This is a genomic window from Dactylosporangium thailandense (assembly GCF_059739745.1).
This window is the reverse complement of record NZ_AP029195.1, coordinates 6368439-6483781: the sequence shown is the minus strand read 5'-3', so window position 1 is coordinate 6483781 and position 115343 is coordinate 6368439. Positions and strand designations below refer to the sequence as shown.

Sequence of the window (115343 nt, the reverse complement as noted above, 5' to 3'; positions counted from 1 at the left end):
GCTCACCACGATCTTCCCCCGCTTCTCCGGCGACGGCTTCGCGCCGGTGGACGGCACGCTGCGCCAGACCCTCGCGGTGCCCGCGTCGGGCGCGGTGTCGACCAAGGTGCAGCTCGGCTTCGTCACGAAGGAGCAGCCGGCCGCCGACGCCGAGTACGCCCACTACCGCGGCCTGAGCCCGGCGGCGGCGTTCAAGGAGCACGTCACCGACTACAACCAGTGGTGGGCCGACAACGTGCCCTACCTGGACACGCCCGAGAACAACATCGACAAGACGCTGTTCTACCGCTGGTGGCTCATGCGGTACAACTTCCTCGACGCCGACCTGCCCGGCAACGACTACCAGTTCCCGACGTCGATGGAGGGGGTGCTCGGGTACAACAACGCGATCGTGCTGACCGTCGGCATGTTCGTCGACGACCTCAAGTACTTCCGCGACCCGGTGTACTCCTACGGCCCGTGGGTGTCGGCCGGCGAGGTGTCGAAGAGCTCGAAGTACGTCGACAATCCCGGCGACCCGGCCAACTGGTCGAACTCCTACACGGAGTACATCTCCGAGGCCGCCTGGCGCTCCTACCAGCTGCACGGCGGGCCCAAGGCGATCGCGCAGAACCTCGCCGAGTACGCCGAGTACGACGTCAAGGGCCTGCAGCAGGCGTACGACTTCGACGGCAACGGCCTCATCGAGTACAACTGGGGCGCCATGACCGGCAACGACGCCGACGCGGTGTCGTTCGACTGGAAGTCCGGCTACATGGACCGGACCGAGAACGCCTACCTGTACTCCAACGCCAAGGCCGCCGCGGCCGCCTACCGCACCGCGGGCAACACGGCCAAGGCCGACGAGATGGAGGCGTTCGCCGCGCGGATCAAGGCGGCCGTGCTGCAGTACCTGTGGGAGCCCGCCCGCAGCACCCCGGACCAGATGGGCCTCTACGGCAACCTGCTCAAGCACCGCCTGGTCAACGGCAACGAGCTCGTGCCGTGGAAGGAGATCAACAACTACTACCCGTACTCGGTCGGGCTGATGCCGAAGCCGGGCGACGCCGACTACAACCAGCCCTACACCGAGGCGCTGCGGCTGTTCGCGGACGCGTCGCAGTACCCGATCTTCCCGTTCACCACCGCGAACCAGGCCGACAAGGCCGCGGCCGCGGCGAAGGGCTTCCCGGGCAGCAACAACTTCTCGATCATCAACTCCACGGTGACGTTCCGCATGCTCTCCTCGGTGCTGCGCAACTACCCGACGAGCTACATCGACGCCGAGTGGTACAAGAAGCTGCTCTACTGGAACGCCTGGGCGCAGTACCAGAACGGCGGCGACAACCGCTACCCGGACCAGAACGAGTTCTGGGCCGACGGCACCGCCAGCCCGCAGAACATCGGCTACCGCTCCTGGATCCACCACACGATCCTGGGCGCCACGAACTTCACCGTCATCGAGGACGCGATGGGCCTGCGCCCGCGCTCCGACGCGAAGGTCGAGCTCGACCCGATCGACATCGGCTGGGACCACTTCACCGCGAACAACATCCGCTACCGCGACCGCGACCTCACCATCGTGTGGGACGCGCCCGGCGGCACGAAGTACTACGGCAGCGACGTCCCCGAGGGCTACTCCGTCTACCTCGACGGGCAGCTCGCGTTCACCGCGGACAAGCTCGGCAAGCTCGTCTACGACCCGGCCACCGGCACGGTCGAGGCGGCCGCCGGCGTGCAGGTGCTCACGCACGACGCGATCTCGGTGAAGGCCCCGCAGGACGTCACCTACAACGCGAACGCGCGCATCGTCGACGTCATGGCCAAGGCGGGCGCCGACATCAACACCGCCAGCACCGGCTCGGAGAACGTCGCCCAGGGCCGCCCGGCCACCGCGACCTTCTCGGCCTCGGGCCGCGGCCCGGCGGGTGCGGTGAACGGCACGACGATCAACGAGCCCTTCTGGGGTACCGCCGGATCGCCCAACGCCACCGACTCGATCGACATCGACCTGCAGGGCGAGCGCTCGATCGACGACGTGCGGGTCTACTTCTACAACACCACCACGACCGCGACGGTCCAGGGCTACGCACCCCCGGCGCAGTTCACGGTGTCGTACGACGACGGCTCAGGCTGGAAGCTCGTGCCCAGCGAGTTCCGCTCGCCCGCCTACCCGCGCGGCAACCTCAACCAGGTCCGGTTCCCCAGCGTCAAGGCGAAGAAGCTGCGCATCACCGTGCAGCACGCCCCCGGCGCGAAGACCGGCATCAAGGAGGTGCAGGCGTTCGGCACCGGCGTCGCGGCCCCCGCGGCCGTGAACAACCCGCCGCTGGCCGACGCGTGGCTCGACTCCTCCTACAGCCAGGCCGGCTCGGCCCGCATCATCGGGCTGGCCCAGGACGACGGTGACCCGGGCACGGCGCTGACCTCGGCCTGGACGGTGGCGGACGCGCCCGACGGCGGCTCCGCGGCCTTCGAGCCCGCCAACGCGCCGAGCACCGTGGCCCGCTTCACCAAGAGCGGCCGGTACACGCTGCGGCTGACCGTCACCAACGGGCAGGCGACCTCGACCAAGGACGTCGTGGTCAACGCGACCGCGCTGTCCGAGGGCGAGATCAACGTGGCCGCGACCGCGACGGCGTCGGCGAGCTTCACGGCCGGCTGGAACAACGTCAACGCGGTCAACGACGGCAAGCCCTCGCTGTTCAGCGGCGGCGCCCAGACCGACCTGTGGGGCACCTGGACCGGCAGCGAGCCGGCGACCCGGTGGCTGCAGTACGACTTCCCGTCGGCGGTGCGGGTCGACCGCGCCTCGATCGACTTCTGGTCGGACAGCACCACGGGCGGCAGCGGTGTCGCGGTGCCGAAGTCGTGGAAGCTGCAGTACTGGGACGGAACCGCCTGGAAGGACGTGACCAACGGGACCGGGTTCGACCCGGCCGTGCGCGGGCGCACCAACGCGGTGACGTTCGACGCGGTCACCACGACCCGGCTGCGGGCCACGTTCAACGCCCTGCCCAACGCGGCCGGCACCGCGTACTCCGCGGTCGGCGTCTCCGAGTGGCGGGTCTTCGCCACCGCGGCGAGCTCGATCAAGGGCGTGGACGCGCGGACCCAGGTCGGCGTCGTGCCCACCCTGCCGTCCACGGTGGACGTCACCTACGCCGACGGCACCACGCTGCCGGTCTCGGTGGCCTGGGGCTCGATCGACCCGTCGAAGGTGGCGGCGGTCGGCGACTTCACGGTCTCGGGCTTCGTCGCGGGCACCACGCTCACGGCGAGCGCCCACGTCTGGGTGCGCGGCCCCGACCCGGTGCAGATCAACACCATCGACCCGGTCGCCGTGTCGACCAAGGTGGGCGTCGCGCCGAAGCTGCCGGCCGGGGTCACCGTCGGCTACAACGACGGCTCGCGGCAGAGCGGCATCGCGGTCACCTGGGCGGCGATCGATCCGGCCAAGTACGCGGCGGCGAACACCTTCGAGGTGAGCGGCCAGGTGGCCGGCACCGACAAGACGGCCACCGCGACCGTCACCGTCGGCGACGGCGGGCCGAGCGACACCGCCCCGCCGGTGGCGACCCTGACCGCCGACCCGGCCCCGGCCAGCGGCTGGACGACGTCCAACGTCATGGTGACGGCCACCGCGACCGACAACGCCGACCCGGCGCCGAAGCTCGAGATCGCCGTCGGATCGGGCGCCTTCCAGGCGTACACCGGACCGGTCACGATCTCGGCCGAGGGCTCGACGACCGTGAAGGCGCGGGCCACCGACAAGGCGGGCAACGTCTCGGCGGTGACCGAGCGGACGGTCGGCATCGACCGGACCGCCCCGACGGCGACCGCGGCCTTCGACGCGGGCAGCCGGTCGGTGACCATCACGGGCACCGACGCGCTGTCCGGCATCGGCGCCGTGCAGTACCGGCTCACCGTCGGCGGCGTGGTGACCCAGGACTGGACCACCGCGTCGGGTCCGGTGCCGATCGGCTCCTCCGCGACGACGGTGGACTACCGGGCCGTGGACAAGGCCGGCAACACCTCCGCCACCGGCACCGTGCAGGTGCCGGCGGGTCAGGCGCCGGTGAACGTGGCCCGCACGGCCACCGCGTCCGCGTCCTACACCCCGGGCTGGGTCACCGCCGACAACATCAACGACGGCGTGCAGCCCACCGGTCCGGTCGGGCCGAACACCGACGTGTGGAACACCTGGCCGCAGGTCGGCGAGCAGTGGATCCAGCTGGACTGGGCCGCGCCCGTCACCGTCGACCGCTCCCGCATCTGGTTCAGCCAGGACCTCGACGACTCCGGCGCCGGAGTGGCCCCGCCGAAGACCTGGAAGCTGCAGTACTGGACCGACGCGGGCACCTGGGCCGACGTCGAGCAGCCCACCGCCTACGGCACCTCCGCGACCGAGTGGAACACCGTGACCTTCAAGAAGGTCACGACCACGAAGCTGCGGGCCCTGCTCACCGCGAGCGGGACCGAGGAGGGCAAGGGCGCGCCCGGCGTGCAGGAGTGGGAGGTGTACGACGTGCCGGGTGCCGCGACGCCGCAGTTCGACGTCGAGGTGCAGGCCAAGACCCAGTGCATCGCCGGCACCGCCTACGTCTCCGTCAACGCCCGCAACGCCGACGACCAGACGCTCACCATCGAGCTGGTCACGCCGTACGGGTCGCGGACGGTCACCGGCGTCGCCCCGGGCAAGACCGCCTACCAGTCGTTCAACGCCCGCACCGCCTCGGTGCCGGCCGGCAGCGCCACGGTGAAGGTCACGGGCCCCGGCGGGTCCATGGAGATCAAGGCCCCCTACACCGCCTCCACCTGTTAGGACGGCTCAGTTGAAATCCCTCCGCCTCGCGGCGGTGGCGGGGCTTGTGCTGGCCGGGCTGCTCGTCAGCCCGGCCGGCCAGGCCCAGGCCGCCGATTCGCTAGCTGCTGATGCGACCTCGTACACCTTCACCCACCAGGGCAACCCCATCCTCGCGGACGGCAGCTACTACTCGGCCGACCCGGCCCCGCTGGTGGCCGGCGACGACCTCTACATCTACACCGGCCACGACCAGGCCGGCCCCACCACCAACGACTTCCAGATGAACGAGTGGGGCGCGTTGCGCACGAGTGACGTCCAGAGTGGACAGTGGACGCACTACCCGTCGCTGGCCCGCCCGGAGACGCTGTTCGCCTGGGCCACGGCCGGCCGCGCCTACGCCGGCCAGGTGGTCCAGGGCCCCGACGGGCGCTACTACTGGTACCTGCCCGTGAGCGAGCGCACCAGCACCGCCGCGGACAAGTTCGCGATCGGCCTGGCCGTGTCCGGCAGCCCGACCGGGCCGTGGACCGACTACATCGGGGGCCCGCTGATCTCCCAGCGGGTGCCGACGACGAACGACATCCAGAACATCGACCCGACCATCCTCGTCGAGAACGGTCACGTCTACGTCTACTGGGGCACCTTCGGCCAGCTGCGGATGCTCGAGTACGCCGCGGACATGAAGACGCCGGTCGGCACCCAGAAGACGGTCACCGGGCTCACCGGGTTCTTCGAGGCGCCCTGGCTCTTCGCGCGCAACGGCACGTACTACCTGGCCTACGCGGGCAACAACGCCGGCCCGACCTCGTCGTGCACCCCGGCGAACTACCACGCGTGCATCGCGTACGCGACCTCGGCGTCGCCGTCGGGGCCGTGGACCTACCGCGGCACGGTGCTCGCGCCGGTGTCGTCGACGACGAGCCACCCGGGCATCATCGAGTACAAGGGCCAGTGGTACATCACCTACCACACCGCCGACGCCGTGGGTGGCGGGCACTTCCGCCGCTCGGTCGCCATCGACAAGGTGGAGTGGGACGACACCCAGTCCCCGCCGCGGATGAAGATGGTCGTCCAGACGCCGGTGAAGCAGCGCGACCGCACCCCGCGGGCGAACATCGCCCAGGAGGCCAAGGTCACCGTCTCCAACGACCCGGTGCCGACGCAGTACTGGGTGAAGGCGCTCAACGACGAGATCGTGCGCGCCAACCCGCTCCCGCCGGACATGTGGGGCACCTGGACCGGGAACAACCCGGCGCAGCAGTGGGTGCAGTACACGTGGGACTCCCCGATGCGGATCGCGGGCTCGCAGATCGACTTCTGGAACGACCAGCCCCAGGGCAGCGGCGTCGGCGTCGCGGCCCCGGCCCGGTGGAAGATCCAGTACTGGAACCTCGCCACCGGGCAGTGGGCCGACGTGCCGAACCCGAGCGGCTACCCGACCGCGACCGCGGGCTTGCAGAACACCACGTTCGACCCGGTCACCACCACGCAGGTGCGGGCCGTCTTCGACGCCTCGACCAACGGCAGCACCTACTCGGCCGTCGCCGTGGAGGAGTGGAAGGTGCTCGCGGCCCAGCCGGCCTCGGTCACCGCCCCGGCCATCACCGTCGAGGTCGGCGAGACCGAGCTGCCCGGGACGGTTCCGGTGACGTTCGGCGCGGAGACGCTCCAGATCCCGGTCTACTGGGACCCGGTCACCGCCGACGCGCCGGGGCAGTTCACCGTCAAGGGCTCGGTCCTGGGCTATGCCGCCGGCCAGGTCACCGCGGCGGTCACGGTGATCTCGCCCGGCGACACCGCCGGAGACGTGACGGCCCCGACGGTGACGCTCACCCCGAGCGGCAGCGCGGGCACGGGCGGCTGGTTCCGCTCGGCGGTCAAGGTGCGCGTGGCGGCCGTGGACGACCGCGGCGGGCGGATGACGATCAGGTCCACGGTGGACAGTCAGGCGGCGGTGTCGGTCTCGCCGGTGCGCTACGCCGACGTGAACGTCTCCGGTGACGGCCAGCACACGGTGAGCGCCACGGCCACCGACCGGGCCGGGAACACCTCGGCCCCGGCATCGCTGGCGGTGCGGATCGACGCGACCGCGCCGGTGAGCACCGCGACGGTCACCGGACGGAGCGTTGCCGTGAGCGCGGCCGACGCCACCTCCGGCATCGCCCGCATCGAGTACGCCGTCGACACGGGGGCCTGGGTCACGTACACGGGACCGGTCTCCGCGCCCGACTCGAACAAGCACACGGTGTCGTTCCGGGCGCTGGACAACGCCGGGAACGTGGAGACCGCGAAGACGGCCACGATCGCGGCCGACCTGTCCGGGCCGCTGTCCGGCAACGTCGGGCCGATCGCGACCCCGACGGCGTCGTACACGGCGTCCTGGAACAGCGTCACCGCGCTCAACGACAACGCGGACCCGGCGAACCCGGCCCAGGCCCAGATCTGGGGCACCTGGTCCGGCAGCCGCCCGGCGACGCAGTGGGTGCAGTACGACTGGGCGCGCCCGATCCGCCTCACCGGCGCCGAACTCAAGTTCTGGAAGGACTCCAACCGCGGCACCGGCGACGGCGTGGCCGAGCCGGACGGCTGGAAGCTCCAATACTGGGATGGGACCGCCTGGCAGGACATCACCGCCACCTACGGCACCTCGACGACGGCTTTCAACACCGTCACCTTCACCCCGGTCGTCACCTCCCGGCTGCGGGCGACCGTCAGCGCGAACGGCAACGGCACGACCTACTCGGCGGTCGCGATCACCGAGTGGCGGGTCTTCGCCGACGACCCCGGCACCCAGCCCGTCGCGCCGGTCACGGTGACCGTCCAGCCCCGGTGCATCGCCGGCAAGGCGTACCTCGCCGTGCAGGCGCACAACGACGGCGGCGCGGCGCTCGACCTGGCCGTCGAGACCGCCTACGGCGACCGCTCGTTCGCGGCCGTCGCGCCCGGCGCCAACGCCTACCAGTCCTTCCCGGTCCGGGCCACGACCATGCCGGCCGGCACGGTCACCGTCCGCGTCACCGGCACCGCCCCCATCACCGCCGACTACGGCACCCTCACCTGTTAGGAGCAGCATGAACGCACGCGCCCGACTCCACGTGGCCACTTGGGCCGCGGTGCTGGCCGGAAGCGCCGCCTTCGCGGGCGTCGCCTCGGCCGACCCGGGAGACTCCAGCGACGTCCAGGTCACCGTCGACATCCCCGCGATCCACCAGCCCGGCGTGCTCGCGCTGAGCGTCGCCGGCAACGCGGTGACCCTGGCCGAGAACGGCTCCACCGCCCTCGTGCGGCAGTTCACCGGCACCCTGCCGACGGTCCGGGTCACCGACACCCGCACCGGCGACGAGATCCCGGCCGGGGCGAGCTGGGCGGTCCTGGGCACGTCCAGCGCCTTCACCGGCACCGCGGGGCAGCCCGCGATCACCGCCGACCACCTCGGCTGGAAGCCGCGGCTGATCGACGGCGGCGAGACCGGCCAGGTCGCGGAGGGCGAGGAGGTCGTGACCGTCCTCGACGACCCGACCCAGCCCGGCAACAACGTCGGCCTCAAGGACCAGGAGCTGCTGGTCTCGACGTACGACTCGGCGGCGGTCGCCGGGGGCGCGTACGACGTGAACGCCGACCTGTTCCTGCGCACCCCCGCCGACGTCGCGGCCGGTTCCTACCACGCGACCCTGACCATCTCCCTGTTCGAGTAGATGTCCCGTCTTCTGGCCCGGACCGCGGTGGTGCTCGCCGCGGTCCTGGCCGTCCCCCTGGTGCCGATCCCCGCGCTCGCCGACCCGGGCACGATGACCTGGACCGTCCAGCCCGCCGACGCCGGCGGGCCGGACGGCCGGCGGTGGGTCGAGCGAACCCTGGACCCGGGCCAGGCCGTCACCGAGCACATGGCCGTGCGCAACCTCGGCAAGACCTCCGCGGTCTTCGCGCTGTCGGCCGCCGACGGCTACCTCACGGACAAGGGCCGCTTCAACATGCTGCCCGCCGACCAGCCCTCGAAGGACGGCGGCACCTGGATCACGGTGCAGAAGAGCGTCACCGTCGGGCCGAACGAGACCAAGGTGGTGCCGTTCACCGTCACGGTGCCGCGCGACGCCGCCCCCGGCGACCACCCGGCGGGCATCGCGGCGTCGGTGCTCAGCGACTCCGGCACGGTCGCGGTCGACAGCCGCGTCGGCTTCCGGGTGATGCTGCGCACCAGCGGCACGGTCCGGGCCGCGCTCGGCGGGCACGGGCTGGACGCGAGCTTCGAGCGCTCCTGGAACCCGTTCACGCCCGGCTCGGTCCGCGTCACCTACACCGTGGCGAACGCGGGCAACGTGCGGGTCGACGCCCGCGCCGGCACCTCCGTCGCCGAGCTCTTCGGCGCGCGGCACAGCACGGCCGGGGTGCAGGCGGGGGAGCTGCTGCCCGGCGGGAGCCGGGAGGCCGAGGCCCGGGTGCGCGGCGTCTGGGGCCTGTTCCGGGTGACGACCACGGTCGAGCTGACCCCGCAGGTCATCGGCGAGGCCGGGCCGGGCGCGCAGGTGGTGCCGTCCACGGTCGCGGTGTCGGCGTGGGTGGTGCCGTGGCCGCAGCTGCTGCTCGTGGCGCTGCTCGTCGCCCTGTTCTTCGTCCTGCGCTGGGTGCGCCGCCGTCGTCGTTCCCGCCTCGCCGCGCTGCTCGCCGCCGCTCGGGAAGAAGGAATTGTTAGCGCTAACAACGCAAATCTGAGCACGTCAAAATGATTGTTGACCTACGTCGGAGTTAGCGCTAACAATCGATCCATGGCCAATCGACGTCAGTTTCTGCAGGCCTCCGCGCTCGGTGCCGCCACCGTCGCCGGCGGGGGCCTGCTCATGCCCGAATCCGCTCTTGCCGCCCCCGTTGCCGCCGCCACCGTCCCGCCCCAGCCCGGGCCGGGCGGCACCGCCCCCGTCCGCCCGTTCCAGCTCGGCGAGGTCCGGCTGGGCAGCGGGCTCTTCCAGGAGAAGCGCGACCGCACCAAGGCGTTCCTGCGCGCCTTCGACGAGCGCCGGTTCCTGGTGCTGTTCAACAACCAGGCGGGCCGGCCGAACCCGTCGGGCGTCTCGGTGCCCGGCGGCTGGGAGGACGGCGGGCTGCTGAGCGGCCACTGGGCCGGGCACTACATGACCTCGCTCGCGCAGGCCTACGCCGACCAGGGCGAGGCCGTCTACAAGACCAAGCTCGACTGGATGGTCGGGGAGCTGGCCGCGTGCCAGGCCGCCATCACCGCGCGGATGGGCGGCAGCCCGGGCGGCGGCGGGGAGCAGCCCGCGCCGCAGATCGGCCGGGTGCAGGGCCGGTTCGGCAACGCGCTCAAGCTCAACGGCACGAGCAAGGCGCAGTACTGCACCCTGCCCCAGGAGGCGATCAACCAGCTCACCGACTTCACCATCGCGACCTGGATCAACCTCGCCTCCACGGCGAGCTGGACGCGGCTGTTCGACTTCGGCCAGAGCACGACCGTGAACATGTTCCTGACCCCGCGGGCGGGCGTGACCGGCAACGTGCCGCGCTTCGCCATCACCGTCGGCGGCTCCGGCCAGGAGCAGCAGATCAACGGCAGCGCGGCGCTGCCCACCAACCAGTGGGTGCACATCGCGGTGACGCTGTCGGGCAAGACCGGCACGATGTACGTCAACGCGCAGCCGGTCGGCACCAACACCAACATGACGCTCAACCCGTCCAACCTCGGCAACCCCGGCAACCGGTGGATCGGGCGGTCGGCCTACGGCGACCCGTTCCTGGACGCCACCGTCGACGAGTTCCACATCTTCGACCGGGCGCTGACCCAGACCGAGCTGCTGTCCATGCTGGACTCCCCGGCCGGGAGCACCGGCGGGGGCAACATCGCGTGGTACAAGTTCGACGAGACCGACGGCAGCGCGCTCAAGGACGGCTCGCCCAACGGCCGTGACGCCGGCATCGTGGCCGCCTCGACGGCCGGGGCCGCGGACTGGATCCCGACGTTCCCGGGCTACCTCGGCGCCATCCCGGAGGACGCGGTGCTGCGCCTCGGCCCGCCCCGCTGGGCCGTCTACGGCGGCAACGCCGAGACGAACACGTGGGCGCCCTGGTACACCCAGCACAAGATCATGCGCGGGCTGCTGGACGCGTACTACCACACCGGCAACGCCCAGGCCCTCCAGGTCGTCACGAAGATGGCGGACTGGGCCCACCTCGCGCTCACCATCGGGGACAAGAACCACCCCGGCTACACCGGCCCGCTGACCCGCGACGACCTCAACTACATGTGGGACCTCTACATCGGCGGCGAGTTCGGCGGCGCCAACGAGGTCTTCCCGGAGATCGCCCAGCTCACCGGCGACCCGAAGCACCTCGACACCGCCAAGTGCTTCGACAACCGCGAGTCGCTCTTCGGCGCGTGCGTCGAGAACCGCGACATCCTCGTCGTCACGCCGCAGAACCGGCCGGGCCGCCGCCGCGCCGAGCGCCTGCACGCCAACACGCACGTGCCGCAGTTCATCGGCTACATGCGCATCTTCGAGCAGGGCGGCGGCCAGGAGTACTTCACCGCGGCCAAGAACTTCTACGGCATGGTCGTGCCGCACCGCATGTTCGCCCACGGCGGCACGGGCGGCAACTACCCCGGCTCCAACAACAACCTCGAGCTGTTCCAGAACCGCGACGACATCGCCAACTCGGTGCCGACCAGCGGCGCGGAGACCTGCACCACGTACAACGTCATGAAGCTGGCCCGCAACCTCTTCCTGCACGAGCACGACCCGGCGTACATGGACTACTACGAGCGCGCCCTCGTCAACATGATCCCGGGCTCGCGGGCCGACACCGACTCGACCTCCGACCCGCGGGTGACCTACTTCCAGCCCCTCGCGGCCGGCACCGTGCGCAGCTACGGCAACACCGGCACCTGCTGCGGCGGCACCGGGCTGGAGAACCACACCAAGTACCAGGAGACCGTCTACCTCAAGTCCGACGACGGCGGCACCCTGTGGGTGAACCTCTACCTGCCCTCGACCCTGACGTGGGCCGAGAAGGGCTTCACGATCACGCAGGCGACGTCGTACCCGCGCGAGGACCGCACGAAGCTCACGGTGAACGGGTCCGGGCCGCTGGACGTCAAGCTGCGGGTGCCAGGCTGGGTCCAGCGCGGCTTCACGGTGACCCTCAACGGCACCGCGCAGAACCTGAACGCGCAGCCGGGCTCGTACGTGACGCTGAGCCGCACCTGGAGCCCCGGGGACGTGGTCGAGATCCGGATGCCGTTCAGCGTCCGCGTCGAGCGGGCCATCGACCGGCCCGACACCCAGGCGCTCTTCTGGGGGCCGGTGCTGCTGCAGATCCTCGGCAACCCGGGCAGCGGGGCCTGGCGGGAGCTGTCGCTCTACAAGCACCTCAAGCGCGACGGCGACTACACGCGCGCGGCGGTCACGGCCGGGGCGGTCACGGCGGCCGGGGACCAGACGTTCGCCGCGGGCGGGTTCTCGTTGCGGCCGTACTACATCAGCGACAGCCAGGCCGCGTCCTCCTACTTCCGCCGGGTCGAGCCGACGATCGTCTTCGGCTCCATCGACACCGGGGTGCCGAACCGGAAGCGCAACGACGGGCTGCCGAACTACGACGTGCCCGTCTCCGGCGTCACGTCCCCCGGCACCGACGGCCCGACGTTCCTCGACCTGCTGTGGGACCAGGCCCCGTTCGCCACGCACACCCAGTTCGTCGCGGCGGTCACCACCCTGGCGGGCTCGCTGCTCTCCGCGGCCGAGAAGGACGCGGTGGTCGCGGCGGCGAACGCGGCCCGCCAGGAGCTCGCCACCGGGCCGGAGCTCACCGTCGCGGTCGAGGCGCGCACCCAGCGCATCGGCGGGACCGTCTACGTCTCGGTCAACGCGCGCAACGACGACAGCGTGCCCCTCACCATCGAGCTGGTCACGCCGTACGGCTCGCGCACGGTCGAGGGCGTGGCCCCCGGCAAGTCGGCCTACCAGGCGTTCAACTCCCGCGCCGCGTCCGTCCCGGCCGGCACCGTGACGGTCCGAGCGACCGGCGTGGTCGGCGGGCAGACGGTGACGGCGGAGTTCGAGGCGTCGTACAGCTGATGTAATTTTCGCGCCCCGGGACACCTTCGGCTGGTGTCCCGGGGTGCGGCTTAAGGCTCCGAAAAGCTTTCGCTAAAAGTGGCCTCGGTTGCACCGAAAAGGTTTTCGGAGAACATTGTGCGTCCATGACCCCCGTCAATATCCGCGCGCGCCGGCTGTGGCTGGCGCCGATGGTCGCGCTGGCCGTGATCGCCGGCGTGCTCGTCGCCCTGCAGACGCGCCCGGCCGCCGCCGCCACGAAGTCCGTCTACATCCCCGCCCGCTGGACCCAGACCGGCGAGGTGCCGTGGGCCCAGAACCGCACCAAGGAGTCGAACAACTTCATCCTGCTGTGGGGCGAGAAGTCGGGCACCACGCCGACCTCGGCGCCCTCGCCGTACAACTTCGACCCGAACAGCGTCATCACGCAGCTGGAGAACCTGTACTCGTTCTACGTGAACACGATGCAGTTCACGCCGGAGCAGGGGCTGCTCGCGCAGTACAAAATCATCGTCATCATCACGAACACATGGAACCGCACGGAGCTGAATGCCTGGGCCACCGGCGGTTCCGTGGACGGCAAGGTCGGTGTCATCAACATCGATCCCAAGGCCGCGCTGCCGGGCTCCTGGGGCCTCGCGCACGAGCTCGGGCACGTGTTCCAGAACTACACGTTCCTGGGCCGCTCGGGCTACGGCTTCACCGACGCGAGCGCGGGCACGTTCTGGGAGACCAGCGCGGAGTTCATGGCCATGCAGGCGCTGCCCACCACCGCCGCCGGTGACCTGAGCCGCTGGCTGCGCTCGGAGAACCTCTACTACAGCTCCAGCCGCCACCACTACGGCAACTGGATGCTGATGCAGTACATCAAGGACCGCGACGGGCTCGCGATGTTCAACCGCATCTGGAACGAGGCGAAGAGCAACGAGCATCCGCTGGAGACGTACCGCCGCATCACCGGCATCACCCAGGCCGAGCTGAACCGGCGCGTCGGGGAGTACGCGACGCGCACGGTGACGTACGACTTCGGCAACAGGTCCACGCTGATGCCGTTCATCACCAACGTCTACGGCGCGGGCTTCCTCAACAACGCGTACAACGGCGGCAACGTGGAGGCGGTCGACGCCTCGCTCGGGCACTTCCGCATCAACGCCCGCGTCGCCCCGTCGGACTACGGCTTCAACAAGATCAAGCTCGTCCCCGCCACCGACGGCGGCCTGGTGAAGCTGCGCCTGCGCGGGCACGCCGAGACGGGCGCGACCGGCTGGACGTTCGGGCTCGTCGCGGTGAAGAACGGCGTGCCGCGGTACTCGGCGCTCACCACCGGCACCGACGGGCAGGTCGACTTCCAGCTGCAGTCCGGCGAGAAGGAGGTGTGGCTGGTCGTCACCGCGACCCCGAACGCGGTGCCGCACTACGCCTTCCTGGACGGTTACAACAAGGCGCGGCGCTTCCCGTACGAGTTCCGCGTCTCCGGCGCCACCCCGTCGGGCTTCGAGCCCGGCTACGTGAAGCCGGCCGCGACGAACGGCGGCCACTGGCACGCCAACGGCGGCGGCTGGGTCGCGGCGAACGCGAGCGTGGCGTCGACCGCCTACGTCGGCCCGAAGGCCGCGGTGTACGCCGGCACCGTGACCGGCAACGCCCGCATCGAAGGCCTCGGCTGGGTCAACGGCGGCACGGTCGGCGGCAACGCGATCGTCAAGGACAACGCGCTGATCCAGGCGGGCGCGAACCTCTCGGGCAACATCGTGGTCGGCGGCGACGCCGAGTTCGCGATCGCGTGCGGCTCCGGGACGTACCTCGCCTTCAACCCGGACCGCAAGTGCGACGGCGGCGGTGGCGAGACGGACGTCAACCCGTCCTTCACCGGGTTCTCCTCCGCCGACCTCGCGATCGGCGGCGGCACGACGACACCCCCTCCGACCGGCGGCGTCAACGTGGCTCCGCAGGCGGCCCCGTCGGCCTCCTACACGTCGTCGTGGGAGTCGGTGAACGCCATCAACGACAACATCGACCCGCCCTCGTCGAACGACACCGTGAACCCGCGCTGGGGCACCTGGCCGAACAGCGGGCAGCAGTGGGCGGAGCTGCAGTGGTCGTCGGCCCAGTCGCTGAACAAGGCGCAGGTGTACCTGTTCGACGACAACCAGGGCATCGACCTGCCGTCGAGCTGGAAGCTGCAGTACTGGAACGGCAGCGCCTACGTGGACGTGCCGGGCGCGTCGGGCTACACGACCAACGCGAACGCGTACAACACCGTCACCTTCACCACGGTGAGCACGACGAGGCTGCGGGTCCTGCTGCAGTCCAACGGCACCAACTCGGTCGGCCTCCTGGAGGTCAAGGCCTTCACCGCGTAGCCGGTCCGGGTGGCGGGACGGCCACGTGCCGCCCCCGCCACCCGGCCACCGTGCGGCAGTCCTACGCCGCGCGGCCGGGCGTCATGAGGAGGCGTCGAGCTCGTGGCGGGCCGAGAGGATGTGGGTGCGCATGGCGGACTCGGCCCAGGGGACGTCGTGGGCGCGGATCGCCGACAGGATCTCGCGGTGCTGCTGCAGGCTGATCCGCAGGCGTTCGGGGGAGTAGCCCAGGAACGTGCGCAGCACCACCGGGACCTGGATCAGGCCGCGGATCATGCCCGGCAGCAGCGAGTTGGCCGAGGACTCGTGGACGAGGGCGTGGAAGCGGTCGTTCAGGCCGGCCACGCGCTGGATGTCGGTCGGCTCGGCGGCCGCCTCGTCCATGTCGTCGCACAGCGCCGCCATCGCGGTGCGCTGGGTGTCCGTGGCGTGCTGGGCGGCCAGGGCCGCGGCGTGGCCCTCCAGCAGGGCGCGGACCGAGAACAGCTCGTCGAGCTGCGCGCGGGTCCACGTGCGCACGTAGGCGCCGCGGTTGGGGAAGACCTCGATCAGGCCCTCCGAGTGCAGGCGGCGGATCGCCTCGCGGACGGGGGTGCGCGAGACCGACAGGTGCCCGGCGAGCTCGACCTCGGCCAGCTGCGCGCCCGGCGGGTAGGTGCCGTCCAGGATGCCCTTGCGCAGCGTGGCGTAGGCGTGTTCGACCGCGTTCACGACTCGGTTGCCGCCTCCGGTTGAGGGAATGGGTCGGTGCGGCCCAGCAGCGCCGGGACCTGCCTGCCGAGGGTACGTTCCACGAGCGCGCTCGCGTGCAGCAGGCCGGGCACGGAGAGCCCGGTCTCGTAGCCGTCGCGGTGCAGGGCCCAGGCCAGGTCCTCGGTGGCGATGTTGCCCGTCGCGCGCGGGGCGAAGGGGCAGCCGCCGATCCCGCCGCTGCTCGCGTCCAGGGCCACGGCCCCGGCGGCCAGGGCCGCGTAGGCGTTGGCGTAGCCGCTGTTGCGGGTGTTGTGGAAGTGGCAGCGCACCGGCAGCGCGGTCACGTCGCGCACGGCGCCGACCAGCGCGGTGACCCGGCCGGGGGGTCGCGACGCCGATGGTGTCGGCCAGGCAGACCTCGTCGGCCTCGAACGAGCCGACCAGCTCCAGCACGCGGCCGGGGTCGACCTCGCCCTCGAAGGGGCAGCCCCACGAGGCGCCGATCGTGAGGGTCACCCGCATGCCGAGGTCGTGGGCCTGGGCGGCCAGGCGCTGGTAGGAGGCCACGGCGTCGGCCACGGCCATGCCCTGGTTGCGCCGGGAGAAGGTGTCGGTCGCGACCATGACCAGGTTGACCTCGGGGACACCCGCGGCCGCGGCCCGGCGCAGGCCGCGCTCGTTGAAGACCAGCGCGCTGACGGTGACGTCCGGCAGGTCGAGGCCCGCGAGGACCTCCTCGGCGTCCGCGAGCTGGGGGACGCGGTCGGGCCGCACGAAGCTGGTGACCTCGATGCGCCGGGCACCCGCGGCGGCCAGGCGCCGGACGAACTCGATCTTCTCGGCGGTCGGTACCGTCACCGCTTCGTTCTGCAGACCGTCGCGCGGTCCCACCTCGACGATGTCGATACGCATCTCAGATCACCCCCGCCGAGCGCAGCCGCGCCGTCTGCTCGGCGTCGAGGCCGAGGATCTTGCCCAACACCTCGTCGTTGTGCTCACCGAGCTGCGGGCCCGTGTGCCGCACCGCGCCCGGCGTCTCGCTCAGCCGCGGCATGACGTTCTGCATCGGCACGTCGCCGAGGCCCGGCGCGGCCATGCGCACGATCGCCTGCCTGGCCGCGTAGTGCGGGTCGGCGAGCATGTCGCGAGCCTTGTAGATGCGCCCGGCCGGCACGCCGGCGGCGTCGAGGCGGTGCAGCAGGTCTGCCGCCGGTACCGTCGCCGACCAGTCGGCGATCATCCCGTCGATCAGGTCCATGTTGCGCCCGCGGGCGTCGTGGGTGGCGAAGCGCTCGTCCTCGGCGAGGTCGGGCCGGCCCATGACCTCGGTCAGCCGGCGGAACACGCCGTCCTGGTTGGCCGCGATGAGCACGCTCTCGCCGTCGCTGGTCGGAAACACGTTGCTGGGGGAGATGTTCGGCAGCACCGCGCCCGTGCGCTCGCGCTGGTAGCCGGCCAGCTCCCACTCCGGCAGCAGCGACTCCATCATCGCGAGCACGGCCTCGTAGATGGCCGCGTCCACGACCTGGCCGCGGCCGGTGCGGCGGCGGGTGTGCAGGGCGACGAGCGTGCCCAGCGCGGCGAAGACGGCGGCGAGCGAGTCGCCGAGGGAGATGCCGGAGCGGGCGGGCGGGCGGTCGGGGTCGCCGATGACGTAGCGGATGCCGCCCATCGCCTCGCCGATCGAGCCGAAGCCGGCGCGGCTGGAGTACGGCCCGGTCTGGCCGTAGCCGCTGACCCGGGTGATGACCAGGCGCGGGTTGAGCTCCCACAGCGCCTCGGGGGAGAGCCCCCAGCGCTCCAGCGTGCCCGGGCGGAAGTTCTCGATGAGCACGTCGGCCTCGGCGAGCAGCCGGCGCACCAGGTCCTGCCCCTCGGCGCCGCGCAGGTTGACGGTCACCGACTTCTTGTTCCGGGCGACGATCGGCCACCACAGCGACATGCCGTGCGGCTTCTCCCGGCCCCACTGGCGCATCGGGTCGCCCGCGCGTGGGTCCTCGATCTTGATGACCTCGGCCCCGAAGTCGCCCAGGAGCTGCCCGCAGAACGGCCCGGCCAGCAGCTGACCCATCTCGACCACGCGCAGATCGGCCAGGGGGAGTTCGGTGTCGGTCGTCATGTTCCCTCCAGGTCTCGTAATTGTATGCAACTTAGGTGTCGTTCGGCGGAAAGGCAACAGGGCGTGGTGCATACAAGATGGCCGTTCGGGTGGGTTCCTCTACCGGGTTGACCGTGACCCTTGACACCTCTCGCGCGGTGGACCTACGTTCCATTGCGTACAACGACGCCACGAAGCGGACCCGCGCCCACCCCGAGCGACCGCCGCGTGAAGGCCATATTGCATACACAACGCACCCCCCGCCCCCCGAGGAGTGGCACCTTGATCAGACTTCCCGCCGTCGCGGCCCTAGGCGCCGCGCTGTTGCTCACGGTCGCCGCCTGCGGCGACAACTCGTCGGCCGGCGAGTCCCCGGGCCCGGTCAACGACACCTACACCCAGCAGGCCGCCGACCTGATCAAGGCCGGCACCGGCGGGCTGCTGTACTTCGAGGGCGCCGAGAAGGACATCACCCTCGACAAGATCAAGGTCTACAAGGACTGGTCCGGCCCGACGAAGTCGGTCAAGCCGGTGGCCGGCGCGAAGGTCGACATCATCGTGTGCAAGGTCGGCACCTCCTGCGAGGAGGTCGGCAAGAAGGCCGCCTCGATCGCCCAGTCACTCGGCTGGACCACCAAGATCCTCGACGGTCAGGGCGCGCCGGAGGGCTTCCAGAAGGCCTTCTCGACCGCCGCCGCCGACAAGCCCAGCGCGGTCATCACCGTGGCCATCCCGGAGAACCAGGTCGCCGACGGCCTCGCCGAGATGAAGCAGCAGAAGATCCCGACGGTCGGCATCTCCGCGGTCAAGGAGGGCGGCGCCGTCGGCTTCGACGCGAACGTCTCCAGCCGCGAGACCTTCCAGTCGGTGCTCGAGGTGACCAAGGCGATCGCCGAGAGCAAGGGCACCGCGAAGGCCGTGTTCCTCTGGGACGTCGGCTACCCGCACCTGGTCGAGGCGCTCAACACCAGCAAGCAGGTCTTCGCCGGGTGCACCGGCTGCAAGCTGCTCGAGGTGCGCGAGCGCACCCTGGCGCAGGCGACCGACCCGATCGAGATGCAGAACATCACGACGTCGCTGATCCAGAAGTACGGCAACGACCTGCAGTACATCTTCACGCCCTACGGCAACGGCGTGGAGTCCATCATCGCCGCCCTGAAGGCCGCGGGCCGCACCGACGTCAAGGTGATGTCGAAGAACGCCGAGCCCGAGCGCCTGGGCAGCGTCGCCAAGGGTGACCAGTTCGCCGACTTCGGGGCCGTGCGCGGCTGGAACGCCTACGCCGCGGTCGACCAGGTCGTGCGCCTGCTGGCCGGCCAGCAGCCGCTGCCCGACGCCGAGCAGGGCATCCCGGCGACCGTGTTCGACAAGTCGAACGCGCCCAAGGACGGCAAGGTCAACTGGGACTCGTACGTCAACTACGCGGAGCGGTACACGCAGATGTGGAGCAGCGCGCAATGAGCGGTCCGAAGCGAAGCGGAGGGGCCGCTCACCAGGGGCACAGGGCGTTCTCGTGCCTCGCGCCGTCGCCGGAGCTTGCGGAGGCGACGGCGTGAGCGGGCCGGTCCTTGAAGTTGTCGGCGTGTCGAAGTCCTACGGGCGCGTGCGTGCCGTGTCGGACGTGTCCTTCGAGGTGCAGCCGGGCGAGATCCTCGGCGTCGTCGGCGACAACGGGGCCGGCAAGTCCACGCTCATGAACATGGTGAGCGGGGCGATCGCGCCGGACAGCGGGCACCTGCGGGTGGCGGGCGAGCAGCTCGCCCCGCACACCATCGGCCGGGCCCGCGCCGCCGGCATCGAGATGATCTACCAGGACCTCGGGCTCAGCGACAACCTCAGCGTCGTGGAGAACGTGTTCCTGGGCCGCGAGTGGACCGGCACCGTCCCCGGACTGCCGGTATTGCGCAAGAAGGCCATGCGCGCCCGCACGCAGACCGTCCTGGAGAGCCTCGGCATCGACCTGCACGACATGAACGTGCTCGTCGAGGGGCTCTCCGGCGGCCAGCGGCAGATGGTCGCCATCGCCCGGGCGCTCGTCGCCGCCGGCGAGCCCCGGGTCATGGTCATGGACGAGCCGACCGCGGCCCTGGGCACCACCGAGTCCCGGGCGGTCAACGACCTGATCGTGCGGCTGCGCGACCGCGGGTACGCCGTGGTCGTCATCAGCCACCGCATCCCCGAGCTGCTCGAGCTCGCCGACCGGCTGCTGGTGATGAAGGGCGGCCGGCAGGTCCACCACGGCCCGACCAGCGAGCTGGACGTCGAGCGGTGCGTGCAGCTCATCGTGCAGGGCTCCGCCGCGCTGGAGAGGAACGCCGCGTAATGTCCACCAATCTCGCGCCGCCGCCGGTCGTCGTTCGCCAGAGCGCCGACCGGTCCCGGCAGAGCTCGTCGGAGTGGTTCGTCGGCGCCGTGAGCAAGTTCGGGCTCATCGGCCTGCTCGTGCTCGTCATCGCCGTGTTCTCGATCCTGAGCCCGGAGACGTACTTCACCACCACGAACTTCCGCCTGATCCTGGTCAACCAGACGGTCACCGTCATCGTGGCCCTGGCCGCGACCCTGCCGCTGCTGGCCCACTACCTCGACGCCTCCGTCGGCCCGATGCTGGGCCTGGCCCAGGGGCTCGCGGTGTGGCTGATCGCGGTCAAGGGCGTGCCGATCTGGCTCGCCGCCCTCGTGGTCCTCGCGGCCGCGGTGGTCGTCGGGGTGCTCAACACCGTGCTGGTGCTGCGCTTCGGGATGCAGTCCATCATCGCCACCCTGGCCACCGGCAGCGTGCTCATGGGCCTGCTCTACATGATCACCGGCGGCCGGGTCATCTTCCAGGACGTCCCGGAGAGCTTCACCGCGATCGCCCGCGGCGACCTGCTGGGCGTGCCGCTGCCGCTGATCTACCTCGTGGTCGTGATCCTGGTGCTCGAGTTCGTGGTCGTCTGGACGCCGTTCGGGCAGCGGATGTACTCCATGGACGGCAACCTGCGCGGGGCCGCCCGGGCCGGGATCAACGTCAACGCGTACACCCTGCGCGCGTTCGTCGGCGCCGCGGTGCTGGCCGCGCTCGCCGGGCTCCTGCTGGCCTCCCGGATCGGCTCCGGGCAGCCGGCCGTCGGGCAGCAGTTCCTCCTGCCCGCCTTCGCCGCGGCCTTCCTCGGCGCGGCGGTGCTGCGCCCGGGCCGGGTCAACATGCTCGGCACCGTCATCGCCGCGTACTTCGTGAGCTTCACGATCGCCGGCCTGCAACACCTGGGCGCCGCGACCTGGATCGAGAGCGTCTTCAACGGCGTCGCCGTCATCGTGGGCGTCTCCGTCGCGGGCCTGGCCGTGCGCCGCCGCCGTCAGCTGGCCGTCCGGCACGTCGAACGGCTCGAAGCTTCGCAAGCAGACCCAGCACACCCGGAAAGTGGGACATCGTGAAGAACGACTTCTTCATCTTCGACAACGCCATCCACATGTACAAGCTCACCGAGGACAACTTCGACGAGTCGTACGGCGGCGGGCGGCAGCGGACCAACGCGCTGGTGGAGTACGCCAAGAAGTTCTCCGCGCCGGGCTACCCCTACGACGACATCTCCGACCGCGAGCTGTCCGTCGAGGACGCGTACCGCATCATGTTCGACGAGTCCGACACGGACATCGCGATGGCCCAGACGGTGCCCTCCCACGGCGGCTGGAAGCTCGGCTTCTCCCCGGCCGAGAACAACTACAAGCTCAAGGAGGCGTACCCGGACCGGGTGCTCTTCTGCGGCGGCGTCGACCCGATCACCCACGGCCGCTACGGCGCCAAGAAGGAGGCCGTCCGCCAGATCAAGGAGTGGGGCGCGGTCAGCTTCAAGTTCTACCAGGCCCACTCCGGCGGGGTCTCGTGGCGCATCGACGACCCCGACATGGCCTACCCCATCTGGGAGACCTGCCTCGAGAACGGGGTGACCAACGTGCAGTTCCACAAGGGACTCGCGTTCAACACCCAGCACATCATCGACCTGGCCCCGTACGACCTCGAGCGGGCGGCCCAGGACTTCCCCGAGATGAACTTCATCGTGCACCACCTCGGCGAGCCGTTCATCGACGAGACGATCAACATCGCCTCGCGCTACGAGAACATCCACCTCGCGCTGACGGCGTGGATCAACCAGTACCCGGTCGCGCCCCGCCCCGCGCTGCACGCGATCGGCAAGTGCCTGCTGCACGTCGGCGCCGACCGGCTGCTGTGGGGCTCGGAGGCGTTCGTCTGGCCGAAGGTGCAGGCCTACATCGACCTGTTCGCCGAGATGACGATGCCCGAGGACCTGCAGGAGGGCTACGGCTACCCGGAGCTGACCGACGAGATCAAGGCCAAGATCTTCGGCCTCAACTACGCGAAGATGATGGGCATCGACGTCGAGGCGAAGGTCCAGGAGTTGTACGGCAAGGGCGCCGCCGACTCCGCCAAGAAGGCGGTGCGCCGTGGACGTCGCTGAGGTCAACCGGGCGGCCGACCTCGCCCTCGAGGGCAAGGTCCGCCAGCTCGTCGAGGCCCACGGCGGCGGCATCACCGTCGAGGTGAACGACGAGGGCGACGCCCATATCAGTTTCAAGGGCCGCTGCCGGGCCTGCCCGTCGGCCCCGGTCACCATGGGCGCCCTGGTCCGCCCCGCCCTGCTGCAGGTCGAGGGCGTCCGCTCGGTCTCCCGCGAGGGCGGCGTGTCCCGCTTCGCCGAGGAGCGCATCGCCCGCATGTTCGGCATCAAGGAGGAGCAGCAGTCATGAGCGCCAACCTCGGCTACCAGCGGACCCGCCGCAGCGGCGGCCGCAAGCGGGACCCGTTCCTGCCCTACCAGGAGGAGTCCGCCGCCGCGGTGCCGTCGTCCACGGTGGTCAGCAAGGCGACCATCGCGCACGCGGCCGCGATCGCCGCCATCGAGGCCGCCGTCGCGCAGGCCGAGTCGATGGGGCTGCCCGTCACCGTGGCCGTGTGCGACGAGAGCGGCGTGCTCAAGGCCTTCCAGCGCATGGACGGCGCGCCCCTCGTCACCGTCCAGCTCGCCCAGGACAAGGCGTACACGTCGGTCGGCTTCGGGCTGTCCAGCGACGGATGGTACGACTTCATCAAGGACGACGGCCCGCTCGCCATGGGCGCCCCGGCCGGCATCGACCGCCTGGTGACCTTCGGCGGCGGCTTCCCGATCAAGGTCGACGGGGCGGTCGTCGGTGGCATCGGGGTCAGCGGCGGCCACTACACGCAGGACATGGAGGTCGCGCGGGCGGGCCTGGCGGTGCTCGGGTGACCGCCGCCGAGGTCGGCCTCGAGGTCACCGACGGCGTCGCGGTCATCACGCTCGACGCGCCCGGCCGGCGCAACGCCCTCACCCTCGACATGGCGCGCGAGCTCGGCGAGGTCGTCGCCCGCGTCGACGCGGACCCGGGCGTGCGGGCGGCGGTGGTGCGCGGCAACGGCGGGCACTTCTGCGCCGGCGCGCACCGGGCGCTGCTCGACGACGTGGCGCAGGACCCCGCCGACCCGCGCCGCTACGCCGACCTCGGCGTCGTGTACGACTCCTTCTACCGCCTCGGCCGCCTCGGCGTGCCGGTCGTCGCGGCCGTGCGGGGCGCCGCCGTCGGCGCGGGCGTGAACCTGCTGCTCGCCGCGGACGTGCGGGTCGTGGCCGAGCGGGCGCGCATCCTCGCCGGCTTCGGCGCCATCGGGCTGCACCCCGGCGGCGGGCACCTGCTGCTCGCCGCCGCGGCGCTCGGCGGCTCCGGCGCCGCCGCGCTCACGCTGCTCGGCCAGGAGCTCGACGGGCCGGCCGCGGTGCGCACCGGGCTGGCCTGGGCGTGCGTCGCCGACGACGAGGTCGACGCGCACGCCCTGGCCCTCGCCGCGGCCGCGCCCGCCGACCCCGAGCTGAGCCGGCGCATCACCGCCTCGTTCCGCCGCTCGGCCGGGCCGTCCGCGGTCGAGTGGGAGCAGGCGATGGAGGCCGAGCGCGCCTCGCAGATGTGGTCGCTGCGCCGGCGAGCCCAGCGGTGAGCGCCCCGCTGCACGGCGTCCGGGTGCTGGATCTGACCAGCACCTTCTCCGGGCCGTACTGCACCCTCCTGCTCGCCGACCTCGGCGCCGACGTGGTGAAGATCGAGACGCCCGGTGGGGACATCGCCCGGCACCTCGGCGCGACCACGGTCCCCGGCATGGCGGCCGTGTTCCTGAACATGAACCGCGGCAAGCGCAGCGTCGTGCTCGACCTCAAGTCGGAGGCGGGCCGCGCCGACTTCGCCCGGCTCGTGCCCACCGCCGACGTGCTCGTGCACAACATGCGCCCGGGCGCGGCCCGGCGGCTCGGGCTGTCCTACGAGGACTGCTCCGCGGCCCACGCCGGCCTGGTGTACTGCGCCATCCCCGGCTTCAGCGAGCAGAGCCCGGACGCGGACCGCCCCGCCTACGACGACATCATCCAGGGCGCCTCCGGCCTGGCCGCCCTGCAGAGCATCAACCAGGACGAGCCCGGATACGTCATCACCCCGGTCGCGGACAAGCTCGCCGGGATCACCGCCGCCGTGGCGATCCTCGCCGCGCTGCGCCACCGCGACGCCACCGGCCAGGGCCAGCGGGTCGAGGTGCCGATGCTCGACACCATGTTCGCCTTCGGCCTGCTGGAGCAGCTCGACGGCTGGACGTTCGAGCCGCCGGCCGGGCCGCCCGTGTACCCGCGCACGGCCGCGGCCAACCGGCGCCCGTACCGTACCCGCGACGGCCACCTCTGCGTGATGATCTACACCGAGCGGCAGTGGCGGCGCTTCCTGGACCGGGCCGGCCGCGGCGCCGTCCTCGCCGAGGAGCGCTTCGACACCGTCGGCAAGCGCATCGCCAACGCCGACGCGCTCTACGGCATCGTCGGCGAGATCATGCTGACCCGCACCACCGGCGAGTGGCTGAAGGTCCTCGACGAGCTCGACATCCCGTGCGCGCCCCTGGCCGGCTACGAGGAGCTGCTGCAGGACCCGGACCTCATCGCCCGCGGCGTCGTCTCGCTCGTCGAGCACCCGGCCGTCGGCACCGTGCGCACCATCGCCGCGCCGATGCGGTTCTCGGCGACGCCGACCGTCGCCTACCGCCCGCCCCCGACCCTGGGCGAGCACAACGACGAGATTCTGGGCAGGAGTACGTGAAACGCGCCGAGATCAGGGCGCGGCTGGACGAGTGGCGCCGCGAGGGGCGATTCGACCCCCGCTGCGACTCGTGGCTGGCCGGCTACGACGAGGACTTCACCCGGCTGCTCGGGGCCGAGGGCTGGATCGGGCTCACCTGGAGTCCCGAGTACGGCGGGCACGGCCGCGGCTTCGCCGAGCGGTTCGTGCTCACCGAGGAGCTGCTGCGCGCCGGGGCGCCCGTCGCCGGGCACTGGATCGCCGACCGGCAGATCGGCCCCGCCGTCGCGCGGCTCGGGACCGAGGAGCTGCGGCGGCACATCCTGCCCCGGATCGCGTCCGGCGAGGCCCGCTTCTGCCTCGGCATGAGCGAGCCCGACGCCGGCTCCGACCTCGCCTCCGTGCGCACCCGCGCGACCCGCGTCGACGGCGGCTGGGAACTGCACGGGCAGAAGGTCTGGTCCAGCAACGCGCACCGCTCCACGCACGCTTACGTCCTCGCGCGCACCGCACACGGTACGAAACGCCATGAGGGACTGACCGAGTTCGTCCTCGACCTCGACCAGCCCGGTGTCACCGTCCGGCGCATCCCCGACCTGCGCGGCCCCGGGCACTTCTGCGAGGTCTTCCTCGACGGCGCGACCGTGCCCGACGCGTGGGTGCTCGGCACCGTCGGCGACGGCTGGACCCAGGTCACCGAGCAGCTCTCCTTCGAGCGGGGCGGCCCGGAGCGGGTGCTGAGCACGTACCCGCTGCTGCGCCTCATGCTCGACAGCGGCGGCGGGTGGCGGCTCGGCGAGCTCGTCGCCCGGCTCACCGCCCTGCGCGCGCTGGGCCGGCAGGTCGCCGCGCGCATGGACGCGGGGGAGGCGCCGATCGCGGCCGCGGCGACCCTGAAGCTGCTGGGCAACCGCTTCGAGGTCGACGTCATCGAGGCCGCCCGCGAGCTCACCCGGGCCGACGTCGGCGCGGCCGCGTGGCCCCGCTTCGCCGCGATGCTCGCCGACGCGCAGCTGTCCGCGCCCGGGTTCTCGCTGCGCGGCGGCACCACCGAGGTCCTCGGCGTGGTCGTCGCCCGCTCGGCGCTGGAGGGGGCCCGATGAGCTCCACTGTGGACACCGTCGCCGCGGCGGCCGTCGTCGCATTGCGTGCCGCCCCGGACATGGCGGCCGTGTTCCGCACGGCCCGGGACGAGGAATGGCACCAGCTGGCCCTCGATCCCTCCTACGGCGGCGACCTCGCCGATCTCGCCGGGGTCGTGCGGGCCGTCTCGGCCGCGGGGCTCTCGGCACCGATTCCGGAGCTGTACGCGGGTGCCCTGGGCGGCGCGACCGGGGTGGGACTGCCGCTCGGCGGCGGGGAACTGCTGGTGCCGTGGGGCCGCTGGTGCGCCACCGTGCTGGTGCCCTCGGGCGGGATCGTCGCCGCGGACGGCCTTCGTCCCGGGGAGAACCTGGCGGGGGAACCGGTCGACGAACTGCTCGTCGACGGTGCCGAGGGCGGCGATGCGCTCCTGCCCTGGCGGGTCCTGCACACCGCACGGCTCGCCGGGGCGATCGAGGGGGCGGCCCGGCGTACCGCCGAATATGCCGAGACCCGCGTGCAGTTCGGCAAGCCGATCGCCCGCTTCCAGGCCGTGTCCGCACTCGTCGCCGAGGCCCACGCCCAGTCGGTGCTCACCGGCGCCGCGCTCGGCGCCGCACTGTCCGATGTGGACGACGAGGTCGCGGTCCTGAGCGCGCACGCGGTCGCCGCGCGGGCGGCCGGGGTCGTGGCCCGCATCGCCCACCAGGTCCACGGCGCGATCGGGGTGACCCAGGAGCTGGGCCTGGAGCGGCTGACCCGGCGGCTGTGGGCGTGGCGTGACCTGTGGCAGCCTGAGTTCGCGACCGAGGCCGTGCTGGCGGCCGGGGTCGCGGTCCAGGGCGAATCGTACTTCTGGAGTGATGATGACTGACTCGATCGCGGGTCTCACGGCGGTGGTCACCGGGGCCGGCTCCGGCATCGGGCTGGAGATCGCCCGGATGTTCGCGGCCGAGGGCTGCCTGGTCGTGGCCGCCGACCTCGACCCGTCCGCCTGCGACGGTGTTTCCGGCATCCGTACCGTCACCGCCGACCTCGGCACCCCGTCCGGCGCCGCGCTCGTGGCCGGGGCCGCGGCCGACGCCGACATCCTGGTGAACAACGTCGCCGTCGCGCCCTACCGGGCGTCGTTCGCCGCCATCGACGACGCGGCCTGGCAGCGCACCTGGGACATCAACGTCATGTCGTGCGTGCGCCTGTGCCGGGCCGTCATCCCGCGCATGGCCGCGCGGGGCGGCGGCAGCGTGGTGAACATCGGCTCCGAGGGGGCGCGGCACCCCAAGCCGTACCTGGTCGACTACGCGGTGAGCAAGGCCGCGCTGCTGGCCCTGGCCAAGGCGCTGTCGATGGAGTTCGGGCCGGCCGGGGTGCGCGTCAACACCGTCGCGCCGGGCCCGACCCGCACCTCCACGATGGAGACCTTCCTCGCCTCGCTGTCGCGGGACCTCGGCATCGACGTCGACGCGGCCGCCGACCACTTCGTGCACGAGATGCGCCGCCTGCCGCTGGGCCGCATGAACGAGCCGGCCGACGTGGCCGCCGTCGTGCGCTTCCTCGCCGGCCCGGCGTCGCGTCAGGTGACCGGCGCCGAGTACACCGTCAACGCGGGCTCCACGGCGTCCGTCTAGCGCTGGAGGTTTCCATGGGGCGGGCTTCGCAGCAGGCGTACGACTCGATCAAGAGCCGCATCCTCGAACAGGTCTACCGGCCGGGCGACAAGCTGTCCGAGGAGGACCTCGCGTCCACGGTCGGGGTGAGCCGCACCCCGATCCGGGAGGCGCTGCGCCGCCTGCACGCCGAGGGCCTGGTCGACTGGGAGGCCAACCGCAGCGCGACCGTGCCGTCCTGGACCGGGCAGGACCTGGAGGAGATCTTCGAGCTGCGGGCCCTGCTGGAGGGCTACGGCGCCGAGCTGGCCGCGGCGCGCATCACCGCCGTGGAGACCGACCGGCTGCGCGACCTGTGCTCGGCGATGGAGCAGCACGCTGCGGTGCCCGCCTCGGACCGCGCGGACCGGGTCGCCATGTGCAACACCGAGTTCCACGCGATCATCCTGGAGGCGGGCCGCAACCGCCGCCTCAGCGCCCTGCTGGGCGCCGTGGTCCAGACCCCGCTGGTGAACCACACCTTCCGCCGCTACGACGAGGCCGCGATGGCCCGCTCGATGCTGCACCACCGGGAGCTGGTGGAGGCCTTCGAGGCGCGCGACCGGGCCTGGGCCGGCTCGGTGATGCGGGCCCACATCCTGGCCGCGCGCGCGACGCTGGGCCACGCGCGCGAGGCCCCAATCGGTCATGATCGGCGATCGTGACGGCCCGGAACGCCGCCGGGACGCGCGGGTCCCTCGTTCGCGATCCCGTGCTCCCAGGCCCAGGCGGCGATCTCGACCCGGTTGCGCACCCCGAGCTTGGCCTGGATCGTCGAGACGTGGCTCTTCACGGTGCTCAGCGAGATGAAGAGCGCCGCCCCGACCTCCTGGTTGGTCCGCCCCCGCGCGATGAGCCGCACGACCTCGGTCTCCCGCTCCGACAGCCTCGACGCCGCCAGCGCCACCCGCGCCGGGCGCTTCAAGTGCCGCAGCAGCCGTACGGTGATCGAAGGCGACACCAGCGCATCCCCCGCGTGCGCGGCCCGCACCGCCTCGACCAGCAGCGCCGGCCCGGCGTCCTTGAGGATGAACCCGACCGCCCCGCCGTGCAGCGCGCCGTACACATACTCGTCCAGGTCGAACGTGGTGACCACGATGACCCGCAGCGGCTCGGCCACGGCCGGCCCCGCGAGCGCCCGCGTCACCTCGATCCCGTCGAGCCGGGGCATCCGGATGTCCACGAGGCACACATCGGGCCGCAGCCGCCGGGCCGCCTCGATCGCCTCGACCCCGTCGGCCGCCTCGGCCACGACCTCGATGTCGTCCTGGTCCTCGAGAATGAGCCGCAGCCCGCCCCGCACCATGGCCTGATCGTCGGCGATGAGCACCCGGATCGTCACCGCCGCACCCCGCCCGCTCCCAGTGGCCCTTCCATCGGCGTCGGCGGGGGGCGTGGGTCTTGGCAGGCGGCCCGTCACCGCCGCACCTCGTCGGCGTCCTGGCTCGCTCCCAGCGGGGGCAGGCTGGCCGTCACCGCCGCACCCCGGCGGCGTCGCGGCTCGCTCCTAGCGGGGGCAGGCTGGCCGTCACCGCCCACCCGTGCGGGGAGCGCGGGCCGGCCTCGAGCGAGCCGCCAAGCGCCTCGACGCGCTCCCGCATCCCGATCAGCCCGAACCCGCCCGCGCGCGGCCCGAGCCCGGCCCGGGCCGGTGGCGGCGCGTCGTCGGTCACGGAGACCGTCACGCCGGCCGGGGACTGGACCACGCTCACGTCGACGGTCGCGGCCTGGGCCGCGTGCCGGGCCACGTTGGTGAGGGACTCCTGCACGATGCGGTACACGGTGCTGGTGAGTTCCGGTGGCCAGCCGGAGGCGGTGTCGGGGAGCCGGAGCCGCACCGAACGGGTGTCGCCGTCCTCGAAGCGCCGCACGAGGGCCTCCAGCCGCTCGGTCTCCCCGCTGGCGGGCGCCGCGTCCCCGGTGTCGCGCAGCAGCGACACGATCCGCCGCATCGCCGCCAGGGCCTCCGAGCCGGCCTCCTCGATCCCGGCGATCGAGCCCTCGAGGCGCTCCGGGTGCCGCCCCGCCACGACCCGCGCGGCCTGGGCCTGCACGACGATCCCGGTGACGTGATGGGCGACGACGTCGTGCAGTTCGCGGGCGAGGGCGAGGCGCTCCTCCCGCCGTACACCTTCCGCCAGTTCCTGCCACCGGCGTCCCGCCAGCCGCAGCCAGAGCCCGCCGCCCACGCCCGCGACCCAGACGAGCACGTCGGCGACGGCGACCACGGTGGCCCCGCCGGACGAGGCGCGTGCGGAGAGCAGCGGACCGGCGGCCAGCACGAGCAGCGCCCCGCCCGCGATCCCGGCGGCGACCCGCGGCTCGAACCGGCGCACCGCGTCGCCGGCCAGCACGGCGAGCCCGAGCGCCAGCCCGGGCTGCGGCTCGACCGGCAGCCCCGCGACCCGGGCCACGACCACGGCCGCGACCGCCACGGCGAGCCCGGCGCCCGCGGACGCGAGCGGCGCCCGGCGGCGCAGCAGCGCGGCGACGATGACGGCGGCTCCGGCGGCCAGCCCCGGCACCCAGGAGGCCCCGCCCCAGCTGGCCGCGAGCGCCAGCGCGGCGGCCGCGAGCAGGATGCCCCCGCCCGCCACGAGCGCCGCGTCCACCAGGCGATTCCAGGCCGTCACGCGCTCCAGGCTACGAAGGACCGGCGGTTTCCGGACCGGCCGAAAGTACGGTTAGTACAGCAACGGCAGTGAGGTGAGTGGGTGGCCGCGTCGTCGGTAGTGGCTGAGGCGGGCTTGGCGTTGTCGTCGGCGGCGCCAGTGTGACCAGGCCCAGATCCGGTCTGGTCGATGGGCGTGTTGCAGCGCGCATACGTAGTCTCGGACCCGCCGCCGCGGCCCGAACCGGCGAAACCGCCGCCCGGTCCGTTCACGCAGCCGATCCAGCTCAGCCGGCCACGCCTCGATCTCCGCCCCTGCCACAGCGAACATCATCCATCCGATGACAACCCAACTGCCGTCGCACTACTACGCCACGGAAGTGTTGAAGCCGCCGCGCCCGAAGTCCTCGGGCGAGGTCCGCAACCGCTCCTCCATCGCAGCGGAGATCCGATCGTCCCTGGGCTGCCGTCCGACGAAATCCCAGTACTCGCCGCTGCGACTCTCCGCCACCTCGACGTTGTCATGATCGGCCGCGAGTTCCCGGACAAGCGCACCCAGACCCGTCATCCCGAAGTAGTCACATGCGTCCGCGACCTTCTCCATCCGCTCCGCCGGATGCCACTCCAGCGCCTCGCCAAGACCCTGCTGCATGAACCGTGCGTTGAACCAGTTGAGGTACGCCAGGTGCCGCAGACCGACCGGCTCACTGTCGGCAACAGCCTCACCCTCACGGGACATCCGCCAGAAGAGGTCACAGCTTTCGTTCCAGACCTCGACGCCCACCGCATTGAGCACTGCCGCTCCTCGCATCACCGGCGAAACCGCCGCCCGATCCGTTCATGCAGCCGATCCAGCTCAGCCGACCACGCTTCGATCTCCGCCCCTGCCACAGCGAACATCATCCATCCGATGACAACCCAACTGCCGTTGCAGTAAGGCCACGCTGACTCCGACATATGTCCTGTCGGGCGAAAAATCCGATATGTCGTGGCGCGAAGCGCCCGACATATCGTCCGCGCCGCGCGCCCCGCACGCCTCGCGCCGCGCGCCCCGCACGCCTCGCGCCGCGCGCCCCGCACGCCTCGCGCCGCGCGCCGCGCGCCTCGCGCCGCGCGCCCCGCGCCGCGCGCCCCGCGCCCCGTGCCCCGTGCCCCGCGCGGCGTGCCCCGCGCGGCGTGCCCCGCGCGGCGCGTAGCGCCCTACATGTCGTCCGCGCCCCGCGCGGAACCAGGGGGCCGAACGGCTGTTCTGCGCGATCCGCCCGAGCCGCCACAATCACCCGCAACCGGACGACAGGAGAGGTTGGTGTGGCAGCGGCGACGACACTGCACACGCCCGTGCTGATCGTGGGCGCCGGAACGGTCGGAGCCGTCCTCGCCCTCGAGCTCGCCCACCACGGCGTGCCGAGCACAGTGCTCGACCGCGGCGGAGCCGATGCGACGGCGCTGGAGCACCTCGGCGGGCGGAGCATGGAGCTGCTGCGGCGGCTGGGACTCGCGGCCGCGATCCGGCGCGCGGGCGTCGGCGCCGACGAGGCCACCGACGTCGTGTGGAGCCGCGGCCTCGACCGGCCCCCGGTGCTCGTCGCGGCGCGGCCCTCGGTGAGCCGGCTGGTGCAGCGGTACGCCACGGTCAACGACGGCAGCGCCCCCGCCGAGCACCACCAGCAGATCGCGCGCGGCCCGCTCGGCCAGGTGCTGCGCGCCGCGCTGCGCGGGACCGGGTTCGTCGACCTGCGCGAGGGCTGGGCGTGCACCGGCGTGCGCGCGGACGGCGGCGGGGACGGGGCGACCGTCACGGCCGTCGACCTGCGCGACGGCGTGCAGCACACGATCCGCGCCCGGTACGTCGTGGGCTGCGACGGCCCCCGCAGCACCGTGCGGCGCTGTGCCGGCGTCGGGCTGGAGGGGATGCCGGGGGCGCACACGCAGTACCGTGCCATCCGCTTCCGCAGCAAGGACCTCGCGCTGCACTCGCGCGGGCCCGGGCTGTCCACGCTCGTCGTCGGCGCCCTCACGCTGCGCTCCGACCCCGAGCGGCACGTCTGGGTGGCGCACCTGCCCGTCGCGGCGGGCGAGCCGCTCGACCCCGCGCGGCAGCTGCGCGAGCGGCTCGGCGCCGCGGTCGAGGTGCTCGGCGTGCACGACTGGGACGACGCGCTGCCCGTCGCCCGGGCGTACCGCCGCGGCGCGGTCTTCCTCGCCGGCGAGGCCGCGCACGCGTTCCGCCCGGCCGGGGACGCGGCCGACACGGGCATCGGCGACGCGGTCGACCTCGGGTGGAAGCTCGCCGCCGTGCACCATGGCTGGGGCGGACCCGCGCTGCTGGACAGCTACGAGGCGGAGCGGCGCCCGCGCGCGCTCATGGACCGCGAGCTGCTCGCCCGCGTGCTGGAGACGCGGCGCCGGTTCGCCCGCCTGGCCGCCGCGGGCGCGCCCCGGGACTATCTCGCCGCGTTCCTGCGCCAGGAGCCCGCGCTCGCCGAGGACCCGGGGATGTCCTACGGCGGCCGGTACGCGGCCTCGCCCGTCGTGCGCCACGAGCGCGGCCTCCCGCCGGTCCCGCACGGGCAGCGCATCACGCCGAGCACGTGGCCCGGCGGCCGCCCGCCGGCCGTGCGCCTCGCCGACGGCGGGCAGCTCTTCGACCGGCTCGGGCCGCAGCTCACGCTCGTCGACCTGACCGACGACGCGCGGGGCCGGGGCCTCGCGGGCGTGGCGCGCACCCGCGGCCTGCCGGTGGCGCACCTGCCCGTCTTCGACCCGGCGGTGCGCGCGTGCTGGGGTCGCCGGCTCGTGCTCGTGCGCCCCGACCAGCACGTCGCCTGGCGCGACGACACGGTGCCGGAGGATTGGGACGCGATCCTGGACCACGTCTGCGGCCGGCGGGAGCGCCCGTAAGTCCGGCACTATCGTCGGTATCCGTCTTTTCCGGACATGTGAGTTTTTGTCCGGTACGGTCACGTCGGCGGTGGGGTCCACTGCCGGGGTCGTACGGACGGGGGATTCTTGGTGTTCAGGTTGTTCAGGCGGCGTTCGGAGCGGCGCGGGTCGTCGTGGCCGAACATCGCGCTCGGCCTGCTGGTGCTCGGCGCGTTCGCGGTGGCCACGACGGCGTCGCCGCCGGAGCACGGGACCGCCGCCCCGCGGCTCGCCAGCGTCTCGACGCAGCCGGTGGTGGGCACGGTCAACCCGGCCACGGGCACGGCCGCCGGCGGCACGACGGTCACGATCACCGGCACCGGGTTCACCGGCGCGACGGCCGTGACCTTCAACGGCTCCGACGCCACGTTCACCGTCGACAGCCCGACCCAGATCACCGCCGTCACGCCCGCGGGCCTGGCCGGCCCCGCGACCGTGCAGGTCGCCGTCGGCACGTGTGTCTCGTCGGTCAGCGGCGGCACCTTCACCTACACGCCGGTCATCCCGCCGATCGTGATCCCGCCCCTGCCCCTGCCTCCGATCGCGTCGTCGGTGGCGCCGGGGAGCGGGCCGGCGGCGGGCGGCACCGCCGTGACGATCACCGGGACGTACCTGAGCGGCGCGAGCGGCGTGACCTTCGGCGGCGCCGCCGCCTCGATCACGGCCAACAGCGCCACGTCGATCACCGCGACCACGCCCGCCCACGCGGCCGGCACCGTCGACGTGGCGGTCACGACGCCCTTCGGCACGTCCACCGTGACCAGCAGCTACACCTACACGGCGCCGGGCCCGACGATCACGTCGTTCCTGCCAGACTGGACCAACGTCGCGGGCGGTGCCACCATCACCATCACGGGCACCAACCTGACCGGCACCACCGCGGTGACCTTCGGCGGCGTCCCGGGCACCAACGTCACCGTCCTCAACGCCACCACGGTCACCGTGACGGCGCCGGCGCACTCGATCGGGTTCGTGGACCTGGCCCTGACGACCGCGCAGGGCACGGTCACGGCGGCGAGCCAGTTCGGGTACGACGATGTCGCGGGGGCCGAGAACGCGGGCAAGGTCGACAAGGCCGACAAGGGCGGTAAGAAGGCCGGCCGGGCGGGCAAGGCGCCCGCCCTGAAGAAGGTCTTCTACCAGGCGCCGATCCCGGCCTGCCCGGCCCCGCCCGACGCGCCGAGCCCGGTCACGGCCACCGCCGGCACGTCCTCGATCAGCGTGACCTGGACGGCGGCCACGCCGCACGTCGCGCCGGTCACCGGGTACACCGTCACCGCCTCGCCCGGCCCGGCGACCTGCACCACCCTGGTCACCGACCCGAACCCGCTCAGCTGCGTGCTGGGCGCGACGGCGGGGCAGCAGTACACGGTGTCGGTCGTGGCCAACTCGTCCCTGGGCGCCTCGGAGCCGGCGACGAGCGAGCCGGTCATCCCGGCCGCGCCGGTCCCGCCGTCCGCGCCGCCGGACACCCCGCTGACCCTGACCACGGACAAGGGCGCCATCAGCACCGCCGTGCCGGGTCAGGACATCGTAGTGGTCGGCACCGGGTTCGCCGCCCACTCGACGGCGACGATCACGCTGTACTCCACGCCGCTGACCCTCGTCACCGTCGTCACCGACGGCAACGGCGACTTCAGCAAGCCGGTCACCGTGCCGGCCTCCCTCGCCGCCGGCGTGCACACGCTGGTCGCCCAGGGCGTCGCGCCGTCGGGCAACCCGCGCGCGATGAAGCTGACCGTCACCGTGGCGCCCCGGGCGGCCGCGTCGAGCGGCGGCCTGGCCGTCACCGGCGCGCCCGCCGGCCCGATGGCCCTGGCCGGCCTGGCGATGCTGCTGGCCGGTGCGGTGCTCGTCCGCCCGCGCGTGCGGTTCGGCCGAGCGGCGCGATAGCCCGCGCTCCGCACGAGCATGCCCGTCGCGCCCCGGAGCGAGGTTCGCCTCAGCTCCGGGGCGCTCGGGTCGATTGGGCAGATGTGGAGCGCGCGGAGCCGTTCGTCGACGTCGACGGGGCCGGGCGCATCGTGTCGTGGAACGACGCCGCCGCCCGGGTCACCGGCCGGACCGCCGCCGAGGTCGCCGTCGCCGCCCTGCGGTCCGGCGGGACGGCCCGCATCACGGTCGCCGACCGCGGCATCGGCATCCCGGCCGACCAGCGCCGCCAGGTGCTCTCCTCGTTCCACCGCGCCCACACCGGCCAGGGCTACGCGGGCACCGGCCTGGGCCTGGCGATCGTCCAGCGCGTGGTGGACCGGCACGGCGGGACGATCGGGATCGAGGAGAACCCCGGCGGCGGTACCGTCGTGACGATCAGCCTGCCGCAACCGGACTGAGCACCGGCTGACCGCCCGCGACCCGGGACCGGCCGAGCACCCGCCAGCCGGCGAGGCCCATCGCGGCGAGCATCGGCAGGGTGCCCACGGCGGGCAGGATCGGGGTGTCGTACGGCATGAAGAGCATCCCCGCGTAGCCCACGACCACGGCGGGCACCGTCCACCAGCCCACCACCCCGGCGCGGGCGAGCCCGATGAACGTCACCAGCAGCGCGAGGGAGACCAGCGGCCCCGGGTTGAAGGCGAGCTGCTCCGCCGGGTGTGCGAGCACCTTGTCGGAGACGAGCACCGCCTGCTCGATCGGCAGGTTGCGCCCGATCTCCATGTGGAACCAGTCCGACAGCAGCGCGCCGGACATCTGCAGCAGCCCGAGCGCGCCCGCCAGCGCCCCGGCGACCGTGAGCACCGCGCCGCGGCGCCCGCGCACCAGCAGCGGCACGGCGAGCAGGCCGGCGCCCATCAGCAGGTTGCCGTAGTGCAGCAGCAGCGCCGACAGCTGCGTGGTGAACGGGTCGGCGGCGAGCGAGCGAAGGTAGGAGGCCTTCGTCTCGTCCACCTCGGGCGGGGACGTGGCGAGGCCGGCGAAGAAGCAGGCGGCCCCCGCGAGGAGGGCGGCACCGGCGGCGATCAGCATGACCCGGCGAGCGGGAGAGGTTTCGTTCGTCATGCCCCAGAACGCTAGGGAGATTCGGCGCCGTTCTCTGCCCGCGCGCGTCTCGACTCCCGTCCGCCCCGCGGCGGACGCGGGGCCGTCACCGTGTCCGTCGTACGGCCGACCCGGCGGCTGACCAGCGGCGTCTAGGCTCGCCGCATGAACGCCAAGCTCGTGCCAGGGGGCCTGGCCGCGGCCCTCGCGGTGATCGGCGCGGCCGAGATCCTGCTCGACGAGCAGTTCTCCGCCGCGCCGGCCGCGCCCGCCGCCGCCCTCGCCGCGGTCGTCGGCGGGATGGCGCTGGCCGCGTGGCGGCCCCTCGCCGGGACGGCGCTGGTCGGCCTGGCGTTCCCGATCGCCGTGCTGGGCGGGCTGCACGGGCCGACCGGCGCCGCGGTCCTGGGCTTCGTGGCCGCGCCGGGCTGGGCCGGCTTCCGCGTCGCCCGCTGGTCCTGGCGCGCCCCGCTCGCGCTGCACCTGCTCGCGAGCGCCGGCACCTGGGTCGCGGGCCGGGCGGCCGCCTCCACCGTGTCCGGCCTCGGCGCCCAGGCCTGGGAGAACCTCTTCTTCGGCCTGCTGGCCTGGGGCGCGTGGGGCGGCGGACTGGTCGCGCGGCGGCTGCGCGACCGGGCGGAGCTGCTCGCCCGCCTCAACGCCGCGCTGGACGCCGAGCGCGAGGCCCGCGCGCACGCGGCCGTCGCCGAGGAGCGCCAGCGCATCGCCCGCGACATGCACGACGCCGTCGCGCACTCGATCAGCGTGATGGTCCTGCAGCTCGGCGCCGTGCGCAGCACCCTGCCGGCGGGCACGCCCCAGGCGGAGATGCTCGAGGGGGCCGAGCGGCTCGGCCGGGAGTCGGTGCGGGAGATGCGCGCCCTGGTCGGCCTCCTGCGCGACCCGGCGGCGCCGGAGCCGACCCTCGCCCGCGCCGAGGAGCTCGTCGGCGAGGTCCGCGCGGCCGGGCTCCCGGTCACCCTGACCGTCGAGGGCGACCTGGCCGGGCTGCCGAGAACCCTCGACATCTCGGCCTACCGGGTGCTGCAGGAGGCGCTGACCAACGTCCTGCGCCACGCCGGCCCGGTGCCGACCACGGTGCTGCTGCGCCGGGAGCCGGAGCGGGTCTCGCTCCTCGTCGACAACGAAGCCGGGCACGGTACCGCCGAGGCCTCCGCCGGCTTCGGGCTGCTCGGCATGCGGGAGCGGGTCGCGGCGTCCTCGGGCACGCTGCGCGCGGGGGAGCGGCCGGGCGGCTTCACCGTCGAGGCCGAGTTCCCCCTGGTGCTCGCGTGATCCGCGTCGTGGTCGCCGACGACGAGGCGATGATCCGGGCCGGGCTGCGCATGCTGCTGGACCACCAGCCCGACATCGAGGTCGTCGGGGAGGCCGCGGACGGCCCGGCCGCGCGGGCCGAGGTGCGCCGCAGCGCCCCCGACGTGGTGCTGCTGGACGTCCGCATGCCCAAGGGCGACGGCATCGAGGCCGCCCGGCACATCCTGGCCGAGTCGGCCGCGCGGGTCATCATCCTCACCACGTTCGACGAGGACGAGGCGGTGCGGGCGGCCCTGCGCGCCGGGGTGAGCGGCTTCCTGCTCAAGGTCGCCCCGCCCGAGCAGCTGGTGCACGCCGTGCGCACGGTCGCCGCCGGGCAGGCGCTGCTCGATCCCGCGGTCACGCTGCGGGTCATCGAGTCGTATGCGGGGGCGCCGGTGGCCGATCCGCGGGCGGCCGCCCGGCTGGCCGAGCTCACCGAGCGCGAGGCCGACGTGCTGCGGCTCGTCGCGCGCGGGCAGTCCAACGCCGAGATCGCCGCGACCCTCTTCCTGGGCGAGGCGACCGTGAAGACGTACGTGTCGCGCATGCTGACCAAGCTCGGCCTGCGCGATCGGGTGCAGGCGGTTGCATTCGCGTATGAGAGCGGGCTCATACGCCCTGGCGGCGGCTGATTGCTTGACTCCCCGGGTCGTGCGCCGATGTCGGGGCATGGCCGAGACCAGGGTCGACCCCGCGGACCGCGACGCGGTGCTCGAGGCGACGATCGCGCAACACCCCGGCGCGTTCATCGGCGCCGTCGGGCCCACCGGGCTGTTCGTCGATCTGCCGGAGGAGCTGCGCGACGCCGGGCTGCGCCCGATCGACGGGCCGGCCTCGGCGCTCGGGCTCGCCCTGCCCGAGGACCACACCGCCATCATCGACGCCTGGCACCGGCTGCTCGGCGAGGGCGTCGCCAACTGCCGGTTCCGTCCGCGGTCCCAGCCCGACCGCCCGGCCCGGCTCCATCTGATCGACGTCTCCCACCGGTACGACGTCATCGTGTTGATCCTCACGGACCTTGACGGCGTCAGCGTGCTCGAGCACGAGGAGATCCGCCCGCGGCTGGTCACCATGCGCAAGGACCCGACCGCCGTCATCCTCGACGCGGACCCGCAGATCCATCGGGTGCTCGGCTGGAGCGCGGCCGAGCTGGCCGGGCGCCGCTCGCTCGACCTCGTGCACCCCGACGACCACCAGCGGGCCATCGCCGGCTGGATGGACCTGCTCGCGGCCCCGGCCGGGGAGGCGCGGCGGATCCGGCTGCGGCACCTGCACCGCGACGGGCGGGTCATCTGGTTCGAGATCACCAACCACAGCCTGCTGCACGGGGCCGAGCCGTGCGTGCTCGCCGAGATGCTCGACATCACCGACGAGATGGCCGCCGAGGAGGCGCTGCGGGCCAGCGAGCAGCTGCTGCGCCGGCTCACCGAGGCGCTGCCCATGAGCGTGGTGCAGATCGACGCGCGGCGGCGGGTGGTGTACCAGAACGCGCGCGGCGCCCGCATGGTGGGCACCGAGGTCGGGGGCGAGCTCGGCGCGGCGGCCCTGGACCCGGTGGTCCCCGCGGACCGGCCCATGGTCGGCGCGGCCCTCGTGCGCGTGCTGCGCGACGGCACCGACGCCGACATCGAGTACGGCTACCGCGACCCCCGCCTCGGCCTGCGCCGGGCCAGCGCGAAGGCCCGCGCGCTCACCACCGCCGACGGGCGCGTCGCCGGCGCGGTCATCTGCCTCGCCGATGTCACCGAGGAGGTACGCCTGCGCGAGGAGCTGCAGCGGCGCGCCGCCTTCGACGAGCTGACCGGCTGCCGCAACCGGGCCGCGACCCTCACGGCGCTGTCCGAGGCGCTGGCCACCGCCGAGCACGGCACCGCCGCCGTGTTCGTGGACCTCAACGACTTCAAGCTCGTCAACGACCGCTACGGCCACGCCGCCGGCGACCGCATGCTCGCCCACGTCGCCCACGTGCTGCGCGGCGCGGTCCGCGACGTGGACGTGGTCGGCCGCCTCGGCGGCGACGAGTTCGTGGTGGTGTGCCGCGACGTGCCGCGCCTGGAGCAGGCCCAGGACATCGCCCTGGCCCTCGGGGCGGCGCTGGAGTCCGCGCCGCTGGACATGCGGGGCGCGATCCTGCGGCCGCGGGCCAGCATCGGGGTGGCCTGGACGCGCCCGGGCGGCCTGGACGCCGACGCCCTCATCGCGCACGCGGACAAGAAGATGTACGAGGCGAAGCACGGGCTGCACCCGCTCCCGCGCTTCCGCCCGACGGTGTTTCCCTAGGTCTCGGTGCGGGCGGTGAGGCGCTCGTAGCGTTGCCGGGCCGCCTGCGGGCTGCCGAGGCCGAGACTGAGCGCGATGTCCTGCCAGCTCATGCCGCGGTCCCGGGCGGTCTGCAGGAGGTACACCTCCGTGATGTCCATTTCCGCGCGCACGTCCGGCAGCAACGTCAGCGCCGCGACCAGGTCGGACTCGTCCAGCGCCGGCTCCCCGGGCGCGGGCGGCACCGACCCGGCCGCCATGGCCGCCGCAAGGCGCACCACCTCGTGCGGCGCCGCCACCTCCGCATGCACGTGCCGCGCACGCAACTGCGGCGATCCCGCGTGCCGCGACGTCAGATGGGCAAGCGCCGAGTACACCCGCTCGGCCCGCCGCGCCCCCGGATCCGGCCGCTCCAGCAGTTCGCTCATGCCGCCAGGCTAGCAACGAATTGTTTTCAACACAATGTTCAATGGTAGACCGGGCGGTATGCGGATCGCGGCGCGGTACAACGGCCCACCCGGCTCGGGCAACGGCGGCTACAGCGCGGGCCTGGTCGCCACCCGGCTCGGCCTCGCCCCCGCGGAGGTGACCCTGCGCCGCCCGCCGCCGCTCGAGACCGACCTGACGCTCGCCGGCGGCCGCGCGATGCACGGCGACGAGCTCATCGCCGAGGCCCGGCCCGCACCGGGAGAGAAGCCGGATGTCGTACGGCCGGTGACCCTGGACGAGGCCGCCGAGGCGACGAAGCGCTACGCGGGCCTGCACGGCCACCCGTTCCCGACGTGCTACGTGTGCGGCACCGAGCGCGCCGACGGCCTCGGCCTGCTGCCCGGCCCCGTCTCCGGCGACCGCACCGCCACCCCGTGGCACGTGCCCGCCGACGTCGCCGAGGTCACCATGTGGGCCGCGCTGGACTGCCCCGGCGGCTGGTCGGTGATCGCCGAGGGGCGGCCGTATGTCCTGGGCCGCCTCGCCGTGTGGATCGACGCCGTCGCCGAGCCCGGCGACACCTGCGTCGTCATGGGGCAGTACGTGGGCGGCGAGGGTCGCAAGGCCCAGGCACTGTCCACTGTGTACGACTCGTCCGGCACCCCGCTCGCCGTGGCCCGGGCCACCTGGATCGCCCTATAGGGGCCGCTGCCACGACCCGTGCAGCGCGGTGAACGCCAGCGGCCGCCCGTCCAGCGCGAGCAGGTAGGCGGCCGTCTCCACCGGCGCCGGCTCCCGCAGCCGCGCCGCGATCCCCGGGAAGACGTCCGCCGTCTCCTGCGAGAGCCAGTGCCCCGGCAGGGCCCGCACCCGCTCCGCGAACGCGGCGCGGGCCGGCTCCGGCACGTAGCCGACGACCGCCGTGTGCAGCACCACCAGCGTCGCCCCGGCGGGCGCCTCGGCCGCGAGCGCGTCGAGCGGTTCGTTCAGGTCGCCGCGGTGGATCGGGGGCGGGTCCCGCCGGGCGATCCCCACGGCCGCGTCGAGCCGCGCCAGCCGGTCGGTCTGCTCCGGCCACACGAGCATCCGCAGCCACCGCACGTCGTCGTCATCGGTGACGTCCAGCGGGTTCAGGTCGATCCCGGCCCGCCACGCCACCGTGACCGGGGCCACGGACGGCGCCGGCCCGTCGACGCGGCAGCGCAGCACCAGCCCCGCGTCCGGCGCGCCGCCCCGGGTCACGCCGCCGTCGTTGCCGGTGTACTCGTAGCCGTACCGATCCGGCAGCAGGCACAGCCCCGCCGAGGCGCCCACCTCCAGCAGGGCCAGGGGCTGCGGCAGCGAGGCCAGCGCCGGGTAGAGCCCCGCACAGCGCCCCGGCTCGTTCGTCTGCGTCCGCCGGGCCAGCATCACCGCGAAGACCTCGTCGCGCCGGTCGAACACGATCTCGCGCAGCCGCTCGTACCCGTCCGGCGTCCCCGCGACCAGCCGCACCGCCGCGAACAGCAGGTTGGGTTGCCGCTTGGCCGGCGGCAGCCCCTCCAGCGCCCCGAGCATCTCCCGGTCCTGCGCCACGGCCAGCCCCAGCCGCTCGTAGAGCGGCGAGCTCCCGCGCGCCATCGCCGTCGCGAAGTACCGGTACTCCTCGGCCGTACCCTCCAGGCTCATGCCTCCGAGGCTAGACCAGCCATTGCCGCGCTCGCGCATTTAATCCATTGCCGGACTCCCATTTCCCGCGTACTGTTGTCAACGTCGAACCGCACCGGAACAAGTCGCCGAAGGAGGAGCCCGAGATGAACACGCGATCCATGATTGTCACCCCGGCTCCCCGACCGCATACCATTCCGGCGATCCGTCCCACGGGCCGGTGGCGAGGGTAGGCAAACCAGCCTCCACCTCGGCCGCCCGCCCCGCACAGGGACCCGGGCGGTTTTTTCTTGCGCAATTCTTTCCCGCCCTTTTCCGGGCGCGTGCATTCACTATTCGGAAACGACCGGCGCGGTGACCGGACCTGGCCTGGGACCAGGAAGTGCGGGGTTCGACTCCCCGGTTTCCGACGATGCCGATCTTCGGCTCCATCCCGTCGCGGCCTGCGTGGTAGAGGCGCCTCGCTGATAACGAGGAGACAGTTGGTTCGACTCCAACCGACGGGACTTCGCCCCGGTAGCTCAGCGGAAAGAGCAGCGGCCTACGAAGCCGCGTGCCGCAGGTTCGAATCCTGCTCGGGGTGCGGTGACCATGGTGTACGGGTCCGTGCACACCAGATTGTGGCTCTGGAGGTTCGGGTTCGACTCCCGATGGTCACCCTCATACCCTCGTGGCTCAGTTGGACGAGAGCGCCGGCATGCGGGGCCGGAGGCCGCAGGTTCGAATCCTGCCGGGGGTGCGTCAGTCGGCGAGGTCGCCGAGCCACCGCAGGGCGCGCAGGCCGGGGATGAAGGCGTACTCCCCGCCGCGGGTGACGACGAACTGCGGGAGACCCTCCAGGCGGCGGCGGACCGGCCGCCGCGGGATGGTGAAGTCGGCGTGCTCCGGCCCGTGCCGCCCGGCGATCGGGTCGCGGGCCCCGTCCGCGCCGAAGAAGACCCCGTCGTTGATCCACTCCGACTGGACGAACTCGAACTGCCGCCCCAGGTGCGCGCCGACGAACGCGAACATGATGCCCCGGTCGGCCCCGTCGTCCTCGGCGACGCCTTCGGGCAGGGGCGGGCCGTAGACGGTACCGCGGCGGATCATGCGGTGCAGCCGGGGTTCGCCGGCGACAGCGCTGTCGCGGGGATTGGTGCGCCGGATGTGGCTGCCGCCGGGCGTCACGTAGCCGGTCGGGTCGTCGGCGTACCCGAACGCGTTGCGCCGCCGCGGGTCGCCGCCCAGCGCCGGGTCGTCGCGGTGCGGGCTGAGCGCGAGCGGCGCGCCGCTGCGCCAGCGCCCCATGAGCTTGGCGGCCAGCAGGGCCTCGTCGCCGTCCGTCGTGGCCTGCTCGGCGAGGTACCGGCGGAACGCCGCGACGCGCTGGTGGAGCTTGCGGAAGGCGACGTAGCTGCCGTTGCGGCCCAGGACCTCCGGCTCGACGCGCTGGGTGCCGCCGAGCTCGTCGGGGTAGCCCAGGACGAACTCGCCCGCCTTGAGCGGCGGCTCGAGCGGGTTGGAGCCGGGGACGCCGCTGCCCTCGACGGCCGGGTGGCTCACGCCGTCGCGGTAGCCGAACGGCTCGGTCTCGGCCGGCAGCGTGTGACAGTCCTGCCGCCAGATCGCGGTCACGCCGGGCAGCGCGGCCGCGGCCGGGCGGGCCCGCTCGAGGGCCGCGTCCCGCCGGTCGCGGTCGGGCGCCACCACGGTCAGCACCACGTGGACGTCGGGCGAGCCCAGCGGCGGCTCCCAGTGCTCGGGTGCGCTGTCGCCGGTGTCGCCGAGCGCCGCCGCCCGGGCCGTCATCCCCTGGCGGAACTCCCACGCGAACGTGTCGAGCGAGCGTTGCGGCAGGCCGAGCGCGCGCAGGCCGTGGTAGGTGACCGCGACCGTGACCGACGTGTCGCCCAGCGGGTGGGTCCCGTCCGCCCCCGTCACGACCCCGGCCGCGCGGCGCAGGAGCCGCCGGCCGTCGGCCCGGCCGTCGATGCGGAACAGCAGATATGTCGCCGCGTACGGGGTGGGGCGGGGCATCAGGACCCCGCGCTGGATGTCGTGCAGCTCCAGGCGTACGGCGGCCGGGTTCATGACCGCCGCGGCGGTTCGGTGACCACGTTGCGCCAGAAGCGGCGCAGGCTGTCGTCGGCGCCGAAGAGCGTGCTGAAGATCGTCGAGTCGGCGACGAGCACGTCCGCGGCCCGCGCGTCGCGGGGCGGCATCCACAGCAGCGAGTTGAACTCGGTGTTGCCCGCCTCGACGAACGGGTGCGGCCGCGAGGTGTCGATGGGCTGGCGCGCCAGCACCCGCACCGCGCCGGGCTCGCTGCCGGTGACGGCGTAGTGCGGCAGGTGCTGGTGGAAGTTGAAGCCGGTGACCCCGTCGAGCCAGCCCCGCTCGTCGAGGTCCGCGTCGATGGACAGCGGGGCGATGCCGTCACCGTCGCGGACCGCGGGTCGCAGGCCCCACCGGTTCTCCACCGGCACCCCGAGCCCGGCCATGAGGGAGCGGGTGTATCGGCCGAACCGCTGCTGGCGGGGCACCAGCGGGTCCCCGTGATGGTGGTACTCGACGTCGCGGCGGGCCAGATCCTCAGTCGCGCCGACGTCGTGGTGCGGCCCGAGCACGAGCCGCGCCTCCGGCCGGGTCAGGAACTGCCGCAACGCCCCGACCTCGGCGTCGGTGGCCTCCTGGTCGGTCACCATGTGATCGAGGCCGAACACGAGCAGCACGTCGGTGTCGGCCAGCACCCGCTCGTCCAGCGGCGCGGAGACGCCCGCCTGGTCGATGCGCTGGTACACCGCGACCGGATGCCCGGTGACCTCCAGCGCGAACTGCTGGAACGGCTCCCAGGCCAGGAAGAACAGCTCCAGCGAGCCGGCGATGCCCTGCTGGTACCGGCCGGGGTCGGACCACTGCGGGTCCTCGTAGGCGGGCCAGGCGACACGGCGGACCTCGGTCATCGTCGAGAACCGGTTGTCCAGCCCGGCCGGGTCCCGGCTCGCCTCGGCCGGATAGCTCCAGGCGACGTAGATGCTGACCCGGCGCCCTGCCCCCGCCGGCCGCGGCTGGTGGCGCTGGTTGTAGGTCCGGGCGGTGCTCCACGGTTGCATCGGGCACTCCGGCGCTACTGCAGCTGGTCGAGCATGGTGGAGAACGCGTCCTTGACCCGCAGCGCGCGCTTGATCTCGTCGGTGGTCACGTACGGGTACTCGCCGTATTCCAGGAAGCTTGGGCAGTGGTGCTCCCGCACGAACCGCACGAACGCCTCCGGGTTGGTGCGCCAGTCCTCGGGGAAGCCCTCGAGGTTCTCGAACGCGGTGTCGACCCCTGCCTTGCTGAACAACGCGACGGCGTCCTCGGTGTACTTGTCGAAGTCGGTGTCGAAGATGCCCTGGTACATGAACCGCGTGTCGCCGTCGAACAGCACCCAGCGCAGGTAGTGCAGCTTCAGCGGCGCCAGCAGGTACGGGTCGGCCTCCAGCGCCGCCGCCAGCGTCTGCCCGTACACGCGCATCGCCTCCGCCCTTCCCGGCTTGAGCGTCGCGATGATCGTGAAGCCGTAGCACGCCGGGGTGCGCGGATACACCGGGCCGTACTTACCCTGGGGCAGGTGGCTCGGGTCCGCAGGGAGTACCACGGCCTCGGGCTTGAGCTGCATGCCTCAACTGTGCCGCCGGGCCACTCGCCGAGTCGCCACCCGCCAGGGATGGCAGTCCTCCGGCCGAGGGGGTGCGCCGGACTGCCTCCCTCGGCCCGGCTTTCTTGATTGCGAGGCCAGCCTGCTCGGCCCCGGGTTTTACGCGTCTCCTTCGCGCACCCGCCACCGCGACCGGTTCGCGCGTCTGCGCGTTCGTGCGTTTGCGCGTTCGTCTCGGGCAGTTTGCGCGTTTGCGCGTTTGCGCGTTCGTCTCCGGCGGTTCGCGCGTTTGCGCGTTTGCGCGTTCGTCTCCGGCGGTTCGCGCGTTTGCGCGTTTGCGCGTTCGTCTCGGGCAGTTCGCGCGTTTGCGCGTCCGCCTCAAGCGGGTTGCGCGTTCGCTCACCCCTTGCTGTTCGAACCACCACTCCAGCGGGCGATATCCTCATCAGTGATCGCGGCCGGCTGCTCGGCCAGCTGCGTGACCCGGATATCGTTGCCGAACGGGTCACGGAACGCGCAGTCGGTGCCGTAGGGCTGAACCTCCACATCCTGCGTAAACTCCACCCCGCGCCCCTTGAGGGTGTCGTAGACGGCCCGGCAGTCGTCGGTGGTGAGGATCGCCGCGGTGCCGAGCGCACCCTTGGTGAGCAGATCGCGCACCTGCGCCGCCGTCTCCTCGCTCATCGAAGGCGGCCCAGGCACCTCGAGCAGCAACTGCCGGCCGGGGTCGGACGGCAGCGAGATCGTGAGCCACCGCATGAAGCCCATGTCGACGTCCTCGTCAACCTGGAACCCGAGCTTGCCGACGTAGAAGTCGAGCGCCTCGTCCTGATCGAGCACCCGCACGGTCGTGATCGTGATCGTGTTGAACATGCCCTCACCGTACGGGCGCCACCGACCCGGGCGCTTCGCCAAACCTGATCAGTCGCATCCGGGCCCGCGTTCACCCGACGCCGGACGGAGCCCCGGCAGGCCTCACTCTTTGCATACGCCTCGCACCCGGGCCCGCGGTCACCCCACGCCGGACGGGGTCCCGGCAGTCCTCACTCTCTGCATACGCCTGTCGCGTGCGTGGCGGCCGGCGACGACGTGCCGTGGGAGTTCGTCGCGCGCGTTTCGGGTGTCGAGGTCCTGGTCGCGGGCATTGCGGTCCCGGCCTTTTCGACGAGGCCGACGGGTCGCAGCCAGGCCTTGACGAAACACACGGGCGCGCGGGCGACGAGTCCCCGATCGCGGTATTGCGAAGGTGCCACGCCCACGATCGCCCGGAACGCGCGGCTGAACGCGCCGAGACTGTCGAACCCGACCCGCAGCCCGACCTCGGTCACGGCGCTGCGCGGGTCGCGCAACAGCGCCATGGCCCGCTCGATCCGCCGCCGCTGCAGATAGTGGTGCGGCGTCTCCCCGAACGTGGCCCGAAACGTGCGGCTGAAGTGCCCCTCGGACATGTGCGCCAGCCGGGCGAGCGCGGGCAGATCGAGCCGCTGCGCATAGTCCCGGTCCATCGCGTCACGAGCACGCAGCAGCCGCCGGTTCTGGTTCTCCGCCGCCGACATCACCACGCCGTCGACCTTAGCGTCCCACTCACGCGTTGGGGCTTCCCGATGAGCGCCGACAGCAATCCGAAGGTCGCGATGAGCCCCGCCGCGTGCAGTGACCGTTCGTGCCGCTCCCGCTGCACGCATGTCCAATTCGGCACCCGCAACGCGAGCGACCGCGCACGAACCGCCTCCGCCGCGTACAAACGCACGCCCATCAGTGACGCTTGCGGACTATCCGCCCGCAGTGCACGAATGCGCGTCGGTCGGTGGTGCCTGCGCATTCGCGCACAGCTCTGCGCGAATGCGCGACCGGCGACGGTGGCTGTGCGGACGGACGACGCCGTGCGGGTTTTATGCGCGCAGGGCGGCCGCGCCGGGGAAGACCGCGCGGGGGCCGAGTTCCTCCTCGATGCGAATCAGGCGGTTGTACTTGGCGGTGCGATCCGAGCGCGAGACGGAGCCGGTCTTGATCTGGCCGCAGCCGGTGGCGACGGCGAGATCCGCGATCGTGGTGTCCTCGGTCTCGCCGGAGCGGTGGGACATCACCACGCGGTACCCGGCGCGCCGTGCGGTGTCCACCGTGGACAGTGTCTCGGTCAGCGTGCCGACCTGGTTGACCTTCACCAGGATCGCGTTCGCGCAGCCGGTGTCGATGCCGGCCTGCAAACGGGCCGCGTCGGTGCAGAAGACGTCGTCGCCGACGAGTTGAACAGTCGCGCCTGCGCGTTCGGTCAGGGAGCGCCAGCCGGGCAGGTCGTCCTGGGCCATGGGGTCTTCGATGGAGACGATCGGGTACCGCTGCAGCAGGCCGGACAGGTAGGCGATGTGCTCCTCGACGGATCGGCTCACGCCCTCGCCGGCGTAGTCGTACGCGCCGGACTTGAAGAACTCCGACGCCGCCGGATCCAGGCAGATCGCGATGTCCCGGCCCGGCTCGTAGCCGCTCGCCGCGATCGCCTCCGTCACGAACGTGAGCGCCTCGTCGGCGGTCGTGAACTGGGGCGCGAACCCGCCCTCGTCGCCGACGTTGGTGTTGTGGCCGGCGGCGGCGAGCGCCCGGCGCAGCGTGTGGAAGACCTCCGAGCCCATGCGCACGGCCTCGAAGAACGTCGCGGCGCCGACCGGGGCGATCATGAACTCCTGGAAGTCGAGCGGATTGTGAGCGTGGGCGCCGCCGTTCACGATGTTGATCATAGGGAGGGGGAGACGGGTGGCCTCGTCTCCGCCGAGCGACCGGTAGAGCGGCAGGCCGCGCGCGGCGGCCGCGGCCCGGGCCGTGGCCAGGGAGATTCCGAGGATCGCGTTGGCGCCGAGGCGGCTTTTGCCGGCGGTACCGTCGCAGGAAATCAGGGCGGCGTCGACTCCGGACTGGTCCTCGGCGTCGAGGCCCCGCACGGCGGCCGCGAGCGGTCCGGCGGCGTTGGCGACCGCGGCCGCGACTCCCTTGCCGTGGAAGCGTTCCGGGTCGCCGTCGCGCAGCTCGACCGCCTCGGCGGCGCCGGTCGAGGCGCCCGAGGGCACCGCGGCGCGGCCGAGCGAGCCGTCGGCGAGGCGGACGTCGACCTCGACCGTCGGGTTGCCGCGGCTGTCGAGGATCTGGCGGGCGGTGATCGCCTCGATGACTGTCATGGGCTCGCATCCTGGCAGCTCAGAGCCCATGCGCGCGACGCGATGACGGTCACCTTGACCCGGACCCCAGGGTGCGGGTTTATCGTCTGGGGAATGCGCGTGGGTGAGCTCGCGCGGCGCTCGGGCACCACCATACGTGCGCTGCGGTACTACGAGTCGTTGGGCCTGGTCGTCCCGCGCCGGACGGCGAACGGGTATCGCGAGTACGAGCCCATCGCCGAACGGCTCGTCGTGCAGATCCGCGAGCTGACCGCGCTCGGCCTGAGCGTGGAGGAGACCAGGCCTTTCGTCGAGAGCCTGGCGGCCGGCGCCGACGAGTCGGACGTGTGCGCGGCGGCCTTGGCGACGTACCGCAGTGCGATCTCCGGCCTGCAGTCGCGCATCGGCCAGCTGACCGCCCAGCGCGACGCCCTGGAGGCTCGCCTAGCCGTAGTGAACGTCACCGGAAACCCGGATCTTGACCTCGCGCCGAGTGACCCTGCCGACCTCGTGGGCCGCGCGCTGCCGAGCGTGTCGGTGTTCGCCACGAACGGCGAGTCCGTCGACTTCGCCACGCTCGGCCCCGGCCGCACGATTCTGTTCGTGTACCCGCTGACCGGCCGCCCCGGCGTCGACCTGCCCGACGGCCTGCTGGAGATCCCGGGCGCGCGCGGCGGCACCGAGCAGGCGCGCTGGTTCCGCGACCACCACGGCGAGTTGCTGGGCGCGGGGGCCGCGCGCGTGTACGGCCTGTCCGCGCAGTCGCTCACCTACCAGCAGGAGCTCGCGCATCGTCTCCGCCTGCCGTACCCGCTGGTCCCCGACCCGCGCCTCGTGCTCGCGACGGCCTTGGGCCTGCCGACGTTCACGGCGGCCGGCATGACCCTGTACCGCCGGCTGACCCTGATCGTCACCGACGGCCGTGTCGAGCACGTCTTCCACCCGATCCCGGCCCCGTCAACCCACGCGAACGAGGTTCTGCGCTGGCTGAACCGCTCCCGGGCCCCACGCTGACGCTCGCCCACCGCTGCACGCTCGCGCACGGCACTGCACGCACCGCGTACTCGCGCATCGCATTGCGCACTCGCGCACCGCGTTGCACGTTCGGGCGCCGCACCGCGCACTCGCGCACCGCGCTGCGCGTTTGCGCACGGCGCCGCGCACTCGCGCACCGCGTTGCACGTTCGCGCGCCGCACCGCACGATTGCGCACCGCACTGGGCCGCGTTGCACGTTCGCGCACGGCGCCGCGCAGTCGCGCACCGCGCTGCGCGTTTGCGCACCGCGTTGCACGTTCGCGCGCCGCACTGGGCCGCGTTGCACGTTCGCGCACGGCGCCGCGCAGTCGCGCACCGCACCGCGCTGCGCGTTTGCGCACCGCGTTGCACGTTCGCGCGCCGCACCGCACGATTGCGCACCGCACTGGGCCGCGTTGCACGTTCGTGCACCGCGCCGTGCACTCGCGCGCCGCACCGCACCGCACTGTGGCGGGGACCGCGCGGCCAACGCCCGACACCGCTGGCATTTCGTACCGGCGGTGCCGGACGCGCCGGGCGGCCCGTACTGCCGTTCGAATCGTTACGGTCGCGGAAGATAGCGACCATGCGACGCGGGATTCGCGAGCGTGCGTACGCCGGGACCGTGCGGCGGGCTCTGCGATCCGAGAAAGCCCGCCCTGCGCCGGTGCACTGCGTTGGCCATGACGAGTGTGAGCACGAACGTCGTGCACATCGGGAGCATCGCCTGCAGGCCCTTGAACGTGTCGCCGGAAAACCAGGGCGGATCGGCGATCCCCGCGCGAAGGCGCCACACGCTGAACAGTAAACGCCAGTCCGCGGCGACCGGTCGAGCGGCGATAGCGTAGACCACAGACGTCAGTTCGAGCGTGGCGAGGCCCCCGGCCACGAGGACCGCCACGGCGGTGCCGGTGTGCCCGCGCCGGACGAGTACGGTGATCGCGGCGCCGAGTGCGAGCATCGCCGCGCACCAGCACAGCGTGGACAGCAGCGTGCCCGATCGCGACTCGCCGAGGATGTCGCCGGCGATGGGCAGGTTCGCGATGACCAGGATTCCCGCGGTCGACGACGCCGGTACGGTCAGCACCGGTGCCACCAAGTGATGCTGGCGGGGCATCGGCAGCGTCAGCGCGACGATCGCCCCGCACACCGCCAGCACGCTCAGCACGATCGGCACGTTGAGGAGCGCGGGACCGACGTCGTGCCCGGCGTCTTTCGCGTACGTTGTTCCGAGCATGAGCGCGCAGACCGCCAGGAGCAGCGCGGTGAGGCCGAATCCGAACGGTGCGGCGGTGAGCCAGGCCAGCCGGCGAAGCTGCGGGCGGGTGCGGGCCCACGTCCAGGTCGCCGCCCGCTCGGTCAGTGCGGACCGGCCGACGTCGGCGATGTCGCGCCACGGCCGCGTCGAGTGTGCGAGCAGGTCGGTGAGCTCGGCGCCGTAGCGGTCGCGGATCGGCGCCGGGTACATCGCCATGGCGAGGCGGATCAACGTCGCGCGCATCAGGCCGTCGCCAATCGTCGCAGGCCGGTGCTGGCCATTGAGCGAATGCGCACGAGTTCTGCCTGCAACGCCTGCGCGCCCTGGTCGGTCAGGCGGTACGGCTTGCGGCGGTCTTCCTCCGGCAGTTGCTCGATCAACCGCTGCTCCTCCAGGCGCCGGATGGCGCCGTAGAGCGTGCCCGGGCCCGGTCGCTCGCCCGTCAATGCGGCGATGTCCTCCTGCATCGCATAGCCGTGCTTGGCGCCCTCGGCCAGGCTGATCAGGATCAACAACGCCGGCTCGGAGAACCTGCCGAGCTGCGACAGTCCGGTCACACGTTCCTCCAAGTTGCTACGTCAGACGTAGCATCGCAGGACGTAGTAACCTCGTCAATCCCGCTGCCTGCGAAGACGGCACCAACTCTCACGCCGCGCTCAGAGGAGGCTTTGTGGCAAGTCGCGGCGGATGATGTCGATTACGTGGGTACCTCGTTCGTATGGGGGTCATGACGAACGTGAACGTACTGCTCGACGGGCTGAAGCTCGTCGAATCCCCGCGCTGGCACGATGGGCGGCTCTGGTTCTGTCACTGGGGGGCCGGGGAGGTCATCGCGGTCACGCCCGAAGGAGTGCACGAAGTCGTACCGCTGGATTCGGCCGTCGACCCGCACACGATCGGGTGGTTGCCGGACGGGCGGCTGCTGGTGGTACCGAAGAATCCGGAAACGCTCGGAAGGCTGCTGCGGCGCGAGGACGATGGCGCCATGGTCGCGCACGCTGACCTGTCGGAACTTCCAGGAGGGTGCAACGAGCTCGTGGTCGACGGGCGCGGCAATGTCTATGTGAACAGCGTCGGGTTTGCGTTTCTGGACTTTATCAAGAGCGTCGATCTGAGTGATCCGCGGTCGCTGACCGAGCGGGCCGGCTACGAGCCCGGGTTCATCGCGCTGATCCGGCCCGACGGCACCGTGGTGCGGCAGGAGCACGACCTCGCGTTTCCGAACGGGATGGCGATCACGCCCGACAATCGCACGCTCATCGTGTCGGAATCGTTCACCGGGACGCTCACGGCGTTCGACATCGCGGATGACGGTACGCTCAGCAACCGCCGCGTGTTCGCCGACGGAATCGGGCCCGACGGCATCTGCCTCGACGCGGACGGTGCCGTGTGGACGTCGAGCGGCGGCAACGAGGCCGTGCGGGTGGCCGAGGGCGGCAAGGTCCTCGACCGCGTCGAGCTGGATCGGGCGCCGTTCGCCGTGATGCTGGGCGGCGAGGACGGTCGCACGCTGTTCATCTGCGCGGCGAAGTGGGACCCGCAGGATCCGTTCGGCGCGCGGACCGGCCGAATCCTCGCCACACCGGCCCCGGCCCCGCACGTCGGCTGGCCCTGATCCGCGTCCGAGCGGACAAGCCTGCGGTGATCGGTTCGGACGTGATCGTTCTCCGGGCTCCGCACGTCGGCTGGCCCTGATCCGCGTCCGAGCAGACGAAGGCTGCGGTGATCGGTTCGGACGTGATCGTTCTCCGGGCCCCGCACGTCGGCTGGCCCTGATCCGCGTCCGAGCGGACAAGCCTGCGGCGATCGGTTCGGACGTGATCGTTCTCCGGGCTCCGCACGTCGGCTGGCCCCGATCCGCGTCCGAGCAGACGAAGGCTGCGGCGATCGCCCGCACGTCGGCTGGCGCACATGGTGGGTGCCCATCGGATGAGCCCCCATCACCTGATCCGGGGCGAGGTGGAGCGCGACCAGCTCGGACCGGGTCCGCGTCTGGAACAGGTAGTGCAGCCTCGGAGCAGAGTGCCGGCGTGAGCGATCGTTACACTGCGCGAGTGGTGTCCATCCGGGTCGAAACGATCGTCAACGCGCATCCGGACGTGGTGTGGGACGCGATCGCCGATGTCGGCAACGTGCACCGGCGGCTGCTGCCAAGCCGCGTTGCCGATGCGCGGATCGACGGGGACGAGCGCATTCTGACGATGCCCGACGGCACCGAGGTGCGCGAGCTGATCGTCGCCGTCGACCACGAGCAGCGCCGCATGGCCTACTCGGTGCAAGGGCCCGGGCGGATGGTCCTCGCCCACCACCACGCGGCCTTCCAGGTCTTCGGCGACGGCGGCGGCGCACGGCTCGTGTGGACGACCGACGTGCTGCCGCACGACCGCGAGGCGGCCGTGCGGGCGAGGGTTGAGCGCGGTATCGAGGAGATGCGCGCGGTGCTGGAGCGTCCGACGGTCTGACCAGCCGGCCGCACGACCGCGAGGCGGCCGTGCGACCGCGAGGCGGCCGTCCGGGCGCGGCATCGAGGAGATGCGCGCGGTGCTGGAGCGTCCGACGGTCTGACCAGCCGGTCGCACGACCGCGAGGTGGTCGCACGACCGCGGCATCGACGAGATACGCGCGATGCTGGGGCGTGGGACGGTGCCCGCCCGGCCCGGGTCGACAGAAGGCACGTCGTGGCGCCCATCGGTACCATGCAAGCCATGGACGTGTTCGCGCCGTATGCCGGAACGCTGCTCCTGCCCGACAAGGCCCCGTTCGGCCGCGAGTCCCCGGTCACGCTCGCCGACGGCCGCCCCGTCGCCACGATCCGCTGGCACAACTGGTCGATGCGGGCCCGATACGAGATCCTGCACCCGGCCGGCGGCGCCGTCCTCGCCGCCGGTCATCGGGAGGGCTTCGGCGGGCGCAACTACTACCTCACCGACGCGCGCCAGCAGATGCTCTTCCATCTGCGGCTCAGCTTCTGGGGGCCCAACCGCACCAGCGCGCTCAGGCTCGCGAACGGCCGCGCCCTCACCACCCGCGGCAACTGGACGTCCCGCCGCTTCACCGTCACCGACGAGCGGAACCGCCCCGTCGCCCAGCTCGTGAACAACAGCCGCATCCTGTCCCTGCGCCCCGACGGGCTGGCCTTCGAGCTCCAGGCGCCGGTGCTGTCCATCGTGCAGGCCATCGGGCTCGCCCAGTCCATGCGCGCGGCGATCGAGGCCCAGCGCAGCTCCAGCGCGGCCGCGGGGGGCTAGGCCGAAGCGTCCACAATGGACCGGACGGGGTCAACGCACGACGCTGAAGCCGCTCAGCCCCTCGGCCGGCTCGTCGTGGGCCTCGACGCCGCTCACGTGCGCGTCCGGCGGCCCCTCGCCGGCCCAGGCGAGCAGCGCCGCGACCGGCTCCTCGCCGCCCTCGAACACCGCCTCGACCCGCCCGTCGGGGAGGTTGCGCACCCACCCGGCCACCCCGCACCGCTGTGCGACCTGGCGGCAGGTCTCGCGGAAGAAGACGCCCTGCACCCGGCCCGAGACCAGCACCCGTTTACGGATCACCCTCCGACCGTACCCGGGAGCGGCCGGGCCGGGCGGCCGAAGCGATCAGCGCAGGGCGGCGAGGTCCAGCGCGCGCAGCCGGTCCGGGTCGGCGAGGACGTCGACGGCGACGATCCGCCCGCCCGCGACCGTGAACGCCATCACGAACAGCGGACGGTCCGGGCTCGCGGCCACCACGACCCCCGCGGCGCCGTTGACGAGGGCCGGGTACACGAACGGCGACAGCCGCGACGACGCCAGGGCCTGCGTGGCCACCTGCTCGGGGCCGTGCAGCGTGAAGGTGAGCCGCGGGCGCGCCGGGCCGCCGTCGGAGCGCAGGATCACGTCCGGGTCGAGCACCTCGACCAGGGCGGCGAAGTCCCCCTCGCGCGAGGCGGCGAAGAACGCGTCGACCACCGCGCGCTGGCGGCTCACGTCCGGGTCGGGCGCGGTCGGGCGGCCCTGGACCCGGCGCCGGGCGCGGCTGGCGAGCTGCCGGGCGGCGGCCGGCGAGCGCTCGAGCATGGGCGCGATCTCCTCGAACGGCACCGCGAACATGTCGTGCAGCACGAACGCGAGCCGCTCGGCCGGGGTGAGCGTCTCCAGCACGACGAGCAGGGCCAGGCCCACCGAGTCGGCGAGCAGCGCCTCGTGCTCCGGGTCGACGCCGGCCACGGGGCTGACGATCGGGTCGGGCACGTGCACCTCGAGCGGGTCCTCGCGGCGCTGGTTGCGCGCGCGGAGCTGGTTGAGGCACACCCGGGCCACGATGGTGGTGAGCCAGGCGGCGAAGTTGTCCACGCCCCCGGCCCCGGCCCGGTCGACCCGCAGCCACGCGTCCTGGACGGCGTCGTCGGCCTCCGCGGCCGAGCCCAGCATCCGGAACGCCACCGCCCGCAGCCGGGCCCGGTGCTCCTCGAACTGCCCGCTCAGCCACTCGCGCTCATCCACCGGTGTTCCCCTCCCGAGTTCGATCCTCCCCCGGTCGACCCCTCGGAAGGCGAAGATGTGACGGATTCAGTACGACAAGAGCTCCCACGCCTCCACCAGCTCCCCGGGCGCCGCGCGCCCGGGCCCGAGCCCGCTGCCGTAGGAGAGCCCCCGCCGGGGCGGCCGCGCGGCCGGGCGGGCCCCGAGCTGCCGCGCGACCTCGGCCAGCACGATCCCCGTCACGAAGCGGTAGCGGCCCACGGCCCCGGGCACGTCGACCCGCGCCCGGACCACCGCGCTCGACGGCGGCGGCTGCCATCCCTCGTCCGGCACGACGACGAGCGTCGCGGCCCCGGTCAGATCCGTCCGGTGCACCGGCGGCCCGTCCGCGTGGGGCGAGCAGACGACGATCCGGGAGTACACGGGATCCGGCCCCTCGCTCGGCACCACCCGCAGCGGATTGCGGTGGCTGCGCGCGGCCGCCCGGGCCTCGGCCCGCACCGGCCGCGGGGTGCCGAACCACACCTTGTCGCGGTCCTCGACCTGCGCGACCGTCCACCCGAACGCCGCCGCCGACCGCAGCGAGCTGCCCGCCTCGACGTGGTCGCGGGGCGCGGCCAGCAGCAGCCCGGGCCGCTCGGACTCGGGCCGCGGCCCCCGCACGGCCCGCCGCCCGGCCGCCCCGCGCAGGTAGTAGAGCGCGACCGCGGCCGCCGTGGCCACGTTGAGCGTGTTGACGCCGCGGCCCGGCATCGGGATCTGCACCGTGCGGGCGGCGGCCCGCAGCAGATCGGGCCGGATGCCGCGCCGCTCGTTGCCGACCACAATGGACGATCCATCGTGGACGCTGCCGGTGCGGTACACGGACTCGGCCCCCGGCGCGTTGTCCACCGCGATGATCGGCCCCGCCACGGCGTCCACGGTGGGAATGCCGGGCAGGGCCGCGGCGAGCCCGCGGCTGTCGCGGAACCGGCAGCCGGTGGCGAACATCGCGGCCGCGTCGAGCAGGGCCGAGGCGTTGGCGGGGTTGCCGATACCGTCCCCGACCAGCGTCACCATCGGGCCGCCCACGCCGCCCGGGCCCGGGCCGCGAACGCGTCGGCGCGGCGCTCGTGGTCGGCGGTGCGCATGGCGGCCGTCCGGCGCTTGTTCGCCGCGTGCTGGACGGTGTGATGCCCGATCTCGTGCATGAGCCCGTCGAAGAGCACGAAGTCCCGCAGCGTCGAGCCGGGCCAGTCGACCCGGGTCGCGGCCGGCCCCTCGGCGATCAGGGCGCCGGCCCGGCGCAGGCGGCCGAGCGCGGGCGGGGTGAGCCGGCCGGGCAGCAGCCACGGCGGCTCGGGCTGCTCGAACAGCAGGACGTGGCCGGGCACCCGCAGCGCGGCGACGGCCGGGCTCGCGGCGGTGCGCTGGCGCAGCTCGATGCCGCGCAGCCCGTAGGTGGCCGCCGGGCCGAAGAACGCCAGCAGGGCCGCGATGTCGGCGGGCGTGGCCGGGTGCCGGAACCCGGGGCGGGCGGGCCGGGCGCGCACGGGCACGCGGGCCGGCCGGCGGGCGGCGCGCAGCAGGTAGGGGTCGGTGTGCGAGGTACGGCTCAAGAGGCGATCACGCCGACGTTGATAGCAGCTCCGGAGCCGCCAGAACCAGCAAATTTCGTGGTGTCACATCCGGGGCCTCGCGCGGGTCGAGAGGGCATGGACACCACACCGATCCTCGTCACCGGCGGCACCGGCACGCTCGGACGCCTGCTCCTGCCGCACCTGCGCGCCGCGGGGCGCCCGATCCGGGTGCTCGCCCGGCGGCGCCCGGCCCGGCCGCTCGACGGCGTCGAATACGTCGAGGGCGACCTGGCGACCGGCGAGCACGTCGAGCGGGCCGCCGGCGACGCGGCCGTCGTCGTGCACTGCGCCGGCTCGGCCAAGGGCGACGACGTCAAGGCCGCGAACCTCCTGCGCGCGGCGGCGAGCGCCAAGCACATCGTCTACATCTCGGTCGTCGGGGCCGACCGCGTCCCGGTGACGAGCGCCGTGGACCGCATGGCGTTCGGGTACTTCGGGGCCAAGCGCGCCGCCGAGGTCCTCGTCGCCGGGTCCGGCATCCCGTGGACGACCCTGCGGGCGAGCCAGTTCCACGAGCTGACCCTCGCCACGGTCCGGCAGCTGGCCGGGCTGCCGGTGATCCCCGTCCCGGCCGGCGTGCGCTTCCAGCCGGTCGACGGGGCCGAGGTCGCGGCCCGGCTCGCGGAGCTGGCGCTCGGAGAGCCGGCCGGGCTCGTGGCGGACCTGGCCGGCCCGCGGGCCTACGGCTTCGACGAGCTCGTCCGCTCCTACCTGCGCGCGGCCGGCCGGAGGCGCCCGGTCGTGCGGATGCCCATGGGCGGCGGCGCCTACCGCGCGATCCGGGCCGGAGCCAACCTGGCCCCGGACCGCGCGGTGGGCCGCCGTACGTGGGAGGAGTACCTAGCCGCGAACCTGTGACGCGGGCTGGCCCGCCATGCGGTCGACGAGGATCGCGAACGTCAGGAAGTTCGGGATGTCGCGGACCTTCCGGCCGCCGAGGATCGCCCGGCCGCCGGGCCGGCACAGCCGCAGGCCGCCGTTCTCGATCTTCACGCCGCCGATCTCGGACCAGGGCGCGCTCTTGGCGCCGTTGGTCACGCCGGCCGCGTTCAGCACGTACGCCCCGAACGGGATCGCCCGGCCGGAGTGCAGGTACTGCAGCGCCCGCGGCACCTGCACCCGGGCCACCCGCTCCTGCAGGATCGGCCCGAGCACCTTCATGTCCGCCGAGAAGTTGTTCAGGTTCAGCACGCGCCCGTCGACGAACTCGAGCACGTAGGAGTAGTTGGTGTTCGTCGTCGCGCCGTACACCTGCTGCCGGATGATCGACTGGTAGATCGTGACGATCTGGTCCCACCGGTAGGCCTGCACGCCGGCCGCGGTCGCCCGCACGAACCCGTGCGCGAACAGGTGGAAGCCGAGCAGGCGGGCCTTCTTCGACACCAGCGGCGAGCGCACCAGCACGGCCACGAACGCGCCGAGGCACAGCAGCGCGATCAGCCCGAGGACGACCAGCGCGACCCCGCCCTGCGCGGCGCCGAGCCCGAACAGGAAGATCCCGATGATCGCGAGGAGGCCGAGGTACACCAGCGCCGCCGAGCGCTTGCCCGGCTGCATCGAGGCCACGTACCCGCCCAGCTGGGCCTGCCACGCGGCCTGGATCGCGTCCGCGGGGATCGTCGTCGGCGGCGGGTTCGTGGACGCGTCCGGGTCCGGCGGCATCGGGATGCTCAGCAGCTCGCGGGTGGCCTGCCCGGCGGCGGCCGACTCGCGCTCGCGCCGGCGCCCGGCCAGCGCCTGCTGCGTGCCCAGGCCGAGGAAGACGACGCCGAGGATGCCGCCGGTCAGCCCGCCGCCGACCCGCTGCGACGAGGCCTCCTCCTCGTAGGAGTTCACCGTCCGGGTGCCGGTCTTGGTGGAGATGTGCACGCACTGGTCGCCGGGCGACATCGTGTTGCCGTCGCACGTGACGTCGGTGGAGGTGGCCAGGAACCCGGCGAGGCCGAGGCCGAGCACACCGATGACGGCGCCGATGATGGCGCCGCGGTACTGCGGGATCATGGGTCCCCCGTGGATGAAGCCGAGTCAGGCGTCTTCGTAGAGCGCTGCGTACCGCTCGTAGAGCACGTCGGCGTGCTCGCCGAGCCGGTGCCGCGAGATGATGTCATGCGCCAGCCCGAATTGGGAAGGCAGGGTATCGAGGGTCAGCGACGCCCCGGCCGCGCGCGCGAGCCGCTCGGGCAGACCGAACGCCAGCTCGCCGTCGACCGTCGTGTCACCGGGGGCGAGCACGGCCGCGACCCGGGCCGGTCCGTTCGCGGGGAAGGCGCGGGGCAGGGCGGACGCGATGCGCAGGTACTGGGCGACGGCGCGGTAGGAGTACCCCCGCGAACTGCGCCGATCCGGGAGCATCCGGCGGCCGTAGAGGACCCGCATGGCGACCCGGGCCGCGGGCGGCACCTGCGAGGCATGCGGGGCGTAGAGCGGGGCCAGCACGACGAGCCGCCGCACGGCGTCCGGGCGGCGCGCGGCCAGCCAGGTGGCGAGCACCCCTCCGCCGGAGACGCCGAGCACACCGGTCTCGCCGCCGAGCGCGGCGGCGGTGTCGAGGGCCTCGGCGGCGTACGCGCGCAGCCCCGCGGCCGTGACGGTGGCGTGGGCGCCGGGGTCGACGAGGCCGTGGCCGGGGGCGCGCGGGACGACGACGTTGTAGCCGCGGGCGAAGAACAGCGCGGCGAGCGGGTCGAGCTGGGCGGGGGAGTGGGTGTACCCGTGCAGCAGCAGCACCGAGCGGGCCCGGCGGCGGCCGTGGGACAGGACGCGGGTGTCGTGCCCGTCCGCGATCACGTCGCGTCCCCGGGCAGCTCCAGCCGGTAGCCGATCCCGGGCTCGGTCACGAAGTAGCGCGGGCGCGACGGGTCCGGCTCCAGCTTCCGGCGCAGGTTCGCGAAGTGCACCCGCAGGTAGTTGGTCTCCGTCTCGTACCGCGGCCCCCACACCTCGCGCAGGAGCCGCTTGTGCTCGACGAGCTTGCCCTCGTGCCGGGCCAGGACCTCGACCAGGTGCCACTCGGTCGGCGTGAGCCGGATCACCCCGCCGTCCGGCCCGGTCGCCTGTTTCGCCGACAGGTCCAGCCGGAACGCGGGGGTCAGCAGCACGGGGGCGGCCGGCGCCGGCGCGGCCCGGCGCAGGGCCGCGCGCATGCGCGCCAGCAGCTCGTCCATCCCGAACGGCTTGGTCACGTAGTCGTCCGCGCCCGCGTCCAGGGCCGCGACCTTGGTGGGGCCGGTGTGCCGGGCGGAGAGCACGATGATGGGCACGCTGCTGTACCCCCGGATGCCCGCCACCACGTCGAGCCCGTCGAGATCGGGTAGGCCGAGGTCGACGATCACGAGGTCGGGCGGGTGGTCCGCGGCGGCCGCGAGCCCCTCGGCCCCGGTGCCGGCGGTCTGCACCCGGTAGCCGCGCGCGGCGAAGTTGAGCCGCAGCGCGCGCAGCAGCGGCTCGTCGTCGTCGATGATGAGCACCCCGCTCATGCCCGCGGCACCTCCACCGTCATCGTCAGGCCGCCGCCGGGCGTCTCCGACGGCGTGACCGTGCCGCCCATGGCCTCGGTGAACCCTCGCACGATGGCCAGCCCGAGCCCCAGCCCGGCCCCGCCGCGGTCCCCGAGCCGCTGGAACGGCTCGAACAGCGCGGCGCGCTCGGCCGCGGGCACCCCCGGCCCGTCGTCGGCGACGACCAGCCGGACCCGCGCCCCGTCCGCCGCGCCGGTGATGCTCACGTGCGGCGCGGCCGCGAGCGAGTTTGCGACGAGGTTGGACAGCACGGTGGTCAGCAGGCCCGGGTCGGCCAGCGCGAGCAGGTCCTCGGGCAGGTCCACCGCCACCCGGCCCCGCGTGTGCTCGGGGTCGGGCAGGTGCAGGACCACCTCCGCCGCCACCGCGTCGAGGGCCGTCGGCTCCGGGGCCGCCGACAGCACCCCGGCCCGCAGCCGGCTCAGCGAGAGCAGGTTCTCGACCAGCGCCGTCATCCGGTCCGTCGCGTGCTCGACGGTGGCCAGCAGCTCGGCCCGGTCGGCGTCGGTGAACTCCAGGTCCGGGCTGCGCAGGCTCGAGACGGAGGCCTTGATCCCGGCCAGCGGGGTGCGCAGGTCGTGGCTGACCGCGTCGAGCAGCGCCGTGCGCAGCCGGTCGACCTCGGCCAGCTCCCGGGCCCGCCCGACCGCGGCCCGCCGGCGCTTCGCGACGTCCATGGCCACCGCGACCGCCGCCGCGACGAGCACGTACACCAGCAGCGCGATCGCGTTGTCGAAGCTCGCGACGCTCAGCGTGTGCAGCGGCGGCACGAAGAGGAAGTTCAGCAGCAGGTCCGCGGCCACGGCGGCGCCGAGGGCCGGCCAGAGCCCGCCCGCCGCGGCGGCGCCGGCCACCGGCACCAGGTAGAGCAGCGTGACCGAGGCCAGCGACAGGTGCCCGCGCAGCGGATCCAGGATCGCGGTCGCCGCGGCCAGCCCGGCGGCCGCGACCACGACGCCCCGCCCGCGGCCGCTGCCCATCCCACCATCCTGACAGTGTCCGGATCGGCCTTTCGGAGGTGGGGCTCCGGCGTGCGGGGGTGCGAGAATGCCCGCCGTGATGTCTGATCGCCGCTACGGCCGGCGCGCCGTGCTCGGGGCCGGCCTCGCCGCGTCCGTCGCGGCCCTGAGCGGCTGCGGTCCGGACCCCGTGTCACCCACCGCCGCCCCCTCCGACGCGGCCTCCGACGGACCCGCGCCGGGCGAGCCGCCCGCCGCCGCGGAAGGGGTGGCGGGCCTGTCCGGCTCGGCCAGCGCGAGCCCGTCGGGGCAGATCCTCACCGCGCCCTACAGCGGCAAGGTCGTCGAGGTCCTGAAGCGGTACCTCGTGCCGACGTCGGACAACCCGAAGCACCCCGGCTACGCGGGCGCGGCCGTGCTCGTCAACGTCGGCGGCAAGGTGACCACGCACGCCGCGGTCGGCGACGCGCTGCGCTACGGCGCCGGGCCGGTCGAGCTGCCGGCGAAGTCCCGCGTGGCGATGCGCCCCGACTCCGTCTTCGACGTGGCGTCGGTGACGAAGGTGTACACCACCATCCTCGCCCTGCAGCAGGTCGACCGGGGCAAGCTCGACCTGGCCGCGCCCGTCGCGCAGTACCTGCCCGCGTTCGACGGCCCCGGCAAGTCCGCGGTCACCGTGCAGATGCTGCTCACCCACACCAGCGGCCTGCCGGTCGGCCCGTCGATCCCGGAGACGTCCAAGAAGCCCGACGTCGCGGCGCGCTGGGAGTACATCGTCTCGACCCCGCTCGCCGACGGGGTCGCGCCCGGGACGCTGTTCCGCTACACGAGCCTCGGCCTGCTGCTCACCCAGCAGATCCTCGAGAAGCTCACCGGCAAGCCGCTCGACCAGCAGGTGAAGAGCGAGATCACCGGCCCGCTGGGGCTGCGCGACACCGGCTTCAAGCCGAAGAACTGGCTCAGCGCCGCCGACCAGGCCAACCGCCTCGCCGCCACCGACGCCCGGACCTCCCGCGGCCTGCTGCGCGGCACCGTGCACGACGACATCTGCAACGTCCTCGGCGGCGTGGCCGGCTCGGCGGGCATCTTCACCACCGCGGCCGACCTGTCGGTGCTGGGGCTCATGTTCCTCGGCGGCGGGCAGGTCAACGGCAAGCGCATCCTGTCCGAGGCGACGGTCCGCAACATGCTCACCAACAAGAACTCGGGCCTGCCGGCCACCGACGTCGACCGGCCGAACCGCACCTCGACGCACGGGATCGGGCTCGAGCTCGACCAGTCGTGGTTCATGGGGCGGCTGGCGGGGTCGGGGGCGTACGGTCACACCGGCTTCACGGGCTGTGAGCTCGTCGTCGAGCCGAAGCGCAAGCTCGTCCTGGTGCTGCTGACGAACCGGGCCCACCCGAACTGGAGCTGGGCCAACCCCGACCCGACGCGCGTGGCCGTCGCCAACATCCTGGCCGACGCGATCTAGCCGACCCGGGCCACGGCTCGCGCGGTCACCCGAGCGCGCCACCGCCGGTGATGCGGGCCACGGCGGCCGTGCACGCGTCGAGCCACAGATCGTCGTCGCGGCCCCAGGTGTCGTGGTTGAACGGCTGCCGGTCGGGTGCCGCGATCGCCGCCTCGAGGACCGGGACGGCCTCGGCCGCCGCGGGCCCGATCCCGGCCAGGCAGCGCACCGCCTCCAGGCCGCGCGGGCTGTGGGTGGCGTGGCGCAGCAGGACCGGGACGACCGGGGCCGGGTCGGCGGTGGCGTGCCAGTAGGCGACCGCGGCCCGCATCGACTGCCACTCGTCGTCGTCGGTGAACAGCGCGCGCAGGTCCGGGGCCAGATCCGCGGCCGCGCGGCCCGCGGCCGGGAGGGCGAACAGCGCCTCGGTGCGCTGCCAGGCGCGCGGCTCGGCGAGGGCCGCCGCGGCCTCGGCGAGCAGCGGGGCCGGGTCGCCCGTGATCCGGGCCAGGGCGGCCGCGGCCGGAAGCCGAATCGTCAGCTCGGCGTGCCCGAGCAGGGCGGTCAGCTCCGGTACCGCCGCCGCGGCGGCCGGGCCGAGCGCGCCGAGCGCCTCGATGGCGGCGGTCGACGGGTTCTCCTCGCCGAGGCAGTCCCGCAGCACCGGCACGAGGGGCGCGGCCGATGCGGGCGCCGGGTCCAGGCGCGCGGCCGTCGCGATCAGGAGGTTCTGCTCGAAGCCGGCCTGGGCCCGGGCGATCGCGGGCGGCAGGGCGGCGCGCGTCGCCGTGGCCCAGGCGCCGAGGCGCAGCAGGGCCGGCTGCAGCGTCTTCAGGTCGAGGACCAGCGACGGCACCGGCCGGGCCGCGTCGGCCATCTGCTCGCGCAGCGCCCGGTTGCGGCCCACCGCCGGGTCCCGCTCGTTGGCCGCCGCGATGAACGCGCTGAGCCGCTCGTGGCCGGTCAGCGCCGCCGGCGGGGGCGGCGGCGGGGCGGACAGGACGCGGGCGATGTGGGCGTCGGCCCGGGGGTCCTCCAGGGAGACGAGGGCCGTCAGGGCCCGCGCGGCGGTCGCGTCCAGGCCCGGGCCGCGATCGACCAGCGCCCACAGCGCGTCGGCGCCGGTCGCGGCGCGGCCGGCGGCGGACAGGTGGGACGCGGCCCAGAACCGGACGGTGGGGTCCGGGTCGTCCAGGCGCTCGGCCAGGAGCGGGGCCAGCGCCGCGGCCGCGGCGCGCCAGGTGCGCATGGGGTCCTCGGCGGCGTACACCGCGCCCGCACGCACCATCGGGTCCGGGTGCGCCAGCCAGGCGGTGAGGACGCGCACCTGGGTGGGCCAGTCCCGCTCGGCCGCGCTCAGCACCCACGCCAGCGGGTCGTCGCTGTCCCACGGCAGCCGCCCCACCGCGCGCAGGACCGCCGGGCCGTCGGCGGCGAGGACCCCGGCCGGGCCGGGGTCGCCCTCCAGGAGGTGCGCCATGGCGGCGACGACCCGCGGCAAAGGCTCCGGATCGGCCAGGCCGCGCGCGTCGAGCACGCCGCGGGCGCGCAGGGCCAGGATCGCCGCGGCGCGCACGACCGGGCTCGGGTCGGCCGCGGCCCGGTCGCGCAGCGCGGCCGTGTCGTCGTCGGCAGCGTCGGGGCCGGCCGCGTCGAGGGCGGCGAGCGTGTAGGCGGCCGCCGCGCGGGTGTCCTCGGACGGCGCGGCGGACAGCAGGCGCACGTAGACCGGGCGGCCGGCGGTGACCGCGGACCGGGCGGCCGCGACCCATGCCAGCTCCGCGGCGAGCTCCTCGTCGGCCTCGCCGGCGCCCCGCGGGTGCTCGTGCACCTCCAGGTACGACGAGCCCTCCGCGATCGAGGCCAGCAGGTGCAGCACGCCGGCGGCGTCGGCGCCGGGCGCGTCCAGGACCTCGATGAGGAACGGCACGGCCGGGGCGGTCGCCTCGTAGACGGTGCCCTGGTGCCAGATGTTGCCGTAGAGGGCGTGCAGCGCCTCCTCGTCACCGGCGGCCAGGCGGCGCAACAGGTCGGGAACGTCGTCGGCCTCACCGTAGGCGTGGGTCAGCTCCGGCCACGCCACCGCATCCAGCTCCGTCAACATGCCCGGCACGGTACCGGGTGCGGGCGAGCGGTCCCGCGCGACATGCGGGCCCCGCGGCGGCGCGAACCCGGGTAGTGTCGGCGCTCGTGCGAGCGATCCGGTGCACCAGGTTCGGCGGCCCCGAGGTCCTCGAGCTCGCCGAGCTCGGTGAGCCCGCCGGCGAGCTGGTCGTCGAGGTCGCCGCGGCCGGGGTGAACTTCGCCGACACGAGCCGGATCGCCGGCACCTACCGGCCCGCGCCGACGCTGCCGTTCGTGCCCGGCACCGAGGTCGTCGGCCGGACCGGCGACGGGCGGCGGGTCCTCGCGCACACGTTCGCCGGCGGCGGCTTCGCGCAGCGGGCGGCCGTCGATGCCGCGGCGGCCGTGGTCGTACCGGATGCGGTCACCGACGCCGAGGCCCTCGCGCTGCTGGTGCAGGGGCTCACCGCCTGGCACGTCCTGCGAGGCAGCGCCCGGCTGGCCGCGGGGGAGACGGTCGTCGTCAACGCGGCCGCGGGCGGGGTCGGCTCGCTCGCCGTCCAGCTCGCCCGGCACTTCGGCGCCGGCCGGATCATCGCCGCCGCCTCCACGCCCGAGCGCCGCGAGCTCGCGCTGTCCCTGGGCGCGGACGCGGCCGTGGACGGCGCCGCCGACGGCTACGCCGAGCGCGTCCTCGCCGCCAACGGCGGCCGCCCGGTCGACGTGGTGCTGGAGTCGGTCGGCGGGCGGGTCTTCGCGGCCGGGCTGGCCGTGCTGGCCCCGTTCGGCCGGCTCGTCACCTTCGGCAACGCGTCGCGGGAGGGCCGCCCGCCGATCGACCCCGGCGAGCTGGCCGACCACAACCGCGCCGTGGCCGGGTTCTGGCTGCGCCCCGCGCTCGAGGTCCCCGGCGCCTACGCCGAGCCGCTGCGGGCGATGTTCGGGCTCGTCGCGGCGGGGGAGCTGCGGCCCGCGGTCGGCGCCGAGTATCCGCTGGCCGAGGCCGGGCGGGCGTTCGCCGACCTGCTGGCCCGCCGGACCACCGGCAAGATCGTGCTCCGCCCGTGACGCGGCCCGTCCTCGGTGGGCTTCACCGCTGGCTCGCCATGAGCGCCAGCTGGATCGCCAGGCGCTCGTCCGGGTCGTCGAGGCGGTCGCCGAACAGCTCGCGGAGGCGGCGCAGGCGGTAGCGGATCGTCTGCGGATGCGTGTGCAGCGCCCGCGCGGCCGGGATCACCTGGCCCTGGCAGCGCAGCCAGGCGTGCAGCGTCTCGGTCAGCGGGCGGCGGGCGGCCGGGGTCAGCGCCGCCAGCGGGGCCAGCGCGCGCGAGGCGAGGCGGTCGGCGACCCCCGGCTCCCAGCCCAGCAGCAGCGGCACCAGGTGCTCGTCGCAGGCCAGGACGCCCTCGGGCAGCCGGCCCGCCTGCTGCAGTTCGAGGGCCTTGCGGGAGATGCGGTACGACTGGCGCGCCTCCCGCACCGGCACCGCCGGCCCGATCGCCGCCCGCCGCCCGGCCAGGGGACGCTCCAGCGCGTGCGGGGACGGGCCCAGCAGGCGCGTCGCGCCGTCGATGACCGTCGCGATCGCGCCGCCGCCCGCGGCCCGGGCCAGGTGCTCGGCGTCGGTGCCCTCGACGCTGACCGCGCACACGGACGCGGGCAGCGGCCAGCTCGCCGCCTCCGCGGCGGCCAGGAGGGCCGCCTCGGCCGGCGGGTCGGGCTGCACGAGCAGCGTGATGAGCCGGCGCCGCAGCTGCGCCCAGTCCCGCGCCGCGTCGCGCTGCTCGTCCAGGTAGCCCTCCGCGGCCGCCCCGGCCAGGGCGTCGACGTAGCCGAACAGGGCGGCGGCGGTGGCGTACAGCTGCGGCGGTTCCAGCGGCCCCGGGCGCTGCACGAGCGTGGCCCAGAACGTCTGCGCGCCGAGCGTGAGGATCGAGCGCAGCGCGTCGACGCGGTGGCCCTCGCGGTATTCGGTCCGGCCGAGTTCGGCGAACAGCGACAGGGTCGGGGCGAGGTCGGCGCCCGAGATGAAGGTGGCCACGGCGGTCTCGACGCCCAGGGTGAGCCCGTGGCCCTGGCCGCCGGTGAGCGAGCGGCCCTGCTCGCGCATCGCGGCGCGGACCGCGGCCAGCACCGCCTTTGTCACCGGGGTGACAAACTCCGGCGGAAAATGTGTTTCGGGCACCAACGATTTTGGCACGCGGATGCCTAGCCTGGTCGGGTGGATGCGGATGTGATCGTGATCGGTGCCGGTCTGGCCGGGCTGGTGGCGGCGGCCGAGGTGGCCGACGCGGGCAAGCGCGTGATCCTGCTCGACCAGGAGGGCGAGCAGAGCATCGGCGGGCAGGCCTTCTGGTCGTTCGGCGGGCTGTTCTTCGTGGACTCGCCGGAGCAGCGGCGGATGGGCATCAAGGACTCCGCCGAGCTCGCCTGGCAGGACTGGCTCGGCAGCGCCCAGTTCGACCGGGCCGAGGACGAGTGGCCGCGGCGCTGGGCCGAGGCCTACGTGCACTTCGCCGCCGGGGAGAAGCGCGCCTGGCTGCGGGCCATGGGGCACCGCGTCTTCCCCGTCGTGGGCTGGGCCGAGCGCGGCGGCGGACCGGCCGACGGGCACGGGAACTCGGTCCCGCGCTTCCACATCACCTGGGGCACCGGCCCGGGCGTCGTCGAGCCGTTCGAGCGCCGGGTCCGCGCGAGCGACAAGGTGGACCTGCGCTTCCGGCACCGCGTCGACGAGCTGCTCCCCGGCGGGGTGGTGCGCGGCACGATCCTGGAGCCGAGCACCGTCGCGCGTGGACAGTCGAGCTCGCGCACCGCGGTCGGCGAGTTCGAGCTGTCGGCGTCCGCGGTCATCGTGACGTCGGGCGGCATCGGCGGCGACCACGACCTCGTGCGCAAGGCGTGGCCGGCGCGGCTGGGAACGCCGCCGAGCCGGATGGTCGCGGGCGTGCCCGCGCACGTCGACGGGCGGATGCTCGGCATCACCGAGGCGGCCGGCGGGCACGTCATCAACCCCGACCGGATGTGGCACTACACCGAGGGCCTGCGCAACTGGGACCCGATCTGGCCCAACCACGGCATCCGGATCCTGCCCGGCCCGTCGTCGCTGTGGCTGGACGCGACGGGCAAGCGGCTGCCGGCCCCGTGCTTCCCGGGCTTCGACACGCTGAGCACCCTGCGGCACATCACGGCGACGGGGTACGACCACAGCTGGTTCATCCTCACCCAGAAGATCATCGAGAAGGAGTTCGCGCTCTCGGGCTCCGAGCAGAACCCCGACCTCACCAACCGCAGCGTGCGCCAGGTCCTGCAGCGGGTGAAGAAGGGCGCGCCGGGTCCGGTCGAGGCGTTCAAGCAGCACGGCGCCGACTTCGTCGTGGCCTCCACGCTCGACGAGCTCATCGCCGGCATGCAGCGCCTCGAGCCCGGCGTGCCGCTCGACGCCGCGGCCGTCAAGGCCACCGTCGAGGCCCGCGACCGCGAGATGACCAACACGTTCACGAAGGACGCGCAGATCACGGCCCTGCGCGGCGCCCGTTCGTACCGCGGCGACAAACTCATCCGCGTCGCCTCCCCGCACCGCCTGCTCGACCCGAAGGCCGGGCCGCTCATCGCGGTGCGCCTGAACATCCTCACCCGCAAGACCCTCGGCGGCCTGGAGACCGACCTGTCCGGCCGCGTGCTGCGCGCCGACGGCACCCCCCTCCCCGGTGTGTACGCGGCCGGCGAGGTGGCCGGCTTCGGCGGCGGCGGGATGCACGGCTACAACTCGCTGGAGGGCACCTTCCTGGGCGGCTGCCTCTTCTCGGGTCGCACGGCGGGCCGGGCCGCGTCCCAGGCGGTCTGACCGCGGCGCCGGTAGCATCGGGTCGCACGGCGGGCCGGGCCGCGTCCCAGGCGGTCTGACCGCGGCACCGGTAGCATCGGGTCGCATGCGACGACCGCCCCTCTCGGGCCTGCTGGCGCTCGCGGCGACGGTCCCCGGCGTGGCCGTCGCGCTCGCGGGCGCCGAGGTGCCGGCGCCCGTGGCCGCGCTCGTCTTCGGCGGCGCGATCGTCGGCGCCGCGTTCGTCCTGGCCTGGGCGGCCGAGGCGGCCCAGGTCGACGTGTCCGCCGGGCTGGCGGTCGCGGTCCTGGCCCTGATCGCGGTGCTCCCGGAGTATTCGGTCGACTTCGTCTTCACGTGGCGGGGCGGCGAGGCGGCGCAGCAGTGGGGCGCCGGCTGCCGCCCGCCCGGCGGCGACGGCACCCCCGCGTGCTCGCTGGCGCTGGCCAACATGACGGGCGCCAACCGGATCCTGGTCGGCATCGGCTGGGTCGTCGTGGTGCTCATCGCGTGGCGGCGCTCGAAGGAGCGCGGCATCACCCTCGGGCGCGCCGACGCCGTCCCGCTCGCGTTTCTCACGATCGCGTCGCTGTACTGCCTGATCCTGCCCTTCAAACGGACCCTCACGCTCTGGGACACCGCCGTGCTCGTGGCGGTCTTCGTCGCCTACAGCTGGCGGGTGTCGCGGGCCCCGGCCGGGGAGCCGGAGCTGATCGGGCCCTCGGCGTGGGTCGGCAACCTGGCCAAGGTTCCGCGCCGCGCCACGGTGATCGGCCTGTTCCTGGTCTCGGCCGTGGTCATCCTGCTGGCCGCCGAACCGTTCGCGCAGAGCCTGGTCGACACCGGGCAGCAGCTCGGCATCAGCCAGTTCCTGCTCGTGCAGTGGGTGGCGCCGCTCGCCTCGGAGGCGCCCGAGCTGCTGGTGGCCGGGTTGTACGCCTACCGCCTGCACACCACCGAGGCCCTCGGCGCGCTGGTGTCCTCGAAGGTCAACCAGTGGACGCTGCTGGTCGGCACGCTGCCGGTGGTCTTCGCCGTGTCCAGCCGCGGCTGGTCGGGGCTGCCGATCGAGCCCGCCCAGCGCGGCGAGCTGCTGCTGACCGCGGCCCAGTCGCTGCTGGCCATCGCGCTGCTGCTCGGGCTGACGCTGAGCCTGCGGGCCGCGCTGGTGCTGCTCGGGCTGTTCCTGGTCCAGTTCGTGCTCGCCGCCGTGCTGCCGCGCGAGTACCACGACCGCGAGCTGTTCGCCCTCAGCGTCGTGTACCTGGCCCTGGCCGTCGTCACCGCGATCCGCAAGCGCGCGTGCCTCGTGCCGATGCTCCGTGACGGGCTGCTCACCCGGTACTCGGACCTCGGCGGCGACCTGCACTGCACCACGACGGGCGGCGGCCGCCTGCGCCTGCGGACCCGCCTCAAGGCCGCGGTGTCGGCCGACGGCTGATCGCCGTCGTCGCGCGGCCCGCCGTGGCCTGCCGTAATCTGCGTCCCGTGACGGATCGACGGCGGCTCACCAGCCAGCGCCTCTTCGCGCTGACGATCGGCGCCCTGACGCTGCTCATCGTGCTCGGCTCGTGGGCCGGGTACGCCTCGCTGGCCGACACCACGCGGGTCTCCGACCGGCTGCAGCTGCGCATCTCGCCCGCCGCCACGGCCGTCGTCGAGCTCGGCGCGGCCCTGGTCGACCAGGAGACCGCCGTGCGCGGGTTCGTCCTGGCCCGCGAGCCGGACTTCCTCGCGCCGTACCGCGAGGGCGCCAATACCGAGCGGCGCGTCGCCGACCGGCTGCGGACCCTGCTCGCCGACGAGCCGCACGCGCTGGAGCGGCTCGAGTCCATCGAGCGGGCGGCCGCCGGGTGGCGCACGGCGTACGCCGAGCCCCTCATCGCCGCCCCCAACTCCGAGTCGCCGCTGGTCGTGTCGAGCAAGACGGCGTTCGACGCGCTGCGGGCCGACGTGAGCGTGCTGCAGCAGCGGGTCGACGAGGCCCGGGCGGCCGGGCGGCGGGCGCTGGACACCTCCCGCCATCGCCGCGACACCATCTTCGGCATCATCGTCGGCGGGCTGCTCATCGGGCTGTTCGCGATCGCGCTCATGCTGCAGCGGCTGGTGCTGCGCCCGCTCGAGCGGCTGCAGACGTCGGTGCGCCGGGTCGCCGACGGGGACTTCGAGCACCACGTGCCGGCCGGCGGCCCGCCGGACCTGGCCGCGCTGGGCAACGACGTGGAGGCGATGCGGGAGCGGATCGTGACCGCGCTGGCCGAGAGCCGCGGGCAGGAGGAGCGGCTGCGGCGATCCAACTCCGACCTGGAGCAGTTCGCCTACGTCGCCAGCCACGACCTGCAGGAGCCGCTGCGCAAGATCGCGTCCTTCTGCCAGATGCTGCAGCGCCGGTACGCCGAGCAGCTCGACGACCGCGCCCGGCAGTACATCGCCTTCGCCGTCGACGGGGCGACCCGGATGCAGGCGCTCATCAACGACCTGCTCGCGTTTTCCCGGGTCGGCCGCGTCTACGACAACGTCACCGACGTCGACCTGTCCGCCACGATGCGCCGGGTGCGCTCGGATCTCGAGGCCCGCATGCTGGACGCCGACACCGTGCTGGAGTGCCCGGAGGACCTGCCCGTCGTCCAGGGCGACCCGACGCTGCTGGCGATGCTCTGGCAGAACCTCATCAGCAACGCCATCAAGTTCCGCAAGCCCGACACCCCGCCGCGCATCGTCGTCGACCGGCAGGACGAGGACGGGTTCCACCGGTTCTCGGTGCAGGACAACGGCATCGGCATCGAGCCGCAGTTCGAGGACAAGATCTTCGTGATCTTCCAGCGGCTGCACCCGCGCGACGTGTACCCGGGCACCGGCATCGGCCTGGCGATCTGCAAGCGGATCGTCGAGCACCACGGCGGCCGGATCTGGCTCGACCCCACCTACACCGGCGGCGCCCGGATCTGCTTCACGCTGCCGGTCGTCGCCGCCGCGGACCAGCCCTAGGCCGGCGGCCCTCGCGGTTCACGCGGTGAGCTCGTTCAGTACCGATGCCAGGCGCTTCTCCTCGAAGGTGAAGTGCGACTCCATCACCGCGGCGAGCCCGGCGAGCTCGGCCCGGGTCGGGTTCGCCTCGACGCGGCGGATGAGCGCGGCGATCTGCTCGTGGTCGTAGCGCAGCTCGGCGAGGATGGCGCGCAGGCCGGGGCGGCGCTCGGCGAGCACCTGGAACATGCCGCGCTCCTCGCCGGTGTGGTGCCGCTCGAGCGCGCCGCAGAACGCGAGGCAGTGCACGCGCAGCTCGCGGGAGAAGTCGGGAAGCCGGGCGATGTCGTCCAGCAGGGACCGCAGGTGCTGGTGGATCTCGATGAGCTGGTGCCCCAGGGCCGCGACGCGCGGCGGGGTGAACTCGGACAAGGTGTGACCTCGTAGGGTTCCGCGCCTCCATGCCCTCGGCGGTCTGTTTGCCGGGTACACCGCGACGCTGCGAACCATCCTAAACGGTCCGCGGGATTGCGGGTGGACCTCGACACGGCGGCCATCGCGGGGCGCACAGTGGACGTATGAGTGCGAACAAGGACGCCTACGACGCCGCCCTCGCCGCGGCCGACGCGCACGCCCGGGCCTGGCTGGCCTCGCTCGCCGCGCGGTCCGTGCCCCCGCGCGCCGACGCCGACCAGCTCGCACCGGCCGTCGGCGGGGCACTGCCCGAGGAGCCGTCCGACCCGGGCGAGGTGGTGGACCTGCTGGCGCGGTCGGCCGAGCCGGGACTCATGGCGATGCCGTCCGGCCGGTTCTACGGCTGGGTGATCGGCGGCACGCTCCCGGCCGCGCTCGGGGCCGACTGGCTCGTGAGCGCCTGGGACCAGAACGCCGCGATGCGGTACCCGACGCCCGCGACCGCGGCGCTGGAGGAGGCGGCCGGCGCGTGGGTGCTCGACCTGCTCGGGCTGCCCGGCGGGGCCGACGTCGGGTTCGTCACCGGCGCCACGATGGCCAACTTCACCGGCCTGGCCGCCGCGCGCCGCCACGTGCTCGCGCGGCGGGGCTGGGACCTCGACGCCGGCGGGCTGTTCGGGGCGCCGCGCATCCGCGTGCTGGTCGGCGAGGAGCGGCACGACACGCTCGATCTGGCGCTGCGGTACCTCGGCCTGGGTGCCCCAACGCCCGTGGCCGCCGACGAGCAGGGCCGCATCCGGCTGGACGCGCTCGCCGAGGCGCTGCGCACCGGCGGGGACGAGCCCACCATCGTGTGCCTGCAGGCCGGGAACGTCCACAGTGGATCGTTCGACCCGATCGGCGAGGCGGCCGAGCTCGCGCACCGCCACGGCGCCTGGGTGCACGTCGACGGCGCCTTCGGGCTGTGGGCCGCCGCGTCGCCCCGGCTGCGCCACCTCGTGCCCGGTCTCGAGCGCGCCGACTCGTGGGCGACGGACGGGCACAAGACGCTGAACGTGCCGTACGACTGCGGCATCTCGATCGTCGCGGACCCCTCGGCCATGCGCGCCGCGATGGGCGTGCGGGCCAGCTATCTCATCGAGCCCGCGGGCCCCGGCGGCCCGGCCGACCCGTTCGAGAAGGTGCCCGAGCTGTCCCGGCGCGCCCGCGGGGTGCCGGTGTGGGCGGCGCTGCGCTCGCTGGGCCGGCGCGGGGTCGCGGAGATGGTCGACGGGTTTGCGCGCAACGCCCTGCGGCTGGCCGAGGGCATCGCCGCCATCGACGGCGCCGAGGTGCTCAACGACGTCGTGTTCACACAGGTGTGCGCCGCGTTCGGCGACGACGAGCGCACCGCCGCCGTGACCCGTGCCCTGCTGGACGACGGCCGCGCCTGGATGTCGGGCTCGACCTGGCGCGGCCGCGCGATCCTGCGCGTCTCGGTGAGCAACTGGTCGACGGACGAGGCCGACGTCGAGGAGTCCCTGGAGGCCGTCCGCCGCGCGGTCGCCAGGTCCGCCTTCAGGTCGGCCTAACCTCGTGAAGGGGTGTTGGGCGCAGGTCGGACACGCACCATTACCCAACGTCCTGGCCTGCTGTCCGGGTGGCTGGCGGTGCCGCAGGTTGGCTGGTGGCATGTTCGAGTGGCAGTCGGGTCAAGTGCGAAGATCCAGACCGAGACGCCCCGGCGGCCACCGGGCAATGACCGCCTCAACCGTTGCGCCGAGCCCGATCGGCGGCAGATCGGTGCGCCGAATCTTTGTCGGCAACTCGCGACGTAGCGTGAAGTTGTCAACCTATCCATGTGCAGTTCGGGTGCCTGCGAGAAGGTCGGAGACGGTTAGCAGTTCGGTCGGCTTCAACGGGGCCCGGCCGGCAGGGTTGCGGGTGCTGTACTCGTCTTCGCATACAACGATCCCCTCGGCCGTTCGGCTCCAGGCGGCGGGAAGGGCTGACACGATCGCCGCTGCGATCGTGTCGACCTGTCCCGTCACGCCGACGAACCGTAGTGCTTCGGCCAGCCGGGTAGCGGCCTCGCTGGACTCTGCGGCTGTGGCGCCGAGGATTGGTGCGAGCAGCAGTACCGCGGTGGCTCGCCCGATCGGTGTGGACTGGCGATCGGCGACCCCCATCAGTTCGGGCCACGAGATACACGGACCGTCCAGCGTCCCCTCTGCTGCGGCGATCGTGATACAGCGTTCGCCGCCGGGAGGGACTACCAGGTAGTCCACTCCCTCATCCTCGGTGAAGTTGCGGTAGACGACCGCAACTCGGCTGCCGCCGCCGAGCTCGATGGGGAAGACCGGCCAGGCGGAGGCATCCGTGAGCCGCTGATAGACGGCCCGGATCACATCGAGCTGGTTGTCGAACAGCTCAGCCAGTTCGTCGTCGAGATCCAGTTCGAGGATCTCGCCGAGGTACGCGGGCCAGAAGCCTGGACGAGCCAGGAGTTCGGATGCGTCGTACGCACGTCCCGGCCCATCCAGATCGTCCGGACCGAGATCGTCATAGCCGGGCAACATCTCCACAGCACACATCTACACCATTGGCAGCCAGCGACGGTCCGCGACCCGTGCACGGTATTCGGCATCACCGGTCGCCCGTCGCTGGGAGGTGCCGCACGGATCGCGGCTATCCGGAACCGCCATCAGGCGGGCAGGTGCGCTTCGGCGGTCGGGCGGAGCTGGTTCCATTGGACCTCGAAGCAGACGAGTCCGCGTTCGGCGGCCATCTAGAGCGGCGAAGGTCGCGGCCGCGTCCGACTCGTCTGGATGTCGCCTTCCCACACGGCGAGGTCGTACGTCATGGGCAGTGAGTACGTATGGGCCGGGACGAGCCTGACCAGCGGTCAGCCGCGCGGCCACGGCTTCGGACTACGAGCCAGATCACGCCACATTCCGTCACGGTCTGTAGCGCGCGGATTGCGGCAGGTGCGGATGGCTCAACTGGGCTGTGTCACGCGTCGCGGTTGGTGCGCCAGGCGCCGAGGACGAGCGCGGCCACCAGGTAGATGAGGAGATCGAGGTACGCCAGGCCGAGCGAGGGGAGGCGGGGTTTGACGGCCAGCGCGTGTACCTGGCCGAGGACGTCGGCGGCGTTGCTCAGGACGAGCTTGTCGGGCAGGTACGACCAGGTCTCCATGGCCCGGGCGGCCGGCCAGGCCAGGAAGATGACCCCGAACATGACGGCGATACCCGCGGCGGTGTGTCGCAGGAGCGCTCCGACACCGTAGCCCACCATGGCTACCACCCACAGGTAGAGGCCGGCGCTGGACACGGCACGCAGCACGCTGGGATCGGTCAGGCTTACGTTGAGGTGGCTGGTGGTGAGCACCGCCTGGCCGAGGAGGAAGGTGCCGAATGCGAACGTCTCGCCGAGTACCAGGGCCACGGTGCCGACAACGACGGCCTTGGCGATGTAGAGGATGCCGCGGCGGGGTGTCGCGGCCAGCGTGGTCTGGATCATGCCGGTGCCGTACTCGGTGCTGATCGCGAGCACGCCGAGCACTCCAAACGCGAGCTGGGCGAAGGCCAGGCCGGTGAACGAGTTACCAACCGGGTCGAACGCGGCCCGGTCCTGGGCGCTCATGGTGGTCCAGTGGTGTGCGACCGAGGTGGTGTCGAGGAAGCCGAGCCCGGTACCGAGCGCAAGAGCGCACAGCATCGTGAGGTAGGTGGATCGCAGGGAGCGCAACTTGATCCACTCTGCGTGTAGGGCGGCGGTCACCGGTTCACCTCCGTGCTGCGGTACTGCACGGCGTCCTGGGTGAGCCGCAGGTACGCGTCTTCCAAGGTGGACGCGCCGGCCGAACGGACGAACTCGTCGATGCCGGCGTCGGCCAGGAGCCGACCCTTGCCGATCACCAGCAGGTGGTCGGCGGTCAATGCCATCTCGCTCATCAGGTGGCTGGAGACAAGGATCGTACGGCCCTCGGCCGCCAAGGCCCGCATGAGCCCACGGATCCACGCGATGCCTTCCGGATCGAGGCCGTTGACCGGTTCGTCGAAGATCAGGATCTGCGGATCGCCGAGCAGCGCGGCGGCGATGCCGAGGCGCTGGCGCATGCCGAGGGAGAATCCGCGGATCCGTTTGCCGGCCACGGCATCCAGGCCGGTACGGTCGAGGACAGCGGCGACCCGGGCGTGCGGCAGACGGTTACTGGCGGCCAGCCACGCCAGGTGCTGCCCGGCCCGCAAACCGCCATGCACCGCACCGGCATCCAGCAGCGCACCGACTTCCCGCAGGGGGAACGGCAGGTTGCGGTACGGCCGGCCACCGATCAGCGCGCGGCCGCCGGTGGGGGTGTCCAACCCGAGGATCATCCGGATGGTGGTGGACTTGCCGGCGCCGTTGGGGCCGAGGAATCCGGTCACCCGGCCAGGTCGGATCTGGAAGGACAACCGGTCGACGGCGACCGTCGCTCCGTACCGCTTTGTCAGTTCCTGTGCCTCAATCATGGGCAATACCGTGCCGGCCCAGGCCATCCCCCGTCATCGGTCCGCAGGCGTGGGCCGCTCGGACTATGCCTTGCGGCAGATGACGCACCCGGGCCGTGTTCGTAGGCTGGGCGCATGCAACCCCGTCCGCCGCTGTCGCAGCGGCTGCGACCCGGCCAGAGATTCGTCGTCGAGGTCGCCGCCGGTCTCGGGTACGGCCTGGTGGCTTGGGTGCTGTTCGCTCACAAGATCGTTCCGTGGCCGTTGGCGTTCGGTGGTACCGCTCTGGTTGCCCTGCCTGTAGCGATCGGGCAGCGCCGGCTGCTGCTCGGCTTTGCCTGCGCGCTGGTGGGGTTCTGGCTGGCTCCGTTGGCGCCGCTGCTGCCCTTCCTCGCCGTGGCTCCCCTGGGGTACGTGCTCTACCTGGTCGCTGGCCGGTACCCGACGCGGACCGGGCTGCCCGTGCTAGTCGCCGCGCTGACCGGCCCGGCGGCCACCGCGCTGACCGGGCGCGCCGGCGGCGTGCTGCCGTTCGCGGTCGCGCTCGTGCTGTGCTGGACGGTCGGGTACGCCCGGGGTGAGCACCGCCGGTACGGCGACGAGCTGGTACGCCACCATGCCCGGACGGCACAGGTCGAGCGGGAACGGGCCAGGCGCGGGGCCGCGGAAGAGCGCATGCGCATCGCCCGCGAGTTACACGACGTGGTGGCGCACAGCATGAGCGTGATCACCGTACAGGCCGGGTTCGGGCGGCTGATGGTGCGGGAGCGGCCGGACGAGGCCGGTGCGGCGCTGGCCGCCATCGAGACCACCGGCCGGCAGACCCTCGCCGAGATGCGCCGGCTGCTCAACGTACTGCGCGCGGACGGCGCCCCGGACACCCCCGCCGACTTGACGCCCACGCCCGGACTGGCCGACCTGGAGAAGCTGGCCACGCGGACCGGCCAGGCCGGCATCCGGGTCGAGCTGACTATCACCGGCCAGCACCGGCAACTGCCCGCCGGGGTCGAACTGTCCGCGTACCGCATCGTCCAGGAGGCGTTGACCAACGTCGCCAAGCACGCCGCCGCGACGACCGCGAACGTCGCTGTCGACTACCTCCCGCACGAGCTTGTCATCGAGGTGACCGACCACGGCAGGGGCGGCCCCGTCGCATCGACCGGTCTCGGGCTCACCGGCATGCGCGAACGGGTCCAGCTCTACGGCGGCCATCTCGACGCCGCACCCTTACCCGGTGGCGGGTTCCGCGTTGCGGCCCGGCTGCCGACGCCTGCCCCCGACGCCGTCGGGGAGCCGGCGACGTGACCCTGCGAGTCCTGGTCGCCGACGACCAACCCCTTGTCCGTGCGGGCCTTTCCGGCATCATCGGTACCGCACCCGACCTCGCTGTCGTGGCTCAGGCCGGCACCGGCCGGGAAGCCGTCGACCAGGCCCATCGGCACCGACCCGAGGTCGTGCTCATGGACATCCGGATGCCCGACCTCGACGGCATCCAGGCCACCCGGCTGATCACCACATCGGGTATCGCACGGGTGCTGGTACTCACCACGTTCGACCTCGACGAGTACGTCTACGCCGCACTGCATGCCGGGGCCAGCGGCTTCCTCCTCAAAGACACTCCACCAGCTGACCTGCTCGCCGCGATCCGCACCATCGCCGCCGGCGACGCGCTCCTGGCCCCCAGCGTGACCCGCCGCCTGATCGCCCGGTTCACCGCTTCACCCGCACACCTGCCCGGGCATGAAGCAATCGACGCCGACCCGATCGCCGCCATCACCCGCCAGGTGCACAGCGACACGCCGATGCCCGACGGTACCGGCCCAGTGCCCGCGGACCGCGCACGGCTCGCGCCGGGCCGGCTGGAGCGGATCACCGACCGCGAACGTGAAGTGCTATTGCTTGTCGCGGAGGGCCTCTCCAACCCGGAAATCGCCGCCCGGCTACACATCACCCCCGGTACCGCCAAGACCCACATCGCTCACCTACTCACCAAGCTGGACGTCCGCGACCGAATACACCTCGTGATCCTCGCCCACCGCAGCGGGCTGATCACGTAGGTTGGGTCGAGGTGGCCGACGGGATCGCTCTCATCGCCCTCTTTTCAGCCCGGAGCTGGATGGAGTCGATCACCGCCCGGGACCAGTCCAGGTCGCCGCGGGCCTGCAGCCGCTGCAGCACCGCCACGTGCAGCGCGGGCCACAGTCCGGCCTTCGTCCATCCGCCGCCGGCCACCACCCTGCGGCCGCACCGGCACGGGCGGGATCAACGGGCCTGCGATCTCCACAGAGCAACAGGACACCAACGCTCCACATCGGACACGCCGAAGATTGAACATCACGCTCAAGGCGGTGTCAGCCCCAAATGAGACGCGGTCTCAAGGTTGTGCCGGCGCCAGGTGGGCGCGGCGCACGACGGCGGCTCCTCGACCCAGCCCCGGTTCGAGAACCACTCCGCGTCCCACCGCTCGAGCGGCCCCGACAGCACCGCGCGGGCCTGGACGGGGTCGGCGGGCACCGTTACGAAGATCTGATAGTCCTCGCCCTGCCGAACCTCGATAACCCTCAGGCCGTCCTTGGGCAGGGACCGGGGACGGGCCGCGAACAGCCCGTGCGGCAGCGCCAGGTCGTTGAGGATCAGCCGCTCGTCCGCCAGCGACGGCTCCTCGGCGGCGCGGCGCACCTCGGCGTCGTAGGCGTCGGCGGCGAACGTGAACTCGCGGTCCCGGAAGGTCCAGCGCACCAGGTCGCCGTCGCGCACGATCGTGGCGTCGTCGTGCCAGTCCTCGAAACCGCAGGACGGGCAGGAGGCGATCGGCACCGTCGAGGGCGCCGGCCCCGCGAGGAAGCGGTTCACCGGCAGCAGCGCCTCGAACACGTCGATGCCGCCGTCGCCCGGCGCCACGAACTCGCCGTCGATGTGCGCCATCACGCGGTAGCGCTCGATCGGCAGGGTCAGCACCGAGGTCACGGGAGCAAGACTATCTTCCCGCGGGTGTGGCGGCGGTCCAGCTCCTCGAAGGCCTTCGTCACGTCGTCGAGCGCGTACGTGCCGGCGATCGGGATCTCCAGCGTGCCGTCGGCGACGAGGCCGGCCATGTACGTCAGGACGTCCACAGTGGACGCGTGCTCGCTGCCCTCCGCGCGCACGCCCAGGCGCGCCGCGGCCTCGAAGGCGATGATGGTGTTGACACGGTCCTTCGGGATGCCCAGCTCGAGCGCCAGGTCGACGTACTGCGGCCCGAACAGGTCGATGAAGGCGTCGATCCCCTCGGGCGCCGCCGCGCGCAGCCGGTCCGCGAGGCCGTCGCCGTAGGGGACCGGGGTGGCGCCGCGGGCCGCGAGCCAGTCCGCGTTGGACGGTGAGGCGATGGCCAGGACCCGCGCGCCGAGGTGGCGCAGCAGCTGGACGGTCACGGTGCCGACGCCGCCGGCCGCGGCCGACACGGCGATCGTCTCGCCCTCCCGGGCGCCGACCGCGCGCACGGCCGCGTAGGCGGTGCAGGCCACCACGTACAGGGAGCCGGCCACCTCCCACGACAGCGCGGCGGGCTTGGGGATGAGCTGGGTGACCGGCACGGCGGTGTGGGTGGCGTGGCTGGAGCGGGTCCAGGAGAAGCCGAGCACCTCGTCGCCGACCGCGAAGCCGGTCACCCCCGGCCCGACCGCGGTGACCACGCCCGCCAGGTCGCTTCCCTCGCCGCAGGGGAGGCGGGTGGGGTACCTGAATTCCAGCGCCCCGCTGCGAATCCCGCTCTCACCCGGGTTGATGGCGGCCGCGCGCACGGCGACGACCACCTCGCCCGGACCGGGTGACGGCATCGGGATCGCGGTCACGTAGAGCACCTCGGGCCCGCCGAAGGTGTCGAATCGGACGGCTCGTGCCTCAGGCATGCTTCCTCCAGGTGCGCAGGGTGGACAGCGAGCGGGCGAAGCTGCGCAGGGCGCTACCCGTCAGCGCGCCGCCGAACCACTCGGCCAGCTCCGCGTCGAAGATCTCCTCGGCGGCCGTGAGCGAGGCCGAGCCGGCGCCGGTGAGCTCCACAATGGAGGATCGGCGGTCGGCCGGGTTCGGCCGCCGGGCCAGCAGCTCGCGCGCCGCCAGGCGGTCGACCGCCTGGCTCGCGCCGCCGATGGTGATCGACAGCGCGTCGGCGATGTCGTTCACGCGGCAGTCCGGCGTCCGGGCCACCACCTGCAGCACGTTGAGGCTCCCGAGGGGGATGGCCCCGGCCTGCCGCAGGCGCGCGTCGACGCCGTTCCAGAGATCGGTCTCGAACCGCACCAGGTCGTCGAAGACCTGCCGAAGATCCACGCTCACGGGAAGTACATTAGCAGTAATTAGATTAGAGCTAAAGGATTGTGTTTCGAAACATGTTGCCAGGCAACGGAGTTGACCATGGTGTTATCGATCTGTGACCTCTGATCACCGGTCCGGGGAGGTATGTTCGCGGCCATAACAAACCCCCGCACCCTGCGCGCACACCCCCTCCTCCCGATTCGAAAGGAGGCGTCAGGGATGGGTAAGACTCTCCGTATCCTGGCCGCCACCGCTCTAGCTGCCCTGCTCGCCACGACGTCGGCGTGCAGCAAGACCCGCTCCGACGACAACGCCGGGGGTGGCGGCGACAGCGGCCCGGCGCTGGTCGGCATCGCCATGCCGACCCGCAGCCTGGAGCGCTGGAACAACGACGGCGCCCACCTCGAGGACCTGCTCAAGAAGGCCGGCTACAAGACCTCGCTGCAGTACGCCGACAACAAGGTCGACCAGCAGATCACCCAGCTCCAGAACATGATCAACGACAAGGCGAAGATCCTGGTCATCGCCTCGATCGACGGCACGGCGCTGGCCCCGGTGCTGCAGCAGGCGGCGGACAAGAAGGTCAAGGTCATCGCGTACGACCGCCTGATCAACTCCAGCCCCAACGTCGACTACTACGCGACCTTCGACAACTACAAGGTCGGGCAGCTGCAGGGCCAGTTCATCGTCTCCAAGCTCGGCCTCGACGCGGGCAAGGGCCCGTTCAACCTCGAGCCGTTCGCGGGCTCCTCGGACGACAACAACGCCAAGTTCTTCTTCGCCGGCGCCTGGGACGTGCTCAAGCAGTACGTGGACAGCGGCAAGCTGGTCATCCCGTCGGGCAAGAAGCTGGCCAGCAACGACGACTGGAAGACGGTCTCGATCAACGGCTGGAAGACCGAGGGCGCGCAGGCCGAGATGGACAACCGCCTGAACTCGTTCTACACCGGCGGCAAGAAGGTCGACGTCGTCCTGTCCCCGAACGACTCACTCGCGCTGGGCATCGCGCAGTCGCTGGACTCGCACGGCTACAAGCCCGGCGGGGACTGGCCGGTGCTCACCGGTCAGGACGCCGACCTCGCCAACACCAAGAACATCCTGGCCGGCAAGCAGTCGATGACGGTCTGGAAGGACACCCGCACCCTCGGCGACCAGGTCGCGAAGATGGTCGACGCGATCTCCAAGGGCACCGCGGTCGAGACGAACGACACCAAGACGTACAACAACGGCGTGAAGGTCGTTCCCTCCTACCTCCTCCCGCCGGTCGTGGTCACGAAGGACGACGTGAAGTCGAAGCTCGTCGACTCCGGCTTCTTCAAAGCCTCGGACCTGGGGTTGTAACCGATCAGCCGTACCGGGCCGGGTCCGCAGCCGCGGGCCCGGCCCACTGTCGCGGGAGGCCCCATGCCCTCACTGCTCGAGATGCACGGCATCAGCAAATCGTTCCCCGGCGTGCAGGCCCTGCGGGACGTCACCATCAGCGTCGCCGAGGGCGAGGTCCACGCGATCTGCGGTGAGAACGGTGCCGGAAAGTCCACCCTGATGAAGATTTTGAGCGGTGTGTACGCGCACGGCTCCTACGACGGCGACATCGTCTTCGACGGCGAGCCGTGCCACTTCAAGTCCGTCCGCGACTCGGAGCACCGCGGGATCGTCATCATCCACCAGGAGCTCGCGCTCAGCCCGTTCCTGTCCATCGCCGAGAACATCTTCCTCGGCAACGAGCAGGCCCGCCGCGGCATCGTCAACTGGCCGCAGACCAACCGCCGCGCCGCCGAGCTGCTGGACCGGGTCGGGCTGCGCGAGCAGCCGGACACGAAGATCCTCGACATCGGCGTCGGCAAGCAGCAGCTGGTCGAGATCGCCAAGGCGCTGTCGAAGCGGGTGCGGCTGCTCATCCTCGACGAGCCGACCGCGGCGCTCAACGACGCCGACTCCGAGCACCTGCTCGGCCTGATCCGCCAGCTCAAGGGCCAGGGGATCACGTCGATCATCATCTCCCACAAGCTCAACGAGATCGCCGCGATCGCCGACACCACGACCGTGATCCGCGACGGCCGCACGGTGGCCACGTTCGACATGCACGGTGCTGAACCGGTGTCCGAGGACGCCATCATTCGGGCCATGGTCGGGCGCGACCTCGCGCACCGGTTCCCCGAGCACGCCCCGCGCATCGGCGAGGAGGTGCTGCGCATCGAGGACTGGACCGTGCACCACCCGATCGACCGCGGCCGGGTCGTGGTGGACAACGCGGCGCTGAACGTGCGCGGCGGGGAGATCGTGGGCATCGCGGGCCTGATGGGCGCCGGCCGGACCGAACTGGCGATGAGCGTGTTCGGCCACAGCTACGGCACCGGCATCTCCGGCCGGATCTACCTGCACGGCCGGGAGGTCCGGGTGCGCAGCGTCGACGAGGCCATCGGGCACGGGATCGCCTACGCGACGGAGGACCGCAAGCGCTACGGCCTCAACCTCATCGAGGACATCAAGCGCAACATCACCGCGGCCAAGCTCGCGGCCGTCGCGCGCCTCGGCATCGTCAACAACGCCGAGGAGGTCCACCGGGCCGAGCGGCTGCGCCGGGAGATGCGGGTCAAGGCCGACTCCGTCGCCGTGCTCACCGGCAAGCTCTCCGGCGGCAACCAGCAGAAGGTCGTGCTGAGCAAGTGGCTCTTCACCGAGCCGGAGGTGCTCATCCTCGACGAGCCGACCCGCGGGATCGACGTCGGGGCGAAGTACGAGATCTACGAAATCATCAACGCGCTGGCCGATGCCGGCAAGGCGGTCGTGGTCATCTCATCCGAGCTGCCGGAGCTGCTCGGGATCTGCGACCGGATCTACGCGATGAGCCAGGGCCGGATCACCGGCGAGATGGACCGCGCCGAGGCGACCCAGGAGGGCCTGATGCGATACATGACGATGGACCGGAGCGGGGTGTCGCGATGAGCACAATCGAGACCGTGCCGCCGGAGACCGAGCCGACCGAGGCGTCGTCGCTGCGGGGTTATCTGGGGCAGAACCTTTGGCAGTACGGCATGCTGACGGTTCTGATCGCCATCGTCATCACGTTCCAGGTGCTGACCGACGGGCGCCTGCTCTACCCCGACAACGTGGCCGCACTGGTGCAGCAGAACGCCTACGTGCTGATCCTGGCGATCGGCATGGTGATGGTCATCGTCGCCCAGCACATCGACCTGTCGGTCGGGTCCATCGTGGCCTTCATCGGCGGCGTCTGCGCCCTGATGATCACCCACTGGGGCTGGCCGTGGCCCCTGGCGGTGGCCGCGTCCATCGTCATCGGCGTCGTCGTCGGATGCTGGCAGGGCTTCTGGATCGCGTACGTCGGCATCCCCGCCTTCATCGTGACGCTGGGCGGCATGCTGCTCTTCCGGGGCCTGGCCGTGCTCGCGGTCAGTCAGACGGTGCCGGTGCAGGACAAGGGCTTCGGCGCCATCGCGGCCAAGTCGCTGCCCAACGCGCTGGGCTTCGTGGGCAACCTCGACGGCATGACGCTGCTCGTGGGTCTCGTGGCGATCGGCGGCCTGGCCTTCTTCCAGCTGCGCACCCGCCGCGAGCTGATCCGCTACGACCTGCGCCTCGAGCCGCAGGCCGCGTTCATCGGCAAGCTCGTGGTGTTCACGGCCCTCATCGGCTACATCACCTACCTGCTCGCCGAGAGCACCGACGGCACCCCCAACGTGCTCGTCATCGTCGGCGCGCTCGTCATTCTGTACACGTACATCATGGGCAACACGGTATTCGGCCGGCACATCTACGCGATGGGCGGAAATCTCGCCGCGGCGAAACTTTCGGGCGTGAAGACGAAGCGTGTAACTTTCCTCATCTTCGTCAACATGGGCATTCTGGCCGGTGTCGCCGCGGTCGTCACCACCTCGCGCGCCGGGGCCGGTGTCGCGGGCGCCGGCACGAACTACGAACTGGACGCCATCGCCGCCGCGTTCATCGGCGGCACGGCCGTGACCGGCGGCATCGGCAAGGTCACCGGGGCCGTGATCGGCGCGCTCATCATGGGCGTGCTGAACATGGGCCTGTCGATCCTCGGCGTCGACGCGGCCTGGCAGCAGGCCATCAAGGGCCTCGTGCTGATCGCCGCGGTCGCCTTCGACATCATCAGCAAGCGGGTGTCGCGCCAATGATGTTTCGATAACGGAGGCTTGTTGACTCGCCTTTCGTGTGGCAATAGCGTCGATGTCTCAAGGCGAATCCGGAATTGTTTCGAAACAATCGGGAGCCACCCTCATGACATTACGCAGAATGGCCACGGCCGGCCTTTTGGCGGCCGTGGTCGCGGCCACGCTGGGCGCCGTCGCCGCGTCCGCCGGCGGTCCCCGCCCGCCGGCGACGCAGGACCAGAGCCTGCGCGGGCTCGCCGCCCGCAACGGCCTGGCGTTCGGCACCGCCGTGGACGCGGCCGCCTACGCCGACGCGGCCGACCCGCAGTACCGGTCCATGGTGGACAGCCAGTTCTCCACCGTCACCGCCGAGAACGCGATGAAGTGGGAGAGCCTGGAGCCCACCCGCGGCACCTACGACTGGGCCGCGGCCGACGCGTTCGTCGCCGTCGCCGAGCGCAACCACCAGCAGGTGCGCGGCCACGTCCTGGCCTGGTACAGCCAGCTCCCCGGCTGGCTCAGCACCGGCATCCAGGACGGCACGATCGACGGCCCGCAGCTGCGCGCCCTGCTCAAGCGGCACATCACCGACGTGGTGGGCCACTTCCGCGGCCGGATCTGGCAGTGGGACGTGGTCAACGAGGCCGTCTCCGACCCGTGGGAGACCCCGGCGGCGATCCACCTCGGCGGCAACACCGGCTCGCTGAAGCAGCAGTTCGCCGACCTGCTCGGCCCGGACTACCTCGCCGACGCCTTCCGCTGGGCCCGCGCCGCCGACCCGAAGGCGCTGCTGTTCTACAACGACTACAACATCGAGGCGTTCGGCGACGGCGGCCCCGGCGACAAGACCCGGTTCGTCTACGACATGGTCCGCGGGCTGCGCGCCCGGGGCGTGCCGATCGACGGCGTCGGCAGCCAGGGCCACCTCAGCACCCAGTACGGCAACTACGACGTCTTCGCCGTGGCCGACGCGCTGCAGAAGTTCACCGACCTCGGCCTGGCCGTCGCCTTCACCGAGGCCGACGCGCGCAGCCTGACGAAGGATGCGTCCGACCCGGCGCTGGACGCGGCGGGCGCCGACCTCAACGCCCGCGACCAGGCCTCGGCGTACAACTACCACGTCCTGCTCCAGGCGTGCCTCATGAACCGCCACTGCCTGTCGTTCACGGTGTGGGGCTTCACCGACAGGCACTCGTGGATCCCGGGCTGGTTCAAGAGCCCGCCGGAGGGCTCCGGCTGCCTGTGGGACGCGAACTACCAGCCGAAGAAGTCGCTGCGCACGGTCCAGGGCGACCTGGCCGCGGCGGGTCCGCCGCTCGTGCAGCCGCGGGTGCCGCAGAAGCCGCGGCGTTAAGCCTCCTGGGGGTCAGGAGACGGGGCGGGCGCCCGACCGGTGCCCGCCCCGGCGTCTGTGAGCCGGGTCAGAGCTCGCCGCGGACCATGCCGATCAGGCGGTCGAGCACCGGGCCGGAGCTGACCCGCAGGGCGTCGTGCTCGTGCTCGTTGGTGACCCAGACGCGGGCGCCGCGGATCGCGCCGGCGGTGGCCAGGGAGAGCTCGCGGTCGACGTACATGTCGTCGTAGTACACCGCGGCCGCGACCGGGATCTCGTTGCGGGCCAGGGCCTGCGGGTCGTAGAGGCGGGGCCAGGCGTCGCGGGCCGCGAGGAGCTCGGCCGCCTCGCGCAGGGGAGCCAGGGCCGGGTCGTTCGCGAACTGCCACGGATATGTCATCTCGCCGGTGAAGTAGACCGGGGCGTCCGTGGCCAGGGCGTCGAACTCGGGGTAGTCCGCGCGCAGGCGATGGGCGGCCCAGGCGGTGGCGCCGGGGCCCTGGCCGTAGATGGGCTCGTGCAGCAGCGGGAAGACCGGCCGCGTCGCGTAGCTCAGGCGGTGGTGGACCTCGGCGAGGAAGGCGTCGGAGAGCACGCCCGGAGCCTCGAAGGCGTCCTCGGTCAGGTAGTGCAGCTCGTGGGAGCCGGTGCTGGAGCCCAGCGCGACGCCCAGCGTCTGGAAGGCCTCCACGGTCAGCGGGGCGCCGTCGGGGAGCCGGACGTCGTGGGCGCGCAGGTGCTCGGCGATGGCGCGGACGGCCTCGACGTCGCCGGGGTAGCGCGCGTAGTGGGCCGCGTTCCTCGCCGCGACGCGCGGGTAGGTGTGCCGGTAGACGTCCTCGGCCCGCGCGTGCAGGCCGGGCAGCCCGCCGGTGACGATGACCTCGCGCAGTCCTTCGGGGGCGAACGACAGGTAGGTGACGGCGCAGAAGCCGCCGAAGCTCTGGCCGAGCACCGTCCACCGGGCGTCGCCGAGCAGGTGGCGGCGGAAGCACTCGGCGTCGCGGACGATGCTGTCGGCGCGGAAGTGCGACAGGTACTCGGCCTGCGCCCGCGGCCCGCCGCGCCGCGTGACGCTGTGGCGGCTGACGCGGGCCGAGCGGCCGGTGCCGCGCTGGTCGAGCAGCAGCACCCGGTAGTCGTCGAGGGCCCGGCCCACCCACGACTCGCGGCCGAGCGGGCGCGGCGAGGCGCTGCCGGGGCCGCCCTGCAGGAACACCAGCCACGGCTTGTCCTCGCCGCCGGGGGCGACGACCTCGCGGGCGTAGACGGCGATGGTCTCGCCCGCGGGGTCGTCGTGGTCGAGCGGCACCTCCAGGACGTGGTCGGTGCGGATGATGTTCATGCACCCGTTCTACCGGATCGGCACGTCCACATATGATCCGCCCGCGACGGTGACGGTACCGCCGAGGGCATTGTCGTCGTAGTAGAGCGGATCCGTGGTGTCGACGACGAGGGTGAGCGAGTGCCCGGCCGGCACGTCGTACGCGGTCGCGGACAGCGCCACATCGACGGAGCCGCCGCCGCTCCAGGACACCGGGGCGTGCGTGATGAGCTTGGCGTTGCCGAGGCTGTCGAGGTCGTACAGGTACGCGATCAGCGTCCCCTTCGGCGCGCCGGTCAGGTTCAGGTGGACCCGCGGGATGCCGCGGATGCGCAGCGCCGAGGCCGGTCGCTCCGACGCCCACACGCCCGCGCGCAGGCGGTCCACGGCGGGGAGCCAGATCTGCGGCTGCTGGCCGGTGAACGCGCCGACGCCGTTGGTCAGCAGCACCACCCCGCCGTTGGCGACGGTGTCGAGGTCGCCCGGCAGCGTCTTGCTCCAGCCGGTGCTCGGGGCGCCGCCGAGCAGGCCGGTGCCGTCGAGCCAGCGGACCGCGCCGAGCCCGTAGCGCTTGACCGAGGTGTTCAGCGCCGACCACGACGCATACTGCTCGGCCCCCGCGTTCAGCGGTTGCAGCTGTACCGCCGGCTCGGCGCCGATGCCCGTGTCCACGCCCGCGAGGTACTGGTCGAACCAGCGGTACAGACTCGTCCAGGCGCCGTTGGGCAGCCCCAGGATGCCGGTGAACTCGGCGATCGCGTGGTCCCCGGGGCGCAGCTCGAGCCGCTTCGGGGTCTGCAGCCGGCCGAAGAAGTCCACCAGCTGGTCGGGCGGGAAGAAGGAGTCGCCCCACGCGTTCGCGATCATCACGGCCGGCTTGTTCGCGTTGATGGCGTCGAGGTACGTGGCCGCCGAGCGCACCCGGGCCCAGGCCTTCACCGCCTCGACGTTGCGGTCGGCGTTGAAGTCGGCGAGCTTGCCGCTCAGGTCGGCGCCGGGGTGGCCGAGCAGGGTCGCGGCGAGGCTCAGCAGCCCGGCGGACTGCTGGTGGCGGGTGTTGTCGCCGTAGAGGCTGTAGACGAGATCGGTCCAGCCGCTCATCATGACGACCGCGCGGATGCGCTTGTCGAACGCGGATCCGAGCAGGCTGATCCCGGCGCCGTAGCTGACGCCGGCCGCGCCGATGCGGGCCGGGTCGGCCGCGGTGTTCGCGATCGTCCAGTCGACGATCTTCGACAGGTCGGCGAGGTCCTGCGGCCCGGCGGTGTCGATCTCGCCGCCGGAGGCCCACCAGCCGCGCGGGGTGTAGGAGACGACGACGTACCCGCGCCCGGCCAGCGCGCCGGCCTGCGCGAGGTACTCGAGGTCGTTGAGCCCCCAGCTGGACGGGAACACGATCGCGGGGTGCTTGGCGGTGTCGGCGGGGGCGACGACGTTGGCCTTGAGGGTGATGCCGCCGGCTCCGGCGATGTCGACGAACTTCGTGGCGGGCGCGGCCGCGGCGGCCGGCGGCGCCTGGAGGGTGACCGCGGCGAGCACGGCGGCGGCGACGAGGGCGATGGTCTGGCGGGAACGGGTCATGGGCACGCTCCTGGCGGGGTAGCGCTTCGTGGTGGCGGGAGCCTAGGAGTCCGTTCCGAGAATTAGAAGCTCGTGACATTATCATTACCGGTCGGTAACATGCTGTGGTGCTCTACGGGGTTCCGACGCCGCAGCGGCGCGACGCGCGGCGCAACCGCTCGGCGATCGTGCGCGCGGCCAGCGAGCTGATGCTGAGCCGGGCCGCGGTGCTGATGCCCGAGGTCGCGCGGCGCGCCGGCGTCGGGCAGGCGACGTTGTACCGCCACTTCCGCGACCGGCCCACCCTCGTCGACGCGGTGGTGGTCGACCAGCTCGCCCGCTTGGAGGCCGACGACTCGCGCGGCTTCCGGGAGCTGCTCGCCTCGGCCCTGCGCCTGTACGCGGTCGTGCGCCCGCTCAGCGCCGCGCCCGACGGCCTCGACCGGCGGCTGGCCGCGGCGCTGGCGCCCGCGCTGCGCCGCGCGCAGGAGCAGGGCCGGGTGCGGCCCGACCTCGTGCCGGACGACCTGGCCCTGCTCTTCGCGATGCTGTCGGGGGCTTGCGGGGGTGGTGAGCGCGCGATCGCGCTCCTACTCGACGGTGTGTGCCGTTAGCGTCTGCCGCTGGCGCCCCAGGCCCTCGATCTCCAGCTCCACCACGTCGCCGGCGCGCAGATACGGCTGACCGGGCAGGCCCATCGCGACTCCCGCGGGCGTGCCGGTGTTGATGACGTCGCCCGGGTACAGGACCATGAACTGGCTGACGTACCACACGAGGTGCGCGACGTCGAAGATCATGTCGGCCGCGACCTCGTTCTGCCGCGCCTCCCCGTTGACCCAGGAGCGCAGCCGCAGCGCCGGCACGTCGAGGCCGTCCGCGGTCACCAGCCAGGGGCCGAGGGGGTTGAACGTTTCGCAGTTCTTGCCCTTGTCCCACTGGCCGAGGCGCTCGAGCTGGAACTCGCGCTCGGAGACGTCGTTGCTCACGGCGTAGCCGGCGATGTGCGCCGCGGCGTCGGCGGGGCTGTCGAGGTACCGCGCCGCCGTGCCGATGACGACCGCGAGCTCCACCTCGTAGTCGGTCTTGACGCTGGCCTTCGGGATGCGCACGTCATCGTCCGGCCCGACCACGGTGTCGGCCGCCTTCAGGAACACGATCGGCTCGGAGGGCGGCTCGGCCCCCGACTCGGCGGCGTGCCGCGCGTAGTTCTGCCCGATGCACACGATCTTGCCGATGGCCGCCACCGGCGGCCCGATCCGGGTCCCGGCGGGGACGTCGAGGCGGGGGAGGGTGCCGAGCGCGGCGCGGGCCCGGTCGAGTCCGCCGCCGGCCAGGAAGGCTCCGTCGATGTCGCCGGTGACGGCCGACAGGTCCAGGTATGTCCCGTCCTCGGCGACCACCACGGGCCGCTCCTCACCGGCGTTGCCGATCCGCGCAAGTCTCATGCCGGCCAAGCTATGCCCGAGATGGTCAAGTGGTCAAGCCAATTGGCCCGGCTCCGGCGGCGGCCGCGATGCGCCGCAGGTGCTCGGTCATCGCGGCGCGGGCGGCGTCGGGGTCGCGGCGGTCGATGGCGTCCACGATCGCCGCGTGCTCGGCCGCGGTGCGGCGCAGCACGCCCGGGCGGGTGGCGGTCACGGCCCGGCTGACCCGGCCGAGCGCCGAGAGCGTCTGCAGCATCGTGGCGAGCAGCGCGTTGCCGGCCGCGTCCGCGACCAGGCGGTGCAGCGCGACGTCCGCGGCCACCCGGTCCGGCTCGGCCAGCGCCGCCCGCATCGCCGCGACCTGACCCGCGTCCGCGCGCGAGGCGGCGAGCGCGGCCAGGGCGGGCTCGATCAGCAGCCGCGCCTCGAACAGCTCGTCGACCGTGCGGCCGCTGAGCGACATCACGAACTGCAGCGGCTCCAGCAGGGCCGCGGTGTCCAGGGCCGCCACGTAGGTTCCCGACCCGTGCCGGCTCTCCAGGATGTTCAGGCTGACCAGCGATCGGATCGTCTCGCGCAGCGTGGGCCGGCTGATGCGCAGCATCTCGCTGAGCTCCCGCTCGGCGGGCAGCCGCTGCCCGGGCACGAGCCGGCCGTCGACGATCATCTCCTGGATGAGCCGCACGGCCTCGGCGGCGGCGGAGGAGCGGTGGACCGGGGTGAACTCGGCGGTCACGGGTTTCTCCCAGATGACTTGGTGGCCTGGCCAGTTTAGGGCGTAGCCGCGGTTTGGCACCGGCCTCTATCGTGACCGCATGGAGCTGCCAGACGGACGTCTGCCGGAGTCGTTCGGCGCGCCGGCGTTCCCGGAGCCGAGGCCGTTCGAGATCGGCTCGCCCGCCCGGCCGGTCACGCCGCCCGAGACTCCCGCCCCGCCCCCGATGCCGTCCCCGCCGGCCGCCCGGGCCGCGACGCGCGGCAAGGCGGCCCGCAGGCCCGCGAGCAAGGGGGCGGTCAACAAGGGGGCGGTCAACAAAGGTGCGGTCACGCGGCCGCCCGCGGTGCCTGTGCTGCAGCCGCCGCCGAAGCCCGCGGCGCGCAAGGCCGGCCCGGCGGCCGTCGCCCTCGTCGTCTTCGCCGTCATGGCCGCGATCATCTGCTGCGCGGTGGCGCGCAACGCTCGCGACGACGCCGCGGGCGGTGCGCCCGGCGAGGCCGCGACCACGGCTCCGGCCCGGGCGGTGGAGGCGGTGGCGGCGCCGCCCGAGGTCTCGGGCCCCTGCCCGGCGATCGGGTACCTCGGCGCCGACGAGCTCGGCCCGGACGCGGTGGACGCGCGGCGGGCGGTGCAGCTGGCGGTCAGCCGGCACAACGAGAGCGGTTCCCCGGCATGCACGGTCCGGCTGGTCGAGGCCGACACCGCGCACGGCGGCCCGCAGGAGGCCGCCGCCGCGCTCGCCCGGTTCGGCGACGACGTCATCGGGGTCGTCGGGCCGCTGCGCGACGCCGACGTGTCGCTGCTGGGCCGCGACTTCGAGCGGCGGGACCTGCCGTTCGTCACGCCGTGGTCGGGCGACCCGGCCTCCGCGACGCTGGGCCTGACGGCGTTCCATCGCCTGTACCCGACCGACCTCGACGTCGCCGACGCCGCCGCGCGGCTGCTGAAGACCAGCCTCAAGGCCCGCAAGCTGTTCGTGGTCCGCCACAACGACGTCGCCGACCAGCGCATCGCCGACCGGCTCCGGCGCAGCGTCGACGTGTCCGTCGTGGCCACCGTCCAGGTCGAGGCGGCCGCGAAGGACTACCGGGCGCTCGTCGAGCGGATCCGGGCCTCCGGCGCCGAGGCGGTCTTCTTCCGCGGCGCCCCGGACGAGGTGGGCTACCTGACCATCGCCCTGCGCGCGGCCGGCTTCGGCGGGCCGGTCGTCGGCGGCGAGGCGCTGCTCGATCCCGCCTACGCCCAGCTGGTCGCCCAGGCCGGCACCAACACGTTCGCGCTGTGCGGCTGCGCGGACGCGGCCGACGAGCCGTTCCTGGCCGCGTTCCGGCGCACGTTCGGCGCGGCGCCGGGCCGGCACGCGGCCGCCGCCTACGACGCGGCCACGCTGCTGCTCGACGCGATCACCGCCCGGGCCGGCTCGCGCGCGGACCTGCGGGCGGCCCTCGCGCGCGGCCCGTTCAAGCTCACGCAGGGCACGTTCGCGTTCAACGTCAACGGCGACCTGGACCGTTCGTCGGTGGTCGTGCACGTGTACCGCCCGGACACGGGCACGACCACGAAACCCGCGATGCTGCCGGTGACCGCGATCCGCCTGGCCTGAGGCCCGGCGGATCGCGGGGCTCACGAGCCGTTCACCTCGAGCTCGTAGATGCGCGTCGCGCCGTCGACCTGGTTCGGGGTGGTGACGCTCAGGCGCACGTACCGCGCACTGCGCGCGGCGATCGCGTGGGTCGTCACGCCGTCGGCGTTCGCGGTGACGGTGACCGCGGTGCTCCACGTCGTGCCGTCGGTGCTCGTCGCGATGGTGAAGGCGCGGGTGTCGTACGCGCCCTGCTCCCCGCCCGCCCAGGCGTGGCGCACCACGAAGCGCCGCACGGTCCGCGCCGAGCCGAGGTCGAGCTGCAGGCTCGCGCCCGCGACCCCGCTGCACCACTTGCTGTTGCCGGACACGACCCCGTCGACGGCCTTCGCCGCCGCCTCGGCCGCGGCGCACGGGGCCGAGCCGGTCGCCGCGGCGCCGAGCGCGAGGTTGACGCCCGGGAAGGCGCCCGCCTCGTCGGCGATCGCGATGTCGTCGACGTAGCCGCGGAACGGCCCGGTGCCGCCCGGCCGGTCGAACCCGACGTCGATGCGCGACACCGTCCGGCCCGCGAGCCCGCCGAGGCTGACGCGCACGAGGTTCCACTGGTTCACCACGAGCCGCCCGCCCTCGCCCTGCAACTGCGGGTGGGCGCGCACCCCGTACTGGTCCACCGCCCCCGAGTCGCGCAGCGCCGAGCCGTCGGTGAACTGCAGGTCGACGGCGACGAACGTGCCGGTCGCCTGCTGCGGGTAGATCCAGTACGACAGCACGCTGCTCGCGCCCAGGGGTAGGTCGGCGGCGAAGACGCGCTGGTAGGAGTACGACTGTGTGGCCGAGTTGTCGGAGCCGGAGTACATCAGCGCGCTCGTGCCGCTGTGCGCGACCTCGGCCCGCGGGGAGGACTCGGCGGCGGTGAGGGCGCAGCAGTACCCGCCGACGCCGATCGCCGCCGCCGCGCTGTCCGCCCACGTGGGGGCCGCGTCGGACGGCTCGAACGCGGTGGCGAACAGCGGCCAGTCGCGCCCGTCGCCGAGCACCGGCTCCAGGGCGGTGTACCAGCGCACGGCCATCTTCGCGTAGCCGGTGTCGTTGGGGTGCAGGGTGTCGTTGAGGTCGCTCGCGCTCAGCCCGCTGAGGTCGGCGATGCGCGTGCGGGCCTTGCCGGACAGCACCCCGGGGATCGCGGCGTTGAACGTGGTGATCCGCGACTGGATGGTGGCGTCGAGCGCGGGCACGATCTTCGCGACCACCACCGTGGCGGAGGGCCGGTCGGCGAGGATCTGGTCGACCAGGGCGGCGAGGCGCTGCGGGGCCGTGGCGACCTGGTAGTTCTGGTTCATGTCGTTGGTGCCGATGTGCAGCAGCACCACGTCGGGCTGGTAGGTCGCGAGCCAGCCGTCGATGTTCGCGGCGATCTGGTCGATGCGCCAGCCCGAGTGGCCCTCGTTGTCGGGGTCGGGCAGGGCGCCGGACTGCTGCGAGCCGACGAAGTCCACGCCGAAGCCGGCCTGGGTTGTGAGGCGGTTCCACAGGGCGGCGCGGTAGCTCGAGGTGGTGGGGCTGCCGACGCCCCAGGTGATCGAGTCGCCGAGCGGCATGATCTTGATCGGGCGGCCGGTGACGGCGGCCGTGGCGGCGTGGGTGGGCAGGACGACGGCGGCGGCGAGCAGGAGGAGGACGACGAGTAGGCGGCGCATCGGGAACCCCCAGGAAGGCATGGTATCGACCAGCGTCGCTGTAGGTGCAAGCTTTGTCAACCATTGACAAAACCCCATCCGTTCATGCCCGGTTCATGCGGTAGCGAGCTGATGTTCATCGATGTGATCGTGACGTGCGCCGCATTGTCGGGCCGCGGGTGGTCGGGGTCGCGGGCGGTTGTGCGGCACGTGCTAACGTCCGGCGACAGGTACCCCGACTCGACGCGGCACGCCGCCCTGACCTGCTGTGATGGGCCTAGATGACGACCGTAGAACCATTGTTGGTGGTCAGCGTCCACGACGTGGCGCCCGCGACCGCCGACGAGACCGCCCGCTGGTGCGCCGACGCCGACGCGCTCGGCATCCCGGTCTCGCTGCTGGTGATCCCCGGCCCGTGGCGCGGGATGGCGCTGGCCGAGCACGGGGACTACGCGGAGGTGCTGCGCGACCGCGCCGCCCGCGGCGACGAGCTCGTGCTGCACGGCTGGTGCCACCAGGCCGGGCCGGAGGGGCGCCCCGTGCGCCGTGCCGTCGGCCGGGCCGTGGCCCGCGGTGCCGCCGAGTTCGCCGCGCTCGACGAGGGGCAGGCCGCCCGCCGCCTCGGCGACGCCAAGGAGGTGCTCGACCGCCTCGGGCTGCGCACCACCGGCTTCACCCCGCCGGGCTGGCTCGCCTCGCCGGCCGCCGAGCGGGCGCTGGCGGGGGCCGGGTTCCGGTACACCACCGACCACTTCGGCGTGAAGGACCTCCGCGGCGACGGCCCCACCCGCGCCCGGCGCGGATTCGCGCTCTCGCACCGCCCCGGGGGCACCGGCGAGCGGCTCGGCGCGGCGGTCCTGCGCACCGGCGCGGCCTGGGCCACCCGCCGCCGCGGCCTGGTGCGCGTCGCGCTGCACCCCGACGACCTGCACCAGCCGCGCCTGCGCGACGACACGCTGCGGGCCATCGAGGGCGCGCTCAAGGCCGGCGCCCGCGCCACCACCTACGGCGCCGTCCTGGACGCGGCGGCGTCGTGAGGATCGTCCAGCTCGCGAACTTCTACACGCCGGTCTCCGGCGGGCTGCGCACGTGCGTGGAGCAGACCGGGCGCGGCTACATCGCGGCCGGCCACGAGCGCGTCACGCTGGTGCCCGGCACCGAGGATCGCGACATCACGCTGCCCGACGGCCGCCACCTCACCGTGCGCAGCCCGCTGCTGCCCGGCACCGGCGGCTATCGGGTGCTCACCGCCCGCCGCCGCGTGTGCGCGCTGCTGGACAAGGTCGAGCCCGATGTGCTGGAGGCCAACGACAAGCTCAGCATCGGATGGCTCGCCCCGTGGGCGCATTCCCGGGGTGTACCGCTGGTGCTGGTCTCGCACGAGCGCATCAACGCCATCCTGCGCACCCGGGTGCCGCGCTGGTTCCCGCTGGACGCCGCCGCCACCGCGGCCAACCGCCGCCTGCACCGGCTCGTCGACCACATCGTGCTCACGTCGGCCTTCTCCGCCGCCGAGTTCGAGGTCTTCGGCCGGGAGAAGATCCACCGCGTCCCGCTCGGCGTGGACCTCGACACCTTCACGCCGGTCGAGCACGAGCCCGGCGTGCGCCTCGTGACCGTCACCCGCCTGTCCACGGAGAAGCACCCGGAGCTGTCCATCGAGGCCCTGCGCGAGCTGCGCCGCCGCGGCGTGCCCGCCACCCTCGACGTGATCGGCACCGGCCCGCTGCAGCGCCGCCTGACCCGCCTCGCCGAGGGGCTGCCGGTGCGCTTCCTCGGTCACGTGGCCGAGCGGGGGCGCCTCGCCGAGCTCGTGGCCGGCGCGGACATCTCGCTGTCGCCGTCGCCGGCCGAGACCTTCGGCCTGGCCACGCTGGAGTCGCTCGCGTGCGGCGTGCCGGTGGTGGTCCCGTCGAAGGGGGCCGCGGGCGAGCTGATCCTGCGGCCGGAGTCGGGCCGGGTCACCGACGGCACCGCGCACGCGCTGGCCGACGGCGTCGAGTCGCTGCTCAGCGCGCCGCCGCAGCGCCGTCGCTCGGACGCGCGGGCGGTGGCGGAGCAGTTTCCGTGGTCGGCGACGGTCGGCGGTCTGCTGGAGGTGTTCGCCCGGGCGACGGGGCGCCAGCGCGTCCCGTAGCGAGCAGCGCCACGCCCGCGACGAGCATCCCCGCGACGACGACCTGGCTCCAGGGCCACCACAGGGCGCCGCGCCAGCCCGCGTGGAAGACGGTCGCGTCGAACAGCGCGCTCGCGAGCGGGTCGGCGATGCTGATCGCGGTCAGCGCGGTGGGCAGCGAGCCCGCGGCGAACGCGTCCTGGGTGAGCAGGGCGCTGGCCGTGGTCGAGGCGGCCAGGGCCAGGATCGACCAGTCGTGGGCGAGGCCCCGGACGCCGTCGCGGGCCAGGGTGTCGGTGACGAGCACGACGAACACGGCGGTCAGGCACGTGCACACGCCGGCCGCGACCCCGGCGAGCGCGCCGCGCAGGCGCGCCTCGGTACGGGCCGGGAGCAGGTGCGCGCCGACGACGAGCGCGACCATCACGCCCGCGGCGAGGCCGACCGCCGGGGGCACATCGGTGCGCCGGAGGTCGTGCGGTACCGACGGACGCGCCACGACCAGGAGGGCCAGCCCGGCACACACGGCGACGGTGCCGAGCCAGGCCGTGGCCCGTGGCCGGCGGATCGTGAGCAGCGCGAACAGCAGCTGCGACACCAGCAGCGCCTGCACGATCGTGAGCGATCCGAGGTGCAGCGCCAGCGCGTGCGCGGCGAACGCGACCAGGTTGAGCACCCAGCCCGCCAGCCACCAACGATCCCTTACGAGCGTCCGGATGAGCAGGAACACCCGCACGGGCAACGCGCGATCGTGCACATCCGGCGCTGCCCGGCGAGCCGCGCGCTGCTGCATGGCCGCCGAGCAGGCGAACATGGCGGCAGCCAGAACCGACAGCACGACAGCGAACATGATCAGGGGTTGTACCGCAACCGCACGACCACCCGGCTACCAGCACATGGCCACGCGGTGTTCACAGGAGTTGGGTTCAAGTTCTAGACTCAGCTCATGCTCATCCGGCCATGGCAGACAGGCGACGAGCACCTGGTGGCGGCCGCCGAGCGGCACCTGTCCGCGCGCAGCATCGACCGGCGCTTCTGCGTCGGCAGCGGCGGGCGGCTGCCCGCGTTCTACCTGCGTCATCTGGAGGGCGGCCCGCGGCCGGAGTGGGACGCGCAGGTCGCGCTGGACGACGGCGGGCAGCTGTGCGGGTGGGCCGAGTACGGCCGCCGCCCCGCCTGCTCGCCCGCCGCCGACCTGGCCGTGCTCGTCGCCGACCCGTGGCAGCGCACCGGCCTGGCCACCGCGCTCGTGCGCGCCCTCGTGCCCCGCATGGCCGCGGCCGGCGTGCGCACCGTCCAGGCCGACGTGACCGGCGCCAACGCGGCCAGCAAGGGCCTGATCCGCGCCCTCGCCGGCCCCGGCCTGCGCCCGACCTACCAGGACGGGATGGTCCACTACGCCTTCGATCTGGCGGTCGTACCGTTCGCGCCGGTGACCGTCTGACCCGACGCGGCCGCCCGGTCGATCGCCGCGCCGACCGCGCCGACCCGGTCCGCGAGCAGCCCGACCGCGCCGACGGCCCGGCTCATCGGGTCGTCCTCGGCGCCGCCGAGCGCCTGCGCCCGGCGATAGGCCGCCTTGACCTCGGCCCACCGCTGCTCCCGCTCGGGGGTGAGGCGGCCGCGCAGCTCGGCCAGCTTGAGCAGGTTGGCCTCGGCCCCGGCGGTGAGCGTCTGCGCCTCGCCGGCGTAGTGGTCGTCGATGGCCGCCTCCAGCTCGGCGTCGTTCATGACCGGCACGACCCGCTCGGCGAGCTTGTTCATGTTGCGGTACGAGCCCTGCAGCAGGAACGGCGGCTCGGTGCGGGACGCGTCGGCCTGGGCCGCGGAGGCGATGTACGCGCGGTTGGTCGCCAGCACCACCTCCTGCACCCGCAGCAGCTTGCGCAGCACGGCGAGGATCCGGTCCACCTCGACCGCCGAGTACGGGTGGGCGAGCTGGTCCGGCCGCACGGTGCCGTCGCCGCGGGCCAGCCGCACCAGCAGCTCGACGTCGCCGCGGTCCCGCGCGGACAGCGGGGCGAGGACGGTGTTGGAGGTCAGGGCATTCTCGATGTAGCTCAGCGCGAACACCTCGTCCCGGCCGGTCAGCACGTCGCCGAGGTTCCACACGTCGGCGCGGTTGGCCAGCATGTCGGGGATCCGGAAGCGCTGCCCCGACTCGGTGTACGGGTTGCCGGCCATGCACACGGCGAACCGCTTGCCCCGCAGGTCGTACGTGCGCGTCCGGCCGTTCCAGACGCCCTCCATGCGCCGCTGGGCGTCGCACAGGGAGATGAACTTCTGCAGCAGCTCCGGCGACGTGTGCTGGATGTCGTCGAGGTACAGCAGGACGTTGTTGCCCATCTCCAGCGCGAAGTTGACCTTCTCGATCTCCAGCCGGGCGGTCGCGTTCGGCGCCTCCGCCGGGTCCAGCGACGTCACGTGGTGCCCGAGCGCCGGCCCGTTCACCTTGACGAACGCCAGCCCCAGGCGGCTGGCCACGTACTCCATCAGCGTCGTCTTGCCGTAGCCGGGCGGCGAGATGAGCAGCAGCAGGCCCATCTGGTCGGCCCGCTTCGCCTCGCCGGCCGCGCCCAGCTGCCGGGCCAGGTTGTCGCCGATCAGCGGCAGGTACACCTCGTCGAGCAGCCGGTTGCGCACGAAGGCGCTCATCACCTTCGGCCGGTACTCCTCCAGCCGCAGCCGCTCCCGCTCGCGGGCGGCCAGCTCGTTGCGGCGGCGCTGGTAGGCCCGGAAGGCCGGGACGCGCTCGAGCCGGAACCGGCGGGTGCGGGCGAGCACCTCGTCCAGCCGCAGCTCCATCCGGCGCCCCTCGACGCGCGGATGGGTGCCGAGCAGCCCCTCGACGGTCGCGGTGAGCTCGGCCGCCGACTCGCGCCGCGGCAGCTGGGAACCGCAGAGCACGATGGCGGCGGCCTCCTGCAGGTCCGGGCTCTCCGGAGCGAACGAGGTGAGCCACGCCGACACGAGCTGGCGGCGGGCGGCCAGATCGCCCTCGAGGGCCCGCAGGTCCTCCGCGAGCTCGTCGGACGGCACGGCCCGCCGGAACCGGTCCAGCAATGCCCGCGCGCCCGCGCCGGTGACGAACCCGAACGGCGAACCGCTCAGCTCCTCGAACAGGTACTCGGCGGCGAGACCCGAAGCACCCATCGACTGCTGCAGCTCCGCGCACAGCTCGCCGACCGCGGCCGAGGGCCCGAACGCCGCCCGGGCCCGGGCCAGCGACCGCGCCCGCCGGGTCCAGGCCGCTTTCGCCTCGTCGCCGGCGCCGAACGCCCAGAACAGCTGCGCCTCCGCCCGGTCCGCCCCCGGGTAGCGCAGGAGCCCGGCCCCCGCGTGCAGCCGGAGCAGGGCCTCGAGGATCAGGGCCGCGTCGTGGTCGTGGACGCCCCGCTCGTAGCCCTCGTCGTACCGCTCGTCGGCGAAGCGCCGCACCAAATCGAGGAGGTCGCCGTCGGCCGGCCCGGTGCCTTCGAGGACCAGTGCGGCGAGGTGCTCGGCGCGGTACACCTCGGGCGACTCGGAGGCGACGAGCTGCCCCCAGAACGGGCGCGCCGCGGCGATCTCCGGGTCGTCCACCGGTGCGCGGTAGTCGGTCGCGGTCACGGTGAACGCGAGCCCGTCGCCGTGCGGCACGAGCGTGAGGTCGATCGCCTGGGTATTGACGGCGAACCGGTGGCGGCCGAGGCGGATCAGGTCGGCCGAGCCGTCGAAGAGGTCGATCCGGTCCCGCAGCAGCCGGCCGGCCTCGAGCCGGGCCCGCTGGACGCGGCCGTCCAGCTCCTCGGCGCGGACCTGGTCGCCCAGCTCGCGCAGCTCGCCGGCCAGGCGGCGGACCCGCGCGACCATCGGGTCGGTCGTGAAGTACGTGTTGACCTCGTCGGCCGACGTCATGGCGGCGACCCGCCGCCCGACGCCGGCGAGGATCCGCTCGGCGGACTCGGCGAGCCGGTCGGCACGGCGGGCCCGCTCGTCCAGCAGCGCCTGCCGGCGGGCCGAGAACGCCTCGTAGACGTCGGTGCGCTTGTCCGCGAGCTGGGCCAGGAAGTCGTCGAACTCGCCGAAGCGGGACTCCAGGTTCTCCAGCTGCAGCATGAGCCGGCCCAGCTGCTCGTCGCAGCGCTCGGGGGTGCCGGCGTCCGCGAGCGCGCCGGTGACCGCCTGCCCGAGCAGCGCGAACTCGGCCGCGAACTCGGCCCGGCCCTCGACGGCGAGCAGCTCGCGGCGGCGGGCGTCGAGGGTGGCCCGGGCCCGGTTGACGCCGCCGAGCACCTCGCCGATGCGGGACAGGATGCCGACGCGGACGGTGGCGTCGGCGATCTCGAGGGAGCCGACCACCTCCGTGACGATCTGCAGCGCCTCCGCCTGCGCGGCCAGCCGCTCGCCGACCGGCGCGGCGTCGGCCACGGTCCGGATCGCCTCGGCGTCGGCGACCAGGCGCTCGACGCCGGTGTGGTACGCGGCGAAGGCGTCCTCGTGCTGCAGGAACCGCACCGCCCGCTGGGCCGCCGCCGTGAGCTCCGCGCCGAGGCGGGCCTGCAGCGCGGCGACCCGCTCGGTGTCGACGTAGCGCAGCTCGGCCAGCGGCACGAGGGAGCCCTGCGCGCGGCGCAGGTCGGCCAGGCGCCGCACCCAGGCGTCGGTGTCGGCGGGCGTCTCGCCCTGGGAGCGGCGGATGAGCGACTCGATCCGCTCGCCCTGCGCGCCGAGGGCGGCGGCCGCCTCCTCGGTGAGCGCCCGCACCCGCTCGAACTCGCCGAGCACCTGCTCGGCGGTGTCGCGCAGCTCGGTGAGCGGGTGTCGCAGGTCGCCGAGGTCGGCCTCGCCGAGCCAGTGGTAGTGGTCGAAGGCGCGCCGGCACGCGGCGATGATGGCCTCGAAGACCGCCGCGGACGGGGCCATCTCGGCGACCATCCGGGCCACCGACAGGGCGTCGGAGATGCCGCGGACGAGGTCGGCGTTGCCCACCCGGTCCAGCGGCCCGGTCCCGATCGGCTGGGCGGCGGCGTACGTGTCCGACTGGTACGGCGTCTGCCAGACCTGCATGGTGTGGACCCGGGCCGGCTCCTCGGACTCGGCGCGGAACACCACGAGGGTCCCCTCGTCGAACAGCGAGTAGCCGTGGCACACGATCGGGTTCTCGACCGCCTTGCGGATGACGTTGTACGGCAGCAGCAGCGACCGGCCGTCGGCGCGCGCGTGGAAGACGTAGAGCACGTCCTCGCCGTTGACGGACCGGATCACGCGCTCGAACTCGAGCTCGGCCACGTCGGTGTCGAAGGTGCGGGCGACGCCGGTGGCCAGGTAGTAGCCGCCCGGGAAGATCAGGCCCTGGTCCTCCGGCAGGCGCTGGCAGCCCTGGCCGATCCCGTCGAGCCGCACGACCGCCCGGGTCCTCGTGTTGAAGACCAGAAAGCGATGGGCGTTCTCCTTGTACGGCCTGATGCGCAGCAGCACCAGGGCGCCGATGCGGGCGTAGCTCACGTCGGCGTCGGCGAGGCTCTGCAGCGGCTCGTCGACCGGCTCCCGGTAGATGCCCTCGCCGGTCTCGGTGTTGTTCTCCACCTTGACGGTCAGGTCGCCGCCGACGGTCTCGACGAACACCACGTCCTCGATGGAGATGTGCGGGTGCCGGCCCAGGACGTGCTGCTCGCGGCCGACCGGCGTCCACTCGAAGTCGTGCGACGGCGGGAACACGTGGTCGCGCTCGCCGCGGTTGTCCACATAGGACACGGTGCCGTCCGGGCCGACGGTCCAGCGCAGCACCTTGATGTCGTCGGTGCGCGGCCCGGTCTGGAAGACCGCGAGGAGCTTGCCGTCGAGGCGGCGCAGCTGCAGCAGCCGGGTGTCGCGGTAGTACTTGTAGACCTCGCCGAACTCGCGCAGCAGCCGCGGGTCGCGCAGCAGCGCGGCGTCGTCGTCGCCGCTCGGCCGGTCGAACCGGAACGCGTCGCCGTCGCGGGCGAAGCGGTGCACCGAGAACACGTCGTCGACCGTCGTCTCCGGCTTGAGGCCGATGAAGACGTTGTACCCGAACAGCATCAGGCCGCCGACCGACACGATGTCGCGCGGGACGCAGTTGTGCTCGGTGCGGATGCGCTCGGTGCCCAGCAGCCGCAGCTGCGCGCCCCCGAACACCTCGGTCCGCCGCGCGTTGAGGGCCTCGGCCCGGCGCGTCAGCTCGGCCGCCTGGGCGGCGAGCCGGTCGCGCAGCACCTCGTAGGTGCCGGCGTCCAGGCTCGCCGCCGGGGCCGCTTCGGTCTTGTCGCTCACCGCCGCGGTCGCTCCGGTCACCGCTGGGCCGCCGCCAGGGCCGCGACCGGCTTGTCGGCGATGCCGAGCCGGTGGGCCGTGTCGAGCAGGTCGCGCAGCTTGTCCCCGTCGGCGCCGCCGCGCTGGATCTGCTGGGCCAGGAACGCCGACAGCGTCAGGTTGGACACGTCGGCGGTGCTCATCGAGCCGAGCACCCGCCCGAGGTCGCCGACCAGGTCGCCGTTGCCGTTGAGGTAGGCCGCGCCGACGCCCTGCACGACGTCGGAGTGCTGCACCAGCCCGTCGATGCTCTTGCCGAGCGTGATCGAGCCGAGCAGCTTGTCGAAGAAGACGCTGTCGCCGCCGACGATGTCGATGTTCGCCTTCTCCAGGCCCGCGGCCAGCACGAGCGCCTGCTGCTCGGCCACCTGCCGGTGCACGTCGATGCCGGCGAGGCGGATCTCCTTCTCCATCTCCAGGCGCAGGCGGTACTCCTCGTGCCCGCGGGACGCGGCGTCCATCGCGGCGATCGCGGCGGCCTTCTCGGTGAGGCCCTCGGCCTCGCCCTTGAGCTTGTCCCGCAGCGCGTCGGCGAGGGTGATCGCCTTCTGCCGCTCGACCGAGGCCTCGGCCAGGCCGGCCTTCTCGATGGTCTCGGCGTGGGCGACCGCCTTCTCCCGCTCGACCACGGCCTCGGCCCGGCCGACCTTCTCGATCGCCTCGGCGTTGCGCTCGCGGACCAGCACGTCGGCCAGGCCGGCCGCGGCCGCCTCGGCCTGCACGCCCTCGGCCAGGCGGATCTTCGCCCGGGCCTCCAGCTCGGAGGTCTGCTGGCGGGCCTCGGCCAGCACCAGCTCCTCGCGGGCCCGGAACTTCGCCGCCTGCTCGGCCGCCTCGGCCGCCTTGATCCCCTTGACCAGGTTCTCCTGCGCCTCGGCCTCGGCCGCGATGATGACCGCCTGGCGGGTGCGCTCGGCCTCCTCGACCACGCGCAGCCGCTTGATCTGCTCCTCCTGCTCGGCGACGGTCCGCTCGACCGCGATGCGCTCCCGGACGACCTCGGCGATGGCCCGCTTCTCGGCCTCGACCTCCTTGTCCTTGGCGATCGTGCTCAGCTCGGTCTCCCGCTGCCGGGCGATGACCTCGAGCATGCGGTCCTTCTCGATGCGCTCCGACTCGATCGCGATGACCCGCTCGCGGTTCTTCTCGGCCACGGCGATCTCGCGCGACTTGTTCTCGTGCTGGATGCCGACCTGCTCGTCGGTGCGGATCTCGGCGGTCTGCGACTTGAGGCGCTCCTCGGCCCGGACCCGGGCGGTCTCGGCGTCCTCGCGGGCCCGCAGGGTGTCGACCTCGCGCCGCTGCTTGATCTCCGCCTCGGCCTGCCGGCGCTCGAGCTCGAGGATCGCCTCGCGCGCGTCGACGTCCTGGCGCTTGATCTCCTTCTCCTCGGTGCGCCGGTACTCGTTCGTGCGCACGTGCTCGATCGCGGTCAGCTCGGTGATCTTCCGGATGCCCTGCGCGTCGAGGATGTTGGAGCCGTCGAGGCTCGACAGCGGCGTCTGCTCGAGGAAGTCGATGGCCGCGTCCTCGAGGCTGTAGCCGTTGAGGTCGGTGCCGATGACCCGGACGATCTGGTCGCGGAACTCGTCGCGCTTGGTGTAGAGGTCGACGAAGTCCAGCTGCTTGCCGACGGTCTTGAGCGCCTCGGAGAACTTGGCGTTGAACAGCTCCTGCAGGGTCTCCTGGTCGCTGGCGCGCACGGTGCCGATCGCCTGGGCGACCTTGATGACGTCCTCGACGGTCTTGTTGACCCGCACGAAGAACGAGATCCGGATGTCGGCCCGGATGTTGTCGCGGCAGATCAGCCCCTCCCGGCCGGTCCGCTCGATCTCGATCGTCTTGACCGAGATGTCCATGACCTCGGCCTTGTGCAGCACCGGCAGCACGACCGCGCCGGTGAACGTGACGTCGACCTTGCTGACCTTGGAGATGATCAGCGCCTTGCCCTGCTCGATCTTGCGGAACAACCGGCTGATGGCGACGAGCACGCCGATCGCGGCGAGCACGACCACGCCGAGCACGACGAGGAAGCCGGTGGTAAGAACGGTCATGAAAGCTCCCTGTGTCCGGGGGTGGGTCCAGTTGGAGCGGGGACGACCCAGAAGAACTCGCCGTCCCGGTCGTATTCGTAGATCACCGCGACGCTGCCGGCGGTGAAGGTGTCGGCGCCCGTCTGGCGAACCTGGACGATCGCGCTGGAGCCGTCGTCGGCGGTGACCTCGGCCTGGCCGAACGACTCGGTCACGGTGCCGGTGCGGATCACGCACGACCGCCCGACGAACGCGGTGCGGGAGCCGCCGCCCGTCGCCGGGGTGAGCCGCCGCAGCGGGATCGCGGCCAGCCGGGCCGCCAGCCAGCCGGCCGCCAGGGCGACCAGCAGCACGGCCACCCGGGGCAGGGCGCCGCCGGTGACGGACGCGCCGGCCAGGCTGACGAGCCAGGCGACCGGCACGAGCACCGAGAGCCCGACCGCGACCGGCGCCCCGAGCAGCCCGTGCCCGACGTCGAGCAGGTCGTGGTCGGCGCCGCCGAGGAGTACGACGAGCCAGTACGCGATGACGAGGACGAGCAGGACAGTGAACAGGACGGTTGGGAATCCGAGAATCGCGTCGAAAAACTCCATCTGCCCCTCTCGTCTCCCATCACTCGCGTGTCCGAATGGTGACAGGCCGCGTCAAGACCATGTTCGCGATAGCGTGCGGGCATGAAGGCCGCCGACCGGGTCCCCCTGGGCCGCACGAGCCTGTCGGTGACGCGGCTCGGGCTCGGCCTCGCCTCGATCGGCGGCCTGCGGGCGCCCGTCTCGCGCCAGGACGCCCGCGACACGATCGACACCGCGTGGCGCCTCGGGGTGCGGCTGTTCGACACCGCCCCGGTGTACGGCTACGGCCGCTCCGAACGCCGGGCCGGAGAGGCCCTGCGCGACCGCCCGCGCGACGAGTACGTCCTGTGCACCAAGGCCGGCCGCGTCATCGAGCCCGGCGGCCCCGACGGCCAGCCGATCTGGGCCGACCCGCCGCCGGGCGTGGGGCCGCGCCTGGACTTCACGGCCGAGGGCGTGTACCGCTCGCTCTCCGACAGCCTCGACCGCCTCGGCCTGGACCGCGTCGACGTGGTGCACGTCCACGACCCGGACCTGGACTACGCGACCGCCCTCACCGCGGCCTTCCCGGCCCTGGACCGGCTGCGCCGCGCCGGTCGGGTCGCGGCCGTGTCGCTGGGCGTGAACCACGCGGACGTGGCGGCCCGGTTCGTCCGCGAGGCCCCGGATCCCGGTGTCGACTGCGTCATGCTCGCCGGGCGGTACACCCTTCTGGACCGTTCGGGTGCGGACGAGCTGCTGCCGCTGTGCCTCGAGCGCGGCGTGGCGATCCTGGCCGCCGGGGTGTACCAGGGCGGCGCATTGCTCGACGAGACGTCCCCGGAGGCCCGCCGCATCCGCGAGACCTGCGACCGCCACGGCGTGCCGTTGCCCGCCGCCGCGGTGCAGTTCCCGTTCCGGCACCCCGCGGTCGCCGCCGTGGTGGTCGGCGCGCGCTCGGCCGCGGAGATGGAGCGGAGCGCGGCCCTGCTCGCGCACCCGATTCCCCCGGCCCTGTGGGAGGACCTGCGGTGACGAGGACCGGCTCTACCACCGCGACGAGGGCCGCCCGGCCGGGCCGTTGCGGCTCGACGGGGTCTGGCCGCCGGCCCTGCGCTCGCTCGACCTCACGGCGGCGGCGCTGCCGGCACGCGACGACATCCGTGGACGTCTCCGGGACCGCCACCACGGGCGAGGGGCGGGCGCGGTTCCGCGCCGAGCACCCCGATCTCACGCTGCTCCCACGGGATAAATAGCGCGAAACGGTCGAACTTTTCACGCGCGCAGCAAAAGTTATCGACATCTCGACGGAAGTCCCCTAGCGTGTCGTGGCATATCGACGGTCGTCGGTTCCGCCAGTGCCGACGAACGCCTCGATGACCCGTGCCCGTCTTCGGCGAGCGCGCGCGGGAGTCCGTGACCGGCTCCTACCCCTTGGAGCGTTCCGTGAAGCGATGGACGACCCTCTTCGCCGTGCTGCTCGCGGGTGTCGGCCTGCTGCCGGCGATCCCCTCCGCGGCCGCGGTGCCACCGCAAGAGCCCGGCGTCACCCTGCGCGTCTTCGACCTGCAGACCCCGCAGAGCTCCATCTGCGTGCTCAAGTCCGGGCAGACGCCCAACGTCGACAAGCTCATGCCGACCGTCAACTGGACCACCGCCGCCGACTTCGGCGGGCTGGAGGACTACTTCCAGGCCCAGGTCATCGGCAACGTCAACATCCCCAGCGCCGGCACCTACGCGTTCCGGCTCACCAGCGACGACGGCTCCCGCCTGGCCATCGACGGCGCGAACGTCATCGGCAACGACGGGCTGCACGGCGCGACCGCGGTCGAGGGCAGCGTCGCCCTCACGGCCGGCTACCACGCGCTGCGCATCGACTTCTTCGAGCGCACCGGCGGCCAGCAGCTGACCCTCGAGTGGCGGCCGCCGGGCTCGAGCGCCTACGCGCTCGTGCCGAACTCGGTGCTGAGCACCGATGCCGGGGTCGTGCGCGTCACCGCCCCCGGCCGCAAGGAGTGCGAGGGCTCCGCCGACTCGCCCGGCGACGGGCTGCCGCTGGCGTCGGTGCACCCGGGGTACACCCTCACGAACCTGCGCCCGAGCGGCTTCAACCCGCAGGTGAGCGCGATGGACTGGTTCCCCGACGGGCGCCTGGCCATCGCCACGTGGGGCGGCAGCCTCAACACCACCGGCGAGGTCTACATCCTGCGCAACGTGACGGGCGCGACCTCACCGTCGCAGGTGCAGTACACCCGGATCGCCTCCGGGCTGAAGGAGCCCATGGGGCTCAAGATCGTCGACGGCATCATCTACGTGTCGCAGAAGCACGAGCTGACCGAGCTCACCGACACCAACGGCGACGGGCAGATCGACCGCTACCGCACGGTCGCGACCTGGCCGTTCGACGGGAACTTCCACGAGTTCGGGTTCGGGCTGCTGTACCAGGACGGGTACTTCTACCTGAACCTGTCCGTCTCCATCAACCAGGGCGGGGCGACCACCGAGCCGCAGGGCTCGCCGAACCGGGGCACCAGCCTGAAGATCAACCGCTCGACCGGCGCCGTGCAGTACGTCGCCGGCGGCCTGCGCACCCCCGACGGCATCGGCTGGGGACCGGCCGGGGAGCTGTTCGTGACCGACAACCAGGGCGGCTGGCTGCCCGCGTCGAAGCTGGTGCAGATCAAGCAGGACCGCTTCTTCGGCCACTACACCAACCCCGACGGCCCGTTCGACGGCCAGCCGGTCACCCAGCCCGTGCTGTGGCTGCCGCAGAACGAGATCGCCAACTCGCCGAGCACCCCGCTGGTGCTCCACAATGGACCGTACGCCGGGCAGCTGGCGTTCGGCGACGTGACGTACGGCGGCATCCAGCGCGCCTCCTTGGAGCAGGTGAACGGCGAGTACCAGGGTGCGGTGTTCCGCATGACGCAGGGGCTCGAGATGGGCGTGCTGCGCATCAGCGAGGGCCCCGACGGCGCGATCTACGCGGGCGGCCTCGGCGCCGGGGGCAACTGGGGCCAGGAGGGCAAGCTCACCTACGGCCTGCAGAAGATCACCGCGAACGGCGCGAACGTCTTCGACTTCAAGGCGATGCGCGTCAAGCCCGGCGGCTTCGAGCTGGAGTACACCCAGCCGGTGTCGACCGAGACGGCGGCCCAGCTGGCCTCGCGCTACACGTTCAAGCAGTGGCGGTACGTCCCCACGCCGGCCTACGGCGGCCCGAAGGTCGACGAGGAGTCGCTGCAGGTCACCTCGGCCACGCTCTCGGCCGACCGGCTGAAGGTCAACGTCCAGGTCGCGGGCCTCAAGCCGGGCCGGGTCGTCTACGTGCGCTCGCCGCGGCCGTTCACCTCGACCACGGGCCAGTCGCTGTGGAGCACCGAGGCCTGGTACACCCTCAACGCCCTCGCCGACGGCACGCTCCCGCCGACCGGCCAGCAGGAGGCCGAGTACTCGGGCCTGAGCGGCAGCGCCGGCGTCGCGACCGACCACAGTGGATACACCGGCACCGGCTTCGTGGCCGGGTTCGGCAACGCCGGCGCCGCGGCCACGTTCAGCGTCACGGCCCCCAGCGCCGGCTCCTACACCGTGGCGCTGCGGTTCAGCAACGGTCCCAACCCCTCCGCGGGGACGAAGACCGTCAGCCTGTACCTCAACGGCGCCAAGGTGAAACAGCTGTCCCTCGCGGACACGGGCAACTGGGACACCTGGGCGACGGCCACCGAGACGCTCCAGCTGCGCGCGGGCGGCAACGCGATCTCCTACCGCGTGGACAGCGGCGACATCGGCCACGTCAACCTCGACAACATCGCCGTCGCGCCGGCCGGCGGCGGGGGAGCGGCGGACCACACCGGCACCATCACCGGCATCGGCGGCAAGTGCGTCGACGTCAGCAACGCCGGCACCGCCAACGGCACGAAGATCCAGCTGTGGACCTGCAACGGCACCACCGCGCAGAGCTGGACCCGCACCGGCGACACGCTCCGCGCGCTGGGCAAGTGCCTGGACGTCGACAACGGCGGCACCACGAACGGCACGAAGGTGCAGCTGTACGACTGCAACGGCTCGGCCGCCCAGGTGTGGCAGGCCGGGGCGAACGGAACCCTGCGCAACCCGCAGTCCGGCAGGGTGCTCGACGCGGCCGGGGGCGCCTCGGCCGACGGCACCCAGCTGCAGATCTGGGACGCGGCCGGCGTACCGCAGCAGAGCTGGGTCCACAATGGAGTCTCCCGGGTGACCCTGTTCGACGGCGGCAGCCTGAACGCGTTCCAAAACGCCGACGGCACCGCCCCGACCTGGCCCGTCTCCGGCGGCTCGGCGGAGGTGCTGGGCGGGGACATCCGCACGAAGCAGGCGTACGGCGACTTCAAGCTCCACGTCGAGTTCTGGCTGCCGAACCTCCCCGCCGACGTCACCGGCCAGGCCCGCGCGAACTCCGGCATCTACCTGCAGGACCGCTACGAGGTCCAGGTGCTCGACACCTACGGCAAGGCCCCGCTGGCGAACAACGAGTGCGGCTCGATCTACCTCAAGCGGGCGCCCGACAGCAATCCGGCAACGGCGCCGGAGACCTGGCAGACGTACGACGTGACGTTCCGCGCGGCCCGCTGGAGCGGCAGCACGAAGACCGAGAACGCCCGGGTCACCCTCGTGTGGAACGGCGTCACGGTGCACAACAACGTGGCCGTCGACGGGCCGACGGGCGCGGGCGCGGCCGAGAGCCCGGCGGCGCTGCCGATCCGGCTGCAGGACCATGGCGACCCGGGCGCGAACGTGCGCTACCGCAACATCTGGATCGAGCCCGTGTGAGGGTTCAAGGGGCCAGGCGCTCGCTGAGCCAGGCCAGCGCGAGCGGGTAGCGGTACTCGATACCGCCGTGGCCGGCGTCGAACAGCTCGAAGTACACCTGCGGCTGTTTGACGCCGGCCGCGAGCACCTTGTCCAGGAACGCGGACGCGCCGAGGTCGAGGTAGTACTCGTCGCGCCGGCCGGCGTCGATCCAGATGCCGCGCATCGAGCGCAGCGCCTCGGCGTACTCGGGCTTCCCGGCCATCACCACGGGGTCGCGGTCGAGCCACCGCTGCCACACGTCCGGGATCACGGCGCCGTTGGCGTCGAACGGCAGGCGGACCGTGCCGTCCTCGTCGGCCGAGTACGCCGCGGCGTACGCGTAGAGCTCCAGCAGCTCGATGTCGCCGTCGCGCGGGATGCTGCGCTCGCGGAACTCCCGCAGGAACGCGTCGTAGGAGCCGCCGTGCTGGTCACGCAGCTGCCGCGCCAGCCGCGGGAAGGCGAGCTGGTTGCTCACCTCGAACAGCGCGTCGCCGGCGTGGGTCGCGAGGGCGCCGAACACGTCGGGGCGCAGCATCGCGGTCACCATCGCGCCGTAGCCGCCGCTGGACTTGCCGCTGATGCCGCGGTGGTCGCGGCTCGCGAGGGTCCGGAAGCGACCGTCCACAAAGGGCACGACCTCCTCGCAGAGGTACGTGTGGTAGCGCCCGGTCGCCGGCGAGTCGAGGAACTGGCTGCCCCCGAGCGCCGTCCAGGCGTCGAAGAACACCACGATCGCCGGCGGCGCCTCACCGCGGGCGAACATCGCGTCCATCAGCTCCGGGTACGGCTGGCGGAATGCGGGACGGTTCCACCACATGCCGAGATGCCCGGTGTACCCCTGGCCCACGTAGACCGCGGGGTAGCGCCGCGACTGGTCCTCGTCGTAGCCGGGCGGCAGGTACACGAGCAGGGGCCGCTCGTGCGGGTCCCCGAGCGGGTTGCCGCGCAGGGCGGCGCTGTCGACGACGAGCTCCTCGAAGCGCCCGGCCAGCTCGGATTTCCAGGGCAGCATGCGTACCTCCAGTGCCTTCGCAGATCCCGGCGGCGCCCGGGGGCGGCGCGACCCGCGCGGTGCCGGGCGCCTTCACCCTACGTCGGCCGGTCTGTGGCGTGGCGGCTCCCCGACCCCGTCCGGGGTGGCGTGGGACTCCCCGGTCTCGTGCTCGGTGTGGCGTGGGGCTGCCCGGTCTCGTGCTCGATCGGTGTGGCGTGGCGGCTCTCTGGCCTCGTCCGGGGCAGACCATGCCCGGCGCTTGCCGCGGCGGCCGGTCCGTCAGGCCGCGCCGAATGCCGCCCAGTCGACGAGCCGGCCGTCGAAGGTGCCACCGTCCCGCAGGATGCTCGCCACGCCGTCGCGCAGCGGCACGCTCATCTCGCGTAGCTGGTTCGCGACCAGCGGCTCGAACATCGCCGGCCGCAGGTGCCACCACCAGGCCACCAGGTGCTCCGGCCCGTAACGCGACGGGTCGGCGAGCAGATCCCGCCACTCGGCCCGCAGCGTCGGATACTCCTGCGGCAGCCGCTCCAGCACCCCGAACCAGTTTCCCCAGCTCACGACCATGAACAGCCGCAGCCGATCGCGGGCCCAGCGCAGCGCGGCGTCGTTCCCGGCCGCACCCGCGTCGCGCAGGACGCCGCCGAGGTACTCCTCGACGACCGCGGCCGCACCGCTCACGTCGATCGTCCCGCGGTGGCGGATGGCGTCACGCAGCACGGCGAGTTCGAGATCGGGCACGGCGCCATTGTGCGCACGCGCGCACCCGGCATTGCACCGCCGTTCGGCCACCGCATTCCGGGATCACCGTCGATCCCCGGCTCCAGCGCTCGCGTCCCTTCCCCGGCCCATCTTTCCCGGCCGGTCTTGTGTTCATTCCTGCCCGGGCTGTCTTCCCCCGTCTTTCGGTCCGTCTTCCGCCCGTCTCCCGCCCGTCTCCCGCCCGTCTTCCGGTCCGTCTTCCGTCCGTCTCCGGCCCGTCTTCCGCCCCGTCTTCCGCCCTGTCTTCCGCCTTCCTGGCGGCGCGTCGCAATGCCCGGCTTTACCGCGAAATGTCGAAGCGCTTCGAGGTGAATATTTCAGTCTTTGTGCTCGATGAACTCGCAGGTCAGAGCCCTTGTCCCGGGGCACTCCGCCGCGCCGCATTTGAGCGGTTCAGCGGCGGTGCGTGACGATCTCGACCCCCGGGCGAGCCAGCCGCCCGGCTCGACCCGTACCCGGAGGAACATCGACATGAGCCTGCTCAAACGTCTGCCGCGCGGCCGCACCCTCGGGGTGGCCGGCGCCGTCGGGGCCCTCGTGGCCGGCGGCCTGATCCTGGCGCCGATGGTCAACGCGTCCGCCGCGTCGGGCTGCCGCGTCACCTACACCACCAACCAGTGGCCCGGTGGCTTCACCGCGAACATCGCGATCACCAACCTCGGCGACCCGATCAGCGCGTGGACCCTCGGCTGGACGTTCGGCGACGCCGGGCAGAAGGTCGGCCAGGGCTGGTCGGCGACGTACACGCAGAGTGGTACCGCCGTCACCGCCAAGAGCCTGGACTACAACGGCAACCTCGGCACCGGCGGCTCGACGAGCATTGGCTTCAACGGGACGTGGACGAGCGCCAACCCGAACCCGGCCTCGTTTACGCTCAACGGTGTCGCCTGCACCGGATCGGTCGGCACGCCGTCGCCGACGACCGCCTCGCCGAGCCCGTCCAAGAGCGTGAGCCCCAGCCCGAGCCGCAGCGCCAGCCCGAGCCCGAGCACCAGTTCCACGCCGCCTCCGCCGCAGGGGACCACGCCGCTGGCCATCAACGGGCAGTTGCACGTGTGCGGCGTGAATCTGTGCAACCAGTACAACAAGGCCATCCAGCTGCGCGGCATGAGCACGCACGGCATCCAGTGGTTCGCGTCGTGCCTCAACAACGCCTCGCTGGACGCGCTCGCCAACGACTGGAAGGCCGACCTGCTGCGCATCGCCATGTACGTGCAGGAGCAGGGCTACGAGACGAACCCGTCGGGCTTCACCGCGCAGGTGAACAACTACGTGGACATGGCCGAGGCGCGCGGCATGTACGCGATCATCGACTTCCACACGCTGACCCCCGGTGACCCGAACTACAACCTCGACCGGGCCAAGACCTTCTTCGCCTCCGTCGCCCAGCGCAACGCGAACAAGAAGAACGTCATCTACGAGATCGCCAACGAGCCCAACGGCGTGAGCTGGCAGGGCATCAAGAGCTACGCCGAGACGGTCATCCCGATCATCCGCGCGGCCGACCCGGACGCGGTCGTGATCGTCGGCACCCGCGGCTGGTCCTCGCTGGGCGTCTCCGACGGCTCGAACGAGTCCGAGATCGTGAACAACCCGGTGAACGCGACGAACATCATGTACACGTTCCACTTCTACGCGGCCTCGCACAAGGACGACTACCGCGCGGTCGTGGCCCGGGCCGCCCGCTCGCTGCCGCTGTTCGTGACCGAGTTCGGCAGCGTCACCTACACCGGCGGCGGCACGGTCGACCTCGCGAGCACCGGCACCTGGCTGGACCTGCTCGACCAGAACAAGATCAGCTACGCGAACTGGACGTACTCGGACGCGAACGAGAGCAGCGCGGCGTTCAAGTCCGGCACGTGCGCGGCGGGCTCGTACACGAACGCGAACTCGCTGAGCGAGTCCGGCACGTACCTGCGCAACCGCATCCGGACCGCGGACAACTTCCCGACGAGCTGAACCGAGCGAACCACGCACGACCCCGGCCGAGTCGCGCACTGACCGGGGTGAGCGAATGGACAGCCGTGCCGGGCGGAGTGAGCAATGCCGCCCAGCCCGGCTGACGGACAAGTTCTTGCACTCGCGGATGAGCGAATGGCGGCCGACCCGAACCGGCTGCGTGGACGCTCAGGCGGGCTCCAGCGCCGGTGCCGCCGGCCGGCGCTGGGGTCGCTCGCGGCGCGAGATGCGCAGCCAGACGGCAAAGCCCCACAGCACGAATCCCGCGTAGACGGCGTAGAGCACGGCCGACGGGTAGTAGCGGAAGTGCAGCAGCTCCGGGACGCCGACCAGGTCGACCGCGATCCAGCACAGCCAGAAGTCGACGAATCCGCGCGCCATCGCGTACGTGGCGGCGATCGAGCCGACGAAGATCCAGGAGTCGGCGAGGTAGTACCACCATGGCACGGGGAATCCCGCGCCGACGGCCCGGAACACGTAGAAGCACGCGACTACGGCGACCGCCGACCCGGCCAGGAGCGCGAGCCGTTCGCCGCCCGAGGCCCATCGCGGATGCACGGCGGGGCCACCGCCGGATGAGCGATTGTGTTTCCAGCGCCACCAGCCGTACACGCTGGTGAGCACGAAGAACACCTGGCGCGACGCCTGGCCGTACAGGGGTGTGGTCGCCTCCTCGGAGCCGGCGGCCTGCCCGACGAAGACGGTGAACAGCAGCACGTTGCCCACGATCCCCACGGGCCAGGCCCACACGCTGCGGCGCAGCCCGAAGAGCGCCGACGCGAGCCCGAACGCGTTGCCCACGATCTCGCGGTAGCTGATCGACTGCCCGGCGGTGACCTGCCAGTGGGCGTCGTAGAAGCGGTCGATCAAGTCGGCGAACCAGTGCACGAGCCGCACGGTACAACTGCTGCGTTTCGGTCGTCGAC

Annotated in this window: 95 protein-coding genes, 4 tRNA genes and 2 pseudogenes (1 of these 101 only partly in view); 54 read left to right on the top strand and 47 right to left on the bottom strand. The window is 72.8% G+C overall.

Features of this window, described 5'->3' with window-relative positions:
- The 6 genes from AC6JBM_RS28510 to AC6JBM_RS28485 all read left to right on the top strand — a co-directional run.
- A protein-coding gene (locus AC6JBM_RS28510) for an OmpL47-type beta-barrel domain-containing protein (protein ID WP_497977123.1) crosses the window boundary here: on the top strand, positions 1-4804 show its 3' portion. The gene continues 707 nt to the left of window position 1, outside the view; the window shows 4804 of its 5511 coding nt (coding positions 708-5511); the start codon falls outside the window, past its left edge; it ends in the stop codon at positions 4802-4804.
- Positions 4805-4814: 10 nt separating this feature from the next.
- On the top strand, positions 4815-7850 hold the full coding sequence (locus AC6JBM_RS28505; RefSeq protein ID WP_497977122.1) for a family 43 glycosylhydrolase: 3036 nt from the start codon (positions 4815-4817) through the stop codon (positions 7848-7850).
- Positions 7851-7857: 7 nt separating this feature from the next.
- The gene (locus tag AC6JBM_RS28500) at positions 7858-8481 is read left to right on the top strand and encodes a hypothetical protein (RefSeq protein WP_350624824.1); all 624 of its coding nucleotides are present in this window, start codon (positions 7858-7860) and stop codon (positions 8479-8481) included.
- Positions 8482-9510 (top strand): COG1470 family protein, encoded by a 1029-nt coding sequence (locus AC6JBM_RS28495; protein WP_497977121.1) that lies wholly within the window; start codon positions 8482-8484, stop codon positions 9508-9510.
- Between the two features lie 39 nt (positions 9511-9549).
- The gene (locus tag AC6JBM_RS28490) at positions 9550-12867 is read left to right on the top strand and encodes a beta-L-arabinofuranosidase domain-containing protein (RefSeq protein WP_497977120.1); all 3318 of its coding nucleotides are present in this window, start codon (positions 9550-9552) and stop codon (positions 12865-12867) included.
- A 125-nt stretch (positions 12868-12992) separates the two neighbouring features.
- Positions 12993-15209 (top strand): DUF6055 domain-containing protein, encoded by a 2217-nt coding sequence (locus tag AC6JBM_RS28485; RefSeq protein ID WP_497977119.1) that lies wholly within the window; start codon positions 12993-12995, stop codon positions 15207-15209.
- A gap of 81 nt (positions 15210-15290) precedes the next feature.
- Here the strand turns inward: AC6JBM_RS28485 and AC6JBM_RS28480 are convergent, their stop codons facing one another.
- The 4 genes and pseudogenes from AC6JBM_RS28480 to AC6JBM_RS28465 all read right to left on the bottom strand — a co-directional run bounded on the left by AC6JBM_RS28480 (position 15291) and on the right by AC6JBM_RS28465 (position 18021).
- Complete coding sequence (locus AC6JBM_RS28480; RefSeq protein WP_497986544.1) at positions 15291-15920, bottom strand: GntR family transcriptional regulator; 630 nt, start codon at positions 15918-15920, stop codon at positions 15291-15293.
- Positions 15917-16255 (bottom strand): hydroxymethylglutaryl-CoA lyase-like TIM-barrel protein, encoded by a 339-nt coding sequence (locus AC6JBM_RS28475; RefSeq protein WP_497986543.1) that lies wholly within the window; start codon positions 16253-16255, stop codon positions 15917-15919. Before AC6JBM_RS28475 ends, AC6JBM_RS28480 begins: the two co-directional genes overlap by 4 nt.
- Positions 16256-16346: 91 nt before the next feature.
- Positions 16347-16814: pseudogene (locus tag AC6JBM_RS28470) on the bottom strand (hydroxymethylglutaryl-CoA lyase-like TIM-barrel protein); the annotation flags it as partial.
- A 1-nt stretch (position 16815) separates the two neighbouring features.
- Positions 16816-18021, bottom strand: coding sequence for a CaiB/BaiF CoA transferase family protein (locus AC6JBM_RS28465; RefSeq protein WP_497977118.1), 1206 nt, complete (start codon positions 18019-18021; stop codon positions 16816-16818).
- Positions 18022-18282: 261 nt separating this feature from the next.
- Between AC6JBM_RS28465 and AC6JBM_RS28460 the strand changes: the two genes are divergently transcribed.
- The 12 genes from AC6JBM_RS28460 to AC6JBM_RS28405 all read left to right on the top strand — a co-directional run bounded on the left by AC6JBM_RS28460 (position 18283) and on the right by AC6JBM_RS28405 (position 28516).
- The gene (locus AC6JBM_RS28460) at positions 18283-19461 is read left to right on the top strand and encodes a substrate-binding domain-containing protein (RefSeq protein ID WP_497977117.1); all 1179 of its coding nucleotides are present in this window, start codon (positions 18283-18285) and stop codon (positions 19459-19461) included.
- A 121-nt stretch (positions 19462-19582) separates the two neighbouring features.
- Positions 19583-20323: an ATP-binding cassette domain-containing protein gene (locus AC6JBM_RS28455; RefSeq protein WP_497977116.1), complete on the top strand. Its 741-nt coding sequence runs from the start codon at positions 19583-19585 to the stop codon at positions 20321-20323.
- Entirely contained in the window at positions 20323-21414 is a 1092-nt protein-coding gene (locus AC6JBM_RS28450) for an ABC transporter permease (protein WP_497977115.1), read from the top strand. Before AC6JBM_RS28455 ends, AC6JBM_RS28450 begins: the two co-directional genes overlap by 1 nt.
- The gene (locus AC6JBM_RS28445; RefSeq protein ID WP_497977114.1) at positions 21411-22457 is read left to right on the top strand and encodes an amidohydrolase family protein; all 1047 of its coding nucleotides are present in this window, start codon (positions 21411-21413) and stop codon (positions 22455-22457) included. Before AC6JBM_RS28450 ends, AC6JBM_RS28445 begins: the two co-directional genes overlap by 4 nt.
- Positions 22444-22746 (top strand): NifU family protein, encoded by a 303-nt coding sequence (locus AC6JBM_RS28440; protein WP_433086835.1) that lies wholly within the window; start codon positions 22444-22446, stop codon positions 22744-22746. The genes AC6JBM_RS28445 and AC6JBM_RS28440 overlap by 14 nt, the downstream gene beginning before the upstream one ends.
- Positions 22743-23264, top strand: coding sequence for a GlcG/HbpS family heme-binding protein (locus AC6JBM_RS28435; protein ID WP_497977113.1), 522 nt, complete (start codon positions 22743-22745; stop codon positions 23262-23264). The genes AC6JBM_RS28440 and AC6JBM_RS28435 overlap by 4 nt, the downstream gene beginning before the upstream one ends.
- Entirely contained in the window at positions 23261-24007 is a 747-nt protein-coding gene (locus AC6JBM_RS28430) for an enoyl-CoA hydratase-related protein (protein ID WP_497977112.1), read from the top strand. Before AC6JBM_RS28435 ends, AC6JBM_RS28430 begins: the two co-directional genes overlap by 4 nt.
- Positions 24004-25143 carry a CaiB/BaiF CoA transferase family protein gene (locus AC6JBM_RS28425; protein WP_497977111.1) on the top strand — a complete coding sequence of 380 codons (1140 nt, stop codon included), beginning with the start codon at positions 24004-24006 and terminating at the stop codon, positions 25141-25143. Before AC6JBM_RS28430 ends, AC6JBM_RS28425 begins: the two co-directional genes overlap by 4 nt.
- Positions 25140-26225 (top strand): acyl-CoA dehydrogenase family protein, encoded by a 1086-nt coding sequence (locus AC6JBM_RS28420; RefSeq protein ID WP_497977110.1) that lies wholly within the window; start codon positions 25140-25142, stop codon positions 26223-26225. Before AC6JBM_RS28425 ends, AC6JBM_RS28420 begins: the two co-directional genes overlap by 4 nt.
- Positions 26222-27079 carry an acyl-CoA dehydrogenase family protein gene (locus AC6JBM_RS28415; protein ID WP_497977109.1) on the top strand — a complete coding sequence of 286 codons (858 nt, stop codon included), beginning with the start codon at positions 26222-26224 and terminating at the stop codon, positions 27077-27079. The genes AC6JBM_RS28420 and AC6JBM_RS28415 overlap by 4 nt, the downstream gene beginning before the upstream one ends.
- On the top strand, positions 27072-27833 hold the full coding sequence (locus tag AC6JBM_RS28410; protein WP_497977108.1) for an SDR family NAD(P)-dependent oxidoreductase: 762 nt from the start codon (positions 27072-27074) through the stop codon (positions 27831-27833). The genes AC6JBM_RS28415 and AC6JBM_RS28410 overlap by 8 nt, the downstream gene beginning before the upstream one ends.
- 14 nt (positions 27834-27847) lie before the next feature.
- Positions 27848-28516, top strand: a complete 669-nt coding sequence (locus AC6JBM_RS28405) for a GntR family transcriptional regulator (RefSeq protein ID WP_497977107.1) — start codon at positions 27848-27850, stop codon at positions 28514-28516.
- On the opposite strand, the gene AC6JBM_RS28400 is transcribed toward AC6JBM_RS28405, so the two are convergent.
- From AC6JBM_RS28400 to AC6JBM_RS28390, 3 genes are all read right to left on the bottom strand, one after another.
- Complete coding sequence (locus tag AC6JBM_RS28400; protein WP_497977106.1) at positions 28498-29193, bottom strand: response regulator; 696 nt, start codon at positions 29191-29193, stop codon at positions 28498-28500. The two genes, AC6JBM_RS28405 and AC6JBM_RS28400, sit on opposite strands and share 19 nt — an antisense overlap.
- Before the next feature lie 130 nt (positions 29194-29323).
- Positions 29324-30484, bottom strand: a complete 1161-nt coding sequence (locus AC6JBM_RS28395; protein WP_497977105.1) for a sensor histidine kinase — start codon at positions 30482-30484, stop codon at positions 29324-29326.
- Positions 30485-30829: 345 nt separating this feature from the next.
- Positions 30830-31258 (bottom strand): hypothetical protein, encoded by a 429-nt coding sequence (locus AC6JBM_RS28390; protein ID WP_497977104.1) that lies wholly within the window; start codon positions 31256-31258, stop codon positions 30830-30832.
- A gap of 512 nt (positions 31259-31770) precedes the next feature.
- Here AC6JBM_RS28390 and AC6JBM_RS28385 point away from each other — a divergent pair.
- From AC6JBM_RS28385 to AC6JBM_RS28375, 3 genes are all read left to right on the top strand, one after another.
- Positions 31771-33363 carry an FAD-dependent monooxygenase gene (locus AC6JBM_RS28385; protein WP_497977103.1) on the top strand — a complete coding sequence of 531 codons (1593 nt, stop codon included), beginning with the start codon at positions 31771-31773 and terminating at the stop codon, positions 33361-33363.
- 111 nt (positions 33364-33474) lie between these two features.
- The gene (locus AC6JBM_RS28380) at positions 33475-35277 is read left to right on the top strand and encodes an IPT/TIG domain-containing protein (RefSeq protein WP_497977102.1); all 1803 of its coding nucleotides are present in this window, start codon (positions 33475-33477) and stop codon (positions 35275-35277) included.
- 83 nt (positions 35278-35360) lie between these two features.
- Positions 35361-35717, top strand: a complete 357-nt coding sequence (locus AC6JBM_RS28375) for a sensor histidine kinase (protein ID WP_497977101.1) — start codon at positions 35361-35363, stop codon at positions 35715-35717.
- On the opposite strand, the gene AC6JBM_RS28370 is transcribed toward AC6JBM_RS28375, so the two are convergent.
- A complete protein-coding gene (locus AC6JBM_RS28370; RefSeq protein WP_497977100.1) occupies positions 35695-36384 on the bottom strand; it encodes a hypothetical protein in 690 nt (229 codons plus the stop codon). The two genes, AC6JBM_RS28375 and AC6JBM_RS28370, sit on opposite strands and share 23 nt — an antisense overlap.
- 144 nt (positions 36385-36528) lie before the next feature.
- On the opposite strand from AC6JBM_RS28370, the gene AC6JBM_RS28365 reads away from it, so the two are divergent.
- Genes AC6JBM_RS28365 through AC6JBM_RS28355 form a run of 3 tightly spaced genes read left to right on the top strand, consistent with a single transcriptional unit; the run spans position 36529 to position 39960 of the window.
- Entirely contained in the window at positions 36529-37659 is a 1131-nt protein-coding gene (locus AC6JBM_RS28365) for a sensor histidine kinase (protein ID WP_497977099.1), read from the top strand.
- Positions 37656-38312 carry a response regulator gene (locus AC6JBM_RS28360; RefSeq protein WP_350624876.1) on the top strand — a complete coding sequence of 219 codons (657 nt, stop codon included), beginning with the start codon at positions 37656-37658 and terminating at the stop codon, positions 38310-38312. The genes AC6JBM_RS28365 and AC6JBM_RS28360 overlap by 4 nt, the downstream gene beginning before the upstream one ends.
- Before the next feature lie 37 nt (positions 38313-38349).
- Positions 38350-39960 (top strand): diguanylate cyclase, encoded by a 1611-nt coding sequence (locus AC6JBM_RS28355; RefSeq protein WP_497977098.1) that lies wholly within the window; start codon positions 38350-38352, stop codon positions 39958-39960.
- Here the strand turns inward: AC6JBM_RS28355 and AC6JBM_RS28350 are convergent.
- Positions 39957-40367 (bottom strand): DNA-binding protein, encoded by a 411-nt coding sequence (locus tag AC6JBM_RS28350; protein WP_497977097.1) that lies wholly within the window; start codon positions 40365-40367, stop codon positions 39957-39959. The two genes, AC6JBM_RS28355 and AC6JBM_RS28350, sit on opposite strands and share 4 nt — an antisense overlap.
- Before the next feature lie 58 nt (positions 40368-40425).
- Here AC6JBM_RS28350 and AC6JBM_RS28345 point away from each other — a divergent pair, with 58 nt between their 5' ends.
- Positions 40426-41070, top strand: coding sequence for a hypothetical protein (locus AC6JBM_RS28345; RefSeq protein WP_497977096.1), 645 nt, complete (start codon positions 40426-40428; stop codon positions 41068-41070).
- Here AC6JBM_RS28345 and AC6JBM_RS28340 read toward each other — a convergent pair.
- Positions 41065-42036: a DUF2332 domain-containing protein gene (locus AC6JBM_RS28340; RefSeq protein WP_497977095.1), complete on the bottom strand. Its 972-nt coding sequence runs from the start codon at positions 42034-42036 to the stop codon at positions 41065-41067. The genes AC6JBM_RS28345 and AC6JBM_RS28340 overlap by 6 nt on opposite strands.
- A 411-nt stretch (positions 42037-42447) precedes the next feature.
- On the opposite strand from AC6JBM_RS28340, the gene AC6JBM_RS28335 reads away from it, so the two are divergent.
- The 4 genes from AC6JBM_RS28335 (at position 42448) to AC6JBM_RS28320 (ending at position 42754) form a co-directional block, all read left to right on the top strand.
- A tRNA-Ile gene (locus AC6JBM_RS28335) sits at positions 42448-42521 on the top strand.
- A gap of 4 nt (positions 42522-42525) precedes the next feature.
- Positions 42526-42598: transfer RNA gene (locus tag AC6JBM_RS28330), tRNA-Arg, on the top strand.
- A gap of 2 nt (positions 42599-42600) precedes the next feature.
- Positions 42601-42674, top strand: a tRNA-His gene (locus AC6JBM_RS28325).
- Positions 42675-42679: 5 nt separating this feature from the next.
- Positions 42680-42754, top strand: a tRNA-Arg gene (locus AC6JBM_RS28320).
- Positions 42755-42756: 2 nt separating this feature from the next.
- Here AC6JBM_RS28320 and AC6JBM_RS28315 read toward each other — a convergent pair.
- The 6 genes from AC6JBM_RS28315 to eno form a co-directional block, all read right to left on the bottom strand.
- On the bottom strand, positions 42757-44085 hold the full coding sequence (locus AC6JBM_RS28315) for a Dyp-type peroxidase (RefSeq protein ID WP_497977094.1): 1329 nt from the start codon (positions 44083-44085) through the stop codon (positions 42757-42759).
- Positions 44082-45107, bottom strand: coding sequence for a hypothetical protein (locus tag AC6JBM_RS28310; protein WP_497977093.1), 1026 nt, complete (start codon positions 45105-45107; stop codon positions 44082-44084). The genes AC6JBM_RS28315 and AC6JBM_RS28310 overlap by 4 nt, the downstream gene beginning before the upstream one ends.
- A gap of 14 nt (positions 45108-45121) precedes the next feature.
- A complete protein-coding gene (locus AC6JBM_RS28305) occupies positions 45122-45655 on the bottom strand; it encodes a hypothetical protein (protein WP_497977092.1) in 534 nt (177 codons plus the stop codon).
- 378 nt (positions 45656-46033) lie between these two features.
- On the bottom strand, positions 46034-46507 hold the full coding sequence (locus AC6JBM_RS28300) for a VOC family protein (protein WP_497977091.1): 474 nt from the start codon (positions 46505-46507) through the stop codon (positions 46034-46036).
- A gap of 170 nt (positions 46508-46677) precedes the next feature.
- Positions 46678-47190, bottom strand: a complete 513-nt coding sequence (locus AC6JBM_RS28295) for a helix-turn-helix domain-containing protein (protein ID WP_497986542.1) — start codon at positions 47188-47190, stop codon at positions 46678-46680.
- A 336-nt stretch (positions 47191-47526) separates the two neighbouring features.
- Positions 47527-48804 carry a phosphopyruvate hydratase gene (gene eno, locus AC6JBM_RS28290; protein ID WP_497977090.1) on the bottom strand — a complete coding sequence of 426 codons (1278 nt, stop codon included), beginning with the start codon at positions 48802-48804 and terminating at the stop codon, positions 47527-47529.
- Positions 48805-48897: 93 nt separating this feature from the next.
- Here eno and AC6JBM_RS28285 point away from each other — a divergent pair, with 93 nt between their 5' ends.
- Positions 48898-49797, top strand: a complete 900-nt coding sequence (locus AC6JBM_RS28285; protein WP_497977089.1) for a MerR family transcriptional regulator — start codon at positions 48898-48900, stop codon at positions 49795-49797.
- Positions 49798-50360: 563 nt separating this feature from the next.
- Here AC6JBM_RS28285 and AC6JBM_RS28280 read toward each other — a convergent pair.
- Both AC6JBM_RS28280 and AC6JBM_RS28275 read right to left on the bottom strand, forming a co-directional pair.
- A complete protein-coding gene (locus AC6JBM_RS28280) occupies positions 50361-51299 on the bottom strand; it encodes a hypothetical protein (protein ID WP_497977088.1) in 939 nt (312 codons plus the stop codon).
- Positions 51299-51613, bottom strand: a complete 315-nt coding sequence (locus tag AC6JBM_RS28275; protein ID WP_350626463.1) for a PadR family transcriptional regulator — start codon at positions 51611-51613, stop codon at positions 51299-51301. Before AC6JBM_RS28275 ends, AC6JBM_RS28280 begins: the two co-directional genes overlap by 1 nt.
- A gap of 161 nt (positions 51614-51774) precedes the next feature.
- On the opposite strand from AC6JBM_RS28275, the gene AC6JBM_RS28270 reads away from it, so the two are divergent.
- The 3 genes from AC6JBM_RS28270 (at position 51775) to AC6JBM_RS28260 (ending at position 54304) form a co-directional block, all read left to right on the top strand.
- Positions 51775-52671: an SMP-30/gluconolactonase/LRE family protein gene (locus tag AC6JBM_RS28270; protein WP_497977087.1), complete on the top strand. Its 897-nt coding sequence runs from the start codon at positions 51775-51777 to the stop codon at positions 52669-52671.
- A 439-nt stretch (positions 52672-53110) separates the two neighbouring features.
- Positions 53111-53518 (top strand): SRPBCC family protein, encoded by a 408-nt coding sequence (locus AC6JBM_RS28265; protein ID WP_497977086.1) that lies wholly within the window; start codon positions 53111-53113, stop codon positions 53516-53518.
- Positions 53519-53761: 243 nt separating this feature from the next.
- Positions 53762-54304: an LURP-one-related family protein gene (locus AC6JBM_RS28260; RefSeq protein WP_497977085.1), complete on the top strand. Its 543-nt coding sequence runs from the start codon at positions 53762-53764 to the stop codon at positions 54302-54304.
- 30 nt (positions 54305-54334) lie between these two features.
- Here AC6JBM_RS28260 and AC6JBM_RS28255 read toward each other — a convergent pair whose 3' ends face one another.
- From AC6JBM_RS28255 to AC6JBM_RS28240, 4 genes are all read right to left on the bottom strand, one after another.
- On the bottom strand, positions 54335-54604 hold the full coding sequence (locus AC6JBM_RS28255) for an acylphosphatase (protein WP_497977084.1): 270 nt from the start codon (positions 54602-54604) through the stop codon (positions 54335-54337).
- 45 nt (positions 54605-54649) lie between these two features.
- Entirely contained in the window at positions 54650-55534 is an 885-nt protein-coding gene (locus AC6JBM_RS28250; protein ID WP_497977083.1) for a sigma-70 family RNA polymerase sigma factor, read from the bottom strand.
- Positions 55535-55600: 66 nt separating this feature from the next.
- Positions 55601-56572: a TrmH family RNA methyltransferase gene (locus tag AC6JBM_RS28245; protein ID WP_497977082.1), complete on the bottom strand. Its 972-nt coding sequence runs from the start codon at positions 56570-56572 to the stop codon at positions 55601-55603.
- Entirely contained in the window at positions 56566-57111 is a 546-nt protein-coding gene (locus AC6JBM_RS28240) for a hypothetical protein (RefSeq protein WP_497977081.1), read from the bottom strand. Before AC6JBM_RS28240 ends, AC6JBM_RS28245 begins: the two co-directional genes overlap by 7 nt.
- A 96-nt stretch (positions 57112-57207) precedes the next feature.
- On the opposite strand from AC6JBM_RS28240, the gene AC6JBM_RS28235 reads away from it, so the two are divergent.
- Positions 57208-57990: an SDR family oxidoreductase gene (locus AC6JBM_RS28235; RefSeq protein WP_497977080.1), complete on the top strand. Its 783-nt coding sequence runs from the start codon at positions 57208-57210 to the stop codon at positions 57988-57990.
- Here AC6JBM_RS28235 and AC6JBM_RS28230 read toward each other — a convergent pair.
- Genes AC6JBM_RS28230 through AC6JBM_RS28215 form a run of 4 tightly spaced genes read right to left on the bottom strand, consistent with a single transcriptional unit; the run spans position 57973 to position 61630 of the window.
- The gene (locus AC6JBM_RS28230; protein ID WP_497977079.1) at positions 57973-59133 is read right to left on the bottom strand and encodes a DUF6585 family protein; all 1161 of its coding nucleotides are present in this window, start codon (positions 59131-59133) and stop codon (positions 57973-57975) included. The genes AC6JBM_RS28235 and AC6JBM_RS28230 overlap by 18 nt on opposite strands.
- Positions 59134-59157: 24 nt before the next feature.
- Positions 59158-59919 carry an alpha/beta fold hydrolase gene (locus AC6JBM_RS28225; RefSeq protein ID WP_497977078.1) on the bottom strand — a complete coding sequence of 254 codons (762 nt, stop codon included), beginning with the start codon at positions 59917-59919 and terminating at the stop codon, positions 59158-59160.
- A complete protein-coding gene (locus AC6JBM_RS28220) occupies positions 59916-60608 on the bottom strand; it encodes a response regulator (protein ID WP_350626481.1) in 693 nt (230 codons plus the stop codon). Before AC6JBM_RS28220 ends, AC6JBM_RS28225 begins: the two co-directional genes overlap by 4 nt.
- Positions 60605-61630 carry a sensor histidine kinase gene (locus AC6JBM_RS28215; protein WP_497977077.1) on the bottom strand — a complete coding sequence of 342 codons (1026 nt, stop codon included), beginning with the start codon at positions 61628-61630 and terminating at the stop codon, positions 60605-60607. Before AC6JBM_RS28215 ends, AC6JBM_RS28220 begins: the two co-directional genes overlap by 4 nt.
- 79 nt (positions 61631-61709) lie before the next feature.
- On the opposite strand from AC6JBM_RS28215, the gene AC6JBM_RS28210 reads away from it, so the two are divergent.
- Complete coding sequence (locus AC6JBM_RS28210; protein WP_497986541.1) at positions 61710-63083, top strand: serine hydrolase domain-containing protein; 1374 nt, start codon at positions 61710-61712, stop codon at positions 63081-63083.
- A 25-nt stretch (positions 63084-63108) separates the two neighbouring features.
- On the opposite strand, the gene AC6JBM_RS28205 is transcribed toward AC6JBM_RS28210, so the two are convergent.
- Positions 63109-65166, bottom strand: coding sequence for a hypothetical protein (locus AC6JBM_RS28205; RefSeq protein ID WP_497977076.1), 2058 nt, complete (start codon positions 65164-65166; stop codon positions 63109-63111).
- 86 nt (positions 65167-65252) lie between these two features.
- Between AC6JBM_RS28205 and AC6JBM_RS28200 the strand changes: the two genes are divergently transcribed.
- Positions 65253-66194, top strand: a complete 942-nt coding sequence (locus AC6JBM_RS28200) for a quinone oxidoreductase family protein (RefSeq protein ID WP_497977075.1) — start codon at positions 65253-65255, stop codon at positions 66192-66194.
- 22 nt (positions 66195-66216) lie between these two features.
- On the opposite strand, the gene AC6JBM_RS28195 is transcribed toward AC6JBM_RS28200, so the two are convergent.
- Positions 66217-67311 carry a helix-turn-helix domain-containing protein gene (locus tag AC6JBM_RS28195; protein WP_497986540.1) on the bottom strand — a complete coding sequence of 365 codons (1095 nt, stop codon included), beginning with the start codon at positions 67309-67311 and terminating at the stop codon, positions 66217-66219.
- 36 nt (positions 67312-67347) lie between these two features.
- Between AC6JBM_RS28195 and AC6JBM_RS28190 the strand changes: the two genes are divergently transcribed.
- From AC6JBM_RS28190 to AC6JBM_RS28180, 3 genes are all read left to right on the top strand, one after another.
- A complete protein-coding gene (locus tag AC6JBM_RS28190; RefSeq protein ID WP_350626489.1) occupies positions 67348-68973 on the top strand; it encodes an FAD-binding dehydrogenase in 1626 nt (541 codons plus the stop codon).
- Positions 68974-69058: 85 nt separating this feature from the next.
- Positions 69059-70393, top strand: a complete 1335-nt coding sequence (locus tag AC6JBM_RS28185; RefSeq protein WP_497977074.1) for a calcium:cation antiporter family protein — start codon at positions 69059-69061, stop codon at positions 70391-70393.
- Between the two features lie 47 nt (positions 70394-70440).
- Positions 70441-71940 (top strand): sensor histidine kinase, encoded by a 1500-nt coding sequence (locus tag AC6JBM_RS28180; RefSeq protein ID WP_497977073.1) that lies wholly within the window; start codon positions 70441-70443, stop codon positions 71938-71940.
- Between the two features lie 18 nt (positions 71941-71958).
- On the opposite strand, the gene AC6JBM_RS28175 is transcribed toward AC6JBM_RS28180, so the two are convergent.
- Positions 71959-72351: a hemerythrin domain-containing protein gene (locus tag AC6JBM_RS28175; protein ID WP_497977072.1), complete on the bottom strand. Its 393-nt coding sequence runs from the start codon at positions 72349-72351 to the stop codon at positions 71959-71961.
- Positions 72352-72497: 146 nt separating this feature from the next.
- Between AC6JBM_RS28175 and AC6JBM_RS28170 the strand changes: the two genes are divergently transcribed.
- Positions 72498-73904: a pyridoxal phosphate-dependent decarboxylase family protein gene (locus AC6JBM_RS28170; protein ID WP_497977071.1), complete on the top strand. Its 1407-nt coding sequence runs from the start codon at positions 72498-72500 to the stop codon at positions 73902-73904.
- A 261-nt stretch (positions 73905-74165) separates the two neighbouring features.
- Here the strand turns inward: AC6JBM_RS28170 and AC6JBM_RS28165 are convergent, their stop codons facing one another.
- From AC6JBM_RS28165 to AC6JBM_RS28155, 3 genes are all read right to left on the bottom strand, one after another.
- Positions 74166-74897 carry a hypothetical protein gene (locus tag AC6JBM_RS28165; protein ID WP_497977070.1) on the bottom strand — a complete coding sequence of 244 codons (732 nt, stop codon included), beginning with the start codon at positions 74895-74897 and terminating at the stop codon, positions 74166-74168.
- A 427-nt stretch (positions 74898-75324) separates the two neighbouring features.
- A complete protein-coding gene (locus AC6JBM_RS28160; RefSeq protein ID WP_497977069.1) occupies positions 75325-76095 on the bottom strand; it encodes an ABC transporter permease in 771 nt (256 codons plus the stop codon).
- Positions 76092-76826: an ABC transporter ATP-binding protein gene (locus AC6JBM_RS28155; RefSeq protein ID WP_497977068.1), complete on the bottom strand. Its 735-nt coding sequence runs from the start codon at positions 76824-76826 to the stop codon at positions 76092-76094. The genes AC6JBM_RS28160 and AC6JBM_RS28155 overlap by 4 nt, the downstream gene beginning before the upstream one ends.
- Before the next feature lie 114 nt (positions 76827-76940).
- Between AC6JBM_RS28155 and AC6JBM_RS28150 the strand changes: the two genes are divergently transcribed.
- Positions 76941-78110 carry a sensor histidine kinase gene (locus tag AC6JBM_RS28150; RefSeq protein ID WP_497977067.1) on the top strand — a complete coding sequence of 390 codons (1170 nt, stop codon included), beginning with the start codon at positions 76941-76943 and terminating at the stop codon, positions 78108-78110.
- Positions 78107-78862 (top strand): response regulator, encoded by a 756-nt coding sequence (locus AC6JBM_RS28145; RefSeq protein ID WP_497977066.1) that lies wholly within the window; start codon positions 78107-78109, stop codon positions 78860-78862. The genes AC6JBM_RS28150 and AC6JBM_RS28145 overlap by 4 nt, the downstream gene beginning before the upstream one ends.
- A 283-nt stretch (positions 78863-79145) precedes the next feature.
- On the opposite strand, the gene AC6JBM_RS28140 is transcribed toward AC6JBM_RS28145, so the two are convergent.
- From AC6JBM_RS28140 to AC6JBM_RS28130, 3 genes are read right to left on the bottom strand one after another with little or no spacing between them, the layout of a single operon-like run.
- Complete coding sequence (locus AC6JBM_RS28140; RefSeq protein WP_497977065.1) at positions 79146-79772, bottom strand: hypothetical protein; 627 nt, start codon at positions 79770-79772, stop codon at positions 79146-79148.
- The gene (locus AC6JBM_RS28135) at positions 79769-80695 is read right to left on the bottom strand and encodes an NADP-dependent oxidoreductase (protein WP_497977064.1); all 927 of its coding nucleotides are present in this window, start codon (positions 80693-80695) and stop codon (positions 79769-79771) included. The genes AC6JBM_RS28140 and AC6JBM_RS28135 overlap by 4 nt, the downstream gene beginning before the upstream one ends.
- Positions 80688-81122 carry a MarR family winged helix-turn-helix transcriptional regulator gene (locus AC6JBM_RS28130; RefSeq protein WP_497977063.1) on the bottom strand — a complete coding sequence of 145 codons (435 nt, stop codon included), beginning with the start codon at positions 81120-81122 and terminating at the stop codon, positions 80688-80690. The genes AC6JBM_RS28135 and AC6JBM_RS28130 overlap by 8 nt, the downstream gene beginning before the upstream one ends.
- A 198-nt stretch (positions 81123-81320) precedes the next feature.
- Between AC6JBM_RS28130 and chvE the strand changes: the two genes are divergently transcribed.
- The 4 genes from chvE (at position 81321) to AC6JBM_RS28110 (ending at position 86588) form a co-directional block, all read left to right on the top strand.
- The gene (gene chvE / locus AC6JBM_RS28125; RefSeq protein ID WP_497977062.1) at positions 81321-82442 is read left to right on the top strand and encodes a multiple monosaccharide ABC transporter substrate-binding protein; all 1122 of its coding nucleotides are present in this window, start codon (positions 81321-81323) and stop codon (positions 82440-82442) included.
- 63 nt (positions 82443-82505) lie between these two features.
- Positions 82506-84047 (top strand): multiple monosaccharide ABC transporter ATP-binding protein, encoded by a 1542-nt coding sequence (gene mmsA, locus AC6JBM_RS28120; protein WP_497977061.1) that lies wholly within the window; start codon positions 82506-82508, stop codon positions 84045-84047.
- Positions 84044-85258 carry a multiple monosaccharide ABC transporter permease gene (gene mmsB / locus AC6JBM_RS28115; protein ID WP_497977060.1) on the top strand — a complete coding sequence of 405 codons (1215 nt, stop codon included), beginning with the start codon at positions 84044-84046 and terminating at the stop codon, positions 85256-85258. The genes mmsA and mmsB overlap by 4 nt, the downstream gene beginning before the upstream one ends.
- Before the next feature lie 118 nt (positions 85259-85376).
- Positions 85377-86588, top strand: a complete 1212-nt coding sequence (locus AC6JBM_RS28110; protein WP_497977059.1) for an endo-1,4-beta-xylanase — start codon at positions 85377-85379, stop codon at positions 86586-86588.
- Between the two features lie 67 nt (positions 86589-86655).
- Here the strand turns inward: AC6JBM_RS28110 and AC6JBM_RS28105 are convergent, their stop codons facing one another.
- The gene (locus AC6JBM_RS28105) at positions 86656-87912 is read right to left on the bottom strand and encodes an alpha/beta fold hydrolase (protein ID WP_497977058.1); all 1257 of its coding nucleotides are present in this window, start codon (positions 87910-87912) and stop codon (positions 86656-86658) included.
- A gap of 9 nt (positions 87913-87921) precedes the next feature.
- The gene (locus tag AC6JBM_RS28100; protein WP_497977057.1) at positions 87922-89472 is read right to left on the bottom strand and encodes a CocE/NonD family hydrolase; all 1551 of its coding nucleotides are present in this window, start codon (positions 89470-89472) and stop codon (positions 87922-87924) included.
- Positions 89473-89579: 107 nt separating this feature from the next.
- On the opposite strand from AC6JBM_RS28100, the gene AC6JBM_RS28095 reads away from it, so the two are divergent.
- Entirely contained in the window at positions 89580-90065 is a 486-nt protein-coding gene (locus AC6JBM_RS28095; RefSeq protein WP_497977056.1) for a TetR/AcrR family transcriptional regulator, read from the top strand.
- Here AC6JBM_RS28095 and AC6JBM_RS28090 read toward each other — a convergent pair.
- Together AC6JBM_RS28090 and AC6JBM_RS28085 are read right to left on the bottom strand one after the other, a co-directional pair.
- Positions 90042-90896, bottom strand: a complete 855-nt coding sequence (locus AC6JBM_RS28090; protein WP_497977055.1) for a fumarylacetoacetate hydrolase family protein — start codon at positions 90894-90896, stop codon at positions 90042-90044. The genes AC6JBM_RS28095 and AC6JBM_RS28090 overlap by 24 nt on opposite strands.
- A gap of 25 nt (positions 90897-90921) precedes the next feature.
- Positions 90922-91611 (bottom strand): FadR/GntR family transcriptional regulator, encoded by a 690-nt coding sequence (locus AC6JBM_RS28085; RefSeq protein ID WP_497977054.1) that lies wholly within the window; start codon positions 91609-91611, stop codon positions 90922-90924.
- A gap of 79 nt (positions 91612-91690) precedes the next feature.
- Here AC6JBM_RS28085 and AC6JBM_RS28080 point away from each other — a divergent pair, with 79 nt between their 5' ends.
- Positions 91691-93196, top strand: a complete 1506-nt coding sequence (locus AC6JBM_RS28080; protein WP_497977053.1) for a branched-chain amino acid ABC transporter substrate-binding protein — start codon at positions 91691-91693, stop codon at positions 93194-93196.
- Between the two features lie 20 nt (positions 93197-93216).
- On the opposite strand, the gene AC6JBM_RS28075 is transcribed toward AC6JBM_RS28080, so the two are convergent.
- A complete protein-coding gene (locus tag AC6JBM_RS28075; protein WP_497977052.1) occupies positions 93217-94896 on the bottom strand; it encodes a GDSL-type esterase/lipase family protein in 1680 nt (559 codons plus the stop codon).
- A 239-nt stretch (positions 94897-95135) separates the two neighbouring features.
- Here AC6JBM_RS28075 and AC6JBM_RS28070 point away from each other — a divergent pair, with 239 nt between their 5' ends.
- Positions 95136-95891: a DUF2334 domain-containing protein gene (locus AC6JBM_RS28070; RefSeq protein WP_497977051.1), complete on the top strand. Its 756-nt coding sequence runs from the start codon at positions 95136-95138 to the stop codon at positions 95889-95891.
- The gene (locus AC6JBM_RS28065) at positions 95888-96991 is read left to right on the top strand and encodes a glycosyltransferase (protein ID WP_497977050.1); all 1104 of its coding nucleotides are present in this window, start codon (positions 95888-95890) and stop codon (positions 96989-96991) included. The genes AC6JBM_RS28070 and AC6JBM_RS28065 overlap by 4 nt, the downstream gene beginning before the upstream one ends.
- Positions 96992-97043: 52 nt before the next feature.
- Here the strand turns inward: AC6JBM_RS28065 and AC6JBM_RS28060 are convergent.
- Positions 97044-97763: pseudogene (locus AC6JBM_RS28060) on the bottom strand (DMT family transporter); the annotation flags it as partial.
- A gap of 153 nt (positions 97764-97916) precedes the next feature.
- Between AC6JBM_RS28060 and AC6JBM_RS28055 the strand changes: the two are divergent.
- On the top strand, positions 97917-98414 hold the full coding sequence (locus AC6JBM_RS28055) for a GNAT family N-acetyltransferase (RefSeq protein ID WP_497977049.1): 498 nt from the start codon (positions 97917-97919) through the stop codon (positions 98412-98414).
- Here the strand turns inward: AC6JBM_RS28055 and AC6JBM_RS28050 are convergent.
- Genes AC6JBM_RS28050 through AC6JBM_RS28040 form a run of 3 tightly spaced genes read right to left on the bottom strand, consistent with a single transcriptional unit; the run spans position 98366 to position 105911 of the window.
- Positions 98366-103246, bottom strand: a complete 4881-nt coding sequence (locus AC6JBM_RS28050; protein ID WP_497977048.1) for a DNA repair ATPase — start codon at positions 103244-103246, stop codon at positions 98366-98368. The two genes, AC6JBM_RS28055 and AC6JBM_RS28050, sit on opposite strands and share 49 nt — an antisense overlap.
- A 17-nt stretch (positions 103247-103263) precedes the next feature.
- Positions 103264-105339, bottom strand: coding sequence for a flotillin family protein (locus AC6JBM_RS28045; protein WP_497977047.1), 2076 nt, complete (start codon positions 105337-105339; stop codon positions 103264-103266).
- The gene (locus tag AC6JBM_RS28040) at positions 105336-105911 is read right to left on the bottom strand and encodes a hypothetical protein (protein ID WP_497977046.1); all 576 of its coding nucleotides are present in this window, start codon (positions 105909-105911) and stop codon (positions 105336-105338) included. The genes AC6JBM_RS28045 and AC6JBM_RS28040 overlap by 4 nt, the downstream gene beginning before the upstream one ends.
- Before the next feature lie 81 nt (positions 105912-105992).
- Between AC6JBM_RS28040 and AC6JBM_RS28035 the strand changes: the two genes are divergently transcribed.
- Both AC6JBM_RS28035 and AC6JBM_RS28030 read left to right on the top strand, forming a co-directional pair.
- Positions 105993-106904 (top strand): aldo/keto reductase, encoded by a 912-nt coding sequence (locus tag AC6JBM_RS28035; RefSeq protein ID WP_497977045.1) that lies wholly within the window; start codon positions 105993-105995, stop codon positions 106902-106904.
- A 411-nt stretch (positions 106905-107315) separates the two neighbouring features.
- Positions 107316-110678 carry a 3-keto-alpha-glucoside-1,2-lyase-like domain-containing protein gene (locus tag AC6JBM_RS28030; RefSeq protein ID WP_497977044.1) on the top strand — a complete coding sequence of 1121 codons (3363 nt, stop codon included), beginning with the start codon at positions 107316-107318 and terminating at the stop codon, positions 110676-110678.
- Between the two features lie 4 nt (positions 110679-110682).
- Here the strand turns inward: AC6JBM_RS28030 and AC6JBM_RS28025 are convergent, their stop codons facing one another.
- The gene (locus AC6JBM_RS28025; RefSeq protein ID WP_497977043.1) at positions 110683-111714 is read right to left on the bottom strand and encodes an alpha/beta hydrolase; all 1032 of its coding nucleotides are present in this window, start codon (positions 111712-111714) and stop codon (positions 110683-110685) included.
- Between the two features lie 261 nt (positions 111715-111975).
- A complete protein-coding gene (locus AC6JBM_RS28020; RefSeq protein WP_497977042.1) occupies positions 111976-112437 on the bottom strand; it encodes a hypothetical protein in 462 nt (153 codons plus the stop codon).
- 492 nt (positions 112438-112929) lie between these two features.
- On the opposite strand from AC6JBM_RS28020, the gene AC6JBM_RS28015 reads away from it, so the two are divergent.
- Entirely contained in the window at positions 112930-114417 is a 1488-nt protein-coding gene (locus tag AC6JBM_RS28015) for a cellulase family glycosylhydrolase (protein WP_497977041.1), read from the top strand.
- A gap of 168 nt (positions 114418-114585) precedes the next feature.
- On the opposite strand, the gene AC6JBM_RS28010 is transcribed toward AC6JBM_RS28015, so the two are convergent.
- On the bottom strand, positions 114586-115305 hold the full coding sequence (locus AC6JBM_RS28010) for a nicotinamide mononucleotide transporter family protein (RefSeq protein ID WP_497977040.1): 720 nt from the start codon (positions 115303-115305) through the stop codon (positions 114586-114588).
- Positions 115306-115343 lie beyond the last annotated feature (38 nt).

Excerpts from the sequence above, each read along its gene's own strand:
- AC6JBM_RS28435 (WP_497977113.1), top strand. The coding sequence starts at position 22,743 with ATGAGCGCCAACCTCGGCTACCAGCGGACCCGCCGCAGCGGCGGCCGC.
- AC6JBM_RS28295 (WP_497986542.1), bottom strand. The coding sequence starts at position 47,190 with ATGTCGGCGGCGGAGAACCAGAACCGGCGGCTGCTGCGTGCTCGTGAC.
- AC6JBM_RS28500 (WP_350624824.1), top strand. The coding sequence starts at position 7,858 with ATGAACGCACGCGCCCGACTCCACGTGGCCACTTGGGCCGCGGTGCTG.
- AC6JBM_RS28070 (WP_497977051.1), top strand. The coding sequence starts at position 95,136 with ATGACGACCGTAGAACCATTGTTGGTGGTCAGCGTCCACGACGTGGCG.
- AC6JBM_RS28410 (WP_497977108.1), top strand. The coding sequence starts at position 27,072 with ATGACTGACTCGATCGCGGGTCTCACGGCGGTGGTCACCGGGGCCGGC.
- AC6JBM_RS28340 (WP_497977095.1), bottom strand. The coding sequence starts at position 42,036 with ATGAGCCTGGAGGGTACGGCCGAGGAGTACCGGTACTTCGCGACGGCG.
- AC6JBM_RS28100 (WP_497977057.1), bottom strand. The coding sequence starts at position 89,472 with ATGACCCGTTCCCGCCAGACCATCGCCCTCGTCGCCGCCGCCGTGCTC.
- AC6JBM_RS28495 (WP_497977121.1), top strand. The coding sequence starts at position 8,482 with ATGTCCCGTCTTCTGGCCCGGACCGCGGTGGTGCTCGCCGCGGTCCTG.
- AC6JBM_RS28110 (WP_497977059.1), top strand. The coding sequence starts at position 85,377 with ATGGCCACGGCCGGCCTTTTGGCGGCCGTGGTCGCGGCCACGCTGGGC.
- AC6JBM_RS28150 (WP_497977067.1), top strand. The coding sequence starts at position 76,941 with ATGCAACCCCGTCCGCCGCTGTCGCAGCGGCTGCGACCCGGCCAGAGA.
- AC6JBM_RS28075 (WP_497977052.1), bottom strand. The coding sequence starts at position 94,896 with ATGCCTTCCTGGGGGTTCCCGATGCGCCGCCTACTCGTCGTCCTCCTC.
- AC6JBM_RS28350 (WP_497977097.1), bottom strand. The coding sequence starts at position 40,367 with ATGAGCGAACTGCTGGAGCGGCCGGATCCGGGGGCGCGGCGGGCCGAG.
- AC6JBM_RS28365 (WP_497977099.1), top strand. The coding sequence starts at position 36,529 with ATGAACGCCAAGCTCGTGCCAGGGGGCCTGGCCGCGGCCCTCGCGGTG.
- AC6JBM_RS28450 (WP_497977115.1), top strand. The coding sequence starts at position 20,323 with ATGTCCACCAATCTCGCGCCGCCGCCGGTCGTCGTTCGCCAGAGCGCC.
- AC6JBM_RS28215 (WP_497977077.1), bottom strand. The coding sequence starts at position 61,630 with ATGGGCAGCGGCCGCGGGCGGGGCGTCGTGGTCGCGGCCGCCGGGCTG.
- AC6JBM_RS28245 (WP_497977082.1), bottom strand. The coding sequence starts at position 56,572 with ATGGTGACGCTGGTCGGGGACGGTATCGGCAACCCCGCCAACGCCTCG.
- AC6JBM_RS28040 (WP_497977046.1), bottom strand. The coding sequence starts at position 105,911 with ATGGAGTTTTTCGACGCGATTCTCGGATTCCCAACCGTCCTGTTCACT.
- AC6JBM_RS28015 (WP_497977041.1), top strand. The coding sequence starts at position 112,930 with ATGAGCCTGCTCAAACGTCTGCCGCGCGGCCGCACCCTCGGGGTGGCC.
- AC6JBM_RS28055 (WP_497977049.1), top strand. The coding sequence starts at position 97,917 with ATGCTCATCCGGCCATGGCAGACAGGCGACGAGCACCTGGTGGCGGCC.
- AC6JBM_RS28230 (WP_497977079.1), bottom strand. The coding sequence starts at position 59,133 with ATGATCCCGCAGTACCGCGGCGCCATCATCGGCGCCGTCATCGGTGTG.
- AC6JBM_RS28105 (WP_497977058.1), bottom strand. The coding sequence starts at position 87,912 with ATGAACATCATCCGCACCGACCACGTCCTGGAGGTGCCGCTCGACCAC.
- AC6JBM_RS28485 (WP_497977119.1), top strand. The coding sequence starts at position 12,993 with ATGACCCCCGTCAATATCCGCGCGCGCCGGCTGTGGCTGGCGCCGATG.
- mmsA (WP_497977061.1), top strand. The coding sequence starts at position 82,506 with ATGCCCTCACTGCTCGAGATGCACGGCATCAGCAAATCGTTCCCCGGC.
- AC6JBM_RS28155 (WP_497977068.1), bottom strand. The coding sequence starts at position 76,826 with ATGATTGAGGCACAGGAACTGACAAAGCGGTACGGAGCGACGGTCGCC.
- AC6JBM_RS28315 (WP_497977094.1), bottom strand. The coding sequence starts at position 44,085 with ATGAACCCGGCCGCCGTACGCCTGGAGCTGCACGACATCCAGCGCGGG.
- AC6JBM_RS28280 (WP_497977088.1), bottom strand. The coding sequence starts at position 51,299 with ATGCGCGCGACGTTGATCCGCCTCGCCATGGCGATGTACCCGGCGCCG.
- AC6JBM_RS28490 (WP_497977120.1), top strand. The coding sequence starts at position 9,550 with ATGGCCAATCGACGTCAGTTTCTGCAGGCCTCCGCGCTCGGTGCCGCC.
- AC6JBM_RS28235 (WP_497977080.1), top strand. The coding sequence starts at position 57,208 with ATGGACACCACACCGATCCTCGTCACCGGCGGCACCGGCACGCTCGGA.
- eno (WP_497977090.1), bottom strand. The coding sequence starts at position 48,804 with ATGACAGTCATCGAGGCGATCACCGCCCGCCAGATCCTCGACAGCCGC.
- AC6JBM_RS28310 (WP_497977093.1), bottom strand. The coding sequence starts at position 45,107 with ATGCAACCGTGGAGCACCGCCCGGACCTACAACCAGCGCCACCAGCCG.
- AC6JBM_RS28405 (WP_497977107.1), top strand. The coding sequence starts at position 27,848 with ATGGGGCGGGCTTCGCAGCAGGCGTACGACTCGATCAAGAGCCGCATC.
- chvE (WP_497977062.1), top strand. The coding sequence starts at position 81,321 with ATGGGTAAGACTCTCCGTATCCTGGCCGCCACCGCTCTAGCTGCCCTG.
- AC6JBM_RS28300 (WP_497977091.1), bottom strand. The coding sequence starts at position 46,507 with ATGTTCAACACGATCACGATCACGACCGTGCGGGTGCTCGATCAGGAC.
- mmsB (WP_497977060.1), top strand. The coding sequence starts at position 84,044 with ATGAGCACAATCGAGACCGTGCCGCCGGAGACCGAGCCGACCGAGGCG.
- AC6JBM_RS28220 (WP_350626481.1), bottom strand. The coding sequence starts at position 60,608 with ATGAGCGGGGTGCTCATCATCGACGACGACGAGCCGCTGCTGCGCGCG.
- AC6JBM_RS28285 (WP_497977089.1), top strand. The coding sequence starts at position 48,898 with ATGCGCGTGGGTGAGCTCGCGCGGCGCTCGGGCACCACCATACGTGCG.
- AC6JBM_RS28465 (WP_497977118.1), bottom strand. The coding sequence starts at position 18,021 with ATGACGACCGACACCGAACTCCCCCTGGCCGATCTGCGCGTGGTCGAG.
- AC6JBM_RS28135 (WP_497977064.1), bottom strand. The coding sequence starts at position 80,695 with ATGCCTGAGGCACGAGCCGTCCGATTCGACACCTTCGGCGGGCCCGAG.
- AC6JBM_RS28090 (WP_497977055.1), bottom strand. The coding sequence starts at position 90,896 with ATGAGACTTGCGCGGATCGGCAACGCCGGTGAGGAGCGGCCCGTGGTG.
- AC6JBM_RS28270 (WP_497977087.1), top strand. The coding sequence starts at position 51,775 with ATGGGGGTCATGACGAACGTGAACGTACTGCTCGACGGGCTGAAGCTC.
- AC6JBM_RS28035 (WP_497977045.1), top strand. The coding sequence starts at position 105,993 with ATGAAGGCCGCCGACCGGGTCCCCCTGGGCCGCACGAGCCTGTCGGTG.
- AC6JBM_RS28355 (WP_497977098.1), top strand. The coding sequence starts at position 38,350 with ATGGCCGAGACCAGGGTCGACCCCGCGGACCGCGACGCGGTGCTCGAG.
- AC6JBM_RS28370 (WP_497977100.1), bottom strand. The coding sequence starts at position 36,384 with ATGACGAACGAAACCTCTCCCGCTCGCCGGGTCATGCTGATCGCCGCC.
- AC6JBM_RS28205 (WP_497977076.1), bottom strand. The coding sequence starts at position 65,166 with ATGTTGACGGAGCTGGATGCGGTGGCGTGGCCGGAGCTGACCCACGCC.
- AC6JBM_RS28025 (WP_497977043.1), bottom strand. The coding sequence starts at position 111,714 with ATGCTGCCCTGGAAATCCGAGCTGGCCGGGCGCTTCGAGGAGCTCGTC.
- AC6JBM_RS28345 (WP_497977096.1), top strand. The coding sequence starts at position 40,426 with ATGCGGATCGCGGCGCGGTACAACGGCCCACCCGGCTCGGGCAACGGC.
- AC6JBM_RS28260 (WP_497977085.1), top strand. The coding sequence starts at position 53,762 with ATGGACGTGTTCGCGCCGTATGCCGGAACGCTGCTCCTGCCCGACAAG.
- AC6JBM_RS28045 (WP_497977047.1), bottom strand. The coding sequence starts at position 105,339 with ATGACCGTTCTTACCACCGGCTTCCTCGTCGTGCTCGGCGTGGTCGTG.
- AC6JBM_RS28210 (WP_497986541.1), top strand. The coding sequence starts at position 61,710 with ATGTCTGATCGCCGCTACGGCCGGCGCGCCGTGCTCGGGGCCGGCCTC.
- AC6JBM_RS28305 (WP_497977092.1), bottom strand. The coding sequence starts at position 45,655 with ATGCAGCTCAAGCCCGAGGCCGTGGTACTCCCTGCGGACCCGAGCCAC.
- AC6JBM_RS28185 (WP_497977074.1), top strand. The coding sequence starts at position 69,059 with ATGCGACGACCGCCCCTCTCGGGCCTGCTGGCGCTCGCGGCGACGGTC.
- AC6JBM_RS28080 (WP_497977053.1), top strand. The coding sequence starts at position 91,691 with ATGGAGCTGCCAGACGGACGTCTGCCGGAGTCGTTCGGCGCGCCGGCG.
- AC6JBM_RS28415 (WP_497977109.1), top strand. The coding sequence starts at position 26,222 with ATGAGCTCCACTGTGGACACCGTCGCCGCGGCGGCCGTCGTCGCATTG.
- AC6JBM_RS28170 (WP_497977071.1), top strand. The coding sequence starts at position 72,498 with ATGAGTGCGAACAAGGACGCCTACGACGCCGCCCTCGCCGCGGCCGAC.